Source organism: Paenibacillus polymyxa, assembly GCF_018614975.1.
Classification (GTDB): domain Bacteria; phylum Bacillota; class Bacilli; order Paenibacillales; family Paenibacillaceae; genus Paenibacillus; species Paenibacillus polymyxa_E.
The window spans coordinates 1-115,343 of sequence record NZ_JAGGNR010000014.1; the positions used below are offsets into that span (position 1 = coordinate 1).

Annotated in this window: 105 protein-coding genes, 2 tRNA genes, 1 other RNA gene and 2 pseudogenes; 39 read left to right on the top strand and 71 right to left on the bottom strand. The window is 45.7% G+C overall.

Features of this window, described 5'->3' with window-relative positions; all coding sequences use genetic code 11:
- Positions 1-144, bottom strand: a 144-nt coding sequence (locus tag J7E78_RS13160; protein WP_311517448.1) for a transposase, incomplete at its 3' end; no start/stop codon positions are given.
- Positions 145-356: 212 nt separating this feature from the next.
- On the opposite strand from J7E78_RS13160, the gene J7E78_RS13165 reads away from it, so the two are divergent.
- A complete protein-coding gene (locus J7E78_RS13165; protein ID WP_215076626.1) occupies positions 357-848 on the top strand; it encodes a M67 family metallopeptidase in 492 nt (163 codons plus the stop codon).
- Here J7E78_RS13165 and J7E78_RS13170 read toward each other — a convergent pair.
- The 3 genes from J7E78_RS13170 to J7E78_RS13180 are packed head-to-tail and all read right to left on the bottom strand — an operon-like array spanning position 834 to position 4,095.
- On the bottom strand, positions 834-1,571 hold the full coding sequence (locus tag J7E78_RS13170) for an exonuclease domain-containing protein (protein ID WP_215076628.1): 738 nt from the start codon (positions 1,569-1,571) through the stop codon (positions 834-836). The two genes, J7E78_RS13165 and J7E78_RS13170, sit on opposite strands and share 15 nt — an antisense overlap.
- On the bottom strand, positions 1,568-2,653 hold the full coding sequence (locus tag J7E78_RS13175; protein WP_397330575.1) for a DUF294 nucleotidyltransferase-like domain-containing protein: 1,086 nt from the start codon (positions 2,651-2,653) through the stop codon (positions 1,568-1,570). Before J7E78_RS13175 ends, J7E78_RS13170 begins: the two co-directional genes overlap by 4 nt.
- A gap of 41 nt (positions 2,654-2,694) precedes the next feature.
- The gene (locus tag J7E78_RS13180) at positions 2,695-4,095 is read right to left on the bottom strand and encodes an ammonium transporter (RefSeq protein WP_215076630.1); all 1,401 of its coding nucleotides are present in this window, start codon (positions 4,093-4,095) and stop codon (positions 2,695-2,697) included.
- A gap of 352 nt (positions 4,096-4,447) precedes the next feature.
- Here J7E78_RS13180 and J7E78_RS13185 point away from each other — a divergent pair, with 352 nt between their 5' ends.
- Positions 4,448-4,876, top strand: coding sequence for a MerR family transcriptional regulator (locus J7E78_RS13185; RefSeq protein ID WP_215077098.1), 429 nt, complete (start codon positions 4,448-4,450; stop codon positions 4,874-4,876).
- 28 nt (positions 4,877-4,904) lie between these two features.
- Entirely contained in the window at positions 4,905-5,585 is a 681-nt protein-coding gene (locus tag J7E78_RS13190; protein ID WP_169478615.1) for a zinc metallopeptidase, read from the top strand.
- A gap of 38 nt (positions 5,586-5,623) precedes the next feature.
- Here J7E78_RS13190 and J7E78_RS13195 read toward each other — a convergent pair whose 3' ends face one another.
- The gene (locus J7E78_RS13195; protein ID WP_215076631.1) at positions 5,624-6,535 is read right to left on the bottom strand and encodes a LysR family transcriptional regulator; all 912 of its coding nucleotides are present in this window, start codon (positions 6,533-6,535) and stop codon (positions 5,624-5,626) included.
- A 69-nt stretch (positions 6,536-6,604) separates the two neighbouring features.
- On the bottom strand, positions 6,605-7,231 hold the full coding sequence (locus J7E78_RS13200; RefSeq protein ID WP_215076633.1) for a rhomboid family intramembrane serine protease: 627 nt from the start codon (positions 7,229-7,231) through the stop codon (positions 6,605-6,607).
- A gap of 148 nt (positions 7,232-7,379) precedes the next feature.
- Here J7E78_RS13200 and tpx point away from each other — a divergent pair, with 148 nt between their 5' ends.
- Positions 7,380-7,898 (top strand): thiol peroxidase, encoded by a 519-nt coding sequence (gene tpx / locus J7E78_RS13205; RefSeq protein ID WP_076318421.1) that lies wholly within the window; start codon positions 7,380-7,382, stop codon positions 7,896-7,898.
- A gap of 72 nt (positions 7,899-7,970) precedes the next feature.
- Here the strand turns inward: tpx and J7E78_RS13210 are convergent, their stop codons facing one another.
- The 4 genes from J7E78_RS13210 to J7E78_RS13225 all read right to left on the bottom strand — a co-directional run bounded on the left by J7E78_RS13210 (position 7,971) and on the right by J7E78_RS13225 (position 11,417).
- On the bottom strand, positions 7,971-8,363 hold the full coding sequence (locus J7E78_RS13210) for a DUF1499 domain-containing protein (RefSeq protein WP_017689382.1): 393 nt from the start codon (positions 8,361-8,363) through the stop codon (positions 7,971-7,973).
- Positions 8,364-8,545: 182 nt separating this feature from the next.
- Positions 8,546-8,736: non-coding RNA, 6S RNA (gene ssrS / locus J7E78_RS13215), on the bottom strand.
- A 51-nt stretch (positions 8,737-8,787) separates the two neighbouring features.
- Positions 8,788-9,600, bottom strand: coding sequence for a YesL family protein (locus J7E78_RS13220; RefSeq protein WP_215076635.1), 813 nt, complete (start codon positions 9,598-9,600; stop codon positions 8,788-8,790).
- Between the two features lie 218 nt (positions 9,601-9,818).
- Positions 9,819-11,417 (bottom strand): DEAD/DEAH box helicase, encoded by a 1,599-nt coding sequence (locus J7E78_RS13225; protein ID WP_215076636.1) that lies wholly within the window; start codon positions 11,415-11,417, stop codon positions 9,819-9,821.
- Positions 11,418-11,722: 305 nt separating this feature from the next.
- Here J7E78_RS13225 and J7E78_RS13230 point away from each other — a divergent pair, with 305 nt between their 5' ends.
- The 4 genes from J7E78_RS13230 to J7E78_RS13240 all read left to right on the top strand — a co-directional run bounded on the left by J7E78_RS13230 (position 11,723) and on the right by J7E78_RS13240 (position 15,808).
- Positions 11,723-12,544 (top strand): YitT family protein, encoded by an 822-nt coding sequence (locus J7E78_RS13230; protein ID WP_091017520.1) that lies wholly within the window; start codon positions 11,723-11,725, stop codon positions 12,542-12,544.
- 174 nt (positions 12,545-12,718) lie between these two features.
- Positions 12,719-12,907 (top strand): hypothetical protein, encoded by a 189-nt coding sequence (locus J7E78_RS29400; protein ID WP_029880762.1) that lies wholly within the window; start codon positions 12,719-12,721, stop codon positions 12,905-12,907.
- 163 nt (positions 12,908-13,070) lie between these two features.
- On the top strand, positions 13,071-14,252 hold the full coding sequence (locus J7E78_RS13235) for a putative glycoside hydrolase (RefSeq protein ID WP_215076638.1): 1,182 nt from the start codon (positions 13,071-13,073) through the stop codon (positions 14,250-14,252).
- A gap of 203 nt (positions 14,253-14,455) precedes the next feature.
- A complete protein-coding gene (locus J7E78_RS13240) occupies positions 14,456-15,808 on the top strand; it encodes an MATE family efflux transporter (protein WP_215077099.1) in 1,353 nt (450 codons plus the stop codon).
- A 94-nt stretch (positions 15,809-15,902) separates the two neighbouring features.
- Here J7E78_RS13240 and pfkA read toward each other — a convergent pair whose 3' ends face one another.
- Positions 15,903-16,874, bottom strand: coding sequence for a 6-phosphofructokinase (gene pfkA, locus J7E78_RS13245; protein WP_215076640.1), 972 nt, complete (start codon positions 16,872-16,874; stop codon positions 15,903-15,905).
- Positions 16,875-16,927: 53 nt separating this feature from the next.
- Positions 16,928-18,007: a tetraprenyl-beta-curcumene synthase family protein gene (locus J7E78_RS13250; protein WP_215076642.1), complete on the bottom strand. Its 1,080-nt coding sequence runs from the start codon at positions 18,005-18,007 to the stop codon at positions 16,928-16,930.
- Between the two features lie 179 nt (positions 18,008-18,186).
- On the opposite strand from J7E78_RS13250, the gene J7E78_RS13255 reads away from it, so the two are divergent.
- On the top strand, positions 18,187-19,527 hold the full coding sequence (locus J7E78_RS13255) for a multi antimicrobial extrusion protein MatE (protein WP_215076644.1): 1,341 nt from the start codon (positions 18,187-18,189) through the stop codon (positions 19,525-19,527).
- Between the two features lie 40 nt (positions 19,528-19,567).
- Entirely contained in the window at positions 19,568-20,743 is a 1,176-nt protein-coding gene (locus J7E78_RS13260; RefSeq protein ID WP_215076645.1) for an MFS transporter, read from the top strand.
- A gap of 152 nt (positions 20,744-20,895) precedes the next feature.
- On the opposite strand, the gene J7E78_RS13265 is transcribed toward J7E78_RS13260, so the two are convergent.
- Entirely contained in the window at positions 20,896-21,093 is a 198-nt protein-coding gene (locus tag J7E78_RS13265) for a cold shock domain-containing protein (protein WP_017689394.1), read from the bottom strand.
- Positions 21,094-21,255: 162 nt separating this feature from the next.
- Here J7E78_RS13265 and J7E78_RS13270 point away from each other — a divergent pair, with 162 nt between their 5' ends.
- From J7E78_RS13270 to J7E78_RS13290, 5 genes are all read left to right on the top strand, one after another.
- The gene (locus tag J7E78_RS13270) at positions 21,256-21,489 is read left to right on the top strand and encodes a hypothetical protein (protein WP_017689395.1); all 234 of its coding nucleotides are present in this window, start codon (positions 21,256-21,258) and stop codon (positions 21,487-21,489) included.
- A gap of 3 nt (positions 21,490-21,492) precedes the next feature.
- Positions 21,493-21,678, top strand: coding sequence for a hypothetical protein (locus tag J7E78_RS13275; RefSeq protein ID WP_047842378.1), 186 nt, complete (start codon positions 21,493-21,495; stop codon positions 21,676-21,678).
- A gap of 214 nt (positions 21,679-21,892) precedes the next feature.
- Entirely contained in the window at positions 21,893-23,683 is a 1,791-nt protein-coding gene (gene pepF / locus J7E78_RS13280; protein ID WP_215077100.1) for an oligoendopeptidase F, read from the top strand.
- Positions 23,684-23,818: 135 nt separating this feature from the next.
- Positions 23,819-24,199, top strand: coding sequence for a LapA family protein (locus tag J7E78_RS13285; RefSeq protein ID WP_215076647.1), 381 nt, complete (start codon positions 23,819-23,821; stop codon positions 24,197-24,199).
- 113 nt (positions 24,200-24,312) lie between these two features.
- The gene (locus tag J7E78_RS13290) at positions 24,313-25,353 is read left to right on the top strand and encodes a M42 family metallopeptidase (RefSeq protein WP_215076649.1); all 1,041 of its coding nucleotides are present in this window, start codon (positions 24,313-24,315) and stop codon (positions 25,351-25,353) included.
- A 120-nt stretch (positions 25,354-25,473) separates the two neighbouring features.
- Here the strand turns inward: J7E78_RS13290 and J7E78_RS13295 are convergent, their stop codons facing one another.
- From J7E78_RS13295 to J7E78_RS13310, 4 genes are all read right to left on the bottom strand, one after another.
- Complete coding sequence (locus tag J7E78_RS13295; protein WP_215076650.1) at positions 25,474-26,412, bottom strand: hypothetical protein; 939 nt, start codon at positions 26,410-26,412, stop codon at positions 25,474-25,476.
- Between the two features lie 162 nt (positions 26,413-26,574).
- Positions 26,575-28,506, bottom strand: a complete 1,932-nt coding sequence (locus J7E78_RS13300) for an ABC-F family ATP-binding cassette domain-containing protein (RefSeq protein WP_215076651.1) — start codon at positions 28,504-28,506, stop codon at positions 26,575-26,577.
- Between the two features lie 60 nt (positions 28,507-28,566).
- On the bottom strand, positions 28,567-29,145 hold the full coding sequence (locus J7E78_RS13305) for a TetR/AcrR family transcriptional regulator (RefSeq protein ID WP_017689402.1): 579 nt from the start codon (positions 29,143-29,145) through the stop codon (positions 28,567-28,569).
- 11 nt (positions 29,146-29,156) lie between these two features.
- Positions 29,157-29,966 (bottom strand): DUF92 domain-containing protein, encoded by an 810-nt coding sequence (locus J7E78_RS13310; protein WP_215076653.1) that lies wholly within the window; start codon positions 29,964-29,966, stop codon positions 29,157-29,159.
- A 351-nt stretch (positions 29,967-30,317) separates the two neighbouring features.
- Between J7E78_RS13310 and J7E78_RS13315 the strand changes: the two genes are divergently transcribed.
- Entirely contained in the window at positions 30,318-30,725 is a 408-nt protein-coding gene (locus J7E78_RS13315) for a hypothetical protein (RefSeq protein WP_215076654.1), read from the top strand.
- A 119-nt stretch (positions 30,726-30,844) separates the two neighbouring features.
- Here the strand turns inward: J7E78_RS13315 and J7E78_RS13320 are convergent, their stop codons facing one another.
- The 6 genes from J7E78_RS13320 to hemE all read right to left on the bottom strand — a co-directional run bounded on the left by J7E78_RS13320 (position 30,845) and on the right by hemE (position 37,333).
- Entirely contained in the window at positions 30,845-31,477 is a 633-nt protein-coding gene (locus J7E78_RS13320) for a fumarylacetoacetate hydrolase family protein (RefSeq protein ID WP_215076656.1), read from the bottom strand.
- A gap of 46 nt (positions 31,478-31,523) precedes the next feature.
- On the bottom strand, positions 31,524-32,276 hold the full coding sequence (locus tag J7E78_RS13325) for a glycerophosphodiester phosphodiesterase (protein ID WP_215076657.1): 753 nt from the start codon (positions 32,274-32,276) through the stop codon (positions 31,524-31,526).
- A gap of 24 nt (positions 32,277-32,300) precedes the next feature.
- On the bottom strand, positions 32,301-33,713 hold the full coding sequence (locus J7E78_RS13330) for a CapA family protein (protein ID WP_215076658.1): 1,413 nt from the start codon (positions 33,711-33,713) through the stop codon (positions 32,301-32,303).
- A gap of 185 nt (positions 33,714-33,898) precedes the next feature.
- Complete coding sequence (gene hemY, locus J7E78_RS13335; protein ID WP_215077101.1) at positions 33,899-35,323, bottom strand: protoporphyrinogen oxidase; 1,425 nt, start codon at positions 35,321-35,323, stop codon at positions 33,899-33,901.
- Positions 35,324-35,325: 2 nt separating this feature from the next.
- Positions 35,326-36,276 (bottom strand): ferrochelatase, encoded by a 951-nt coding sequence (gene hemH, locus J7E78_RS13340; protein WP_036609705.1) that lies wholly within the window; start codon positions 36,274-36,276, stop codon positions 35,326-35,328.
- Positions 36,269-37,333 (bottom strand): uroporphyrinogen decarboxylase, encoded by a 1,065-nt coding sequence (gene hemE / locus J7E78_RS13345; RefSeq protein ID WP_215076660.1) that lies wholly within the window; start codon positions 37,331-37,333, stop codon positions 36,269-36,271. The genes hemH and hemE overlap by 8 nt, the downstream gene beginning before the upstream one ends.
- 204 nt (positions 37,334-37,537) lie before the next feature.
- Between hemE and J7E78_RS13350 the strand changes: the two genes are divergently transcribed.
- Positions 37,538-38,749: an MFS transporter gene (locus tag J7E78_RS13350; RefSeq protein ID WP_076249916.1), complete on the top strand. Its 1,212-nt coding sequence runs from the start codon at positions 37,538-37,540 to the stop codon at positions 38,747-38,749.
- Positions 38,750-38,855: 106 nt separating this feature from the next.
- Here J7E78_RS13350 and J7E78_RS13355 read toward each other — a convergent pair whose 3' ends face one another.
- A complete protein-coding gene (locus J7E78_RS13355; protein WP_215076662.1) occupies positions 38,856-40,058 on the bottom strand; it encodes a cytochrome P450 in 1,203 nt (400 codons plus the stop codon).
- Positions 40,059-40,544: 486 nt separating this feature from the next.
- Here J7E78_RS13355 and J7E78_RS13360 point away from each other — a divergent pair, with 486 nt between their 5' ends.
- Positions 40,545-41,756 carry an asparaginase gene (locus J7E78_RS13360; RefSeq protein WP_215076664.1) on the top strand — a complete coding sequence of 404 codons (1,212 nt, stop codon included), beginning with the start codon at positions 40,545-40,547 and terminating at the stop codon, positions 41,754-41,756.
- A 149-nt stretch (positions 41,757-41,905) separates the two neighbouring features.
- Here J7E78_RS13360 and J7E78_RS13365 read toward each other — a convergent pair whose 3' ends face one another.
- Together J7E78_RS13365 and J7E78_RS13370 are read right to left on the bottom strand one after the other, a co-directional pair.
- On the bottom strand, positions 41,906-42,763 hold the full coding sequence (locus J7E78_RS13365; protein WP_215076665.1) for a hypothetical protein: 858 nt from the start codon (positions 42,761-42,763) through the stop codon (positions 41,906-41,908).
- A gap of 486 nt (positions 42,764-43,249) precedes the next feature.
- Positions 43,250-43,882 (bottom strand): O-methyltransferase, encoded by a 633-nt coding sequence (locus tag J7E78_RS13370; RefSeq protein WP_215076667.1) that lies wholly within the window; start codon positions 43,880-43,882, stop codon positions 43,250-43,252.
- 239 nt (positions 43,883-44,121) lie between these two features.
- Between J7E78_RS13370 and J7E78_RS13375 the strand changes: the two genes are divergently transcribed.
- The 4 genes from J7E78_RS13375 (at position 44,122) to J7E78_RS13390 (ending at position 48,803) form a co-directional block, all read left to right on the top strand.
- A complete protein-coding gene (locus tag J7E78_RS13375) occupies positions 44,122-45,276 on the top strand; it encodes a THUMP domain-containing class I SAM-dependent RNA methyltransferase (protein ID WP_215077102.1) in 1,155 nt (384 codons plus the stop codon).
- 214 nt (positions 45,277-45,490) lie between these two features.
- On the top strand, positions 45,491-47,491 hold the full coding sequence (locus J7E78_RS13380) for an LTA synthase family protein (RefSeq protein ID WP_215076668.1): 2,001 nt from the start codon (positions 45,491-45,493) through the stop codon (positions 47,489-47,491).
- A gap of 76 nt (positions 47,492-47,567) precedes the next feature.
- On the top strand, positions 47,568-47,996 hold the full coding sequence (locus J7E78_RS13385; RefSeq protein WP_215076669.1) for a cytidine deaminase: 429 nt from the start codon (positions 47,568-47,570) through the stop codon (positions 47,994-47,996).
- A gap of 81 nt (positions 47,997-48,077) precedes the next feature.
- Positions 48,078-48,803: a DsbA family oxidoreductase gene (locus tag J7E78_RS13390; protein WP_215076671.1), complete on the top strand. Its 726-nt coding sequence runs from the start codon at positions 48,078-48,080 to the stop codon at positions 48,801-48,803.
- Between the two features lie 355 nt (positions 48,804-49,158).
- Here the strand turns inward: J7E78_RS13390 and J7E78_RS13395 are convergent, their stop codons facing one another.
- Together J7E78_RS13395 and J7E78_RS13400 are read right to left on the bottom strand one after the other, a co-directional pair.
- Complete coding sequence (locus J7E78_RS13395; RefSeq protein WP_215076673.1) at positions 49,159-49,989, bottom strand: aldo/keto reductase; 831 nt, start codon at positions 49,987-49,989, stop codon at positions 49,159-49,161.
- Between the two features lie 174 nt (positions 49,990-50,163).
- The gene (locus J7E78_RS13400) at positions 50,164-50,445 is read right to left on the bottom strand and encodes a hypothetical protein (RefSeq protein WP_076209046.1); all 282 of its coding nucleotides are present in this window, start codon (positions 50,443-50,445) and stop codon (positions 50,164-50,166) included.
- Between the two features lie 150 nt (positions 50,446-50,595).
- Between J7E78_RS13400 and J7E78_RS13405 the strand changes: the two genes are divergently transcribed.
- Positions 50,596-50,994 (top strand): hypothetical protein, encoded by a 399-nt coding sequence (locus J7E78_RS13405; RefSeq protein ID WP_215076674.1) that lies wholly within the window; start codon positions 50,596-50,598, stop codon positions 50,992-50,994.
- 102 nt (positions 50,995-51,096) lie between these two features.
- On the opposite strand, the gene J7E78_RS13410 is transcribed toward J7E78_RS13405, so the two are convergent.
- The 10 genes and pseudogenes from J7E78_RS13410 to J7E78_RS13455 form a co-directional block, all read right to left on the bottom strand.
- Positions 51,097-51,318, bottom strand: a complete 222-nt coding sequence (locus tag J7E78_RS13410; RefSeq protein ID WP_017689421.1) for a YuzB family protein — start codon at positions 51,316-51,318, stop codon at positions 51,097-51,099.
- Between the two features lie 21 nt (positions 51,319-51,339).
- The gene (locus tag J7E78_RS13415) at positions 51,340-51,642 is read right to left on the bottom strand and encodes a heme biosynthesis protein HemY (RefSeq protein WP_036670085.1); all 303 of its coding nucleotides are present in this window, start codon (positions 51,640-51,642) and stop codon (positions 51,340-51,342) included.
- A gap of 142 nt (positions 51,643-51,784) precedes the next feature.
- A complete protein-coding gene (locus J7E78_RS13420) occupies positions 51,785-52,042 on the bottom strand; it encodes a hypothetical protein (protein ID WP_017689423.1) in 258 nt (85 codons plus the stop codon).
- 197 nt (positions 52,043-52,239) lie between these two features.
- Entirely contained in the window at positions 52,240-53,451 is a 1,212-nt protein-coding gene (locus tag J7E78_RS13425) for a M14 family zinc carboxypeptidase (protein ID WP_397330567.1), read from the bottom strand.
- Positions 53,452-53,679: 228 nt separating this feature from the next.
- Positions 53,680-54,489, bottom strand: a complete 810-nt coding sequence (gene racE / locus J7E78_RS13430) for a glutamate racemase (protein ID WP_076249991.1) — start codon at positions 54,487-54,489, stop codon at positions 53,680-53,682.
- Positions 54,490-54,710: 221 nt separating this feature from the next.
- Positions 54,711-55,088: a YtxH domain-containing protein gene (locus J7E78_RS13435; protein ID WP_215076675.1), complete on the bottom strand. Its 378-nt coding sequence runs from the start codon at positions 55,086-55,088 to the stop codon at positions 54,711-54,713.
- Between the two features lie 184 nt (positions 55,089-55,272).
- Positions 55,273-56,187 (bottom strand): DUF4261 domain-containing protein, encoded by a 915-nt coding sequence (locus tag J7E78_RS13440; protein WP_215076677.1) that lies wholly within the window; start codon positions 56,185-56,187, stop codon positions 55,273-55,275.
- A 10-nt stretch (positions 56,188-56,197) separates the two neighbouring features.
- Entirely contained in the window at positions 56,198-56,659 is a 462-nt protein-coding gene (locus J7E78_RS13445) for a DUF86 domain-containing protein (RefSeq protein ID WP_215076678.1), read from the bottom strand.
- A 173-nt stretch (positions 56,660-56,832) separates the two neighbouring features.
- Entirely contained in the window at positions 56,833-57,120 is a 288-nt protein-coding gene (locus J7E78_RS13450; protein WP_017689429.1) for a Dabb family protein, read from the bottom strand.
- Positions 57,121-57,408: 288 nt separating this feature from the next.
- A pseudogene (locus tag J7E78_RS13455) lies at positions 57,409-57,798 on the bottom strand (phage holin family protein); the annotation flags it as partial.
- Positions 57,799-58,245: 447 nt separating this feature from the next.
- On the opposite strand from J7E78_RS13455, the gene J7E78_RS13460 reads away from it, so the two are divergent.
- A complete protein-coding gene (locus J7E78_RS13460; protein WP_017689431.1) occupies positions 58,246-58,842 on the top strand; it encodes a helix-turn-helix domain-containing protein in 597 nt (198 codons plus the stop codon).
- A 229-nt stretch (positions 58,843-59,071) separates the two neighbouring features.
- Here J7E78_RS13460 and J7E78_RS13465 read toward each other — a convergent pair whose 3' ends face one another.
- Positions 59,072-60,220, bottom strand: a complete 1,149-nt coding sequence (locus J7E78_RS13465; RefSeq protein ID WP_215076682.1) for a sn-glycerol-1-phosphate dehydrogenase — start codon at positions 60,218-60,220, stop codon at positions 59,072-59,074.
- 158 nt (positions 60,221-60,378) lie between these two features.
- Between J7E78_RS13465 and J7E78_RS13470 the strand changes: the two genes are divergently transcribed.
- Positions 60,379-60,564, top strand: coding sequence for a hypothetical protein (locus tag J7E78_RS13470; RefSeq protein WP_036609735.1), 186 nt, complete (start codon positions 60,379-60,381; stop codon positions 60,562-60,564).
- Positions 60,565-60,664: 100 nt separating this feature from the next.
- Here J7E78_RS13470 and J7E78_RS13475 read toward each other — a convergent pair.
- Positions 60,665-60,749: transfer RNA gene (locus J7E78_RS13475), tRNA-Leu, on the bottom strand.
- A 238-nt stretch (positions 60,750-60,987) separates the two neighbouring features.
- Here J7E78_RS13475 and J7E78_RS13480 point away from each other — a divergent pair.
- Together J7E78_RS13480 and J7E78_RS13485 are read left to right on the top strand one after the other, a co-directional pair.
- Positions 60,988-61,390, top strand: a pseudogene (locus tag J7E78_RS13480) (hypothetical protein).
- 221 nt (positions 61,391-61,611) lie between these two features.
- Positions 61,612-61,974, top strand: coding sequence for a winged helix-turn-helix transcriptional regulator (locus J7E78_RS13485; RefSeq protein ID WP_215076684.1), 363 nt, complete (start codon positions 61,612-61,614; stop codon positions 61,972-61,974).
- 50 nt (positions 61,975-62,024) lie between these two features.
- Here the strand turns inward: J7E78_RS13485 and J7E78_RS13490 are convergent, their stop codons facing one another.
- The 5 genes from J7E78_RS13490 to J7E78_RS13510 form a co-directional block, all read right to left on the bottom strand.
- The gene (locus tag J7E78_RS13490) at positions 62,025-63,641 is read right to left on the bottom strand and encodes a sensor domain-containing diguanylate cyclase (RefSeq protein WP_215076686.1); all 1,617 of its coding nucleotides are present in this window, start codon (positions 63,639-63,641) and stop codon (positions 62,025-62,027) included.
- Between the two features lie 165 nt (positions 63,642-63,806).
- Entirely contained in the window at positions 63,807-64,544 is a 738-nt protein-coding gene (locus J7E78_RS13495) for a spermidine synthase (protein ID WP_215076687.1), read from the bottom strand.
- Between the two features lie 160 nt (positions 64,545-64,704).
- Positions 64,705-65,607 (bottom strand): LysR family transcriptional regulator, encoded by a 903-nt coding sequence (locus J7E78_RS13500; protein ID WP_076209057.1) that lies wholly within the window; start codon positions 65,605-65,607, stop codon positions 64,705-64,707.
- Between the two features lie 59 nt (positions 65,608-65,666).
- The gene (locus J7E78_RS13505) at positions 65,667-66,404 is read right to left on the bottom strand and encodes an SDR family oxidoreductase (protein WP_215076689.1); all 738 of its coding nucleotides are present in this window, start codon (positions 66,402-66,404) and stop codon (positions 65,667-65,669) included.
- 24 nt (positions 66,405-66,428) lie between these two features.
- Positions 66,429-66,704 carry an Atu4866 domain-containing protein gene (locus J7E78_RS13510; RefSeq protein ID WP_215076690.1) on the bottom strand — a complete coding sequence of 92 codons (276 nt, stop codon included), beginning with the start codon at positions 66,702-66,704 and terminating at the stop codon, positions 66,429-66,431.
- A gap of 159 nt (positions 66,705-66,863) precedes the next feature.
- Between J7E78_RS13510 and J7E78_RS13515 the strand changes: the two genes are divergently transcribed.
- Complete coding sequence (locus tag J7E78_RS13515; protein ID WP_215076691.1) at positions 66,864-67,799, top strand: AraC family transcriptional regulator; 936 nt, start codon at positions 66,864-66,866, stop codon at positions 67,797-67,799.
- A gap of 64 nt (positions 67,800-67,863) precedes the next feature.
- On the opposite strand, the gene J7E78_RS13520 is transcribed toward J7E78_RS13515, so the two are convergent.
- Positions 67,864-68,301 carry a MerR family transcriptional regulator gene (locus tag J7E78_RS13520; protein WP_215076693.1) on the bottom strand — a complete coding sequence of 146 codons (438 nt, stop codon included), beginning with the start codon at positions 68,299-68,301 and terminating at the stop codon, positions 67,864-67,866.
- A gap of 169 nt (positions 68,302-68,470) precedes the next feature.
- Here J7E78_RS13520 and J7E78_RS13525 point away from each other — a divergent pair, with 169 nt between their 5' ends.
- From J7E78_RS13525 to J7E78_RS13535, 3 genes are all read left to right on the top strand, one after another.
- Positions 68,471-69,325 carry an SDR family NAD(P)-dependent oxidoreductase gene (locus J7E78_RS13525; protein ID WP_215076694.1) on the top strand — a complete coding sequence of 285 codons (855 nt, stop codon included), beginning with the start codon at positions 68,471-68,473 and terminating at the stop codon, positions 69,323-69,325.
- Positions 69,326-69,572: 247 nt separating this feature from the next.
- Positions 69,573-70,736 (top strand): oxalate decarboxylase family bicupin, encoded by a 1,164-nt coding sequence (locus tag J7E78_RS13530; RefSeq protein WP_215076695.1) that lies wholly within the window; start codon positions 69,573-69,575, stop codon positions 70,734-70,736.
- A gap of 79 nt (positions 70,737-70,815) precedes the next feature.
- Positions 70,816-71,955 (top strand): zinc-dependent alcohol dehydrogenase, encoded by a 1,140-nt coding sequence (locus J7E78_RS13535; RefSeq protein ID WP_215076696.1) that lies wholly within the window; start codon positions 70,816-70,818, stop codon positions 71,953-71,955.
- A 136-nt stretch (positions 71,956-72,091) separates the two neighbouring features.
- Here J7E78_RS13535 and J7E78_RS13540 read toward each other — a convergent pair whose 3' ends face one another.
- From J7E78_RS13540 to J7E78_RS13595, 12 genes are all read right to left on the bottom strand, one after another.
- A complete protein-coding gene (locus tag J7E78_RS13540) occupies positions 72,092-72,880 on the bottom strand; it encodes a class I SAM-dependent methyltransferase (protein ID WP_215076698.1) in 789 nt (262 codons plus the stop codon).
- A gap of 198 nt (positions 72,881-73,078) precedes the next feature.
- Entirely contained in the window at positions 73,079-75,046 is a 1,968-nt protein-coding gene (locus J7E78_RS13545) for a PTS fructose transporter subunit IIABC (protein WP_215076699.1), read from the bottom strand.
- Positions 75,047-75,136: 90 nt separating this feature from the next.
- On the bottom strand, positions 75,137-76,048 hold the full coding sequence (gene pfkB / locus J7E78_RS13550) for a 1-phosphofructokinase (RefSeq protein WP_215076701.1): 912 nt from the start codon (positions 76,046-76,048) through the stop codon (positions 75,137-75,139).
- A gap of 2 nt (positions 76,049-76,050) precedes the next feature.
- Positions 76,051-76,797: a DeoR/GlpR family DNA-binding transcription regulator gene (locus tag J7E78_RS13555; protein ID WP_215076702.1), complete on the bottom strand. Its 747-nt coding sequence runs from the start codon at positions 76,795-76,797 to the stop codon at positions 76,051-76,053.
- 102 nt (positions 76,798-76,899) lie between these two features.
- A complete protein-coding gene (locus J7E78_RS13560) occupies positions 76,900-77,382 on the bottom strand; it encodes a hypothetical protein (RefSeq protein WP_215076704.1) in 483 nt (160 codons plus the stop codon).
- A 134-nt stretch (positions 77,383-77,516) separates the two neighbouring features.
- Entirely contained in the window at positions 77,517-78,947 is a 1,431-nt protein-coding gene (locus J7E78_RS13565; RefSeq protein ID WP_215076705.1) for an NAD(P)-binding domain-containing protein, read from the bottom strand.
- A 318-nt stretch (positions 78,948-79,265) separates the two neighbouring features.
- Entirely contained in the window at positions 79,266-79,532 is a 267-nt protein-coding gene (locus J7E78_RS13570) for a DUF896 domain-containing protein (RefSeq protein ID WP_397330568.1), read from the bottom strand.
- A 161-nt stretch (positions 79,533-79,693) separates the two neighbouring features.
- Positions 79,694-80,647 carry an SDR family NAD(P)-dependent oxidoreductase gene (locus tag J7E78_RS13575; RefSeq protein WP_215076707.1) on the bottom strand — a complete coding sequence of 318 codons (954 nt, stop codon included), beginning with the start codon at positions 80,645-80,647 and terminating at the stop codon, positions 79,694-79,696.
- 119 nt (positions 80,648-80,766) lie between these two features.
- Positions 80,767-81,288 (bottom strand): TetR/AcrR family transcriptional regulator, encoded by a 522-nt coding sequence (locus J7E78_RS13580; RefSeq protein ID WP_076318384.1) that lies wholly within the window; start codon positions 81,286-81,288, stop codon positions 80,767-80,769.
- A 235-nt stretch (positions 81,289-81,523) separates the two neighbouring features.
- The gene (locus J7E78_RS13585) at positions 81,524-82,336 is read right to left on the bottom strand and encodes a hypothetical protein (RefSeq protein ID WP_215076709.1); all 813 of its coding nucleotides are present in this window, start codon (positions 82,334-82,336) and stop codon (positions 81,524-81,526) included.
- Positions 82,337-83,317, bottom strand: coding sequence for an ABC transporter substrate-binding protein (locus tag J7E78_RS13590; protein ID WP_215076711.1), 981 nt, complete (start codon positions 83,315-83,317; stop codon positions 82,337-82,339). It abuts the gene before it with no gap.
- A gap of 108 nt (positions 83,318-83,425) precedes the next feature.
- On the bottom strand, positions 83,426-85,027 hold the full coding sequence (locus J7E78_RS13595) for an AraC family transcriptional regulator (protein ID WP_215076713.1): 1,602 nt from the start codon (positions 85,025-85,027) through the stop codon (positions 83,426-83,428).
- A gap of 390 nt (positions 85,028-85,417) precedes the next feature.
- On the opposite strand from J7E78_RS13595, the gene J7E78_RS13600 reads away from it, so the two are divergent.
- The 3 genes from J7E78_RS13600 (at position 85,418) to J7E78_RS13610 (ending at position 86,909) form a co-directional block, all read left to right on the top strand.
- The gene (locus J7E78_RS13600) at positions 85,418-85,837 is read left to right on the top strand and encodes a MarR family winged helix-turn-helix transcriptional regulator (RefSeq protein ID WP_215076715.1); all 420 of its coding nucleotides are present in this window, start codon (positions 85,418-85,420) and stop codon (positions 85,835-85,837) included.
- Positions 85,838-85,864: 27 nt separating this feature from the next.
- Complete coding sequence (locus tag J7E78_RS13605) at positions 85,865-86,515, top strand: nitroreductase family protein (protein WP_215076718.1); 651 nt, start codon at positions 85,865-85,867, stop codon at positions 86,513-86,515.
- A gap of 97 nt (positions 86,516-86,612) precedes the next feature.
- Entirely contained in the window at positions 86,613-86,909 is a 297-nt protein-coding gene (locus J7E78_RS13610) for a putative quinol monooxygenase (RefSeq protein ID WP_074094400.1), read from the top strand.
- A gap of 125 nt (positions 86,910-87,034) precedes the next feature.
- On the opposite strand, the gene J7E78_RS13615 is transcribed toward J7E78_RS13610, so the two are convergent.
- From J7E78_RS13615 to J7E78_RS13635, 5 genes are all read right to left on the bottom strand, one after another.
- Entirely contained in the window at positions 87,035-88,384 is a 1,350-nt protein-coding gene (locus J7E78_RS13615) for an FAD-binding oxidoreductase (RefSeq protein ID WP_215076720.1), read from the bottom strand.
- A 193-nt stretch (positions 88,385-88,577) separates the two neighbouring features.
- Positions 88,578-89,105, bottom strand: coding sequence for a MarR family winged helix-turn-helix transcriptional regulator (locus J7E78_RS13620; protein ID WP_215076722.1), 528 nt, complete (start codon positions 89,103-89,105; stop codon positions 88,578-88,580).
- Between the two features lie 46 nt (positions 89,106-89,151).
- On the bottom strand, positions 89,152-89,961 hold the full coding sequence (locus J7E78_RS13625) for an alpha/beta hydrolase (protein WP_215076724.1): 810 nt from the start codon (positions 89,959-89,961) through the stop codon (positions 89,152-89,154).
- Positions 89,962-90,245: 284 nt separating this feature from the next.
- Positions 90,246-92,696: a flavocytochrome c gene (locus tag J7E78_RS13630; RefSeq protein ID WP_215076726.1), complete on the bottom strand. Its 2,451-nt coding sequence runs from the start codon at positions 92,694-92,696 to the stop codon at positions 90,246-90,248.
- 13 nt (positions 92,697-92,709) lie between these two features.
- Positions 92,710-93,324, bottom strand: a complete 615-nt coding sequence (locus J7E78_RS13635) for an NADPH-dependent FMN reductase (protein ID WP_215076728.1) — start codon at positions 93,322-93,324, stop codon at positions 92,710-92,712.
- A 180-nt stretch (positions 93,325-93,504) separates the two neighbouring features.
- On the opposite strand from J7E78_RS13635, the gene J7E78_RS13640 reads away from it, so the two are divergent.
- Together J7E78_RS13640 and J7E78_RS13645 are read left to right on the top strand one after the other, a co-directional pair.
- The gene (locus tag J7E78_RS13640) at positions 93,505-94,434 is read left to right on the top strand and encodes a LysR family transcriptional regulator (protein ID WP_215076730.1); all 930 of its coding nucleotides are present in this window, start codon (positions 93,505-93,507) and stop codon (positions 94,432-94,434) included.
- A gap of 9 nt (positions 94,435-94,443) precedes the next feature.
- Positions 94,444-95,391, top strand: a complete 948-nt coding sequence (locus J7E78_RS13645; RefSeq protein WP_215076732.1) for an FAD:protein FMN transferase — start codon at positions 94,444-94,446, stop codon at positions 95,389-95,391.
- A gap of 120 nt (positions 95,392-95,511) precedes the next feature.
- Here the strand turns inward: J7E78_RS13645 and J7E78_RS13650 are convergent, their stop codons facing one another.
- Positions 95,512-103,323 (bottom strand): immunoglobulin-like domain-containing protein, encoded by a 7,812-nt coding sequence (locus tag J7E78_RS13650; RefSeq protein WP_215076735.1) that lies wholly within the window; start codon positions 103,321-103,323, stop codon positions 95,512-95,514.
- A 446-nt stretch (positions 103,324-103,769) separates the two neighbouring features.
- Between J7E78_RS13650 and J7E78_RS13655 the strand changes: the two genes are divergently transcribed.
- Positions 103,770-107,396 carry an S-layer homology domain-containing protein gene (locus J7E78_RS13655; protein WP_215076737.1) on the top strand — a complete coding sequence of 1,209 codons (3,627 nt, stop codon included), beginning with the start codon at positions 103,770-103,772 and terminating at the stop codon, positions 107,394-107,396.
- Between the two features lie 586 nt (positions 107,397-107,982).
- A complete protein-coding gene (locus J7E78_RS30020) occupies positions 107,983-108,177 on the top strand; it encodes a tyrosine-type recombinase/integrase (protein WP_397330576.1) in 195 nt (64 codons plus the stop codon).
- Positions 108,178-108,413: 236 nt separating this feature from the next.
- Here the strand turns inward: J7E78_RS30020 and J7E78_RS13665 are convergent.
- Together J7E78_RS13665 and nrdR are read right to left on the bottom strand one after the other, a co-directional pair.
- Positions 108,414-108,486 (bottom strand) — tRNA-Ala (locus J7E78_RS13665).
- Positions 108,487-108,671: 185 nt separating this feature from the next.
- The gene (gene nrdR / locus J7E78_RS13670) at positions 108,672-109,139 is read right to left on the bottom strand and encodes a transcriptional regulator NrdR (protein WP_215076739.1); all 468 of its coding nucleotides are present in this window, start codon (positions 109,137-109,139) and stop codon (positions 108,672-108,674) included.
- A 115-nt stretch (positions 109,140-109,254) separates the two neighbouring features.
- On the opposite strand from nrdR, the gene J7E78_RS13675 reads away from it, so the two are divergent.
- Entirely contained in the window at positions 109,255-109,476 is a 222-nt protein-coding gene (locus J7E78_RS13675) for an alpha/beta-type small acid-soluble spore protein (RefSeq protein WP_017689472.1), read from the top strand.
- Between the two features lie 82 nt (positions 109,477-109,558).
- Here J7E78_RS13675 and J7E78_RS13680 read toward each other — a convergent pair whose 3' ends face one another.
- The 5 genes from J7E78_RS13680 to polA all read right to left on the bottom strand — a co-directional run bounded on the left by J7E78_RS13680 (position 109,559) and on the right by polA (position 115,239).
- Positions 109,559-110,122 carry a lytic transglycosylase domain-containing protein gene (locus J7E78_RS13680; protein ID WP_036609809.1) on the bottom strand — a complete coding sequence of 188 codons (564 nt, stop codon included), beginning with the start codon at positions 110,120-110,122 and terminating at the stop codon, positions 109,559-109,561.
- The gene (gene coaE, locus J7E78_RS13685) at positions 110,119-110,715 is read right to left on the bottom strand and encodes a dephospho-CoA kinase (RefSeq protein ID WP_215076741.1); all 597 of its coding nucleotides are present in this window, start codon (positions 110,713-110,715) and stop codon (positions 110,119-110,121) included. Before coaE ends, J7E78_RS13680 begins: the two co-directional genes overlap by 4 nt.
- Before the next feature lie 9 nt (positions 110,716-110,724).
- Positions 110,725-111,498 carry a manganese efflux pump gene (locus tag J7E78_RS13690; protein WP_397330569.1) on the bottom strand — a complete coding sequence of 258 codons (774 nt, stop codon included), beginning with the start codon at positions 111,496-111,498 and terminating at the stop codon, positions 110,725-110,727.
- Between the two features lie 132 nt (positions 111,499-111,630).
- Positions 111,631-112,467, bottom strand: coding sequence for a DNA-formamidopyrimidine glycosylase (gene mutM, locus J7E78_RS13695; protein WP_215076743.1), 837 nt, complete (start codon positions 112,465-112,467; stop codon positions 111,631-111,633).
- A gap of 117 nt (positions 112,468-112,584) precedes the next feature.
- Positions 112,585-115,239, bottom strand: coding sequence for a DNA polymerase I (polA, locus tag J7E78_RS13700; protein ID WP_215076751.1), 2,655 nt, complete (start codon positions 115,237-115,239; stop codon positions 112,585-112,587).
- Positions 115,240-115,343: the final 104 nt, after the last annotated feature.

A 115,343-nucleotide genomic window follows, 5' to 3' on the forward strand; every position in this document is an offset into this window, starting at 1 on the left:
GTTGTAATTGCACTGAATGTACTCAAATATCTCTTTCAACCTATTCGATATTTCATCACTTATTACTTTTCTCCGATACTTTACGACTAGAATAAGATGATAATGAAGCGAGAACACTGAATGATTATTAGAGTCTAATTCCACATATATCACAGCCTTTTTTATATTACGACTGAACAATTATATTATAGCCTGGGCTAATCCAAAAGGGAAGACCATTGCCATTCATCCCATCACTTTAGAAGTGAGGGAATTCTGACAACTTAGGGTTAAAATTTTACAATCTGCATCACAGAAAATAAAATGAAAAAGGACTCCTGCCATAGCAGGAGCCAAAGAGAGAGGGGTGAATACAAATGGCAGCACTTCACGGGCAGCAAAACGCCTTCTACATCCCTTCTTCCGTAGAACAAGAGATGTCAAAGCACATGTTCCTTTCGCTGCCGCAAGAAGCCTGCGGGGTTATGCTGGGTGAAACCGCAGCGGGCGGTATACGAATCAGTCGGTTTCAGCCCATTCGTAACGTAGCACCTGACCCGCTGCACCATTTTACTCTGGATGATGCCGAATGGATTCGGTGTGTATTTTCCGAACCTAAGCTCATTGGTATCTTCCATTCTCATCCACATACAAGGCCCGTTCCTTCCGTAGAGGATATCCTAGCGCTTCCGGCCTTCGCCGGTTTGCTTCAGATGTACCTCATCGGCTCACCTGACCTAACAAGCGGGTTGCGATCTCATATGCATCTGAACGGTTATCTGATTGAATCCTCGAAGGAATCGCATGATCCGACACACCGCGTTGTGCCTTCATACAATCTGCTTCCCGTTCCGTTACGCGTGACTTAGCTGGGTATACAGATCACCCAATGTCTCCACTTTTTTACGAGTCATGTCCTCCAAGTAGCAGGACCATAACTGTGCAGTCATTTTCGAATCTTCCAGTGCATGGTGACGCCCATAGATCGGAATCCCTCTGGATTCCAGCAATTCATCCAAACCATACCCCGGCCTGCTTGGTTCAAGCCAGCGGGCCAACATCATCGTATCGATTAAACGATGTGTCAGCCTTACCTTTGAAGTCCGCCACAGAGCTGCATTCAGAAAAGCTCGGTCATGCGCACTTGCGTGTGCAATCAGAACATTTCCGCCTACAAAAGACATGAAATCATGCAATCCCTCCAGCAAAGTCGGTGCGTCCAGCGTCATCTCCTGTGTAATACCTGTAAGTTCAGTAATATGTTCCGGAACTGCAGTCTTGGACTGCACCACCGTATAGAACTGTTCTCCTTCCAGTACCACACCTCCATGTATACGGACCGCACCAAATGAGATAATCTCATCCCCGTGCTGGGGCGAAAAACCCGTCGTTTCCAGATCAAATACAACTGCGTCCAGCTCATTTAGAGGTGTATGCAGAACCTCAGGTCTGCGCTGTTCTCTCATCATCGAACGGATAAACGCCATGTGTTGCGCCGTAGGGGCTCCCATAATGGAAGCGATGGCGGAAGGAACCCCTCCCTGACGCAGCGAATTCCAGAATCCTGTATTGCCCCTTGCCGGCTCTCTCATGGACGTCTCCTTTCTGCAAAACGCAACTGTCTTTGCAAAGCACGATGCACTCGTCGTACCAACCCGAGCGTATCCCTGAGCTCATAATGAATTTGCTTTTGTTTCATCTGTTTCTCATCCAGGAACCCACTGCTATGTTGCAAATCCCCTTGGATGACAACCGGTGTACTTCGGCGAAATTTCAAAGCGGCTAAGAAGGCCCGCTGGCATGCATCCAGTAATGTAAATGGAACAGCCTCAAGTGAAGTCAGTCTCTCCATTCTTTTTAACGTAGATGACTCCTTGATCCCATGTTGCAAAGCCAAATAACGGGCACTGTTCACCAGCGGAATATACAAACCATACTTGACATCAAATCCGCCTGCATGTTCACCAAATCGTTCTGTGACCACACGTCCCAGTACATTTAATGTAGCTTTATGTTTAACCGTATTGCGAAGTACTGCATCCGAAAGTTCAGGAACCAGTCTGAACTGTTCATAAAAACTCGTGATCCATTCCTCCGCCAGACTTTGCTCACCTGCAACAAAACGCATGTCTGAAGCAATAATCAGATTACGAACGGGCTCCCAATTCAGATCCGAGCTCCAATCTGCTAATTGTTGCTTCCATGACGTCAGCGTTTTCCTCCACAGCGGCTCTGAACACATGACTTTGCCTTCGCACTTGGCGTAACCAAGCCCTTCCAACATATCCGTCATTCGCTGTCCAAGCTCGGCAAAATACGCCTCTTTACCTTCGTGTGGGGTATCACTAATGATCATGCCATTATCCTGATCACTCCATAACGTTGCTTCTTCCCTGCCGGAACTGCCAAATACGATAAAGGCATAGGGGACGGGAGGTTGGCCGTAGCCTTCCTCAACCATCCCCTGAATGCATAACTCTACTGCTTTCCGTGCAATCCGGTCATGCAGTTCATTTACCGTTTGGTACCACTCGATTGGCGACAAGGAAGCGGACAACAATTCCTGGAGCTCATTCTGTAATATCACACGTGCCTGGCGCAGTTCTTGAACAGACACCGCACCATCGATTCCCCGATAAGACCAGGAATAGTTTGTATATGAGATGGGTTCCATCATGTCCAGCCTCCCTGAAGCATGTTTCAGCATTATTCACCTCAGGAGCTGAACGTACCGCCACCCGATTTAGAATCTACATTTTTCATTTGTTCAGGGTATCCGTAAGTACCGTGCTCACTGATATCCAGACCCATTGTTTCTTCTTCTTCAGTAACACGGATGCCCATGATCGCTTTCATACCGCCCAGAATAATGAAGGACATTACCAGTACGAAGGCAAAAGCACCTGCCAGACCTAGAAGCTGTACGCCCAATTGGTGGAATCCACCGCCATAGAACAGACCCGCTTGACCTACACCAGCATTCTCGGCAAGTTCAGGAGTAGCGAACAAGCCCGTGGAGATCGCACCCCACATACCAGCAATACCATGTACGGAGAAAGCGTAGATTGGATCGTCAATTCCTTTACGATCGAAGTACTGTGCTGTGAAGAATGTGATGATACCCGCCAGAGCACCGATAACCAGAGCTGCCCAAGGTTCAACGAATGCACATGCTCCTGTAATTGCAACGAGTGCCGCAAGCACACCGTTTAACATGCTAGGAATATCAGACTTACCAAGTACTGCCCATGAGATCAACAGCGCAGCAACACCACCGGCTGCTGCAGCTACGTTAGTAGTTAATGCAACATAACCGAAGAATCCATCTCCCATGGCAGATAATGTACTACCTGGGTTGAATCCGAACCAACCGATCCAGAGGATAATAACCCCGAGTACGGAATACACTTGGTTGTGACCTGGAATGATGTTAGGTTTGCCGTCTTTATTATATTTACCAATACGTGGTTTCAACAAGATGGTAGCTACCAATGCTGCAGTCGCACCAGTCAAGTGAACAACTGTCGATCCTGCAAAGTCTTGCATACCCAGCTCAGCCAACCAGCCGCCGCCCCATACCCAGTGAGCAACAACCGGATACATGATAATGGTATAAAGAGTACCAAAAACAATATATACGCTCATTTTTGCACGTTCAGCCATACCACCGCAGGCAATGGCCAGAGATACCGCCGCAAAGGCGAGGTGGAATACGAATTTAATAGTCAGTGGAACATCGGAGAAAGCCAGTGATTCGAAGGATGCAGCCATCTTGTCTCCACTCAGGAAGAATCCTGTTGTTCCAAAGAAGCTGTTACCATTACCGAAACCAAGACCGAAGCCCAAAGCCCAGAAGGCAATTACTGAAATTCCCAACGTCAGGATGGTCTTACCCGCAATGTGTCCTGCATTCTTCATTCGTGTTGAACCCGCTTCGAGTAAAGCAAATCCCCCTTGCATCAAGAACACGAGTACAACAGCCAAAAACGTAAAGGCTGAGTTCAAACCACTTTGAAGTTCAATGTTAGTCGGACCCTCCGCAGCCGCAAATGCGCTGACCGGAAAAGCGAACAAAGTAAGCATTACTAACACGGAAACCAACCATTTCTTTCTCATATACCCCACTCCCTCTTATGTTAAGTTTCTTCACATAACGTGAAACTCTTAATGTCATTATAAGCAGAAGAGAGGAAAGTTGACAAGAGTATTTTCATCAAAACTGAAAATTATTTCTGGGAATAAAGTCATACGTCTTTTTCTTGCACTTAAGTACATAATCACATTCTATGAGTACATAGATATAGAAATGCAGTATGCTGATCGCTAAAGCATAACGTTTGACTGTACGGTTAAAGATCATGTATCATACTTATTAGTAAGAAAAATTGGGCGTAGTCTAGAAATTCACAAGTTGAAACTACAATTCCCTACAATCGAACTTGCAAGCGAGGTGAATATCATTGGGGATATGAAACTTTTTCGGATTGGCGAACTCGCTAAAACCGCTGGTGTTAGTGAACGGACGATTGATTATTACACAAAACTTGGATTAATCGCTCCTGAAGAACGCACACAAAAAAATTATCGTCTCTATAGTAATGAAACTTTAACGAGGCTTGAACGTATTGTACAGATGAAACAAGAGAAGTATAGTCTCGACGAGATTAAACAATCTATAGAGAAGTGGCGTCTGGTCAGTACAGAAGAACAAGTTGCCAGCAAGTTGACAACATTGGAGCTTCATGTACAACAACTTGAGCGAGAGGTTAACGAACTCAAACCGCTACTTGGAGAGATGAAACCTGTACAAGCACGTAAAATGATGGCAGGACTCCTTACCAAAAGTGCCGGTACAATGGAGGCACTTAAAATCTTGCTTGAGAACACCATGATGTAGCTTATTTTTAGAAAGCGGAGGAATGATTATGAGTTTTAATAACGGTATGTTCGTATTGATCATTATCGCCTTTTTGCTCTCTTTATGGGCGCAATTTCGCGTTAAAGGTACATTTAGACGTTGGTCGGAGGTACCGAACCAGAACGGAATAACCGGTTACGATGCCGCTCGCCAGATGCTCGATGCTAACGGCCTGCATGATGTTCCAATTGAACCTGTACGCGGCACGCTCTCTGATCACTATGATCCGATCAATCGGGTTGTACGTTTATCGGAACCAGTATATTACGAAAACTCAATCTCAGCTGTCTCGGTAGCGTGTCACGAAGTTGGCCACGCCATTCAGCACAAAGAAAGTTATCCGATGCTGGCACTGCGTCACCGGATCTTCCCAATTGTGAACTTTGCATCCGGATTAGCTCCGTTCCTGTTAATTGCAGGATTCATCTTCAATGCCATGAACCTTGTAGGTATCGGTATCATCTTCTTCTCCGTAACTGTAGCATTCCAACTCATCACTTTGCCGGTTGAGTTCAATGCAAGTAATCGCGCCAGAGAGATCATGGTATCCGAAGGTTACATCCGTAATGAAGAAGAAAAAGGTGTTGCAAAAGTTCTGAACGCCGCAGCTTTAACTTACGTCGCTGCAGCATTGATCTCACTGCTTGAGTTGATTCGTTACATCGGAATCTTCAACAGCCGTGATTAATTGGATACCTAATACAACAAAAAAACAATACCCCACCGTTAATCGGATGGGGTATTGTTTTGTTGTAAACCGAAATAGGTAAGCAAGAATGAACGAAAGGACTGGGCAACGAGCGGCAGCTTGTCATGCGCACGATGAATTAAGCCGATCGTTCGTGTTACTTTGGGATGAGAGATGGCCACATGCGCGGGCTGTAGCGGGTTCGTCTGGAATAATGCCATTTCCGGTAACAGACTGACCCCCATGCCTGCAGCAACCAATCCACGGATCGTGTCGGTCTCTTCACCTTCAAAAGCGATCTTGGGTGTAAAACCAGCTTCCAGACAGGCATGCCACACAATAGGACGAAGAGAATAACCTTTGCTAAACAATACAAATTTATCATCCTTGAGTTGTTCAAGCGCAATCGTCTCTTCACCAGCTAACGGGTGATTGGGAGGAAGGATGGCATGTAATTCTTCGGTGAGTACAATATCACCATCTACTTGATCATGTTTTTCTGGAAAAGGAGAAATGAATGCCAAGTCTACTTCTCCCGATAACACATCACGAATAAGCGTAGGAAACATCCCCTGCTTGAATCTGAATTTTACGTTGGGGTAGCGCTGACGGAAAGCAGCCACCACGGAAGGAATGAGATGAATCCCCAGGCTATGCGGAAATCCAATCCGAATCTCCCCATGCTCCGGGTCAAGAAATTCATGAACTTCCCCGACCGCCTTATCCAAATCTTTTAATATGCCTTCAATTCGTTTGCAAAAAAGCTGCCCTACTGCAGTCAATTGCAGATTTCGCCCCTTTTGCATAAAAAGGTCCACGCCCAGTTCTTCTTCCAGCTGATGAATCTGACGACTCACCGCCGACTGTGCCACATGCAACTCTTCAGCAGCCTGTGTTACGTGTTCCTTCTGTGCTACTTTCAAAAAGTAATGCAACTGTCTTAATTCCACTCGCCTGATCGCTCCAATCTGTTATACCCTACTTATCCTTGATTGCATTCCATCTTGAGAACGTTCTGACTACCGCTTTAAGCTGCGGGGTTTCCACAATCTGATTAACAGTCCATAAATAAAGAATCCACCCAGCAATCCGCCAAGATGAGCCATCCAGTTGATGCCCGACATAGCGAAGGAGAATATGATCCCGAACAAAAGCAACGTGTACATCGTTTTGCGTGAAGCCTCATCCATCATGGTGCGCTGGAACAGGGCTACATACAGGAATGCACCATAGACGGCATAGATCGCTCCTGAAGCACCAACAGAGATGGTAATGCTGCCAACCGAGTTATACCACGCAACAGCAAGAATATTACCCAATACACCGCCACCCAGGTACAATACACCATACCTTAGCGACCCGAGCAAACGCTCCATCGGTGGTGCAAATACAATTAACGCAAAACTGTTAAACAATAAATGACTGAAGCCCGCATGCAGGAAGATGGATGTGATGTAACGCCACCATTCATGTGCGAACAGTTCATGATTCGTAAGTGCCCCGAATTTCAGCAGCACCATATTGTTCATTGAGCCACCGTTCACCGTTAACACAATAAACATCACAACATTGGCAATTAAAAAAATCGACGTCAAAGGGAAATACTTCAAATAACCTTTCCAGTTCTCATAGCGAATAAATATCATAAATTTCTTCTTTCACTCCACCCTGTTCAGATCGGACTTACATCTCTGATCCATCGTAATGGTACATGTCCGAATTGGACAATGCCTTTCATAAAAGATTATAATGGATTTTGGCACGGATCACCAATTTATAAGGAGGAACATTATTATGACACAAGAACGTACAGGCGCAGCCACATTTAAAGGCAACCCCATTACATTGATCGGACCCGAACTGAAAGTGGGCGATCAAGCACCTGATTTTACCCTGAGCAAAAACCTGGTTGAAGATGCATCCTTGAAAGACTTCGCAGGCAAAATCAAATTAATCAGCGTTGTTCCTTCCCTGGATACTGGCGTATGCGATGCGCAAACTCGTCGTTTCAACGTTGAAGCTGGAGAACTCGGAGACAATGTTGTTGTCTTGACAGTAAGCGTTGACCTTCCGTTCGCTCAAGCCCGTTGGTGTGGAGCAGCTGGTGTTGACCGCGTAGTTACATTGTCAGACTACAAAACACGTTCTTTCGGTGAAGACTACGGCGTTCTGATCAAAGAATTCCAACTCGACATGCGCTCCATTTTTGTTTTGGATGCCAAAGACCGGATTACATATGTGGAGTATTTGCCTGAAATGACAGACTCCCCTAACTTCGAACAAGCGATTGCTGCTGTAAAAGCTTTGCTGTAGAGGTTACCATACGTTCAGAACAAAAGCGAGGAAGGTTAACCTTCACTCGCTTTTTATTATTTATCATCTATTTCAATCATTCGCTTTATACTTGCTTAGCTTCTTATCCAGAACAGAAAATAAGTTCATAATCGTGCGATAATTGGAACCCAAGTCTCCAAGTGAACCACGTGAAGCTGAATACATATCCACCGCACTGCGAACAGGACTTACCGAGATAATGGAAACTGTAATATCCATCGTTCGTCCAAAGGTAGTCCGCTTCTCCAGAATAACTTCTCCAACAGAAGGCACTTCATGCAGCACTTTATAACCCGGAATCTTTTTGAGTGTCGAAGAGACCTCTTCCCAGGCTCTGTCTTTGGATAAGTTATAATACCGTGTTTTTAACTTGGGATCCTTGGCTCGATCGCTGGTCCCCTCCATGCTGCGGATGATACCGACGAGCGTTCTCTTTAAGGTCAAGACCCTTCCTCCTTTGAATGTAACCGTTCCATTTATGTATCTTAGTGTAACATTGTTCAAGTAGTAACAAAAGAGCAAGCATCATATTTATCGTAAAACCAATCAAAAACATTCATCACAACTTAAAAACACCCTGAAATTCCTTCTGAAGAGGAAAAGTCAGGGTGCTGTACATGAAGATTTAGGAACCCGCCTATGCCGTCCGGCTACATTGTCTTATGAACCTGCTTGGCAGGTGGGTGACCGCAAAAATGCTTTTGAAGTCCCCATGTCGTATAGACAGGGCTTTTCAGCAACATTCTGTGTTGATCTCCCGAAGACATCATCATTGGTTCAAAACAACGAATAACCGAAACGTACATCGCAGGATGTACAATTATTATATCCCTAACTGTGTAAAAAGTAAATGGCGATCCATCATGTTTTATTTTTGCAATGTAATGTTTTTGTCGTCTGATGGCTCAGATGTTTCACCATTCGCTGCTGATTGTTCAGCCAGCGCAGCAGCTTCCTCTTCTTCCTTCTTGAGTTGCATCTTCTCCATCTGCTCCTGCATCTTGTTGAAGGTTGCGTAGAAGTTAAAGAAAGCGAACCAAGCAATGATGCTGATAATGAAAAAAACGAACAAGACCGGATAACGGAAACCGATGTAGAACAGCAATCCGCTTCCCAGCAATGTGGAAAATACACGAAATGGTCTGATCAGCGTAAGCAATACCGCGTTTTTGATAATCAGTCCGATGGACATATGATAGTGTACAACCATCGAGAAAAAGTTAAAGAGTGATACAAATAACAAAAGAAGCAGTACTAGCATGATGATTCCCACGAGCTGCATGTTGCGGAACTGCGTCATGTACACTGTATAATCCAGATACATAATCGCGAACAGCAGTGTGTAAAAAATGCCCCCAATTAAACTTTGCTTGTAGTTTTCCTTGTAACCTACAAAGAAAGTACGGAAGATCGGCACATCCGTATCGCCCATATTCCATTTACGAACAACCGTAAACAGCGCCGAAGTCGCCGGGAACAGTGTAAGCGGTGCCACAATAGCTATAGCCCAGTTCATTTGCAATGATTCGTTGGCGAGGTTCTGCTGCATCACGAGCAGTTTCATAATCAAGAAAAACAAGAACGGAGACGAGCAAATAGCCCACAACAGATTGGTTGCGGCCAGTCTCGTAATCCACTCTGTAAGCCGGTAGATCCCACCCATAGCTCCTTTAAATTCCAAACATTTCTCCTCCTCTGCAGCCTTGCGAATTACCTGAAGTCTAATATTAATATACCTTATTATAGATAGGAAAAGCCAGTACTTCCCGAAAAGAGATCGTCATTGTCCTTAGCTAGCGCTTCTGGCCGCTTCTGACAGTGAAAAAAATGATGCAGTAATTTTGAAAATAAAAAAAATGGAGCAGTTGCCCGCTCCATTTTTCAGATTATACGTTTATATTACTCGAAAGAAGAATCTTTCGCTGGACGACGTCCTTCGTTGCTACTTGGACGAGGTTTGCGGTCACGGTTGTAACCACCTTCTCTGCTGCCGCCACCAGTGCTGCTGCTACTGCTGCTGCTGTTACGATCACGGTTGTAGCCACCACGTCCGCCACCACTACTGTTGCGGTCACGGTTGTAGCCACTGCTGCTGCTACCACTGCTGCGGTTACCGCTGTAACCCGATGGTTTCCGTCCGCCAGAGCGAACATCCGGTTTACGACGTTTCGCACGAATTGGATCTTCAGGAGTCAGATCAACTTGAGCATCTTTCTTGTCACCTGTCAGGAGCTTCAGTGCAGCCGACAACAGTTGAACAGAATCATATTGCTCAAGCATTTGAATTGCAATACCTTTGTATTCGTTAAGTTCGCCTGATTGTACGATTTCCAGCAAGCGCTCTGCTGTCAAACGTTGTTTACCTTCAACTGCCTCTGCCATTGTTGGCAGTGGTTTACGTGGAATACGGTGACGTGTTACACGCTCGATGAAGTGCAAGTGATCAATCTCACGCGGTGTAACGAAGGACCAAGCAGCACCCTCTTTACCCGCACGGCCTGTACGACCGATACGGTGAACATAGCTCTCAGGATCTTGCGGAAGGTCAAAGTTAACAACATGAGTTACGCCGGATACGTCGAGACCACGGGCAGCCACGTCTGTTGCAACGAGTACGTCAATGCTACCGTCACGGAACTTACGCATTACCGCATCACGTTGATTCTGGGACAAATCACCATGAAGACCGTCTGCAGAATATCCACGTTTTTGCAAAGCTTCAGCCAATTCGTCAACACGACGTTTTGTACGTCCGAATACGATCGCCAGTTCAGGAGATTCCATATCCAGCAAACGGCTCAACGCTTCGAATTTTTGACGCTCAGGTACTTCGATATAGGATTGGTCAATCAATGGTGCACTAACATGTTTCGGAATCACAGAAATGTGCTCAGGATTGTTCAGGAATTGTTGTGCCAATTTTTGAATGTTAGGAGGCATTGTTGCTGAGAACAGCATCGTTTGACGCTCGGCTGGAACTTGTTTCAGGATGGATTGGATATCCTCCATGAAACCCATGTCGAGCATTTCATCTGCTTCATCCAGAACAACGGTTTGTACATCTTCAAGCTTGATTGTTTTACGGTTAATATGGTCAAGGAGACGACCAGGTGTACCAATGATAATCTGTGGTTTTCTTTTCAGTGCACGAATCTGACGAACGATATCTTGTCCGCCGTAGATTGGCAGGGAGCGCAGACCTTTGAAGCGAGTGAGTTTTTCGATCTCTTCAGCAACTTGGATTGCAAGTTCACGTGTAGGTGCCATAATAAGGGCGCGGATTTTCTCGTCACTTTTGACGATTTTGCTGATCAACGGAATACCGAATGCAGCTGTTTTACCTGTACCTGTTTGTGCTTGACCAATCAAATCTCTTCCTTCAAGTGCCAAAGGAATTGCTTTCGATTGGATTGGTGTTGCTTCTTCAAACCCGAGCTCAGTGATGGCTTGCAGCACCAGCGGTTCAAGATTGAAATCTGAGAAATTTAAATTTGTCAAAATTATTCATACTCCTTTTATATGGTGGACATGGTGGACAATCCACTTTGTTGTCTGTATTCTTAAGTAGCGTTAATATTTATAGGGTATCCCAACGTGGCAAATTATTTTCACGAACGATTATAATTCCATGAATGGGTCCCCAACATAAGACTAAAACTACATACATGTGTTTGAAACATTTCAAAATTTTATTGCTCCATTTAGGAAAAGTTTCCTACTCAAGAATATCCACAAATTATTATATCACAAAACAATTCAAGATTACCAGCAATCTGGTTTTAAATATAAATGAGGTGATTAAATTGCCCAAAATAATTTGGCACTCTTTAGTGATCATTTTGGGTGCTGCAGCTATTGCCTGCGGCTTTAACTGGTTTTTGGTCCCCCATCAGCTTTTAAGCGGCGGGGTATCCGGTATTTCAATGCTTCTGGGTTATTTTACTACGTTGAATCTTAGTATAATGTATTTTGTTCTTAACATTCCCCTGCTCATTGCAGGTTGGTTTATTCTTGGACGACGCTTCATTACATTAAGTATTCTTTCGGTAGCAGCCACTTCCTGGTTCATTGCGCTTCTGCCTGTTTTTGCTGTGGCTACAGACCCTTTACTTAGTTCTGTATTTGGCGGTGTGCTTATTGGAATGGGCACTGGCGTTTCCTTCCGAGTCGGTGGCTCCACAGGAGGACTCGACATTGTTGGGTCCATTTTCACGCGAAAACGAGACTTTCCGATTGGTACAGTGATGGCCGGCATGAATGGTTCGATCATTATGCTTGCAGGTTACCTGAGTGACAATTGGAATACAGCCTTGGCTTCCATGGTATCCATCTACATTACAGGCAAAGTGCTTGATCTGATCCATATCAGTCACGTCAAAGTAACACTGTACATTATTACAAACGAAACCGAAGCCATGTTAAAAAAATTACTTGTTCGGCCTCGTGGAGTTACCAAAATCAAAACTCAGGGAGCATACACGGATATTGAAAAAGACATGCTCATGACCGTTACCACCCGCTACGAGTTGGTTGAAATTAAACGTATTATCAAGGATACAGATCCAAACGCTTTTGTTAACATTGTGGAAACGGTTGGTGTTATGGGTTCATTCCGCAGAAGTTGAGACACCTGTACGGTTAACATTTCACAACATTGTGGTATAATAACGGTGTACGGCTTCTAAATATGTTGTATAGCAGGTTCAACCCTTCAATTTCACAGGCCATATGCTTTCCCGAATTGCACCGAATGACTTACCATTTTGGAATTCGAGTAGGAAAGGGTGATTATTGTGGATATGGAAACGGTAAAACTGTTTGAAATTGTCAACAGATGGTGCCCGGAAATGCTCCCTTTCTTGAAACCGAATGAACTCGACTCACTGATTGTCCTCCGGGATGGGCTGGGCATCCTGGAACAGGGAGACGCAATGGAAATCATTCAGTACAGTATTTGTGAGCATCAAAATGAGATTTACATTCAATAATTTTTTTTTCAGATTGATCACGCCGCTTCTTGCAGGGGATTTCCTCAGCAGGTAGCGGTTTTCATTTTTTTCATGTGTTTCATTACTTGATTAATATGGTTAAAATCCCAGAGGCTTTAATGTATAATTCATACATGGAATGCACATAAGGGAGTTGAAATGAATGAACATGTTATGGGCTTTACTGGCTATGGCCTTTGGAAGCTTTGGTGGTGCCCCCGCAGTGGCGGACCAGGGAAATCCTCAATTCCAATCGCTAACCAACGGTTTTAACACCGCAATTATCCAATCTCAAAAAGATCAGGTTGTTATTGACGCCGATAACCCACCTGCCAAAATTGATCCTCAACCTGATGCACCCGTGGTCAAGGGTATCTATGTTACGGCCTACAGCGCCGGCGGCGCACGTATGAAAGAATTGCTGGAACTGACAGACAGTACAGAACTGAATGCCATGGTCATTGATATCAAAGACGATCTCGGCTACATAACTTATCCCACAGAAAACAAAGCGCTTCAGAAAATGGGCAAATCCCAACCTTTTATTCGGGATATCGATGCCTTGATGAAACGATTGCAAAAACATGAGGTCTACCCGATTGCACGTGTCGTTGTATTCAAAGATACGATTCTTGCCAAGAAAAATCCGGAGCTCTCATTCCGAAACAAGGATGGATCTGTATGGGCGAATGGCAAAGGAGACAGCTTCGTGAATCCGTACAGCAAGGAAGTATGGGACTATAACATTGAGATAGCCAAGGAAGCAGCGAAGCTTGGATTCAAAGAGATTCAATTTGACTACGTTCGTTTCCCGGAAGGTTTCGAAACTCGAGCCGATGTACTGAAATATACCAAATCTGACAAGTCCCGCGTCGATGTCGTGGCTGAATTCGTGCAATATGCACGCAAGGAGTTGGCCCCGCTAGGTGTTCGTGTCTCTGTTGATATTTTCGGTTATGCCGCTTCTGTACCTGCGGCTGAAGGCATTGGACAGGATTTTGTTAAGATATCCGAAAATGTGGACGTGATCTCACCGATGGTATACCCTAGTCACTATTCAACTGGCTGGTATGGGGTCAAGGACCCTGACAAAGATCCTTACACAATTATCAAGGGTTCAATGGAAGATACGCATAAGAAACTGGACCCCACCAAAGAGCTCAAACCCGTCATTCGTCCGTGGATCCAGGACTTCACAGCAAGCTGGCTGGGCAGCGGGCATTATATCAAGTATGGCAATAAACAAGTGGAAGACCAGATTAGAGCGATGAAAGACATGGATGTGCATGAATATCTGCTCTGGAATGCGTCCAACCGTTATACATCAGGTGTACAATATAAGTAATCCGCACTCTTTCACACTTCTCATTTCATCCAACCTCGTTCTGCTTGAAGCGGAGCGAGGTTTTTTGGTATCCATTTTTCTCTGTACCCTCTACTCTGCTTCTGTCCCTATTCAAATTGAACAAAATCCACTACAATAAATAGCTGTCCATATATGACACTCGGATGACATCTCTTTAGAATAGCGAGGCATTGCCAGTGAACATGAACACAACAAGCTTTTCACAAAAAGTGAAGCAATTCCTGATTATATTTTTGCCCATCTTCACCACTCAAATCGCCCTCTCTGCCATGTCGTTCTTCGACACGAATATGTCAGGCAAGTTTTCTCCGGCCGACCTTGCAGGCGTTGCGATCGGCACAAGTCTGTGGATGCCAGTTCAAACTGGACTAAGCGGGATTCTAATTGGCATAACACCTGTCGTTTCACATCTGTTAGGTTCCAAACGTAATGATCAGATCGGGTATAACGTCATACAGGCGTTGTATCTTGGAATTGCCGTCAGTCTCGTCGTGATCGGAGCCGGGGCGTTGTTACTTGCCCCTATACTGAACGGGATGCCTCTGGAGCCTCGTGTTGCCCAAGTTGCCTTCTATTTTTTGTGCGCACTCGCTTTTGGCATTATCCCACTCTTCGGATATACGGTGCTACGCAGCTTCATGGATGCACTAGGCCAAACGCGAGCTACAATGTTTATTACGCTGGTCTCCCTGCCCGTTAATATCTTGCTGAATTATCTGTTGATATTTGGTCGCTGGGGTTTCCCACAATTGGGCGGCGTTGGCGCTGGAGTCGCTACAGCTTGTACGTACTGGCTCATCTTTCTCATTAGTCTCTTTTTTGTCCATCGGGTTGAACCTTTCGCCAAATACGGCATTTTCCGTCAGTTGACACGCATATCTCTGGGCAAATGGAAAGAGTTACTTAAAATCGGGGTTCCGATTGGATTCGCAACTTTTTTCGAAACGTCCATCTTCGCTGCTGTGACTTTAATGATGAGTCGTTTTGACACCACAACGATCGCTGCCCATCAAGCGGCGCTGAACTTCGCTTCTACGCTCTACATGCTGCCTGTGAGCATATGTATGGCTCTGACAATCCTTGTGGGCTATGAGGCAGGTGCAGGGCGTCTGAGAGATGCCAAACAATACAGTCTGCTCGGAATTGGTGGAGCCATCGGGCTCTCACTGCTGACAGCCATCGTGTTGATTGTGTTCGGCGAACAGATTGCAGGCGTATATTCAAACGATCGAGAGGTCATTGCACTTACGCAGCATTTCCTCATCTACGCCATTTTCTTTCAGATCTCGGATGCCATTGCTACACCGACCCAGGGAGCATTGCGTGGCTACAAAGATGTTAATCCGGCACTAATCATTACGTTCGTAGCTTATTGGATTATTGGCTTGCCTGTAGGTTATCTAACTGCTACGTATACTTCACTCGGTGCCTTCGGTTACTGGATCGGACTCATTGCCGGCCTTGCTGTAGGAGCAACAGCACTTCTCTGGAGGCTCTTTTGGGTACAAAAACAAGCCGCCCTGCGCAAAGCGTAACATCGATATGGATTGGATATACTCACTCCGTGAAACAACAAAAAGAGCACCATCCTCGTTCATGCGGGATAGTGCTCTTTGCTTATGAAGCGTATTATTGGGACAACCGTTGTGCAAGTTCGTACGTTTCCATATCGAAATCTTTTTTCGTGTTAACCACTTTATCAATATCCGTCAGGGTAAGTTCACCCTTGATAAAGCCACAACCTTTGTCTGTCTCGCCTGCAATCAGACTGCGAACAGCGAAGTCGCCCAGGCGGCTTGCCAGATTACGGTCGAATGGTGTCGGCGTACCCCCACGCTGAATATGACCCAAGACGGTTACACGCGGCTCATACGTTGGGCAACGTTCCATCAGTTCTTTTGCCACATCCTCACCCTTGCCCACGCCTTCAGCAACGATGATAATACTGTGACGTTTGCCGTGTGCAAAGTTGGCTTTCATGCGGTCTGCCACTTCGTCCATGTCAAACGGAACTTCCGGCACTAGAATCGTTTCCGCACCCGAAGCAAGTCCGGCATGCAGGGCGATATCCCCACAGTGACGACCCATAACTTCAACGATGGAAGAACGTTCGTGTGAAGACATCGTATCACGCAATTTGTTCACTGCATCCACCACTACGCTTACAGCTGTATCAAATCCGATGGTATAGTCGGTGAATGAAATGTCGTTATCGATCGTTCCTGGCAGTCCCATCGTGTTAATGCCCAGCTTGCTCAGTTTGTTCGCTCCATTGTAGGAACCATCCCCACCGATAACAACCAGACCGTCAATGCCACGTGCACGCAGAATGTCTGCACCCTTTTGTTGACCTTCCGCCGAGTAGAATTCCTTGCATCGTGCCGATTGCAGCACCGTGCCGCCACGCTGGATAATATCCCCGACACTCCGCAGATCCATTGGGAAAATGTCATTATTCAAAAGACCTTGGTATCCACGTTGCACTCCGTATACTTCGAGACCGTAGAACAGTCCACTGCGAACTACCGCACGAACAGCCGCGTTCATTCCCTGTGAATCACCACCGCTCGTTAATACTGCGATTTTCTTTACTGCTGTCATGATGTTTCTTCCTCCTCTAATTTCACTTCAGGCTCCGCAACAATACACCTGACTTACATATGATTCCGTATCCAGCGACTGAAAATGAAGAAAAATATTCTGGTCATCGGACTATTTTTCATCAGACGTTTGGATACAACGCGAACTTCCTGCTGTTCGCTGACTTTGGGATCAGACAGGTAAATGGCAATCAGTCCTTCGATGATCATCCGGTGAAAGGAGCTTCCCGGGATCTTCTGCACATCACTGCGTGCCATCTCCACAATAAAAGCAATTCGGTCCAGCATGGTCTCTACATTCTCATAATAGTTGCAGAAGTTGAGATCTCCCCCGATGCGGTCCTCATCCTGATCAATTAAATAATCGAGCATAATGTGCAATGCGCATACATGTGGGAAATAGGCCGTGTGGATCGAGGCCGCTTGCTCTTCAGTCAACTGATCGTCACTCGCAGCCAGAAACAGCATGAATACGCCCAGTGTAGAGCCAGTTGCAGCAGCGAATTCGTTCCAACGAAACTGAGGTGTGCGATGACGATGCTCCGACCACCACTCGAGCAGTGCCGTTTCTCTCAGTTCCGGCTTGATATGCTTATATACCTGCAGGTCCGCGTATAGGCCTGCCAGATCCTGAATTTGGGGCTTGGCGGACGTATAGCCTGGTAACTGACGGGTCAGTTCCTGACATGTGGTCACCAGATTCCGCAGATATCCGCCGTCATCCTGCTCCTCACGGAGGGCATAATAATTGACGGGAATTGCTTCGGGATCTACCGCATCAAGCATAGATTGATGGAGAAGACGAAAGTCATCCGGGTCCATCGACGTGCTGCGGTCGCACAGATTGTCCAAATAATCACTAATAGTTTGATATGAAACGATCAGCGGAATCAGAATGTGTCTGTTGGGCAAATCAGCTAATGCATAGACGGTTCCGCCTTCACAGTGAAACTGTTTATCCCTCAGACTGGCAAGTGCTTGCGTACGCAATTCCTCATTCGGAATCGCTTCAGCTTGGGCACGCCATCCATTCAGTGCCTTCCGTGTTTCCGGAATGGTGTATTTGTACACCCCTCTCATCAATGCCAGCGGTCCACGCGGATATTGATGACGTTTTCGATTTGATTGGCTCAAAATAAATGTGCCTCCACTTGGTTGAATACGTATTAGAGCAATTTTTAACCATTCCCATTATAATATGATCCCCTTAATTGTACAAATGATCTGCCGCAAATTCCGCATAAAAAATCGCATCGGCGTTCAAAGCTTTGTGATATACTAGCCATATTTATCCCATCAAAGGAGTCGTTGACATGTCGTCAAGTGAATCACTTTCGTGGAGACGGTTATTTTCTTTTTTTGTGCCACTAGGTATTTCCGCCTCTCTCGTCACTATTTCTCACGTCATTATAAACAGCACGTTAGCACGTTCCGCTCATCCCGAGACGGTTATTGCCAGCTATGCCATCGCCGGTAGCTTGTTAACCCTCACGGAACGTCCCTCCACCCTGCTACGGCAAACCTGTTCCGCACTGGTTCGCGATCGCTTATCCTTTCAGGCCCTCACGTTTGTGACCAAAATATTTCTTGCCTGTGTGCTTCTCATCGGTTTTCTCATCGCATACTCTCCCGTAGGTACCGGGGTGTTCAAATACTTGTTTGGTGTAAGTCCGGATCTGCTGAACAAAGTCATCGACGTATATGAAATTCTCATGTATGTGAGTATCTTTTCAGTGATTCGCAACATCTATCAGGGGATCATCATTACGAATAACCGCACCAAGTGGTTAACGATCGGGATGGTATTCCGTTTAGCCGGGATGTACGGCCTATCCCTCTATTTCATATACACAGACAGCATTGACAGTGGACGTGTAGGCGCTATTATTTTTGCTGCTGGCATGATGATTGAAGCGCTGATCAGCTTTTTGGAGGGAAACAGCATCATGCGCAAGATGCCAGCCAAGCTTGAGGATCATCCCGTCGAGAGCAGGGGAGACGTATTTCTCTTTTATAAGCCGCTGCTGTTATCCAGCTTTGTAGCGCTGTTCATAGGACCGGTTATTAACATCGTACTTGGCAAAACGACCGGGATCGCCCTAGCCATTTCGTCCTTTGCCATAGCAAGCAGTCTGATGCAGTTGATGCTAAGCTTCTTTACATACATCCATCAGATCGTACTGAATTTCTACCTTGTGGACGCTAAACTGGTACGAAAATTCGCACTTGTCACCGGATTTATTCCGTTTGCAATGATGGTGTCGATTGCCTATACCCCCTTGGGACCATGGGTACTTGAAAATGTCATGAGCGTTCAGGGCGAACTGTTGAAACAAAGTCTGTGGACACTGCGTGCGTTCATCTTATTTCCGCTGATCTTCCCTTTTCTGGATTTCAGCAATGGTCTCATTCTGCTACGCGGTCAGACAAAAACGATGTTTCGTTCGCAAACGGCGAATGCAATCTGTACGGTAATCGTGCTGCTTATTCTTGTTAGTATTTTCCCTGCATGGAACGGCATGATTGGCGCTGTAGCCCAATCCCTTGGCCTGCTCGCCGAACTTGTTATTGTCTGGCTTGTCATCCGGCGCACGCAGAAAGAACCTACGATGTCTGTGCCTAAAGCCCGTAAATCAACATCCCTGAAAGGGTAATAACATCATTGAATTGTTATCAAGATTGGAGTCTCTCATCATGAAATTAAGTCACAACGCCCGCCCGGATCAGAACTGGCTGCGGGCCCTCATGTTCACCATCTTTGGTTCCACCGTTCTGGTGGTATCCTACTTCCAGCTTTACTTTAGTCATCTGGGCTTCAGTCGGGCTGAGATCGGTTATCTCTACGGGATTGGCCCTTTCATCTCCGTGTTCTCCAATATGTTCTGGAGCATGGCCAGTGACCGATACCAAACCGTGCGCAAAGTCATGATCATTCTGCTTGGTGGTCAATTGATCACAGGGATCATGCTCGCCAACGCTACGACTTTCGGTCAGGTATTTGTGCTCGTGACCCTGTTTTACTTTTTCTATTATCCGGTCTATCCGCTCTCTGATACGATGGCCATTACTACGGCCAGCAAGTATGGACGAAATTTCACTTCCATTCGAGTTTTCGGATCGATCGGGTATGCCTTCTTTGCATTAAGTATCGGGTATTTCCTTGGATCTTTTGGTCCAGGATGGACAATCTGGCTATGTGTCGGTCTTGCTGCCACTACATTATTGATCAGTTTTCAATTAAAGGATCAGCCTTCGGGGAGTAGTAACAAAATGGATCTATCGGGGCTATGGGCTATTTTGAAACGCAGAGATGTACTCACCTTTTTTGGTTGTGTATTTTTGCTTGCCATGGGACATCGGATGAACGAAGCTTTTCTTACCATCACGCTGAAAGAACTGGGTGCCAGTGAGGGGCTGATCGGTTGGTCTTTGCTGATCTCCTCCGTAAGTGAAATCCCCATATTTCTGCTGCTCAGCAAGTATGGAAACCGTTATAAAGAACTGCCGCTAATCGCTTTTGCTGCACTGATGTATACGGTTCGTTTGCTTCTCATGTCCATATCCGATACACCTGCAGCTGTCGTTGCGATTCAGACGATGCACAGTGTTACCTTTGGTATTTTCTACGTTACGGCGGTCCGCTACATCATTCGCCTAGTTCCGGACGGCTACAGAGCTACGGGTATGGCCTTGTTCACCATTGTCTGGTCCAGTGCTTCGGGACTTCTTAGTGGAACGTTGGGCGGACTGCTGCTGGAACATGCAGGCAGACAAACCTTTTATCTCACCGCTATGGCGTTCTCTCTGGCTGCGCTGATCGGTTTCGGATTGAAGTTATGGTCCAGCATGACCACCAATCGTGTCTCTTAAACAACAGTGAACCTACCCTATATTCAAGCGTTATTTTCACCGAAAATTTAGAATCAAAAAAAGCACAGCCTCCCTCAGGGGACTGTGCTTGAATTCTTAATATTCAGCTATAAATTTATCATATATAAGAAGTCCGTTGACCGGAAAAATTCTTACAGTTTGTTTACATTAGCTGCTTGAGGACCACGGTTTCCATCAGTGATTTCGAATTCTACCGCTTGACCTTCTTCCAATGTTTTGAAGCCGTCTCCTTGGATTGCGGAGAAATGTACGAATACGTCCTCGCCGCCTTCAACTGAAATAAAGCCATAGCCTTTTTCTGCATTAAACCATTTAACTGTACCTTTCAAATGAAAAACCTCCTAAAAATATCGCCATCTATGGCGAATACCCTTATTATACTGTATGGGCTTCCATTTTGCAATTTATCTTTCCATAAATGTCGAAAAAATTTGCTTTGAATCGTAGGGTACGGTATCATTTTACCAAAACCGTTAGTTTGGAGACTACCTATGATAAAAAAACATGAAATATACAAAACAGACAAGTGGAATATGATGACCGTAGAAGTTCAAGGCAAATATCTCGTACTGCGAGAAATTTCGGAAGAGTGGGGCGAAGAATGCCATACTTTCCTTAGCCGTCCTGCATTAATGCACTGGGCTGAACGCCGCTTCCCAAAAGCAGATTTTGAGAACCGTGAGGATGAATGGCGTCAATTGATGGCTGCCTTCAAAGGGGTCTAACCCATGCAGCTTGACTCAAGCAATGTCGTCATCTTTATTATCCTTGCCTTCTCCCTTGGTATTGTGCTTATTCTGGGACGCAATTCCATCCCGGATCGACTGAGACGGGGGATGGCGCTTATTGCTACCCTGCTCATTTGTTTCGCCTTTTTCCTGATCGTTTATTTTCTGTATAACATGGGAACCTAATCAACGGGGACCCACATGCTCAAATATTTCAACGCGCCTAAGGTCATACTATACGAGATTATTTGTATCGTAAGGAGGAAGGCCGTTGAAATACCAGAAATCGCTATCTGTTATCCTGGTACTTAGTCTGATTCCTTCGTCTCTCTCCGCACAGGCGAGCGAGACGAAGGCAGCTTCGTCCAACCATTCATCAGATCATCAAAGGAGGATTTCCATGAGTCAATTATTGAAACGTTCTGAGGTGCCGGCTGAACATAGCTGGAAACTGGAAGATTTATTTGCCGATCAGAAAGCTTGGGATCAGGAATATGAAGAAGTATCGTCTTTGACCAAGAAGGCCTCCGAATTCCAAGGCAAACTGAATCAACCTGATGTACTCAAATCTTGCTTCGAATTCGAAGATGAGATCAGCCTCAAAATAGAACGCCTCTTTGTGTATGCACGTATGCATCAAGATGAAGACACAGCTAATCCTACATATCAAAACCTGTCCCAAAAAGCCCAGAAATTAAGCGTACGGGTTGGTGAAGCACTTTCTTTTGTCACACCGGAGATTCTCTCCCTGCCAGATGATCAGTTGGACGCATTTATTGCGAACGAAAAACTTTCTGCTTATACATTTACGCTGGAAGAGATGAAACGCGAAAAAGCCCACGTTCTTAGCCAAGCAGAAGAGGCTTTGCTTGCACAGGTAGGCAACCTTTCACAAGCACCACAGACAATCTTCAGCATGCTGAATAACGCCGATCTTAAGTTTCCAAGAATCAAGGATGAACACGGGAACGAAGTTGAGCTGACACATGGCAGCTACATTCAATTCCTGGAGAATCCTAATCGTGAAGTTCGCGAACGTGCCTTCAAAGCGGTATACGAAACCTATGCCAAACAGAAGAACACAATTGCGGCTGCCTTGAATGCAAATGTCACCAAAAATATGTTCTATGCTAATGTTCGGAAGTACCCTTCCGTGATGGAAATGTCCTTATATGGAGATAACATCCCAACGGATGTGTATACAAATCTGGTAGACACCATTCACGAGAGCCTTCCGTTATTGCATCGTTATATGGACCTGCGCAAAAAGTTGCTGGGTGTGGATCAATTGCACATGTACGATCTGTTCGCTCCACTCGTAGACGAGTACAAAATGGATATTACCTACGAGGAAGCGAAACAAACGGTCAAAGATGGTCTGAAACCACTCGGCAAGGACTATGCTGACGCACTGCAGACTGGATATGATAACCGCTGGATCGATATATATGAGAATGAAAATAAACGTTCAGGCGCATATGCTTGGGGCGCTTACGGCACTCACCCGTATGTCTTGTTGAATCACAAAGATAACCTGAACAGCATGTTCACACTCGCACATGAAATGGGTCACGCTCTGCATTCACATTACTCGGATACAACACTTCCGTATCGTGATGCCCAGTACACCATCTTCCTGGCCGAGGTTGCATCTACAACCAACGAAGCGTTGCTCATGGATTATCTGCTTAACAAATCAACAGATCCAAAGGAAAAATTGTATCTGTTAACCTATTATGCCGACCAATTCCGTACAACGGTATTCCGTCAGACCATGTTTGCTGAATTCGAGAAAATCATTCATGAACGTGCGGAACAAGGCGACGCATTAACACCACAATTGTTATCCGAGATCTATTATGATCTGAACGTTAAATATCACGGAGAAGGCATGGCTGTCGACAAAGAAATTGAGATGGAATGGGCTCGTATTCCACACTTCTATAACAGCTTCTACGTTTACAAATATGCTACAGGCTTCTCAGCAGCAACCAGTTTCTCCAAGCAAATCCTGGAAGAAGGTCAGCCAGCTGTTGACCGATATCTTGGATTCCTGAAGAGTGGTGGCAGTGATTACTCCATCAACATTCTGAAAAAAGCAGGTGTGGATATGTCTACACCACAGCCAATTCGTGAAGCGATGAGTGTGTTCAAGGAATTGATTGAACAGATGGAGCAACTAACCAAATAAGGTTGTCTTTTATATGACCTGCATCCCTTGCCCGTTTGGGCAGGGGATTTTATAATCAATACAAGACAAGATGCAACATACCCTAATTCGGTAATGCATATCTAGTTCTCAATTGTTTAACAAGGAGGCAACACTATGAAAATGCAATGGGCACTCATAGCAGGTCTTGTTTTTGCACTGCTCACGGGAATCTTTGCGGTCATTAATGTAGATTCCGTACAAGTTAATCTGCTGTTTAACACGGTTCAAATTCCGCTGATCTTGCTGATTCTCGGCTGTACCCTGATCGGTGGAATTATTGTAGGTTCGTATGGCATCTACCGCCAATACCGACTGCTACGCGAGAACAAGCAATTGAAATTGCGTGTATCTGAACTGGAAAGCTCCGCGACAAGCAAATCTACGTTAGATTCTTTCGAATCGATGGATTCGCTTGACTCAAATGAATCCGACAGCCTCTTGGAGAATGATTCAATCCAGAGTCAGCGCAAAGGAAACCCTACGGAAACACTGTAACCAATCAGAGACAGCCTGCTGGCGAGTCAGGAATGGTAGTATCACATTCTCTCCCCCAGACAGGCTGTATTTTGTTTCACATCATACCCACGATCCGAGGAGGAATTTACACAATGAGTTTTACAATTGATGAAGCTTACGTTCTGTCTTTCCTGAAAAAATTACTGGATACACCAAGCCCAAGTGGTTACACACATCATATTATCGAGATGATCCGCAAGGAAGCAGAATCACTGGGCATCGCTTGTGAGCTGAATAACAAGGGTGGTGCGGTGCTTACCTTGCCAGGGCAGGATTCGACCAAGACCATTGCACTGAGCGCCCATGTGGACACTTTAGGAGCCATGGTACGCTCGATTACATCCTATGGCACATTGAAGCTGACCTCTGTTGGTGGATTTTCCATGCAAAGTATCGAAAACGAATATTGTACCATCCATACTCGGGATGGAAAGACATACACAGGCACCATTCTCTCCCTTCATCCGTCTGTCCACGTTTATCCGGATGCACGTACCTTTGAACGGACCGAGAGCCATATGGAAGTTCGAATTGATGAAGTCGTCTCTTCCAAGGAAGATGTGTTGAAACTTGGGATCTCTGTGGGCGACTTTATCTCCTTCGATGCTCGCGCAGTCATCACTCCAAGTGGTTATATCAAATCACGTCATCTGGACGACAAAGCCAGCGTGGCTGCCCTCTTCGGTATCCTTGAGTCTGCACATCGCGACGGCTGGAAACCAGTACATAACGTCTCTCTGCTCATCTCGAATTATGAAGAAGTTGGACATGGCGCATCATATATCCCTGCGGAAATCAGTGAAATGATCGCTGTAGACATGGGAGCCATGGGTGACGATCTCAGTTGCAAAGAAACCGATATTTCCATATGTGCCAAAGATTCTTCTGGTCCTTATGACTATGATATGACTAGCCGTCTCATTGAACTGGCCAAACAGGATGGGTTGGATTACGTCGTCGACATTTATCCCCAGTATGGCTCAGATGGCAGTGCAGCATTACGCGGAGGAAACAATATCCGAGCAGCACTGATTGGTCCAGGGGTTCATGCATCTCATTCCATGGAGCGTACACATAAAAACGCTGTCCTGAATACGGCACGATTGCTCGCTGCCTACATTACGACCAAGTAAAACAGCATCATTTATCTACGAAATTATCATGGATAACATTCATATGTTTCTCTAAGCAGAAGGCCACTTCCAAGCACAGCAATTCGGTGTGCTTGGAAGTGGCCTTTGTTGTCATATCTCTTAATCTGCCTGTTCCACATATGCATGATATTTCCGCTCCAAAATCTCTAACTCTGCCTTATGGTCACGCATTTCATTTCTTAAAACATGCATGGTTTTCCGAACCGCGCTCAGTCCTTCCTTCACCTGGCTTTCGGCTTTGCGTATTTTGTCCTGAACCATCCAGTCCACGAAGAGGTTATCGAAGAAATAGTCTGCGAATGAAAGCAGACCTCCCAGATGCAGATCCGCGTGTACTGCCATCTCTACATCCTCCAGTTCCTTCTGAAAACGTCGTAGACGCTTTCCTGCATCCATAATGGCGACCTGAGCGTCATCCATTCGTCCTCGCTTGATATGTGTGGAGATGACCCCACCGCCCATCATGTCATACACACCCCAATTACCTGCCGAAGCCAAAGCCTTCTCCGCACGTTCAAGGGCATAGAGCAGATATTCTCCTTCCCGGAAAGCTTCATCCAGTTCCTGAAGCTCACTGGCCAGATGTTCCCGATTCTCAGCCATCTGTTGCAATTCCGCATCCTGGTCCAGCAGACGACCTTCCTTCTTCCCCCACAGCGCGTTGTAGTCGCTCTGCCAGTACTGATACTGCCGCCCACCCTCCAACTCCTGCTCCACATGAATTCGTTGCTCCTGTACGTCTTGTAACATGCGACAAGCGGTGTCGTATGCAGCCTTGCTCTCCATGAGCTCCAGCTCTTCCTTCTCCAGACGTTCTGTCTTCTTGCCAATCAGTTGATAGAAAAATGCGGACAATGTCATACTGTTCAGTCGATCAACGTCCTTCTGCTCCTTCTGGAGATGCTCCAGACGACGTTTTACCTTTGCTTCCCATTCGCTTTCCTCCGTCTGGAGTTTCTCCAGACGTTTGGTCCATTTCTCGTAAATTCTTCCCTTTTCCTTGAGCACTGCCAACTGTTCATTAATTTCCTTATACATAAGTGCGGTGTTCTCTCCCTTCTATGGAATTCTTTACTTATACAACGTAATGAACACGTTTCACGTTTCACATTTGAGAGCAAATGTTGAGACAAAAAAACGCCCTCTCCTCCTAATACGACTCAAAGTCACTATAGGAGAAAGGGCGTTTTTTAATTAAAATCAAGACTTGCTCTGCTCTATTTGCTCTGCAAGTTCATTCAGAACGGTCCAGCGTTCCATCAATTCGTCCAGATGGCGCTCAGCCTCTGCTTGCTCTGCCATCAATTCCTGCAGACGGGCAGAATCACTAAATGACTCTTCCATCTCTTTGTTAATCCGGACAAGATTGGCTTCAGCCTTCTCAATATTTTCATCAATCTGGTCGTATTCACGTTGTTCTTTGAAGCTGAATTTCAACTTCGGTTTGGCCGCTGACACAGCAGGAGTTGTTTTCTCCGATGACTGCTTCACCTTCGCTGCTCCTGTGTCACTTTCCTGAGTAACTCCAGGTGCATTTTTCAGCATCCATTCTGCATATTCACTGTAGTCGCCGACGTGTACACGTACAGCACCGTTTCCCTCAAAAGAAAGCACTTTATCCACAGTACGATCAAGGAAATAGCGATCATGGGATACCACAAAGACAACACCCGGAAAATCGTCCAGATAGTCTTCCAGTACAGCGAGTGTCTGGATGTCCAGGTCATTCGTCGGCTCATCCAGCAGCAATACATTCGGCGCAGCCATCAGCACACGCAGCAGATACAGGCGACGCTTCTCTCCACCAGACAGACGTGAGATTGGCGTCCACTGGGATGCCGGAGTAAACAGGAACCGCTCCAGCATCTGGGATGCTGTAATCAGAGAGCCATCGGCTGTTTTCACATTCTCGGCCACTTCCTTGATGTATTCTATGACACGCAGAGATTCATCCATCTCTTGATGTTCCTGCGTGAAATAGCCCAAATTGACCGTAGGACCCACGTCAACCACGCCTGCATCTGGTTCCAGCTTACCAGATATCATCTGTAACAGTGTGGACTTACCACTACCATTCGGTCCGACAATCCCTACCCGATCTCCAGGTACGGCTATATAGCTCAGATCTTCGATCAGTTTGCGACCACCGACGGATTTGGAAAGATGCTCGATCTCCAGAATCTTTTTACCCAGACGAGTAGATCCAACCGATACTTCCAATGAACCCGAGCGCTGAACTCCTTGTTGGTCTTTGAGTTGTTCGAAGCGATCAATTCTAGCTTTTTGTTTGGTCGTCCGTGCCTTGGCACCGCGACGAATCCATGCGAGCTCCGTCCGAAGCAAGTTCTTGCGTTTCTGTTCGGAAGAGGCTTCCCGTTCTTCCCGCTCCGCCTTCAGTTCCAGAAAGCGTGTATAGTTGGCTTCATACCGGAACAAACCTCCATGATCCAATTCGAGCATGACATTCGCCACACGATCCAGGAAGTACCGATCATGCGTAATCATAAGCAGCGCGCCGCGGCGCTTCTGCAGGTACTGCTCGAGCCATACGACCGAATCATTATCAATATGGTTCGTCGGCTCATCCAGAATAAGCAGTTCGCAAGGGTGAATCAGCGCAGCAGCAAGGGCTACCCTTTTGCGTTGTCCACCAGACAATGTGCCCATTAGCGCATCGAATTGACGAATACCCAATTTGGACAAAATGCTCTTCGCTTCGCTCTCCATCTGCCAGAGCTGAAGCTGCTCCATCTGCTGATTCAAAAGTAATAATCGCTCCTGCAACGCTGGATCGGAGGATTTCAGTTCCAATAATTCCATCGTTTCCGTATATTCACGCACGGTTTTCATTTCCATGCTGTTACCTTCGAATACTTGTTGCAGTACCGTATTATCCGGATTGAAGTCCGGATTTTGTGCCAGGAACTGAATACGTACGTCATTACCGATCGAGATCTGTCCCGCGTCTGCAGGTTCCATACCCGATATCACACGCAAAAACGTGGATTTTCCGGTTCCATTTACCCCAACGACACCAATCTTGTCCTGATCAGCCATGCCAAATGAAGCATCCTTGAACAATATTTTTTCGCCATAACTTTTTGCAATTTGCTCTACCGTCATTATGTTCATTGCTCGTACCCACTTCTCTGTAAATTAAAATTCAATATTACGTACATCCGCCCACTTACTTTAAACTTGTAAAAAAGAACGGCATCCGTCCAGAAACAATGCTGCTGCAAAAGCAATTCGTTTGTTCAGATGTTCCTCATTAAACTCCGGATTCAACATGATATCCATCTTCAGCCGGTCCAGAATTCCGATATATGCTTCAGCGAGCAAAACAGGCTCAGGTACACTTGCACTCTCCAGTACCTCACACACCATACTCATGTATTGATTCATGAATGCCTTCATGAATTTCATCAGATCCGGATCATTATTGGGTGCCATAAAAAAGAGCTTGGTATGATTGCGGCGCTCATAATAATACGTAAGGTGGGTCTTGGCTATTGCTCCAAGTTTATCACCTGTGTTCTCATGCGAGTTCAAAGCATATTCAAGACGGCTGATAAAGCTGTTACAGTCCCGCTTGGATACTGCGATAAATAATTGTTCCTTGCTTTTGAAATATAAATAAATGGTACCCTTTGCGATGCCGGCTTCGTCTGCAATATCAGACATTTTGGTCTCATAAAAACCTTTCGAGCCAAAAATACCATAGGCCGCATCCAAAATAGCCTCCGATTTGTCTCCCTGTACAGTGCTCAAATGTACTCCCCCTACAACGCCAAAATGTTACCTAAACCAATTGCCACACATCCGCCGATCACCGAGCTAAGCACGTTCACCAGGTCGTTACTCATCCATGCCCAGCCACGAGCCCGAACCGTTGGATGCCCGCAATGTTCATGTACTTCAACTTCACGGCCACACACACTGCAACGATACATCATCTGCACCGTTGCGCCCAGATAGGAATCAGCAAATGCACCTGCCAACCCGCCTACAAGACCGACAAAAGTCCAACTAAACAGACTAAGTCCTTCGATCCCGGCGATCCAGGAAAACAAGAATGCTCCCGCACCAATCAGAGCCCCGCCTACGGCTGCAGCCACGGTGCCAAGAAGTGAGACTCCTCCTGAAGCACCTGGCTTAAGTACCTTCCAGGTGAGAACAGAGCGCGGCGGCTTGCGACTGAGACTTCCAATTTCGGTTGCCCATGTATCCGATGTAACGGTAGCCATTACACCAATGAAAGCATATATCCATGCCGGATGTGGAAATATCCAGTATCCCAGACAGAGGAACATGCCCATTCCACCATTAGCCATCACTTGCCCGGCATCCCGATTTCCTGACTTGGCATAGGATTTCTCCAGCTCCTGCTTCCGATCCTTACGAAACCTGGAGAGCAACGTTGAAGTAATGAAAAACAACAATAACGTGCCAAACCAGAACAGGTTACCCGCTCCGTAATATATCGTTCCCATCATGATTGCTGCGAGGCAGCCAGACAGGGTTAGCGACTTTTTCACATAGGCAGCACCTGCCACCATAGAAGCGCATACGGCGCCAATAATCCAATCCATAATGTCTCCTGCATGCAGCATATGTACAGCCCACATGACGTTAATTGTATTTTTGAAATTCAATTATACCACGGTTTGATCCCAATGCCGAAACTCCTTACGCCAGCACACAAAAAACCTGTTTCGGCCTCGTGTAGAAGTGCCATAACAGGTTATAGATAAAATGTTAAAACAAGATAATTATCTTTTCTTTTTTCACTCATTCTCTGCTATGTTGAAATTACTTATCCTGTTTTAAGTTTCACTTCAGGTTTCCCGTTTACACTATTCTTAGATCGATACATCAATAAATACATCTACGACAAGTTACGATTCAGTTCGTACTCAACTACAGAAATGAGGATGATCCATATGAATATGAAAACAGTCATTATTATAGGCACAATGATTGTCACCATGTCCTTCGCCGGAACAGCATGGGGCCAATCCGCCATCTCTCCCATACCTACTGCCAAGTGGTCCATCGTTGACCTGGATACTCGTGAGGGAAGCAATGACGAGCTGCTCAGCGCTCTCAATCAGGCTTCAGAAGCTGATCTGTATCAGGAACTGTACAACGGCAAATCACTGAGGACGATTACGGAAGAAAACAACGGAAACTTTGATGAGGTTATTGCTATACAAGTAAGACAGCTCAGAGAGCAGTTGGATGAACGGCTCGCAAGCGGAAGTATCAGCTCGAAGCAACATGCTGCTCAAATAGCCGAACTGGAAGAGTTGGTCACGCAGAGCGCAAATACAGCTTACAGCCTGACGTAATTAACAACCTATCCGTACGATGAAAATATAAAGTTGCCACGAATAACATGGCAAAAAGGAGCGTATGCACGCCCCTTTCTTGTACCCTATTCATCTCAAGCAGGTATGATGTGTAAATCTTATTGCGCTGCTCCAATCGTGCAGGCACCCAAGGATTCGCCGTCCCATGCCAGTTCGAGCACATCTCCTGCTTGTGTTGGTCCAACACCTTCCGGTGTTCCTGTAAAAATGACATCGCCCGGCCCCAGGCCGTAATGGTGACCTACATAATCCACAATATCCTGTAAACTGAAGATCATGTTACGAATGTTACCACGCTGGATTTCCTCACCATTTTTGGTCAATGTAAAGTCTTTCTCCAGTAATGCTGCCGCACCCGGGAATGCCTGAAATGCAGTAACCGGAGCGGAATTTTTGAACCCTTTGGCTGCTGTCCACGGGTGGCCCTTTTTCTTAATTACGGTCTGTACGTCACGTAACGTAAAATCAATACCAAACGCATACGCATCCACCAGCTCATCTACAGCCATACCTGGCTCATAACTCCGGCCGATTTGCACGACCAATTCAGCTTCATAGTGAACTTCACCCTTGGTAGCAGGCAATTCAAGCGTTTCACCATTCAGGGACACGACTGCATGAGAAGGTTTCATGAAGATCATTGGCTCATCCGGAACCGCGTTACCCAATTCTTCCGCATGAAGTTTATAATTGCGTCCTACACAGTATACATTGCGAATGTTAGTCAACATGGGTATATTACCACCTTTATCGGATTCATTAGTGCATATAGGAAAGTTAGGGTCTGAAAAATCGGCTGCTCGTCTCCTGAAATGCCAACTCCCATACGTCAGGACGGTTCGTACATAACATGAGTTCTGGATCAACTGCCGCCAGTTTCTTCATAATGGTCTTGTCATCCACTGTCCAAGCCATCACCTGAATGCCTGCACTACGCATCTCGTTCATTAAGGATTTGTCTATATTGGTGTATCCAATCGAGAGGAATGTACAATTCATCTGCCGCAGGGCGGTTAACAGATCACCTGGTCGTGCATCGATAATCAGCCCCGTCTGGATCTCCGGTGCAAGTTTCTTCACTTCGATCAGAGCGCCTGGTTCAAATGAGGTAATCACAACATCATTTTGCATATGTCTTTTTCTCACTTCATGTATAACAGCCGCGGGCAGACCCGGGTACATGTCTCCCTGCGTTTTCAGTTCAATGTTCAAACGTACTCTGCCGCACGAGCGATCTAACACTTCACTCAGCGCCGGAATCCGTTCGCCTTTGTAAGACTTGTTTTTCCAAGCTCCGGCATCCAGACGTTGCAGATCAGCCCAATCGGTTTCCCGAACCAAACCCTTGCCATTCGTCGTACGATCCACTGTAAAATCATGAATGACCACCGGCACAGAATCACGCGACAACTGCACATCCAGCTCCATCCACTGAACTTCAGGCCGTTCCATGGCCATCAGGAATGCAGCCATCGTATTCTCTGGTGCAATAGAAGCAAATCCACGGTGCGCTACACAAAGGTTGTTCATTCGATTCCCTCCTCAAAAAGGTTCTTAATTAGGCGAAGCGACTCCATTCCCATCATATCGAATACCCGGGGAGAGCTTTGCCATCTGTTCCAACAGCAGTTTGTTCGCCTCATCAATCATCGGAATGGCCTGACCAAGCCCGGCTTCATAAGGGATAACTTTCATGCTGCAAGCTGCATCGCGACTACAGCGAGCCTGAAATACCGCCGTTTTCCAAGTCTCTTCGGTTGTTGATCTGGAGAAAATGAAATTTCCCGTGCTGTATGCAATCCACTTCCCCTTATAGTACTCCAACCCTTGCAACACATGAGGATGACCACCTATGACCAGATCAGCGCCGGCATCTACAAACTCATGAGCCAATCGGGTCTGGTCACTATTCGGAGTACTTACACGTTCCTCTCCCCAATGTGCAACCACGATTACCAGATCAGCCTTCTTACGGGCCTCCTGGATCGCTTTGACTGCTCCTGTGGAATCATAGGCTTCAGCCACGCCAGCCCGATTGCCTTCCGCCTTCCAACTCGTTTCCGGTACAACTCGGGAGAACCCAAGCAATGCAATCTTCATACCTTTGCGTTCCAGATATGCTGGTGCATAGGCCTCATCCCTGTTCATACCTGCCCCGGTGTGAGCTATGCCATATTCCTTGAGATAAGTTAACGTATCCACCAAGCCCTCTGCGCCCTGATCCAGAATATGATTGTTAGCCAAATTGACAGCATCAAAACCCGCAGAGGCCATTGCCGCCAATGCTTTGGGCGAAGATTTGTACACATATGTTTTGTCAGCTGCACCAGTACCACCCAGGGTTATCGGTGTCTCCAAGTTGCCGATGGTAAGATCATCATCCTTGAATAATCTGCCGAGTTTGGCAAAGGGATAATCATAACCGTTCTTATCCAGCAGTTCAGCAACTTTGCCCGAGAATTGAATATCACCAACAAAGTTAATGGTGACATCCTTCGCTGAATTGGTGGGTTTCGACGTCCCGGATTCCTGATCCACACCTGCATTTCCCTTGGTGCCGGACGGTGTCGAATCTGCCGCAGGTTTTTTCGTTCCGGATTCGGCTTTCCCACTATTGGTATTGCCTGAAGTGTCAGGTGTCGCTACTCCGGATGTCTTATCTGCATCCGCGGTTGCCTCTTCATCCGTAGCTTCGGGTTCTTCTTCCGAAGTCTCATCAGATTCCGAGTCTGGTGAACTTACTTGATCCCCGCCTTTGGCATCGTCAGCAATGGAAGGCTGATCCTTATCGACTATTTCTTGCTTCACTGGCTGGTCTGCCTGTTGCTGACGTGTATTAATGACATAAAAAATGCCTACCAGACCAATTGCCATGATCAATACAATATTAACTGTCCAGATGATTGTATTGCGGGTGTGTTTGCCCTTTTTCTTCTTTACACTTCGCTCTGATCTTGGGGGATACATAAGCAACTCCTCTTCTTCTTCACAGCCATACATACCATTATATCAGGCATATTCTGGATTTCCATCATTCCTTGGAACTGTATCGATTGAAAGGGTATTAACTCGGTTAGCTTCCAGATCTTCATATAAAAAAAGCCATCTCTCCAGTAGATAATTCTACGTTTGAGACAGCTCTCTTGCTGTACTTAATCTGCTGCAAGCTCTTGTGTAGCCTGGACAGACATCTCCTTCGCTTGTCTGATGCAATCAGGCAAGCCTACGCCCTCATAACCTGCACCTGCAATGTACACACCCGGTAATTTGCTGCCAAGCTCCTCACGGAGGGCGGCAATATGTTGGAGGTGTCCTACGGGATACTGTGGCATGGATTTACGAAGCCTTGTAATCTCGGAGAAGATCGGCACTGCTTCAATACCCATCGTCTCTCTCAGATCCTTGAGAACCAGATTTGTCAGTTCTTCATCCGGAAGCTCTACGTTCTGTTCGTCACCGGAGCGACCAACATAACAACGGAGCAATACTTTATCGTCCGGGCTGGTATGCAGCCATTTCGTCGATGTCCACGTGCAAGCCGTAATATTCCGGCCCTCTTTCCGCGGAACGAGGAAACCCGACCCGTCGAATACATGCTCCACCTCTTTTTTCTCAAAAGCGAGCACTACATTGGCTACAGACACATAGTTAATCGCATCCAGTGCCGCTGTGTCCACGTGAGGCTTCAACAGCTGCGACGCGACATATGTCGGCACAGTAACCACTACATCATCGGCTTCAAGCATTTCGCCATTACCAAGTTCAACACGGTATCTGGTCTGCGCTCCATCAAGGCGTTGCAGCGACTTCACCGCAGTGTTCAGACGTTGATCCACATCCTGCAACTCATGGACGAGTGCATGAACAAGGCTCTGAAGTCCCTGGCGAAAGTTCAAAAAAGCACTTCGTTTCGTTCCGGTATGCGTCTCAGCCGGTCTGCGACCCGTCATCATGCCACGGATCAAGCTGCCGTAATAGCGCTCTACTTCTCCGAACTGCGGGAAGGTAGCCTGGAGGCTCAATCGCCGCATATCACCTGCATAGATTCCCGCGAGCAGTGGTTCCGTCAAGTTCTCCAGCACTTCTGCTCCAAGACGGCGTTCAATCATATAACCGAGCGATTCATCCTCTGTTGTACGACGCGGCGGGATGACAAAATCCATCAACGCCCGCAGTTTGCCTGCCGGAGAGACCAGCCCACTTCTTAGGAACGGTCTTAGTTCTGTCGGAATACCGAGAACAAGTCCTGCTGGCATAGGATGAAGTTTGCCACGCTGCATGATATACGTTTTCTTCGACTCCGGATTCTGACTGACCAGTTCATGATCGATCTCCAATTCTTTAGCCAGGTCAATCATTGCTGTTTTGCGAGCCAGGAAAGAATCGGGCCCTTTTTCAATCACAAATCCATCCCGGTGCAGTGTCTCAATCATGCCTCCCATGGACGAGCTTTTCTCGACCAAAGTAATCACGGGTTCAACTCCCGCTTCCCGATAATGCTTGCGGATATAAAATGCCGCGCTGAGGCCGGTGAGGCCACCGCCGACAACAACAACATGGCGTTTCTTATCCCCCACCATTACTCATCCGACCCTTGCTGCCATTGGCTTATAATAACGTCGCTTAACGTCTCCATGTATAGAGGATCGCTATTGAGAGAATCAATACGCATCAGGCGCATGTCGATCTCTTTGGCAATCGATTTGGCCTCAATATCGAGATCATAGAGCACTTCGAGATGATCCGAGACAAACCCGATTGGTGCCACAAGTACATCCTCTACCTGTTCACGAGAAAGCTCCTGTAACGTATCCAGAATATCCGGTCCGAGCCAAGGCTCAGCTGTTCGTCCGGCACTCTGCCACGTAAATTGCCAATTGGTTATGCCTACACGTGAGGCAATCACTTCCGAAGTCTCCAGCAATTGTTGGGGGTATGGATCACCCATCTCTACAATACGTGCCGGCAGGCTATGCGCACTGAACAACACCTTCACATCTCCGCGTTTTGCTCCAGCTTCTTCGAACGCATCCAACTTGGCACTGACACGCGTGGACAACGCCTGAATTAACTTCGGATGCAAGTGATAACTCTCAATAAAGGACATATGAACGCCCAGCTCTTCTGCTTTTTCACGCGCGCGTTTGATATAACTGCCTACACTCATTGTGGAAAAATGAGGAGCCAGTACAATGCCAATCGCTGTCTGAATTCCATCCTTCGCCATCTGCTCCACGCCATCCTCAATAAACGGATAGGCATGCTTCAGTCCTTGATAACAACGGAATTCCACATCAGTGCCACGCTCATCGCGGTTTAATGTCTCCTGAAGGGCCTTGACCTGATTGTCCGTGTTCTCCCGAAGCGGGAAAACACCGCCAACAATGGCTTCATAACGATCCGTCAGTTCCTTCAATTGCTCCGGTTCAGGCGGACGTCCTCTGCGGATATGTGTGTAATACGCCTCAACACTCTCCATATTTTCTGGTGTGCCATAAGACATCACCAGTACACCTACAGTATTAGTCATTGGTTACCGTCACCCCAGTCTTCATTGCTTCGGCAGAATATTCATGAATATAAGCCGTTAGTTCTCTGAGCTTCTCTAGCGATGCTTCAGGAAATAATCCGTGTCCCAGGTTGAAAATATAACCCGGCTCCTTGATTCCTTCGTCAATAATCACTTTGGCTTGCTCCTTGATCAGTTCCATCGGCGCAGTCAGCACATATGGGTCCAGGTTACCCTGTACTGCAAATTTGCCACCAAGACGTTGACGCCCTTCCGAAATGGATACTCTCCAGTCCAGTCCAATTACATCGGCTTGCAGATGATGCAGTGCTGGCAACAACTCGCCGGATGCAACACCAGGGAAATAAATCTTCGGTACATTCAAATCCGATAATTCGGTAAAGATACGGGTAATCGTAGGCAATACATATGTTCTGAAGTCTTTGGGAGAAAGTGCTCCAACCCAGCTGTCAAACAACTGGAATGCCTTACCGCCATTCGCAATATGCGCACGGACATATGTAATAACCATATCACCAAGCTTCTGCATCAGCTTATGCCACACCTCAGGCTCGCTGTACATCATCGTTTTGGTGCGGATATACCCTTTCGAAGGTCGGCCTTCAATCAGATAACTCGCAATCGTGAATGGTGCGCCCGCAAATGTAATCAGAGGCACATCAAGCTCCTTATCCAGTATTCGAATGGTTTCCAGAATATGTGACAGATCCCCTTCTACGTCAATGGGACGCAGCCGATCCACATCTGCAGCCGAACGAATAGGATTATCGATTACCGGTCCAATATTTTTTACAATGTCAAAATCAATGCCCAATGAGGCAACCGGATTCATAATATCGGAATACAAAATAGCCGCATCTACACCAAGTTTGCGTACCGGCATGAGTGTAACTTCAGCCGCCAGCTCGGGTTGTTTGCAGATTTCTAACAAGGAGTACTTTTCTTTAATTTTGCGATATTCAGGATCGTAACGTCCAGCTTGACGCATGTACCATACCGGGACACGGTCTACCTGTTGTTTGAAACTTGCCCGAATCAGTCGATCATTATAGCTCATGTAAGAAGCCTCCAATAGTTTTTGGACTCATAATTACCATTATGCCCTTTTTAAACAGCCGTAACAACCACATGCAGATGCGTTCTACGTGACAATACTATGACATTCCTTACACCCATCCCTCATATGCCAATTATGTTATAATGAAAGAATGGTGTTTTTTTGAGAATTACAGAAATATCTTTGAAAGGAAGTGAAAGCACTTTGAAAACGTGGAAAGTAAACCTCATTGTGCTTTGGTTCGGACAATTTTTGGTCAATTCGGGCATGACCATGATTACCCCTTTTTTGTCTCTTTATCTTGCAAGAGATCTGGGCGTTGTTGGCGAACATGAAATTGGCATATGGGCGGGATTTATTTTTGCAGCCAATTTCCTCACCTCATTTTTGTTCCAACCACTCTGGGGCAAGTTATCAGACAAGTATGGTCGAAAAGTTATGCTGCTGCGTTCGGGATTCGGAATGGCCATCGTAATTGCACTTATGGGTCTCGCACAGAATCCTTGGCAGCTTCTCTTATTGCGTCTGCTTAACGGTACCATCTCCGGTTTCAATCCTGCAGCTGTTGCGCTGATATCGGGTACCACTCCGAAAGACCGGATGGGTTTTGCCATGGGAATCAGTCAGTCCGGGCAGGTTGCCGGCACCATCCTGGGTCCACTCATCGGTGGCTTGTTAGCGGATGCAGTAGGCTTCCGCCCCATTTTCTACATTACAGGTGGACTGATCTTTGTCGCTTCCATGCTCGCCATGTTCCTGGTGAGGGAGAAGTTTGACCGTCAAGAAGCAGCCAAACTGCCGGCACAATCCGTATTGTCCGGTCTGAAGGAATTGAACAAGTCACCTCAACTGCCCGCATTGTTTGCTGTGACGTTTCTGTTGCAGTTTGCGATGATTAGCCCCATGTCACTCTTGCCGCTGTATGTGCAAAAATTGCATGCTTCGGATGTAAATGTGGCCTTCTGGGCAGGACTTGTCGGTGCAGTTACAGGACTATCCAATATGGCTATGTCTCCGATTCTCGGGAAGCTGAGTGACCGGATCGGCCCTCACAAGGTGCTGACGTTCTCCCTCATAGGGACAGGACTCATGCTTATTCCGCAGGCATTTGTTCAGACCGTGTGGCAGCTCATTCTTGTTCGTTTCATGATGGGTGTGTTCATGGGTGGCCTGCTTCCGAGCGTTAATGCCCTGATTCGTTCCTATACATCCGATAGCATGATCAGCCGTGCATTCAGTTTTAATACGAGTACTCTGGCACTGGGCAACATGCTTGGAGCGATCATTGGAGGTTTTATGGCAGGGTTCATTGGGATCGAAGGTCTGTTTATCGTATCTGGTGGACTGCTGCTGCTTAATATGGTTTGGGTCAGATTCAAATTGTATAACAAACCTGCTTCTATTCAGGAATCCTGATTCCCTATCCATTCCTTCAATAGTCCATCTTACTGTTTCATTTGAAAAAGCCGCTTCCAGCGCCTAATTGGCCTGAGAGCGGCTTTTGTCATTCATGTGCTATTCATTATTTATTTATTAGATTGTATTGCATCGGATAATGCTTCACACCAAACACAAAGGCACTTTGTATCGGTTGCAGAGCCGTTCCCGGCACAAGCTGAATGTTTCCCATGTGCTGAAGCAATGTATGAAGAACTACCCTTGCCTCCAAACGAGCGAGTGGTGCCCCCAGACAAAAATGAATGCCAAAACCAAAGCCCATATGCCTGTTCGGCTTGCGATCAGAGACGAAATCTTCCGGGTCTTCAAATTGGGCACTGTCCCGATTAGCTGCTCCAACCCAGGAAATCACCTGCTCTCCAGCTAGAATCGTCTGACCATTCAACTCTACAGTTTCCTTGGCGACCCGCCCAATCGCAACAATAGGCGGATAATATCTCAGCGTCTCTTCAATCGCAGAAGTAATCCGTTCAGGATGTTCGCGCAGCTCCTGTTGTAGCTCAGGTTGTTCAGACAGAATACGAACCGCATTGGTAATCAGGTTGGTTGTTGTTTCATTACCGGCAGCAAGCAAGAGAATACAGAAGCCTACCACTTCATCTGAAGTCAATTGCTGACCATCAATCTCCGCAGCAAGCAGTAATGAGATCAGATCATCCTTTGGCTGCAACCGACGTTTTTCCATAATGCCAGTGAAATAGATATGCAACTCCTGCATATTTCTTTTTTTCTCCTCCAATAACTCCTGGAAGGCCTGCTCACTATCGTCACGTGCGCCTTTCACCAACACATCAGACCAGTCTTTGAATTTTTGACGATCCGCCGCAGGAACTCCGATCAATTCCGCAATCACAATGACGGGTAATGGTGTTGCAAGGTCATCAATAAGTTCCATATGTCCTTCTGACAGGTGTGGAGCAATTAACTCATCTGTGATTTCCTGAATACGCGGAGCCAATGCTTCAATTGCCTTGGGTGTAAACGCCTGGTTCACCAGATCACGCAGCTGTTTGTGTTTGGGAGGATCTGTCGTCAACATGCTCGTATTGGCACGATCACGTGCAGAAGAGAACAGTTTCGGATTTTTCAGAACGTACTTCACATCTTCATACCCAAAAACATCCCAACATTCTCGATGCTCATCATATCGGACTGGAGTATTATCACGAAGTTCTGCATACACCTTGAAGGGAGATAACCTCTCTTCCAAAGTCTCCAGTTCCCGAATCGGAATGTAATTTGCATACTTTCTCGGTGCCTGTTTCATCGTTTCTCCTCCAATCAATATTATATATTTATTTACATATGTTGATCACTCCTATTATAAACATAACTCTATTACGAAACCACTCTTTAGACCGTAATTGAGCCCCATTACCTAATATGCATTACTATCATCCTCTCATTCTGTTACCTACTTCTGATATGGGTCCCGATTCGACATTCTTTTATTAAAACACTTCGTTTTATCAGGACAAAAGACTCATTATGTAATATTAACTAACACAATAAAGACATATTTCTCTTCAAAACAACTAAAACCAGCTCTTATATATCTCTATCAAAATGAATATTCTTTCATAATTCCTTATAAACAATCATTTTACTTTCATTATCTATAAATGTAACCGATTACTCTATCATTATCTACGTTTGTCATATTATTTAACATGAAATACAATCAATTTGAAATGGTATACATATTCTTCTTAACAAACTTAACATCACACTGACTTGAAGGAGAGTGCTATTCATGAGTAAAACATCCAATCTTCGTCCCTGGGCCGTATGGAGTACCGCAGCTTTAACAGCACTAACCATCTCGTTGTCCCCCATTGGAACCTACGCCGCGCACGCAGCTACGGTAGAGGTGAAAGGCACAACAGCTGCTGTTCAGACAGCAACTACTACTCCGGCTCGCAATACTTCCATCCCTGCAATACCAGACTCTTCCAAGCAATCTGCACTTCCTAATGTATTGGTGATCGGAACTGGCGGAACGATTGCCGGTCAATCCGAGGATGCCACCAGCTTCCAGAATTACAAGGCAGGTACCCTTCCCATTGGAGAGATGGTAGACGCCTTACCGGATAAACAGAAGATTGCTGATGTTAGCACGCTCCAATTCGGAAACTCAGGTTCAGGTTCCTATAGCATGGCTGACCTCTATGACTTGTCGCAGACGGTAGACAAAGCTCTGGCAATGTACGACAGTGTTGTCGTTACCACGGGTACAGATACAATGGAAGAAATCGCTTATTTCCTCGATATGACTGTTCAGAGTGACAAACCGGTCGTCATCACAGGCTCCATGCGTCCATGGACCGTCATCGGCTCTGACGCTCAAGCCAATCTGTACAACGCCATCAAACTTGCAGGCAGTGGTCGTACCACTTCATTTGGCACAGTACTCATGTTGAATGACACAATCCAGCTTGCTCGCGGTGTAACCAAGACGAATGATTATCGTACAGATACGTTTGAAACGCCGATGCTCGGAGCTGTAGGATATATTGATGAAGAAAACATTCGAATCTACCGTGCTCCTGTACGTGCCTTGAAACCTGAAGGTACCGCAAAGCCCGTATTTGATCTAAGTAAAATCACAAAGGCAGATCTGGCCAAAGTAGAAATTGCGATCTCATATCAAGAAGCTGGCGGCGGAGCCATTGAAGGATTCGTGAGCAGCGGCGCCAAAGGAATCGTGACTTCCGGTACCGGAGCTGGCGGTATATCCAGAGCTATGGGACAAGCTCGTACCAAAGCCATTGAAGAAGGTGTCATCTTTGTGACCACCACTCGGACGGGTTCAGGAAGTGTGTATGGCGGCGGCAAAGGTATCATTGCAGGCGACAACCTGAGTCCACAACAAGCTCGTGTATTATTGATGCTGGGTTTGTCCTTCAGTGATGATTTTGACACCATCAAAAAATGGTTTGAAACGTACGGAACACCTGAAGTATAAGAAAGCACTCATCTTTTATAAATCTGGACAAAGAAGAGACGATACTCCCTGTGATTAAAGGTGTGTCGTCTCTTCTTTGTGTGTTTTCAGATTTTGTGTATTACTTTTCCACATCGCGGTGGGCTATTAATTCAAGTACGCTTCTACTTTTAAATGGAGCCACCTCCAGTATACACATTACCATTAACTGTACTACCAATTTTAACCTCTACAGTAGTATCAGTAAGTGTAAGCCCAAACCATCTAAAGCCAAGAGTCGATTCTGTTCTAAGTCTGCTATACACTTCCGCGTATTTGTACCCTTCAAGATCCACCGTTCTTGAAAGTCCCATCCCTCTATCAGTTAACTCCAATGTCGATCCCCAGAATTTACGTTCGTAACCACCATCTTTAGTAGCAACCTCTACCTTTGAACCATCATATCTAAAACTTCCCGATGCCCAAAGATCAAACATTTTTAGACCTAAGGCATTATAAGCTGATCCGGTCGTCCTTTCGTTAGCGGTGTAGCTCCACGCAGCTGCTCTGATGGCACTATTAGGGTCAATTTCAGAATCTAAAATAAAAATTCCTGATTTATCAACATAAACATCTGTTTTTGTAGTTTCTGTTGAGAAACTTATGACTTCCTCGTTTTCTTTTTGCTGTGAAATAAACTCATTTAAACTGAATGTTTCCTCGTTATTTAACTCATTCTTTTGTGATTCATTTGGAAATACATCTTCTAGAGAAATCGAGTCATCATTAGCCAATTCTAAGGGTGCGGGATTGTTCTCATAATAACTCTCAATAACATCATGAATTTCAATCAGAGTTACATTCTCCTTAGACATTTTTAAGTTCTCCAACTCATTCGCTATTTCAGAACTACTCTTCGTTATATAGGCCCGAGCTTCTGCAATGTTATTTAAATTTTCTTTTCCTTCTAATGAATCTGCTGAGACTGTAACAGCGCCTCCTACCAAAAGTGAAAACGACATCAAAAGTGCAGTGAATTGTTTCTTCATAAAAAGTATCCTCCTTAGTGTTATAATCACTCTTTTTATAAATTCTCTGATTAATTTCAAATACATTCTTATTTAGTAAAATAATACCTAAAAAGATAAAAAATCAAAAAAACGAGTATCGCAATAAGTAAAATATAAACTGGCAGTATTAAAAAGGGCGTGTATACGTTAAGAAAATGAAATACGAAACCTGAGATCAGAAGCAAAGAAAGAAAAATGAATAAAGGTCTCAATTTAACACCTCCATATATAGAAATTTATAACTTCTTATATACAATATTACCATAAAATCATCTGAAAGTTAGTTATGATCTCTTCTTCGCTAAAAAATCAATTCATTTTTAGATAAACCTCAATAAAAACTCATTCTCAACAATCAATATTTTTCACACAAAAAAAACTCCGTACAGAATCACGATCCCCTCACAAACATAAAAGCGTGAGAGCGTGTTCCATCGGAGTTTTATCTTTAGGAAATATCCACTTTTACTTTACCCAGGCAAGTACCAGCCCATCGTAATCGGGCAACATCGTCGTCACCAGACGCGGGTCGCTTGCCATCTGTTCATTGAAGCGACGAACAGCAAGCACGGCCGGGCCCTGCTTGTCCGGATTCAGTGTACGACCACGCAGGAAACAATTATCACCTACAATGACAGCACCTGGTCGGGCCAGCTTAATCGCATAATCAAGATATACCGGATAATTCTCCTTATCTGCGTCAATAAAGAAGAAATCAAATGTGCGACCTTCTTGCTCCAATTGCTCCAGGCTATCTGCCGCCGGGCCAATGCGGTACTCCACCTTTTCGCCAAATCCGCCTTCTTCCAGATGTCCACGCGCCATTGCCGCATATCCCTCTTTCAGTTCCAGCGAAGTCAGGGTTCCACTCTCACCCAATCCGCGTGCAATGCAGATCCCACTGTAACCGCCCAGCACGCCGATTTCGAGCGCAGCTTCTGCTTTGGATGTCTTGGCTAGAAATGTGAGCAAACGACCATACGCCGCCGCAACCGAAACCTCAGGCATGCCGTTCGAACGTATGGCCTCTTTCACTTTCAGCAGAAGCTCATCCTCTTGAAATAAATGATTTACATATTCATCAGGGGTCAGATTCACCACTAAAATCCTCCTTGGACACTTGGACTGCTTTCCATATGGATGCCAATGTTCTATAATAAATGTTTGTTATCAACACAGGCGGTTGACTGGTGCATCTCCTCGAAAGAGGAGTGCATACGTTCACCGCATTTCTCATTGTAAGTTTTTTCACGGAAAGCGGCAAGGCCGCGCCGTCACTATACAGCAGAGAGAAGGATATTCCTTCTCCAGCTTGAAATGGAGTTGAAATGAATCACATGGCTCAATTGCAATTGATTGCAACCTCGGCGATGGGACTCGAGGCTGTTGTTGCCCGGGAACTGAAGCAACTGGGGTATGAAGATGTTACGATCGACAATGGCCGGGTTTTCTTTACAGGAGATTATATTGATATATGCCGGTGTAATCTGTGGCTGAGAAGTTCGGATCGTGTATTGGTTAAAATGGGTGAATTCCCTGCCACGACTTTCGACGAATTGTTTGAAGGCACCAAAGCACTGCCTTGGGAAGAGTGGATTCCAGCCGACGGCGAATTCCCTGTAGAGGGTCGTTCTCAAAAATCCCAGTTAAGCAGTGTGCCTGCATCACAAGGAATCGTGAAAAAAGCAATCGTAGAGAAACTGAAGCTGACTTATGACACAGAGTGGTTCCCAGAGGATGGGTCTCGCTATGTGATTGAGGTCATTCTGCTGAACGATCGCGCCCTGCTTACTTTAGATACAACGGGACCAGGTCTGCATAAACGGGGTTATCGTAAACTCGTCACCGAAGCACCACTCAAAGAAACACTTGCTGCCGCTCTTATTCAGCTCAGCCGCTGGAATGTATCCCGTCCATTCTATGACCCATGCTGCGGATCAGGCACAATGCTGATCGAAGCCGCTATGATCGGCTGGAACATTGCACCAGGACTTCGTCGGACCTTCAACTCAGAGGACTGGGCTGTCATTCCCGAAGAATTGTGGGAACAGGCACGCGAAGAAGCATTCGATGCTGTGCGAGACGATGTCCCGTTACAGATTTCAGGCAGCGATATCGATCCCGAAGCCATTGAGGTCGCTCAGGCTGCGATCAAAAGTGCCGGCTTCGCCAAAGATATTGAAGTCAGCGTTCTGCCCGCTCATCGCGCAAGACCACAGGGTGAATATGGTGTTATCATTACCAATCCCCCATATGGTGAACGTTTGAGTGAAGAAAAAGAAGTCCAGAAGCTGCTCCGCACATTAGGGCGCAGTTACCTCGACATGCCGACATGGTCCTTTTTTGCAATCACGTCAACCAAAGCTTTCGAGGAGTATTTCGGCCACAAGGCAGACAAACGTCGTAAACTGTTCAACGGAAGAATTGAAACCCAGTACTATCAGTATTTGGGCCCACTGCCCCCGCGAAATAAAGCACCACAATCCTCATAATCAATGCCAATACAAAGTGCTCCTGCCATCCATGGCTGGGGCGCTTTTTTTAGTGTGCTTATCTGGTCATATGAATTCGCCTTCATCGGCTTTCCTTGGACATAATTTGATTCTACCAGACGCATAGTTGAAAACCCATGAGGCCACGCTATAATGGATGGAGCCCTATTTTACATTCCGATTACAAAACCACAAAAGCAAGGGGGACATACATATGGTTGTCACTCGGCCTACGCGCAGCTCTATGCCACGCGGGCTTCTGAATCATCCACTAACGTTATATCTTATTTTTCTTGTGTTCATGCTGCTCAAACTCATGTGGCTCCATCACAATCTTCACGCCTACAATATTACGATGGGACTTCTGGATAAAGTCATTGCCATTGGATCTTTACTGCTCCTGTCCTTCTGGACCTGGTGGCTGCCCCGTAGAGGCATGATCGTCTCTCTCGCTGTGCTTAATTTGCTGCTTACGGGACTAATCTACGCCGATATGGTGTATTATCGCTATTTTCAGGATTTCTTGACCATCCCGGTATTGTTGCAGGCCAGACAAGTTGACGCACTGGGTGACAGCATCGCTACACTGATCTACACAAGTGATCTCTGGTTCTTTGCCGACTGGCTTGTCGTCATTCCGTTCGCAGCGATCGTACTGTTCAGCAGACGTTTTCGTTCGAGGCACTCCAGTACATCTGTTACTGGTTACGGGAGTTATACGTATAACGATGGCAAGGCACGGTTGCGCCGCCGTCTCACGGCTGGCAGCATCGCCCTTGTGCTGGGACTTGGCCTCGCTGTCGGCCCGATTTATTTTTACAGCAAAACATGGGCCAAAGGCCTGTTCGATAACAACTGGTGGAATGTATCCATGTATAATGTGACCGGACTGCTCGCTTTTCACGGTTATGATCTGTACAACTATGCCAAAGACCACATCGGCTCCGGCCCACAGGCTGATCCCGCTGATGTTGAGCAAGCAAAAGCGTTTTTCGCTGAAAGGCAAGGAACTGCCACGCAGAATGATGCCTTGTTTGGCAAATATAAAGACAGCAATGTGATTGTTGTTCAGGGTGAGGCTTTTATGAACTTCATGATTGGCAAGAGCATTGGCGGTCAGGAGATCACACCCCATTTCAACGAACTGATGAAGGAAAGTCAGTATTACAGTCACTTTTACCACCAGACAGGTCAGGGCAGAACGTCAGATGCCGATTTTGGCGCAAACATTTCCTTGCATCCACTTCCGGTTGGATCAGCCTTTGTACGATATGCAGACCATACGTATGATTCCCTTCCTTCCATCCTGAAGGATAACGGGTATAACACCAACGTATTTCACGCTTATGAGAGTGGCTTCTGGAATCGGTATACGATGTATCAGAATATGAAGTACGACAAGTTTTATAGTAAAAATGATTTTGCACAGGATGACCCGCTTGGCTGGTCCCTGTCTGATGAATCCTTTTTCCGGCAATCCGTTGAGAAAATGAGTAGTGAGGTGACCGCACCGTTCTATTCCTTCCTAATCACTCTTACCAGTCACCACCCATATCCCCTGCCTAAAGAGAAACAGCAGCTGAATGTAGGCGAATTCGAGGGAACCATGCTTGGTAACTATCTGCAATCCGTTCATTACGTGGATTCGGCACTCGGCAAGATGGTCGAGGACCTGAAAAATCGGGGATTATGGGAAAATACCATTTTTATGTTCTACGGAGACCACGACAACTCGATTAAGGAACAATCGCAATACGAGCAGTTCTTAGGACGATCGCTGAACGAACTCGATATGGCACAGATCATGAACGAGGTTCCCCTGCTCGTGCATTTACCGGACGGAGCAGCTGCCGGAACCATCGACGAACCTTCGGGACAACTGGACATCACGCCATCCGTATTGCATCTGCTCGGCGTATCCGACCAGTCCTATTATCATATGGGTAACGACGTATATGACGGGTCTGCACGTACGATTGTACTGCGTAATGGCGCATTTTCGGATGGTTCTGTATTCTATATTCCATCGGATGATTATATCTACGAGAATGGCGTTTGTTATGACCTGTCAACTCGTGACAAAACAGATATTAACGCCTGCCGTCCTGGTCATGATGAAGCAGCCAAGCGATTGCATGTCTCGGATACGGTGATTACCTATGATTTGATTCAGCGCTTTCGAGAGGAAGACAGTTCATCAGCAACATCGCAATGAGCAATATCGAAATGACAAGCTAAACAAATACACAAAATGAATTGAATTTGAAGATAAAGAGGGGAACTTGCATTACATGACATCACACACCGAACCACTCAATATTGAACAGAAATTGTTCGATGCAGCCGCAAAATTTGTGAAGCAACGTTATCCTCAGGGATGGGGCGGTGCGGGTGCCGCCTATACCGAAGCTGGTTCCCTGCTGATTAGTGTAGCTCCAGAGGTCATCAACGATGCCACGCATCTGTGTATGGAAACAGGAGCTTATCTGGAAGCCCACAAATTGAACGAGCGCGTTACCCACTCCCTCTGTATCGCTCGTGATGATGAGCATTCAGAATTCAAGGTCCTTACACCTTGCGGTGTATGTCAGGAACGATTATTTTACTGGGGTGAAGAAGTCAAGGCTGCCGTATACGATCCTTCTGGTCAACTGGTCTTCAAAAGACTGGATGAGATCCAGCCTTATCATTGGTCCAAGGCATATCGGGATAAAAAGTAATCTCCTTGCGAATTATAGAAAGTGGCTTTATAATTGTAACTACATTAGTTTCAACTAAAAGGATAATGGAGGTTTAACATAATGAATATTGAGATATGGTCTGATTTTCTGTGCCCTTTCTGTTATATCGGCAAACGCCGCCTGGAGAATGTACTGGAACAATTCCCACACCGTAATGAAGTGAAGCTGCAATTCAAAAGCTTCGAGCTTGATCCAAACGCTGCATTGAACCCAGGCAAAACCAATTCGGAATATCTGGCTGCCAAATATAATATGAGCGTGGAACAGGCCAAAGGTATGAATGCCCAGATGAATGCCAATGCTCGTACGGCAGGACTGGAATACAATATCGATGCCATGATCCCTACGAACTCCTTCTCAGCTCACCGCTTGACACACTGGGCAGATACACAAGGTAAAGCCCTTGAACTAAGTGAACGGATATTCCAAGCTGTGTTTATTGAAGGTAAACACTCCGGCGACCCTGAAGTGTTGGCTCAGTTAGCAGAGGAAGTCGGCTTGGATCGAGATGCAGCTACGGCAGTGCTGTCCAGTGATCAATTCACCGACAATGTCCGCGCTGACCAAGCGGAAGGCGAGCAACTCGGCATCCGCGGTGTGCCGTTCTTCGTATTCGACCGCAAGTTCGCCGTATCTGGCGCACAGCCGGACGAGGTGTTCCTGGATGCCATTCAAAAAGCATGGGACGATCGTTCCCCATTGACCATGATTGAATCCAACACAACAGAAACAGACGGCAGTGGCATCTGCACAGATGACGGCTGCGAAGTCCCGAAAAAAAATTAAGCCAATTCACAAAAAAAGTAGCAGGATCCAGGGATACCCTTGGATCCTGCTACTTTTTTATATGCTTTTTAATTACCCACCAAACCTAAAGATATATTTATAATTTTCACGATAACGAAGTGGGCAGAACAAAGCTGGAGAAGCGGAGCGCTCGCATTTATCCCCGGATTTCTCCCATGATACAGGGACTTTCAAAAAAATCCGGGGATAACGGCAATGGAAAGATTGTTCTGCACACGTAGTGTCTTAGCATGACCGATTATCCTTACATCTTAACCTCACGAAAGAACGATTCCGTAACCGGAACAACCACCAGTAGTTCATCAAACAATTATATTCAATTAGCGCCACCCACTCAATCCCAGAACAGTTGATCTGGATGTGGGCCCGTCCGCTTATCTGAATCCATTGCATCAATCTGTCTCAACTCATCCGGTGTCAATTCAAAGTCAAAGATGTCCGCATTCTCACGAATACGCTCCGGGGTAACCGACTTCGGAATCGTCACAATCTGATTCTGAATATCCCAGCGCAGAATGATCTGTGCTGGCGTTTTCCCATATTTCTGGGCCAGTGCTTTGAGGGTGGACTCTTGGTTCAGCTTGCCTTTCATGATCGGGCTCCAAGCCTCCAGTTGAATTCCCTGCGCCCCGCAGAAATCCTGAAGTTCCTGCTGGATCAGACCCGGATGCAGCTCTACCTGATTTACCGCAGGCACCGTTCCGCCCTCATCTATGATATCTTGCAGATGATGTACTTGAAAATTACTCACACCAATCGCACGAATACTTCCTTCGCTATATAGACGCTCGAATGCTCTCCACGTCTCCTTGTACTGGTCTCTGCCAGGCCAGTGAATTAAATAAAGATCAATCACATTCAGTCCAAGTGCTTTCTGACTGGCTTCAAATGCTCTCAACGTTGAATCAAATCCCTGATCCTCATTCCAGAGCTTGGTCGTCACAAACAGTTCGTTACGGGCAACACCACTGCTTGCAATAGCTTGTCCCACTTCTTCTTCATTGCCATAGATGGACGCGGTATCAATACTGCGATATCCAACCTCCAAAGCGGTCTCAACCGCCTGTTGTACTTCCTTACCTTTTGCTTTATATGTTCCAAATCCTAGCCATGGCATCGTTACTCCGTTGTTCAGAATCGTACAATCTGTAATATGTTTTGTCATTCTGTACCTCCCGTATGGAATTTTACCTGCTCTTGTTCTATTAACCTTCTCACAGAATTTTAAGCGACCATTCGACATACTGTCGGAGTAGATCCATGGATCGAGAGTCGTTGCAAAAGACATGAAGAACCCGCAAAGCATTACTGCCCTGCGGGTTCTGGTGTGACAGGAACATTATAAATTCCCTTGACCGTGCTGACTCTGGATTGAATTCAATCTTCTCTTCTCCTCGATGAACATTTCCTCTGCCAACTCAACACCTTGCCCTCCGAGTGAAAGCTCTGCTTGTCGCATCGCCTGCTCCGTGTGTGCCAGACGACGTTCCGCCTGTACAATGGTCTGTGCCGTCGGATGAGACATGGCCTGAGATACAGCATAATGAAGCTTGTTCACCGCATTTTGCGCCTGAGATACGGTGGTATCGGCTTGCAAACTGGAATCATAACGCTTCGGCATGAGTATTCCTCCTTGGGATTATCATGTTCCTGTTACCCCTTTAGGATGGATAACACAAGCCTTCCTTATTCTTCTTTTGTGTTTTTATCGTAACTTTAGTTGATTTCGCTACGTTTATTAGATAATCATGCCGAATCAGGAGGAAATCATTTGAAGAAAATAGTATTGACTCTCTGCCTGTTGCCTTTGCTCATTTGGTTACAAGCCTGCACTCCTGCCGCATATGAGATAGAAGGATATACCGGCTCATACATTAACCCCGACATCCCCGTCCCAACCAATGCAAAACTTATTGAAGGCTTAGCCTATTCCGATGATCCCAACTTTAAAAAAGGCGCTAAGTATGAGCTGAAACATATTGGAGGTGAGCAAGGACTCTACCCACCAATGGATTATTTTCAAAAGTTAGCGGATACAGGCTGGGTGGAATTAGAGGAAGAACGGCTGGGGCATGTACATTTTCTGAAAAAGGATAATACCGTCATCGCCATTGAAATTCGAGAAGATACCTTCCAAATTACTGAAATGGTCAAAGGTGCTATGGAGTAACACATCCTTTCACTGCTACCCAAACGCAAAGAAAGGAGAGGCACGTAGCCCCTCCCTTCCGGTGTGTGGACGGTTTTCGTCCGTCCACCTTGTTATATCCTGTTACTTCACGAACTTTGCGACTTTAGCGAGCACTTCTTCTTCTGTCGGCGCACTGATATACCGACCATTAATAAAGACAAATGCACGTTTCGCGCAAGGACCGCAATAGGATTTGCACCCAATCTTGATCTCCGTGTCTGGAGCCATTTTTTGCAACTTGGGCACAATCGATTTCAGTCGGACATGATTACACTTTTCGCATACGCGGATATCGTTAGCCATGAGTTCCCCTTCTTCGCACCCTTAGTGGTCGCCGTGATTACCTTGGGACGGATTCGTAATAACAAATCCCTCTTCCGGGAAGTAGAGGTAATCAATTTTAACACCGTTCAACAAAGGCTGATCATTCGCGAGAATGACATCAATCTCTTTATCGGTAGATACAACCGTATCATTTTCTTTTGGTGTGTCGAGATCAAGCCCGTAGTGAGCATGGTCACCATGTGCATGTGTGATGACAACGCGCAGTTTTTTTCCTTCATTCTCCGGCTTGTCCAATTCAAGCTTCAATACTTTAGCAGCATTACGCGTAATTTTGCAGTTCATTCTCTTCATCTCCTATATTGTAATTGCAGGTTTCAACAATTTCAGCATCTTAAACTACAGCATCTATTGTAAAGAAAGTTACCGCTCTTCGCAATAACATTGATGCGAATTCAATGTTAAAATGATCCCCTGGGGCCGCAAATTAAGAAGGTGCCCCCTCCTGAAGCACAGGATATTTACGTTCTGCCCGGCTCACAAACCAGTTCATCAGAATCAAAGTGACCCCGATATCATCGATGGGCATAAACGGCATCACGTCAGGAAGTACCCAGTACAGCAGCGCTGGAATAATAAACAGCAGCTTTTCTCCCAAAGGAATCTGCGGAGCCCGGAGCAGCCGGGGGAGCCTTTTGAAAACTTGTGTCCATCGTTTGAACGACAGCAGTCTTCTCCACTTCATTTGAATCCCTCCGTAACATTATATATATCGCCGAAACGGCACATCCATCATTACCCCTTCAAGAACCATTCAGAACGAATGATGTAGACTGTCATTATAAAAAAATAATAAAAACGGAACGTCGCTCATAGCGTCCGTTCCTGTTATACGAATGATCTACTGTTAAGTTTCACACCTTCATCATTTTGGGTCTTGCCTCATTGTCCATTGGATAACAGTTCAGCCAGCAACATTCCCACTTCGATACAGATATCATCAAACTGTTCTACGGGAAGCGGATTAACACCCAATCCAACTTCTACCGTGAAGCCCGGTCTACCGAAATCTTGAATAAACCAGTCCTTGTATCCGGCATCACTGCCACCGAGCTTCACCGCCTTGTAGCCGGAAGCTTTGGCGAGTCTACGCGACAGCGGTCCACTCTCTCTAGGTTCCAGATCACGGTAGTTCCAATAGATCTCCTGTCCCTGACTATGCAGGGATACAACCGCATCAAATGTGTGTTGCCGCGTCCACTGCGCAAGCGCCAGTGCCTCCGGTTCTGTCAATGGCGCTGTCCCCGCATAATCCCGGGGACCAGGCGAGGTCACACCTCTTCTCGCTGCCTCTTCATCCCAATGGGCTGGAAATTGATCATTCAGATCCACCCCTCTGATGTTGGCCTTCCAGTGGGTGAAATGTGATCTGCCGGCATTCCAGGCCAACAACTGCTGTGCATGTGGATGCTGATTGACTACACCTTCCTGAACCAGTTCGACCCCGTCCGGATTAACCATCGGCACAGCCCAGAGTGTCGTCTCTTGCATCCAGCGTTCTGTCTGGTATTGATGCCATGTCCTATGCGCACTATACGCCTCAGCATACTCTTCGATAAACTTCATCAGAACTGCTGTTGTCAACCACTCATTAGCATGAACGGAAGCGTTAACATGGATATGTCTCGCCCCTTGCCCAATACGCAAATAAGGCAGCGACTTCCCCATGACACTTGTTCCAATGGACCCCATCTCGATAAACGGATATTGATTCTCCAGCTTGTCTATATCCCTCATTAATTCTCGATAACCATACTCTCCCTGAATCTTTACAATAGTTTTTCCATTCGAAGCCGGAATATGAATACAGCGACCAACCCAGTCGGTTATATTGGTAATTTCGGGATTGGCCTGGCGCAACACCTCTTCGTCCAGACCAAATCTCCCTGCAATCTCCCCTACACTTTCTCCAGGCGGTACAGCGTATCTGCGACCTGTCCCGGTGACAATACGCAGCATCTGACCTGCCAGCAAGTATGGCTGGGAAGCCACTTCCGGGTTCAGTGCAGCAAGTAACTCTTTGGTCATATGGTGTGTTGACGCAATTCGCGGCAACGTATCTCCACGTTGAACGATAATCCACTGCAGATCCATGTTTCTCTCCTTTCCACAGGAAAAGACAGGTCTCCTGTCCAGTTCTGACCAATCTCGTGTCTGTAACATATGTATGCAGGTCGGGTTGTCCGTCATGTGACATGAATCATGTTTATCTCCTGTTAATTCATAATGACGACAAAAAATCCCGAAACTTCACAGTTCCGGGATAGTCCACAACCAAAATACATTAATTAAAAGTCTTATTCATGCATATTTTGAGTATAACTATGATAATTGCGTAACCTGCCAGACAACAGGCGTCTTGGAGATCTGCTCCCCCAACCATCGACGGGTGATATTCTGGAACATTCGCGGGTCACCCGTGCAGAAAAATTGATGCACCGGAGTCTCATCCCCACTGGCCAGCTTTCGTTTATCATATAAAATCGTACTGATCTCACGTGCCGTTTCATCTGCTGAACTGATTAACTTCACTTCCTGTCCCATAACTTCCTGAATCGTGTCCATGAGAAAGGGATAATGCGTACAACCCAGAATAAGACAATCTATTGGCTGTTGTTTGATCTCCCCCAATGATTGTTCCACCGTATGTGTCGTGTGCTCGGAACGAAATTCACCTTGTTCCACCAACGGCACCAGCGCCGGACAAGCCTGACTGACCACATCAATATAGGGGGACAACTGCTTGAGTGCCGATGTATACGCCCCACTACCTATGGTACCCGTGGTACCAATCACACCAATACGTCCTGTACGTGTCGCTGTGATTGCGGCCCGCGCACCCGGATGTATAACACCAATGACAGGCATATTCACCTTGCCACGGATATACTCCAACGCGGCTGCTGTTGCTGTGTTACAGGCGATAACGATAACCTTCGGATCGAATTGGATCAAGAAATCAACGATTTGTTCCGTAAATTGTTTTACTTGTTCGGACGAACGGGGTCCGTACGGTGTCCGGGCAGTATCCCCAAAATAAATGATCTTTTCCCGCGGGAGCTGACGCATCACTTCCTTGGCGACGGTCAATCCCCCCACACCGGAGTCTAATATAGCGATTGCTTGCTGCACGAACACACCGCTTCCTTCTTCATTGAATTGGTTCTCAAAACGATTGTTTCTCAGAGCTTTCTTCCTACCGTATGAATATTCCGGCAAAAAGGTACCTACATCTTACCCGATTTCATCGCAGGGTTCAAATTAAATCCGCTCGCTACGTCATCTATGTGTGGACACGCAACAAAGCAGGCTGTCCTCTAATTAGAGGACAGCCTGCTTATCCCAAGCTTTGCTTAGTTGTCGTCCTTGGACTCATCCGCAGGAAACTTCGCTACGATGTCAATTCCGGGTTCATCCACTGCTTTATCGATATCCTTATCAACAATGGCTGCCGATATACGAATCTCTTTCCCTTCAGCGCAATTGCGCCAGGATTGAACATCCTGAATCACGACATCTGCGGTCTCTTTAACTTTGGATACGATCTGTGAACTTTGTTCTCCCACGATACCAGCCAGTTCCTGACCTTTCTCCGATACCTGACGAGCACCTTCTGTAATATCCTGACGAAGTTCACGTCCCGATTTCGGCGCCAGCAATAATGCCGTTACTGAACCAACCACGGAGCCAATAAGAGCTCCCCACAACAAACTTTTGTTAGAATCCTTCACGTCACATCTCTCCCTTTACTATTGTTGAAGTACCGGATCAGAAGCAACGCTCTGTCGCTCAGCCATCCGGGCGAATGCCTACTCTGTTGATACATTATAAGCAGCACAGGCTTGACTTGACACTCCAGATGTTAAAAATAATCCGAACCCCTTTTTGAATGGATGCAAATGACTTGGCTTAAATTCAGTTCTGACGAGCCGGCTCGAGATCAGCGGCGGCATGCTCATCCCCCGGGTCCAAATCAATAACATATCGTCCAGGTGCAATCAATGCCGCCTGATGCTCACAACGCCAGCGACGTCCACCTGAAGAACCCAGCGTCTGTCCATCTTGCAGAACATCTCCCTGATCAAATATGTAATACGCTGCACCCAGTAAGGTCTGAGCCACCGTATCCGGATCAAGACCGACGAAGTGACACTGGACATCAGGTACACCCAGCGCAGATAATCCCACGGTATCCATGACCAACCCGCGCTGTTCCTCTGTACCTCCGGCTTGATACATTCGAACGTTCATGGCTGCATACAGATGTTCCTCACGTTCCTGAGCTTGCGTATATGCTTCAGGTTCAACCAGCTTATCACTGCCATACCAATACAGCGCATCACAGGTCACACTTTCCATGATTGCCAGCACAGTCTTCTGAAACAGCTCCAAGCGCTGTTTTCGAGGCATGGCAGCCGTGAACATATCATGTATCCGGATGGAGTACCGCGAAGCTTCTACAACCTGTCCCACTTCCGGCCAATGCCATGCTTGTTGCAGAGCACCACCAAAACGTGCACGATCCGCGATTTCATTCACAGGAAGCATACAAGTCTGAGCAGGGATATCCCCTTCCTGAAAGGAAACCTTATGGTCCAGATGATAGAAGACGAGCATCTCATGCTTTTGCCCTCCGCTCTCTTGTTTCACATCCAGTCGGACTTGTCCAGTATGACGAATCATAGCTTCCTGCAAACGCAGGCGATCCACCTCTGGACGTTCCCGGAACAAGAGTTCAACCATATACACCGGATGGAATCCGGAAGGTGTGTCATTCGTTTCGTTACTTTCAGTATTTACTTCATTGAATTCTTTTGATTCATTTGACATACGATTTCCCTCATTCCTTACGCTGTCCCTCGGCCTGTGCCGTATTGAAAGGACCAAGTTCTGTTTCCACGTAGGCACTAACCTGAGTAGTAAAATGTTCAAGTATACTCGGCAACTCTACGCTAAGCGGATGGAGCTCAGACCGCTCCCAACTGTAATAATCCTGCACCAGTGGCTTGCGTAACGTGACAAGCTGACGCAATATCTCATAGGTTGGATTATCAAAAACCTTTTCTTCATAATTAATCTGAATAATATCATCATAACTGCTCGCATCTCTCATGATGAAGCCGTCTATCAGATAACTTCCCACATCGGTAACAATCTCGATCGCCAGGTGAAGACAACGTTCCTGTACCATCCCCAGCATGAGACTGCCATCCCAAGCTTCTGCTGCCACGCGAAGCCCTTCAGCTACTTCCGGTACAGCAGCAAGCCGGCGGGCAATCTGTTCTCTGTTCACATAATACATTCGTTCACTTCCCGTTCAGTGAGTTATCGGTTCCGTTTCCCTCTTCGCTTAAGCCAGAATATCATCACAGGACAAGCGATTAGAAACACAACAAAAATATATAGAAATTCCATAACGTCTCTTAAATCGCTCATGCAGAGTCCCCTTTATCTCAACGTAGTTTGAATGACAGATCAGATTTCGTAGTCCACTGCAATTGACTGTTCTCTGACTTCGTTCATGTACTTGATAACTTCCTGATGAAGCGGGTGTACCTGATACGCCTGGAGATCCTCCAGTGACGCAAACTCCGCCGTGAGTGAAATGTCGAACGATCTCTCCGAGCGAAGCACATCAATCCCGATTTCAAGTGAAACCAGGACATCAATTTTACCTTCCAGATTGCGAAGCACCTGGGCTGCAGCTTCAATACTTTCTGCTGAGCGATCTTTCATTTTGAACAGGACAATATGTTTTATCATCTGGGCAAGCACCTCGTTTAATATAATAGTAGGAATGAATGAATTTTCATGTATCCAAAATATATCATAACGTTCTCTATTACGAAAGGATACTTGGAAACGTTCTCTTGATAAGAAAAACTAATCCGAACCGTTTTCTTTCGATTCGGATTTCTTTTGAGATCCATCCTCCGTCTGTTTCGCGGATTCATCCTGTAGAGTTTGTCCTGTTTCCGCCTGCTGCTTGATGTTGTCCGGGGTTTGCTGCGGTTTGGACCATTCACGATTCATCAGATACTCCTGATCTTCCTGATCTTCCTGTTTCTTCAACACTGCAATGGCCTGTCTGAGCTTTGCAGGCAATGGAAGACCGATTTTGGCATAATTCTCGGTAATCGAAATGAGTTCATTCACTAGATAGAAATAAATAGCTCCGCCTTTGATAAAATCAGTTCCCATGATCAGATCAATTCGGTGGGCAAGCAAAACAACGGTCAGCATGAGCCCTTTGCGAGCAATTCCCCAGAATCCAATGTTGCTATTCAACCCGGTTCCTGTTCTTACCGCCGCTGCCAAACCTGTTATATAATCCACAGCCATCGCAACCGCGAGCAGGCTCAGCAATTGATCCCATCCGCCAAAAGCAAACGTAACAAATGCTCCCGAGATGACAGCAAAGGTATTCACAGATAGATGCACGTTCCTCACCTCTCCCTTACACATGAGTATCATACAATATATGTAAAAGTAAGAGATTTGACAGGTCACATGTCATGCTGAACATGCGGATTTATCATTTCAGATTTGTGCACATCCTTTTCGCAACAAGGGAACGAAAATCACATTATTTTGGGGAATTCAGGGAAATAAACCGCATCATATCAACAAAAACAGATAAAAGTTCTTTAGACCTAATAATAAGCAATTAGAACTATTTTATTTTTATTCCTGTTCAATTTTCTCCCTCATTTTTAGTGAAACATTGTAATCTAGGAATATACTAGGATGTGAATTGGCGCATGGTCTAGTTCGTAGTTCCCTCTTTATCGTGAATTGACGCATTGACGCATTTGTAACCGGTAAACCAGGCACTTGAAAGTACCCCGTTGTTTATTGTAGTATTTGGTTAAAAAAATCGGAGGAAATATGCCTAATCAACCAGAACAACATTCCATCCAGGCGTGGTCTCTGATCAACCGTAAATACTTGGGAAAAGGCGTCCGTGTTAAACGATTCCGAAAACCGACACGCTGTCAAATCCGCAATCGTGTTCTTCTTGCCGTGCTGATGGCCAATGATATCAAGTTGTCCCAGCTTGCTGAAGACCTCTCCATCTCTTCACGCAGTGTCAGTGCGTGGGTATATGAAGGACGGATACCCGGCAGTACCAATTTGGACAAGACTTGCCAATTACTCGGCTACCCGCGTCATATTCTCTTCAATGAAGAAGTTGTGCGTAATAGCCCTGTCATATGTCAACCCGAGTCATCTCGCTTCATGAAGCGTACGGTGACCCGTTCTCCGGTTAGTAACCGTATTTTGACAGGCTTGTGTATGGTCCATGATTTGTCGGTGACAGATGTCAGCCACTGGATCGGGGTTCATCCCGGCACTTTCCGCAAATGGCTGCATCAGGGAACACTGCCTTCTGCTGCGTTTCAGGAACAAGCGGAGCAATTTTTCCGTATCCCGAAAACTATTTTGTTCGCAGATGTCATCTTGAAAGATCGTCGTAACAACTAAATAAGCGAACAGCCAAAAGGCTCTGATCTCCCCATAGGGAGGCCAGAGCCTTTTCTAAATGAAACTATATCCCCTTCTCTCCCGATCTTGAAGCAGCCTCCTGGCTCTTCCATCAGTAATGTCAGGTAGATGCCCCTTCTCCGCCTTTTAGTCCCAACCAACGCGTTTATAGTGCTCTACAAGCTAAGTTTATGCAATCTTGAAGACCAAACTTCCTCAAAGTACACCCTCACCTCGTGTTTAATACTTCATTGATATATCTCAATCCGGTATATCGAGGACGAAGCGTATGCGCTGTGTTGAATGCATGTTCCACCATCTCCGGGGTTACACCGAGTTGCTCAGTAGTCACAGGTCCACCTACTTGCTCCAACCATGCGATGAGTTGAGAAGCCTCCGGCAATTGGTCATATATTCCAAACACAGGTTCACCCGATGTCTGTGCAAGTTCTTTATATTTCACCGTAAGCAATGCACATGTTACGCCAACTTTGGCACCATGCAGAACCGGTCTTTCTCCCGCTTGCATCAGACCCATCTCCAAGATGTGGGACAGATGATGCTCACCTCCGGATGCCGGACGGGAATGGTCAATGATCAGCATGGAGATACCGGAAACAATTAATGCGTCCATTAATACAGCTACTCCCTCTGCTCGCCCCTCCGCAATAGCTTGTACATGATCTATGCAGGTATTCAGCGCTTCTTCTGTCATCCGATAAGCAACTGGACAGAACGGTTCTCCGCCAAGTTCACGAGAAACAATCCAGTCTGCAAGTGAAGTATATTTACCAAGCATATCTCCGAATCCGGCAGCTGTCATCACCTGGGGGGCTTGCTCCAGAATATCCAGATCGGCAAAGATAGCCTCCGGCGGAACAGCCTGAAATGTTTGTTTGACGCCGCTTACAATTAAGGGTGCACCCGCAGAGGTAAACCCATCCACTGAAGCTGCTGTCGGTATCGACAAAAAGGGCTTGTTCATTTTGGAACAAACAAATCTCACCAGATCATGAATGGTACCTGAACCCACCGCAATTACAGCCTGACTTTCCTGTCTCACACCCAACATGACCTGTACAATAGCTGCTTCATCCGCAATGATATCCCCCGTCCGATTCTCCGGTAGAGCGATCTCATCCACATGCATTCCCGCTTCGCGAATACTACTCAGCACATCAGATCCAGCGGCCCGAAACGTATGTCGATCATAAACAACCGTCACCTGACGATATCCTTGCTCAGACAAATAACCCGGTAACCTTTGAATGGCCCCAGCTTCCAGATGTATCAGCATATCCACCACTCGGTGTTGATGACCGCAAGCACACTGCTGTGCTTCCTCATTCCATGCTGCAATTCGTTCGTTCATATTCATTCGATCTTACCCTCCCATATGAGATATCATGCATAATTAACGGGTTAAACCCACAAGATAAAAAAGGAAATAAAATGTGATGATTTTCCTGATCACACTTTACTTCCTGTACCCTATATTTGCAAATCCATATCTCACATTTCCAAGTAGGTGAAGCAATGAAATTAACAAAAGAATTAGGAATTTCGCTCGGATTTCTGGCCGGAACCACCTTTGGCAGCGGTATCGCTTTTTTGTTTCGTCTCCAGTCGGTTGAAGTGGTTGCCAGTGTTACGCTATTTGGTATTGCAGGAGCCATTGCCGGGATCATCACGGCCGTCATTCTGCGCCAGCGGCAACATTAGAATGCCAGCTGCTGCATGCCAGATTCGCACAAATGATCCAAAAAATAAAAAAAGGTTCGTGAATTGCCTAGAGCAACTCACGAACCTTTCTTTGGTTAGATGCGGTCGAGAGGACTCGAACCTCCACGGGGGGTTAGCCCACACGGACCTGAACCGTGCGCGTCTGCCAATTCCGCCACGACCGCATAATATGTATCTCTTCATCCATCGATGAAAAGTGTTCCGGTGAAGCAATTCCTTGTTTTACCGTAATTCAGAGTATACATGCTCCAAAATAAAAATGCAACTTCTTTTTTATTCATTCAAGCATAGGACATATGTCCTTTTTTATCAACTTCAAACACCCTATCGTAACATTAAACAAATAATCCATCCATACAAATGCAAAAATGAAGGAGAGATCTACTTTGAAAAGGATCAAATCTGTGCTTTATCGGTGCCGGGTTTCATGCATCCACGAATATTTACCCTTCTGTTATCGAAGCCGGAGCGCAGATCCAGGCCATCGCCACACGAAGTATGGAACGCTCTGAAGCAGCTCTGCTGCGATTTGGCAGCAACGGAAAAGCTTACTCCCCTTCATATGGTCGATCTGATGCGTTACTTATTCGGAGAAGCAATACGAGTTACAGGCACAACCGTGAAGGATGGGAAACATGGATCTCCCATGTCCGGAGCTTATCGCGATCTTTATCTACGCGGGTTTGTTGGTGAAATGGTGCACTTCATCGCGTGTTGCCAGAATCAGACGGTCCCTCATTCCAGCGCCAAGGATAATATTGCAACGATGGTTCTATATGACTCCATTCTATCGTCACTGAAGTAGCGCATATACGCTCATCATCATATTTTATACATCCAGAGAAGAGCCTGAAACCGGGGCTTTTTTTTATCTTATAGACATCATCGCATCTGCCTTCGCTAGAGTTAGGGTTTATAATCTGCCTAATAAGTGATATGCTCTTTCATGAACTATACGTACTTTATGTAATGTAACCACCCAAATAGATACCATAGAAAATCACCGTAAAGTGGAGGTGTACTATAATGAATAAGGACGCAACCAAGCTATGTCCCGCGCCATACGGCTGTTCCGTGGAAGTTACCCTCAGTGTGATCGGAGGCAAATGGAAAGGTGCCATTTTGTATCATTTATTCTCAGGTCCTTTGAGATTTAACGAGATTCGAAAATTGTTTCCTGACATCACCCAGCGTATGCTCACCCTGCAACTTCGAGAGTTGGAAAGCAGCGGAATTGTGCATCGTGAAATATACCCCCAGATCCCACCTAAAGTGGAGTATTCCCTCACACCTTTTGGTGAAACGTTACGGCCGATCATCTTCAGCATGCGAGATTGGGGAGAAACGTATACGAATGAGGTTCTGGCCAGATCCTCACAAGAGGTATAAAACACAAAAGAAGCTGTCCCTGGTTCTTAGGGAACAGCTTCTTTACTTACTTATTTAATAACCGTCTGGATCGTAACCGTACGGTTACGCCCGTCTTCCTTCGCTTGATACAATGCATTATCGGCCAAGTGAAACAGTTCTGTGGATGTTGTGGAGTGCTTCGGATATTCAGCAATCCCAGCCGAGATGGTGACGGAACGATCTATAGGCAATATGCTTTCTTCGACTGTTATTCGAATACGTTCAGCAAGCTCAAAAGCCACGATAGACTCGGAATTTCTTAACAAGACTACAAATTCCTCTCCACCAAACCGGGCGCAGACATCTTCTGGTCGAACAGACAATTGAATGATATTGGCAATGTGTTTCAATACTTCATCCCCAGCATGATGCCCGAATGTGTCATTAATGGACTTGAAGCGGTCAATATCCAGCACAATAATAGAAAATGGCGCTTCATCCTGAATCCATGCCTGGATGACTTCTTCGAAGGTTCTGCGATTGTTCATACCTGTTAAAACATCGGTCCTGGCATCAGAGACAAGCTGGTTTGTCTGTTTCCTAAAGTTCACCAATGCTCCAACAACTGCTCTTGTTAGAAGGTCTGCCTCTCTATTCCAGTGAGGTTTCATCACCGGTAGATCCACTTGTCCCTTATCGACCTGATTCACCAAGTCAGCCAGCATAACAAAAGGACTGGCCAGCTTGCGGGCAACCCGAACCACAATAAGGGTCAGGATCAGGAAAGGCACTGAAGTGTACAGCAACAACATACGGATATGATGATTCAACTGGTCGTTCACCGTTTGGGTTGGAGACACGATGACGACGCCCCAATCTGTTGATGGAACTTTGTAATAACCTGCAAGTGAATCCACACCTGCCAGGTTTTTGTATCGTTCTTTACCGTTCTCGTTTACTAGCAGCTTTTGCACCACTTCATTTTCACTGATATTTTCACCAATTCGGTTGGTATTTGGGTGAAATAACAAAGTACCCTTCTTATCCACAATAAAAAAGTAGGAACCATTACTTGTCTTGAGCTGACTGCCAAAAGACAGACTCAATATATTATTTTCCTGCAAAAAGATATTTCCACCGATTGTTCCTTGATACTCCCCTGCCGAATCAAAGATCGGTTCACTGACAAATACAATTCTGCGTTTGGTCCTGGATGTCTGGTACGCTTCGGAGATATACGAAGCCCTCAATTTAACTGCTTCTTTTGCTGCATTGGAACTAACACGGTGACCTACGCTAGCCTGTGAGTAAGGTGAGGTAGACCTGACTACTCCCGCTTTATCTACCAAAGCAACAGAATTGAAAAAATTACTGCTGCTTCGAACCAAATCCAATGTGGAATTCAATTCATTTGTATTGGAGTGATCCATATCCGGGAAATATGTGGCTGCATATTTCAAGCTCTCCTGCATGGAATAAAAAAGCGAATCCAGAGTTTGGCTCATTTGCACAGCGCTTGCATAGTTTAGCGACAGAGTGTTATCAATGAGTGACTGTTTCTGAGATGTATAAGATGAGATGACCATGATGGTCAATGTCATTATAACTGAAATAGTGACCAACCCGCCGAGTAGAGCCGTAAGGCTGATCTTCTTGATGTTTTTTATTTTTCTTCGTAATCTAGATCTCTTGATCTGTGCAATCATCGTTTACTTCCCCCGGATTTTCATGAAAAAGGCATATTCCTTCTATCTTATACGAAAGTTGTTAAGATCAAATAAAGAGGTTGAGAAATCTTAACAATTACATCGTAAGATTGACGATTTAATGACATTTTACTTTCCCTGGAAGAATCACTGTTCAGGATCGCCCTAATCGACAATGATATATCCTTCTTCTGGCTCTTGTTCAACAAACCCTGCCATCTGACGAACCTGAAATCCGATCGGGTGATGACTACCCATTAAAATGCGATTTTGAACTTCATCCGCTGTTTCTGTAGGTAATGCGAATGCACGTGTATAAGCAAACTGTGCCTGAAGTGTCGTATAGATCGCATTGACAAGCCGATCGTTGCCCGCACGCCCGAACACATTAAGGATCACAGCTCCGTCCGAGTCCAGCTTGTCCTTGACCATGGCAAAAAAATCACTGGATATAAACTGCTCGGGTGTACCCGTTGCGGTAAAGGCATCAATAATAATATAATCATATGTCGCAGCGGGTTCCTGGCCTAATAATTCACGACCATCCCCAATGAGCACAGGATTTCCCTCATATCCAAAAAAGGTCTGGCTCAACTCCACGACCTCTGCGTCCAGCTCAGCCACCTTTACCTGACGATCAGACAAGTAGGTTGGCAATGTGCCAATACCATGTCCCACCACAAATACGGTATTAAACTCAGGATCATTCCGTTCCATTAGATGCACCATCGCTCTTGGATACTCCAACACCATCCGGTTAGGCTCATCCAAATCCATGGCTCCCTGCACAGCTGCGTTGGAGAATTCTAATACACGAAACTGGCCCTTCTCTCCATATAGCTTTTTGGTATCATATACCGTCAGCTCATGCTGTTCACTTTTATTCCGATACAGAACTCTCACTAACCGTTCTCCCTTCAATCTCTTACACCCAGTCGACATATACCTTCATTCTATTACACGGGATGACAACATACCACCCTATACTTGAAAGATCGTAGTACAACAAAAAAAACCGTTCCGATCATTCGGAAACGGCCTTTTGATGAACCATTCAACACCACTAAGACCCTATGGCCTCATGCAGAGCCTGGACATATGCTACACCCAGATTAGAGAGAGAAGTACTCTTGTGGCTTATCCAACCTACATTAATGGATTCCTCACATTCCAGCGGTACAGGAATGATCTCGTTTCCGTTCAGATCGGCGCTAAGTACGCCCGTAGAGATTGTATACCCATTCAGACCAATCAATAGGTTAAACAATGTTGCGCGATCATTGACCTGTATGCTTTTGGGGTGAGATAACGTACTCAGGATCTCTTCGGAAAAATGAAAAGAATTGTACTCTCCCTGATCAAATGACAAGTACGGATAGTCCTGCAGTTGCTCGATTGCAACCGACTCCTGCTTCGCCAGCGGGTTCTTCACACTGATAAAGATATGGGGCTTGGCTGTGAACAAACTCGTGAAAACCAATCCCGCATCTTTTAACAATTTGTTAATCACCTTGGCATTGAACTCATTCAAATACAGGATGCCAATTTCACTGCGCAGGCTTTTCACGTCCTGAATAATCTCGTAGGTCTTTGTCTCCCGAAGCGCCAACTCGTATTCATCCTGACCATACTGCTGTACCAGACGAACAAAGGCATTCACCGCAAACGCATAATGCTGCGTCGATACAGAGAAGTGCTGCGGGGATGGCTTGGCGTTCAGATAACGATTCTCCAGCAATTCAGCTTGTTCAACCACCTGACGTGCATAACTCAGAAACTCAACTCCTTCTTTAGACAGAGATATTCCCTTATTGGTACGTTCAAAAATAGTAATTCGCAACTCCTGCTCCAGATCCCGAATAGCATTCGAAAGGCTGGGTTGCGAGATAAACAACCTTTTGGCTGCTTCATTCATGGAACCGCGCGTGGCAACTTCGATCACATATTTTAGTTGTTGTAGGGTCACTGCACTATTCCTCTTTTCGTATCAATTGAACCTATTATATACCAAAAGAGGATCTGACCTTAAGCCAAGCTTGCCGTCGGTCTCACTACAATCTCATTTACGTCCACCTCCGCCGGTTGGCTAATGGCGAACAAGATACTTTGTGCAATCGCCGAGGCGGGAATGGATATGCGCCGATACTCTTTCATGAGATCACGTGCTTCTTCATCAGAAATCGTATCCGCGAGTTCCGATTCTGTCACGCCTGGTGATACAAGGGTTACACGGATATCTCCGCCTACTTCCTGTCGCAACCCCTCCGAGATGGCGCGGACCGCGTATTTGGTTGCACAATACACCGCTGCCGTTGGTGACACGGCATAGGCTCCAATAGAGGCGACATTAATAAACTGGCCGAAACCCTGCTTTTTCATGACGGGTAGTCCAGCCGCAATGCCATGCAGAACACCACGAATGTTAACATCGATCATGCGATTCCACTCGTCTACCTTTAACGCTTCAAGGGGAGATAGCGGCATGACTCCAGCGTTATTTAAAATAACATCGATACGTCCATAGCGAGTTTGAGCGAGGTCAACGATCGTTTGCATCTCTTCCAATCTGGTAACATCCAGCGAATGATACGCCACCGATCCGCCTTCCAAACGAATGGAGGAGGCCAATGCCTCCAAACGTTCCATACGTCTAGCTCCAATAACTACATGTGCTCCATGCTGTGCAAGCAATCGAGCTGTTGACTCACCAATTCCACTACTCGCACCGGTAATCACAACAACTTTCCCTTTTACATTGGACATATTAAATCGCTCCTTATTCGGTTGTTATTGTACATTTTCTCTATACAAAACCATGCCTGCATGATACAAAACGCCGTCCCTGAAGTCTCCATCAGCTGTAAATCCCGTATCATCCACATACTCTATATGTTTCCCATGAACAATATAGCGACCCTGATATGCACTTTGCCGATCTCCTCTCGCTTCATCATATCTACCGCAAGGAAGAAGTTCGTGTCTGATATATCCATCCTTCGTGGCCCACATCCCCACATACGGGTGTTTGGGTTCTTGTTGGTCGCCCATTGAATTACGCTCCATTGTTTCTCGCTCCTCTCTGCTTCAAAAGATTCCGTTGCTTATCTCTATTATGCAGAGGATCAGTCGTTGTACGATAGAAAAATCCCGCAATATTCTTGCCTATTCCTCCAGCGCGTTTTAAAATAATAGTAATAGCGGTTTACAAGGAGGCTGCAATTCATGCTTATCAAAACAAATGAAACGGATACGGGCATCACGGAGCAGCAGCAACAATTGGCGCAACTTATTGAGCATTTCACCCCAAATGACGGGATACATCCAACAGCAATTCCATCGCTTGCTTTAATCCGCGCCTCCGAGATCTCACAACCCATATATTCCGTTCATCAGCCTGCCCTTTGCATTGTCGCCCAAGGTTCCAAATTAGTTATACTCGGCCGCGAGAGCTACACCTACGACTTGTCACAATATTTGGTGGCTTCCGTAAACTTGCCTATTTCAGGGCAGGTTGTACAGGCGACAACCGAACATCCCTATCTATGTATTCGACTCGATTTTGATTCAGGACAGATTTTCGATCTGATTCAGGATACGCCTTCTGCACAACCCAAACCTGACCATTCAACACGAAGAGGATTGTTTGTTAGCTCAACCACACCTTCCCTTCTTGAAGCCGTGATCCGATTGGTTCGGCTACTGGATACACCTGAAGACATTCCCGTCCTTGCCCCTATGTTTATCCGCGAAATTCTATATCGTATTATCCAGGATGAACATGGACATTCCATCAAGCAGTTTGCTATTCAGGACAGTCATGCACAGCACATCGCCGAGGTGATCGAAGTCATCCAATCCGATTACGCTAAGCCACTTCGGATTGAACAACTAGCTGCCATGATCAACATGAGTTCTTCCTCATTACACCATCATTTCAAAGCCATTACCGCCATGAGCCCTTTGCAATTTCAGAAACAAATTCGATTGCATGAAGCCCGGCGAATGCTGCTTGCAGGTTCAACCGATGCCGCCGACGCTGCGTTCCAGGTTGGCTATGAAAGCCCGTCTCAATTCAGCCGGGAGTATGCCCGCATGTATGGTCTCCCTCCCAAAAGCGATATCAAACGACTTCGTCACACACTCGATATTAAATGCTAGAAACAGCAAAAAGACCCGCGTCATCATGACGTGGGTTTTCAGATTCAAATCGGCAGCACTGCCATCAAATGAATATGTTCTGTTTTTCAAAAACAGACATCTGGTTCTCCCCGGTAATAGGACATTCATCAGGATACATACTTCGTTTCTCCAACTTCTCATCGATAAAATCAACGACTTGTTGTAGCGAAGCAATCTGTGCTTCAACTTTCTTCCGGTGATTCACCAGCATCTCCCGTTCATCCGGGAAATCTGCGAGATCGGAATCCATGGACATTTGTAAATAAGGCTTCATTTCCTCCAGAGACATTCCTGTTTTTTTCAGGCAAGTGATCAACTTCATCGTATGGATATCCTCCGAGCGATATACCCGATGGCGATTGGCCTTGCGTTCCGCCCGGGGAAGCAGCCCAATCTTCTCATAATAACGAATTGTATCTTCTGATAATCCGGCCTGTTCTGACGTTTCTTTAATGGAGAACATTAAATTGTCGCTCATCATATGGGCCTCCTCCACATTCATTTCTCTCCATATTACAACTTAGAGCTGACTCCAAGTCAAGCATGATCCTTTCAATCCCAGCACCCCTTGACTTGGAGTCGACTCCAAGTTATAGAATGAGCGCAGCATACAGATTCGTTCTGTAATCCCATTCTATCTGGAGGTATATATGAATAACCAAAATCAGCTTCGCACCGCTCTCATCACAGGTTCAACATCAGGCATTGGTCTTGAACTGACACGCAAGTTACTGGCTGAAGGATGGCAGGTAATCGGTCTCAACCGCTCTGCTTTCCCATCCGAGGATACCGATATTCAGAACGCCTTACGTTCAGGCAAGCTTCGTTGGGTTCAGGCCAATCTGACCAACTACGACAGTCTGAGGACTGCACTGGATCAGATTAAATCCGGTACTGATTCAATTGATGTTTTGTTTAACAATGCGGGTGGCAGCGCTTCAGAGCTTCGTTTCTCTGATCAGGGGCATGAACTACACTTTGAACTTCAGACGGTAGTCCCTTACATCATCTACATGGAACTCGTTGAGCTATTGCTTAAAGGACAGATGAAAACAGTTATTAATACTTCCACCACCTCGTTCAATATGGTCAGACAATTTGATATGAACATCCTGGAACGTCCAGCCGAATTCAAAAAGCTGTTTGGTCCTTATGCCACCTCGAAGCTCGGTCTATCTCTATGGACACGTGAGGTTGCCAAGTCTACCAGTGCGGATGGCATACAATTACTAAGCGTAGATCCCGGTGGAAATAATACGCTAAGGGGCAACAAAACATCCGGCCTGCCCTTCTATATCAAACCTATTATGAGATGGTTCTTTCCTCATCCAAGTCATGGTGCTTCATTGCTCTACAGTGCGGCTTTATCACCCACCAGACATGAATCCGGTACATTTCTGGTGAAAAATAAAGCGACAGCGCTTCGTTTCACAGAGCAAGGCCCTGCTGTTTTAAAGCGGGTAAACGAGATCTACGAGCAGCGTTTTCATACAACGCAGGCATGACGGGCAAACTGCCGAACGACTGATGAAAGAGCATCTTCAATCCGATCTGGAATTCTGCCTTCATTTGATTCGATAACCGGATTCGTGGATTGTTCGACTTTCTCACATACGTATAAAGACGTGACCGCATGCGGTCACGTCTTTTTTGCCCTTTGTCCCTCATATTATCCAGGCCCTGATTCATAGGTGTAAACATAACGATGCAATGTCGCGTGTGACATGTTATTGAATCTGGAGGGATCATTCAATGACCAAAGGACAGCAAGCAAACGAAAAACCATTCATCATCCCACAACCCATTCGCAGTGATGGCGCTGGAGGACCTGATCTGGGACCCAGAGACGTCATGAGAGATATACAAAACCCTGATATGCTGGTACCTCCAGCTACGGATAACGGGTTATTGCCCAATCTGAGAATGTCTTTTTCCGATACACATATGCAATTGAACCATGGGGGTTGGTCACGTGAAATCACCGTACGGGATCTCCCTATTGCCACTACACTGGCAGGTGTGAACATGAGCCTGACACCGGGAGGTGTACGAGAATTGCACTGGCATCAACAATCTGAGTGGGCCTATATGATCTGGGGAACGGCAAGAATCACTTCGGTAGATCAGAACGGACGTAATTTTATTGCGGATGTCGGACCTGGCGATCTCTGGTTTTTCCCAAAAGGTCTACCCCATTCCATTCAGGGACTGGAGGATGGTTGTGAATTTCTGCTTGTGTTTGATGACGGGTCCTTCTCCGATCTGAATACGTTATCCATATCGGATTGGTTTGCCCATACCCCACCAGAGGTATTGTCTGTCAATTTCGGGGTGCCCGAATCCGCTTTTCAGTCAATGCCGAAGAAACAGGTCTACATTTTCCAAGATACCGTCCCGGGTTCCATCGAGAGCCAGGAAGTTCAGTCGCCATATGGTACCGTTCCTCTCACATTCAAACACAGATTGCTGGCCCAGGAACCACTCATTACCCCCGGCGGAAGCGTCCGGATTGTCGACTCCACCAACTTCCCCATCTCAACTACCGTTGCAGCCGCACTCGTTGAGATCCGATCTGGCGCCATGCGTGAACTGCACTGGCATCCCAATGCAGATGAATGGCAATACTATCTGACAGGACAAGGGAGAATGACTGTATTTGGAGGCAATGGCATTGCTCGCACATTTGACTATCGGGCTGGGGATGTCGGATATGTTCCTGTCGCAATGGGACACTATATACAGAATACTGGTACAGACACTTTATGGTTTTTGGAGATATTCCGAAGTGATCGATTCGAGGATGTATCGCTGAATCAGTGGATGGCGTTAACCCCGCGGGATCTGGTCCGCGACAATCTGAATGCGCCGCCTGAGTTGCTCAATGCCTTGCGTAAAGTAAAATGGCCTGTCGTTTAAATCAGTATGTATATCTATCATTTAAGCTGAAATGGGATAATTTACAAATAATCCCACTATATAAGGAGGAATATGAAAGATGAGAGCCGTTACGTTTCAGGGAATCAAGGACGTTCAAGTCAAGGAGGTTGAAGATCCCAAACTGCAACAAAAGGATGACATTATCGTTCGTATTACTTCCACAGCTATATGCGGATCGGATCTGCATATTTATCAGGGAGCCTTGCCTGCTGCCAAAGATTATGTTATCGGTCATGAACCGATGGGCATTGTAGAAGAAGTAGGTCCGGAAGTGACACGTGTGAAGAAGGGGGACCGCGTGGTCCTGCCTTTTAACATCGCTTGTGGTGAATGCTTCTATTGCAATCATGACATGGAGAGCCAGTGCGATAATTCCAATGGCAATCCGGATATTCATACAGGTGGTTATTTTGGGTTCACCGAACGCTACGGAAATCACCCCGGAGGTCAGGCAGAATTATTGCGTGTTCCTTACGGGAACTTCACTCCGTTTGTGATTCCGGAGTCCTGTGAACTTGAAGATGAAGCATTATTGTTCCTGTCTGATGTTCTTCCAACCGCATATTGGAGCGTGGAGAATGCCGGAGTTAAACCGGGAGATACGGTCACTGTACTCGGTAGTGGACCCATTGGGCTGATGACGCAGAAATTCGCCTGGATGAAAGGTGCCAAACGCGTTATTGCTGTGGATCGCCTGCCCTATCGACTGGAGAAAGCCAAACGTTTGAACGATGCAGAGATCTTTAATTTCGAAGATTACGATGATATGGGTGAGCACATTCGTGAGATTACACAAGGCGGGACCGACGTTGTTATCGACTGTGTAGGTATGGATGGTAAAAAGAACATGCTGGAAGAAATCGGACAGAAGCTGAAACTTCATGGCGGTTCACTGAGTGCGATCGAAATCGGCATGAAGGCCATTCGCAAATTCGGTACACTCCAACTTACGGGTGTATATGGCTCTTCCTACAACATGTTTCCGTTAGGCAATCTGTTTGAACGCAATATCAACCTCAAAATGGGACAAGCTCCTGTTATACATTACATGCCTGAATTGTTCCGCAAAATCACTGCTGGTGAATTCGATCCAACGGAGATCATCTCCCATCGGATTTCACTGGAGAATGCAAGCGATGCGTATCGCATTTTCAACGATCATGAAGACGAATGTACCAAAGTTATACTAAAACCCTGAACCGTCGCTTTGACTATAAATATGCAGAATAAAACAAGCAGAACTACCTGTCCAAGGTACTCTGCTTGTTTTATTTTATCGACATTCATTCGGGTACCGTTACATAAACTGCTCAGCTAAATGGTCTCTTACCTAATCAGACATGAGTCGGTTTAATCGCTTGGATATACACACTTTCTCCCTGGAAGCTGTCGAGCTTCCCGTTCGTTGTCACTTCAAAATTGAAAAATTTTCTGATGATGGACGGTGCACTCAACATGCTTGCTTCAAGTTCCCCTCTCTCCCGTTCCGGCAGTGCTGCACGGTTACACCACTCTTCAAACTTAAAGCGTTTCTGGAAGGAAACCATCGTTTCCATTCGAAAACCGGCATACTCCAGCATATGAATCCATTCCGTCTTGCGCCATGCTCGAACATGACTTGCATCCCGGCACTTCTCCACTTCATTGTAAAACTGGTCATTCTCATCACGTTCAGGTGCCACGTTGTCAATGAATAAAAACCTTCCACCAGGCTTCATGACGCGTAATGCCTCATGAACAAACGAAGAAACGTCCGGAAAATGGTGAGCAGCAATTCGGCAGGTCACAAGGTCATAGATATCATCATCAAATGGCAGCTTCTCTGCATCCCCGGCTACAAAATCTACATTATGGTTTCCATTCCCCTTAATAAATTGTTCAGCCACCTGAAGCATTTCTTCCGTTAGATCAAGGGCTGTCACCCGCTGAACAAATGGAGCCAATGCATTAGCGACATGCCCTCCTCCAGTGGCGATATCCAGCACGTTCATATCCGGAGTGGCTTGAGATGAAGCCACGAGCAACGCGAGATCCTCACCTTTGGCATGCCCCGAACTCGTCACGTATTTACCTGCATTTTTCGCAAACTGCTTCTGCACCTGACTTTTAATTACATCAGACATTCCAATTCCTCCTGCATAAGTTTCATTAGACGAAACATAGTTTCAAAATATAATTATATTTATTTTACCATAGATGAATGTAAAAGCTAAATAAGCATTTTACACAAATCCGGAGGCAACTTTCCACTACCTAACAAAAAAGCTGAAATAAAAAACATCCCCCAAGTGATTTCACCCAGGAGATGTTTCTTATATTTATTACTTCACGAGCGTTGGTGACTTCTTCCACAGTCCCAGAATCAGACCGGAGATCACAGAACCAATCGCAACAGCGAGCAGGAACAATAATGCGTGGTTCGCCAGTGCTGCAACAAAGATCCCGCCGTGCGGAGCTGGTACATTAATGCTCCACAATTGTGTCAATCCGCCAGCAACAGCGGAACCCAGAATACAAGAAGTCAATACACGTAACGGATCAGCCGCAGCAAATGGAATTGCACCTTCTGTAATGAAAGAGAATCCAAGTACATAGTTAGTCAGGCCTGATTTGCGTTCCTGCTCTGTAAATTTGGATTTGAAGAACGTTGTTGCAAGTGCAATCGCCAGAGGAGGTACCATACCGCCTGCCATTACCGCTGCCATCCATGCACCGTCTGTGTTACCACTGGATGTGAATACCCCAATAGCGAATGTGTAAGCCGCTTTGTTGAAAGGTCCACCCATATCGATGGACATCATACCACCAAGCAGCAAGCCCAGCAACACCGCATTACCTGTACCCAAGTTACCAAGTGCATCTACAAGCCAGGTGTTCAGGGAACCAAAGATTGGATCAAAGACGTAGAAACTGATGGCACCCACGATCAGCAAACCAAATACCGGATACAGCAAGATTGGTTTCAAGCCATCAATCGCTTTTGGCAATCCTTTGAACAACTTACGAAGACCAATAACGACATAACCCGCCAGGAAACCGGCAGCCAGACCACCAAGGAAACCGGCGTTTGAGTTAACCGCCATCAATCCGCCGACCATACCAGGCATCAGGGCCGGACGATCACCAATACTCATCGCGATAAATCCGGCAAGTACCGGAATCAGGAAGTGGAACGCACCTGTTCCGCCACCAATCGTTTGAAGCAGTTGCACAATCGGATTTTCAGGACTAGCAATCTGTTCGAACAAGAAGGAGATCGCAAGCAGGATACCACCACCTACAACAAACGGCAGCATATGCGAGATACCATTCATCAGGTCTTTATAGATTTTGCTACCTACGCTGATCTTGCCCGCGCTTGCGCCCTCTTCCTTGGCATTTCCGCCTTGGCTGTGATAGATCGGTGCATCGCCGTTAACAGCCTTGCGAATCAGCTCTTCGGATTTACGGATTCCATCACTCACCGGTCTTTGCAATACCGGTTTGCCATCGAAACGTGCCATCTCCACATTTTTATCTGCGGCAACAATAACCCCTTTAGCACGAGCGATCTCATCAGCAGTGAGAACATTTTGCGCTCCTTCAGAGCCATTCGTCTCTACTCGAATATTGATGCCCATTTCCTGAGCTTTCTTTTTAAGTGCATCTTCAGCCATAAATGTATGAGCTATACCGGTTGGACAGGCCGTAACCGCAACAACAAAATCTTCCGAATTGGCATTACCTACAATCACACCAGAAGTATTCTGTTGCTGACTAGTAGTAGAAGCGGATGCGGTATTTGCTGCTTTTTCAGCTTTTGCTTTTTCTTTGGCTGCTTCCTTCTCTGCTGCTTCTGCCTGTTTGGCATCAAACAATGCACTAACTTCCGCAGGTGTATCTGTACTCATCAATTGTGAGATGAAATCGCTATCAATCAACAACCTGGAAAGAGCTGCAAGCGTACGCAGATGGGTATTACCTGCGCCTTCTGGGGCCGCAATCATGAAGAACACATGAGCTGGCTGATCATCCAACGCTTCAAAATCAAGCCCTTTTCTACTCTTGGCAAATACAACCGTTGGTTCGTTCACTGCTGTTGTCTTGGCATGTGGCATCGCAATTCCGCCACCGATACCCGTGCTGGACTCAGCTTCTCTTTTATAGATCATTTCCTTGAACAGGACCGGATCATTAATTCGTCCGCTTCGGTTCAGGCTTGCAATTAGTTCATCAATAGCCTCATCTTTGGTTGTGGCTTGCAGGTCCATGATCATCGTTTCCTGGATCATCAAGTCTGTTATTCTCATCTTGGTACACTCCCTTAAGTTCATTCGGCCTGCCTAGGCAGGCCTCACTACATTACAATTACATTGAATACCTTTTATGTGGCCGTTAGACTAGATCGTCGTAATGGTTACTTGCTTGCGCAATTCATCAATCAATTCACGTGTTGCCAAATCATCCGAGAAAGCAGTCGCGCTTCCAGATGCAACCCCTGTGCGGAAAGCTTCGAGCAGATCTCCGTTAAGTACATAGGTACCTACAAATCCGCCAACCATGGAGTCTCCCGCACCAACAGAGTTCTTAACAATACCTTTCGGAACAGTCGCGTGATGAACTTCCTCTTTCGTAATGAACAGTGCACCTTCGCCTGCCATGGAGATCAACACATGTTTAGCACCAGCTTCAAGCAACTTACGCCCGTATAACACCAGTTCCTCACGTGTCTCAATCGTTACACCGAACACTTCAGCCAGCTCATGATGATTTGGCTTCACAAGCAATGGTGCATGTTCAAGAGATTCCATTAACGCAGGGCCAGTTGTGTCAATTACAAATTCGGCACCCGTCTGCTTGCAGACTTTAATGAGACGATCATAAAAATCCGTTCCAAGTGAAGGTGGTACGCTTCCGGAGAGAATGACAATATCTCCTTTTTGCAATGACGACAATTTGTGAAGCAACTGCGCTGCCTCTTCTGCACTTATTGCAGGTCCAAGACCATTAATCTCTGTCTCTTCTCCATGCTTCAGCTTGATGTTAATGCGAGTATCGTCTGCAATTGTGACAAAGTCTGTCCGGATGTTATCTTCTTGCAACTTGTCATTAATGAATCGGCCTGTGAATCCACCAAGAAAACCAATGGCCGTGTTATCTGCTCCAAGTTGATTCAGTATGCGAGAGACATTAATGCCTTTGCCGCCAGGGAGCTTCAAGTCCCGATTCATTCGATTCAATCCGCCAAGCTTCAGTTCATCAACTTCCACGATGTAATCAATGGACGGGTTAAGTGTTATCGTATATATCATCTTTATCCCTCAATTATTTTAGTTTTCTGTGCGATTCCAGGCCGCCAGTGTTCTGGCATCTGCTCGGTAATCAAATCGGCCTCCTCCAAATCAAACAATTTGGCAAAAGTAATTTCCCCTATTTTGCTGGAATCAGCCAGCACATAAGATTTTCCCGACAATTGATGTGCACGCCTTTTAATCAAGGCTTCCTCCGGATCCGGTGTTGTATACCCCATTTCGGGATCAACTCCGTTGCTTCCAAGAAAACATTTATCAAAACGGAAATTATCCATGTTCTGTAATGCGATACTGCCAATAACTGCTTTCGTATGAATTTTCATCATACCTCCGAGCAAATAACTGCGAATACGCTTGCTTACCAAAGCCTCAACATGTGAAAGTCCGTTGGTAACAACCGTTACGTCTTTAGCTTCAATAAAAGGAATCATGGCTAACGTTGTCGTCCCTGCATCCAGATAAATGCATTCGCCATTTTCGATCTCTTGAGCAGCCAAACGGGCAATCGTCGTTTTTTGTTGAATGTTTTTGAACGTTTTTTCTTCCATGCCCGGTTCCATCGTTTTTTCATTCACCAGTGAGGCACCACCGTGGATGCGTTTGAGCATGTGACGACTCTCCAGATCGATCAAGTCACGTCTAATCGTAGATTCAGAAGCACCCAACACATCAACAAGCTCTTGCAATTTCACAATTCCCTGTAAATGTAAGCGCTCTATAATTGCAGCATATCGTTCTTCAGTCAGCATCTTCATTCCTCCAACTGCTTCTATAGTACCATAATCCACTCAAAAAACAACCACTTTCATTCAAAATAATTTAAAAACATTCAAAAACCCGCATCTTTCGACTTATTTTCTGTTCGATGCATCCGGTTTGGGTTTAAGCCATTTGCCATCCTCATTAATAAAAGCCCCCTTGAAACGGCCCATCTCCAATTGTTCAATCAGCCTCTCCTCGTCCATGACCAGAATCTCAGCCAATTGCCCCGAGGTGTAATAATGAGCTGGATTGTAATCGAGCAGCACAGGAACAGACGTATCATATAGTTCTTTGATCAGATTCTCAAAGGAATGCCGACCCAGATTCTCCATGTCTCTATAAAACTGCAAATGTTGGGACACCATATTACGGAAAGATTTATTCTCCAGATGCATCCACAACGTATTGCAGGCCTGAACACTCATATGATTTTGTTCCACATCGTAAAATTGAACTTCTTCAATCTTCATGTATTTCTCTTGAAATGCAACGATTTTAATCAAAGGTACCTTTCGTTTACGTGACGCTTTCTTCACATGGGCTCTAAATTGTTCATAGTTCATTTCATTCATCTATTATCCCTGCCTTTAACATGGTCCAACCGACATTTTACAACAAATTAAAGACAAGTGTAACCTCCATCCTGTGAAAATTGAAAAAACGTGCAGCATTAGATGCCACACGTTCACAATATTATGGAGTGCGATTACTCAGCCAGGGCACCACTTTTCACCCACGTAGCGGTAAATTCCTGTTCTTCATACGCATAAAATTGTTGCAAAATAACCTCACAATCATCAAGGAACAGCTGATCTGCTATGGCAGTGACCAGTTTGGGCACCGCACTCTTGGTCCCCGATATGGCCGATGCCGACAGACCACAGCTGGCAAGTGCAGAGTAGTTGAATACAAACAGTCCGTGCAACGGTTTCTCACCCTGTTCACTCCTGCTTGTCATTGCAAACCCGGAACTCAGGTATGGATGTGCGTCCAGCAATGCATTGCGATGCTCTGGCGGAGCCTGGTAACAGTCCTCCCAACGCGCGATGTATGGCTCCACAAGCCTCAGTTCAGGACGGAGTGCCGGATCACTAAGCAGACCTGTGCTAATAATGAGAAAATCAAACGTAAATGTTCCCTTTGCCGTGTGCACAATCGCACCTTGGTCCGTCGCTTCTACACTCAGCCAAGGTGAATTCAAATGCAGTTCGAATCCAGGCCAGGCTGCCGCACGATTAAACGTATCGTTGGTTGGTGGTTGATTGAATTTGAAGAAATGAGAGATCACTTCATATTTATCAGCAACCGGAAGAGCGTGGTATCGCTCAATCATACCGGATTGTTCCATCTGACGAATGGGATTAACACTTGGCAGTTGTTCCCGCCGTACAAATACATGAGCTTCCGCCACACCCGTGGCAAGGGCATAACTCGCATTATCGAATGCAGAAGCACCGCCGCCAAGCACAGCCACCCTTTTACCTTTTAATTGATCAAAATCAATTGCTTCCGACGTATGGGCATATCGATCCCGAGGTAATCTATCTGCAATCATGGATGGCACATGCCACTCTCCACCACCTTGTATCCCAGTAGCAAACACTACTTTGCGAGCAAGTATGACATCCATCTGAGTTCCTGCCTTGTTCACATGAAGTCGATGTATTCCGTTCTCTATTGGCTCAACCAGCGTCAATTTCACCTCATTACGCACAGGCAGATTCAGTACTTTCCGATACCAGCGCAAATAATTCATCCAATCTCCACGCGGGATTTTGTCTACCTCTTCCCAACCTTCGGGCCCAGCCTGTGCTTCCCACCATGAGCGAAAGGTTAACGAGGGGATCCCCAGATCGATGGAAGTCAGATGCTTGGGTGTACGCAAAGTAACCATGCGTGCATAAGTCTCCCAAGGTCCTTCAAACCCTGATGCATTCTCATCAATGACAACAATATTGGAGATCCGTTCACGAAGAAGTCCAAATGCCGCCCCTAATCCACTCTGGCCTCCACCCACAATGACGACATCATAGACATGACCATCCGCATGTTCTCTTGGACGTACCCAGTTCGCGCCACCATATGACAAATAAGCTAGATCATTCTTCACACGTTCATTCAAAGCTTCCAGGCTCATGATTCATCAACCCTTTCGAGATACATATATGAACTAGTCTTCCTTTGATTATACAATGTAAGTTTATTGTTAGTTATATTGAGAGAAATGTAATCTTCCTTTGTGTTTCTGTAATATATTAGCGTTATTATATGAGTTATCGGGGATGTTTTGAAGTTTGCGGCAGCTTTATTGTCATCAATACTAAAAATATCTAACATGCTTGTTAATTCGCACGAAATCCTAACTGGATTATTAATGCAGTTCCTGCTGAACGGATGATTTGCAGAAAAAAAGACAGACCAAGATGTAACCTTGGTCTGTCTTTTTAAAGGAATGCTATTGACCGGCTTGTTCACGGCGCTGCAATTTTTCATTGGTTAATTTCTCAGGGGTCACATCATGACCCAGTGGATCCACTACGTATACTGCCAGCATAGTTGTCAGTACCTGACCTCGAATAGCCTGCAAATATTGTTTTCTAAGCTCGTGCTGCTCGCTTTTTTCTGCTTTTGTCAAACCGACGCTGCTGCGTTGTTTTCGACTTTTCCGTTTGCCTGTACTACTTGAGGAAATTTTGCGTTTCCTTTTGGATATAGCGCTCACAAGAAAATCCCCCTCCTCGTGCACCACGTCAATTCTCCGCATTTTACAATAGTACACTCTCTGCCCGGGACTAGCTTTGTGCGCTCCCTATTCAATATACCTATGAAACCTTCGAAGTTAGTGATCAATCAATTACTTTTCTCCAAAAAATATATTCCCCACTACTCCCCCTGCAACTCCTTAATCGTCAACTTAATTCCTTCCTCAAAAGATGTTGCCACAATCGGGCCAATCCGTTCCTCATACTTCTGTCTACTCAAGATCAGGGGTTCCTCGGTCAGATATAACATTTCTACAATTTCTTTCATAACGGGTACACCTAGTCCAATCACCGACAATCCTACTTTTCCTAACGCCATCACAGGTTTGCTTCTTCCCGCAGCCTTCTGTGCCAATCGCACGATGTCATGACCCGAGATGATCCCCGATCCAGGAATGTTCCAATTCTGTCCATACGTCATCTCTCTGCTTGCCAGCTCCACCACCATGACCGCAGCATCCGGTAAATAAATGTACTCTCTCGGCACCTTCATATTTCCGATAAAAAAAGCCATCTTACCTTTTGCTATCGCTTCAAGGGTTGAACCCAGATAGGAAGCTTGATTAGCCGATGGGCCATAATAATCTGGCAAACGAACGATCATCACCTGAGCTCTACTCCATCTTGTGCTGAATAACATCTGTTCATAGGCAAGTCGTGTCTTGCCTTTGCGGGTATGTGGCTGTTTCGGATGTTCTTCCGTTACCTCGTTCATTTGTCTTCTGCCATAGGGGTAGATTCCATCTATTACAACCACGTTCAGACTCAAGTGTTCTGCCGCCACCATCACGGATTCGCCAAGCGGAATAAGCCTACTCTCCATCTCGTTATACGGGACGTTCGCACAATGAAACATGACATCCGCTTCCTGGGAAGCAACGATAATATCGTCCGACCGAAATGCATCTCCCACTGCGATTTGCAGGTGATCTGGAGATCCCAACTTTACCGCAAGTTGCTCCAGTTTTTGACGGGAGCGCCCAAATGCAATCGTAGAAATGCCTCGTTTAATCAATTCTTCCGTAATTGCTGCACCTGTTCCACCTGTGGCTCCAATCACAATAGCTCTTTTCATCGTAGATCGACCTCTTTCATCCATTTAGTTATTGATCAATTACTTACCTAAAAACAATATAAACCACAATTAGTGATTGATCAATAACTAAAATATAAAAAGGGACTTTACCTCCCTTTCTATCGTTCCTTCAGCTCTGGCATATCCAGTGCATTAGATACATTACACAACATCCCGATTGCCAGAAAAATCATGGTTCTTTTTAGCGGTTCAGCAATTCCTGCAACGGTGAAAGCTTCCAGTACCATGCTTCGTACATCACTAATGCCTTTTTGCATAGCCTGACGAATGACTTCCTCACGGATCGTTTGCGCCTGCATCTGAAGCAAGATTTCGCTCTTGTGAGATTCCAGAATCTTATCATAGGCTTCAATTAGATCATTCTCTAACTGATCTGGTGTCGCCGTCTCCACCACAATTCGAAACGAATCAATCACCCGTGTCCATGAGACCTCAATTGCTGTTAATAATAAAGCTTCTTTTGTTTTGAAAAAACGAAATATATACGGCTGTGAGATCTGTGCCCGTTCAGCCACCTGGGCTGTAGTCGCACGATAATAGCCAATTTCCGCGAAGACGTCAATTGCTGCAGAGATAATATCATTTCGCCGGTTAACTGACGCTGCTGTATCCTTTGCCATGATAATCCGCCCTCCAATAGTTAGTGATTAATTGATCAATAGCTTGAAGTATAACGAATACTATCCCTCAATGCAAAGGTATCGTGAACTTGTACAAAGCCAACAAACCCGCAGACGCTGGCTCAAGCCGCTGCAGGTTGTGTAGCTTGTCAATCATAGATTCTATCCACTGGAAACCGAAGAGAACATGGATTGTCTGAAACAGATTCGTACCATGCGGTACAAGAGTGTCAGTTCACTGCTGGAGAAGTTTTCGCAATCTGGATTCCGAATCCAACTTCGGACAACTGTTACAATACCCATGTGTATGACCTCCGTCTCCAACCTGATAAGCCAAACAACAATACCGGCGTATCAAGAGCGGCGGTCCGTGCCACTTGGGGTGATCAAAGTGATGCAGCTCTAAGGCAAATGTAAATGCACTTTCAGTTTGTTCGTCAAGCCATATGCTCTGATCTTCCTTGATCTGTTTAAGCCGTTGATCCGTCTTCCATATTCTCTGATCATTGATCATACGTGCATACAATTGATGCACATTATGCGCAACCAGAGACCACATGACTTTATCGCTCGCTCCTGTAGCGACGGCTACCGCTCGCAGGACAGGTTCCAGATGTAACAGCATTCTCTTCTTGAGCAAGCCGCTCTCTGACCTGCGCTGAACAGGATCTTCACCCTCCAGAGAGCTTCTCTCCAGCAGAGTCTCATACCGCATGCCACCTGCTCCATTCAATTCAAACCGCACATCATCGTCTGCAACGCTAAGTATCGTATCGTATAGACTGAATGCTGAGATTACGGACATAACAAATACGGAGTAACGTTTGGCAAAAAGTGTACCGACGGCAGCACTTCCTCTGCCCCCCAATTGAAGCCCTTGCTGCATAGCCTGTTCACGCAATATCAAGTCTCGTTTCTCTTCATTTAGCAAATCCTTTACACGGAAAGGATACTTGGAATCATCACAAGTCGCTTGGATCGTCGTCACAAAAAATTGCTGTAACGCTTCCGACATCTCTGAATAGTCATGTCTTGGATAACGTCTCATCTATTGAATCATGTCTTCAACTTCGTTGATAATCTCGCTTCGCCCAATCGCTCCCCAGCCCTTAAACAACCAGAACGAGTCTGTCGTATAGACCTGATCTGCACCAACAGCCGGTACTCCCTTCCAGAGTGAGCTTGCATTGATGTTGTTTAAATACTCATCGGCATTTGGATCAACCTCAAGAACTACGAAATTGGCATCAATATCCGCAATTTTCTCCATGGACAGGTCCTCACGTTGTGCGGCAGGTGTCACAGTAGTGGGCACAAATCCAAGATCATGATACAAAAGTGTGTTGGTTGGATGTCCTTTTGCCGCGTAAATTTGCAAGGTCTTCTCTCTTACACGCAGGTAAGCCAGCTTTTTTTGATCCAGTTGTTCGATCTTCGCTTTTAGTTGCTTCACCTGCTGCTCTACCTCGGCTATCTTTTCTTTTGCCAGATCCACTTTGTTGTACATCCCGGCAATGGTCAACAGATCCTGTGTCCAATACGTTGTGTCATCTTCATAATCCAGCCATTCGTTACCAAGTACAATCGTCGGAGCGATTTTCTCCAACTGCTCATATGTACTCTCAGCAGTTCGACTCTCAATAACGATGACATCCGGATCAATCTGAAGGATAGCCTCCAGGTTAGGACTATCTGCCGACCCTACCGTTGGAACGCCGGCAAGCTGATCTGCAAGGTAAGGCAAATAATCTCCACCGTAACGAACTTCTACATTAACGCCTGCTGGTTTCTCACCAATCGTTAACATGTGATCGATGTAAGCGGCGGACAACACAACCATACGCTCTATCTTTTGCGGTATAAGCGCTGTTCCTTTAAGATGATTTATCGTTTGTGTACCACTCTCTTCCACAGGTGTATCCTGTTGCTCAGGCGTTGCTTCATTTACTTCCGATGTCTTGCCACATGCCGCCAGTACGAGCACAAGCAGGGCCAACAATATCATATTTACTGCTCTCTGTCTTACCATTTGTAGTGAATCCCCTCTACTATTTAATAATAATAATCATTATCATTATAGTAGGAAAAAGCGAATAGGCTTGCCATGGATTATTCCACTCTCTTACCTTGTAATATATCACCGCTCGTTAACGCCAAGTTGCTCCGCGACATATCGCATAGCCCACATGCGTCCAGTTGGACCCAGCGTTTTGAAGAAAATATCTCCTGCATTATAGACATGGCCTTCTTGAACAGCCTTTAATGCCAGCCATGCACTGGATTGCTGTAATTGCCTCAGTTGAGCGCCTGCTTCTTCTGTAGGATCGACCATTACAAACACATGATCCGCGTCATATAACTGCAAATCGCCAACATTGCTCTCCACAGCCCACTGTTGCTCCGGAAAATGACTTGGCAAATGAAAACCCAAATCATCATACAATAGGGCTCCGGTCTGGTTGTTCAATCCATACATTCGGTAGAAATGAGAAGTCACCCGGATGAACATGGCACTCTGCTTCCCCCACCTCGATTGAATGCGCCCTCGAAGAACCCGGCTCAGTTCAGCATGTTGTTCAATCCACTGTACAGCCTGTTCGGTGCGGCCCATAATGTCCGCCATATACAGAAGCCTCTCCCCAAAATGGTTGGTGTGCTCCAGCATGGTGGTAGGCGCGATACGATGCAGGGAGTCATTTGGCTCCAAACGATCACTTGTAATGATCAGGTCCGGTTGGACTCGCCTCAAATCATCATAGTTCTGATTGAAGCTATCCAGGATAAGTCCCTGATGACTGTGTGCTTGAAGCGCAGGTATGGCAACATGACGAGCTACCCTCTGACCATAGGATAAAGCGGATACTGGCCTCAAACCGAGCGTTATCACATAATCGTCCAACCCGTAATATAAGGTGGCAATGCGATTCACTTTATTTTTCATATACAACGTTGGTGCGATTCCTTCGTTTTTCTTGAAGACTCTGCTGAAATAGTGTTCGTCTTTATAGCCCACTTGCTCCGCAATATCCTTGATTTTGTCTGAAGAAAATAACAGCTGCTTGGCCTTCGCCATACGTTGTTTCAGGATATATTCGATCGGAGTCATATTGAATTGCCGTTTGAACGTCCTTATAAAATGATTCACACTAAGCCCTGCCATACGTGCCATCTGATCAATTCGAATGTCTTTCATATACTGATGTGTCATATATTCAAGCGCAGGATCCATCCCTACTTCAGGTGGAGTTGCTTCATTCACGTGCATCATTAACTGAATCAACAACTGATGCAAAAGATGTTTCCTGCGCGTCTTTTCCAGACTAGAGCAAGAGTATTTTCCACTCACCAGGGTATCCATCATCTCCTGAATATCATGTGTATTGGAAGGAACATTAAGTTTGCCGGTCACTGGGAGATCAAATGCCTCGGTATGCCAAGCATTCCGACTCCGGGTAAGCGCCACACAGGAAAATAAAATGATCTGATATCGGACAGGTGCTTCCATATCCGTCTGAAACTCCACATGCATTCCTGGCTTCAACAAAAACCACTCGCCTTGAAACACCGTATGTACAACGTTATCCATAGACAAAGATCCCTTGCCAGAGATAACCCTGCAAATCGCGAACCTCTTCCAGACCCTGCGCTGGACAGCCCCCGGATTGCTGGTGTAATGGCAGACATGGACAGCAGAGAAAAAAAGTTGCTCCAATCGTCTGATCCAATCATTTTCCTCCATGATGACGTCACCTCCCTGTTTGGATCGAACCCTGTAATCGTCTGATTAAACCATATTATTTGCCTTTCAGTTTATTATAGATATATTGATAACAATTCTCAATAACATAAACAATCGATATTAACTTATTCATTTGGACAACATATACGGACTGCAATGTAACATAGCGGATATAACGCTAGAATCAGCAACATTTTCTAACCTGTTGCAAAATCATAAAAGGCATGATATATTAATTGAGCCATCAATGATTGACGCATCAAATATTGATACATCAATGATCGAGAGCATCCAAATAATCATTAGGCAATGGCATTGTATACTGCAACTTTAATCATTGGTTAACATACGCCGTTGTTCATGATTCAGATTCACCCGGGAGGTCTAGTCATGACACGTATTGTTTCCAAAGAAGAACAAATCATCAACCTGTTGAACGTGTTGGGTAACAAAATCAGTCCCAAGTTTGAACGCTGTACAGGTATCAGTTCCTCTCGCTTTGAAATTCTGCATGAGCTGGATCAGGTAGATGAGATTAACCAATCCATGCTGCAGAAAATCATTAATATTGATAGTGCTGCGATTACACGCCACTTGAAACAGCTTGAGGCGGACCTGATGGTTACAAGACGTAAGAATCCCGATGATAATCGGGTAACTTTTGTTCGTTTGACGGACCACGGTCGGAAGCAGATTGAAGGCTACAAAGCAGAGAAGACCAATTTTATCAACCAGATTTTATTGGATTTCAGTGAAGACGAAGTTCAGTCACTCGCCGATTTCCTCGAACGTATGCACAACAATTTCTAAACCCTAATATAGAGGAGAGATCCATTCATGAGTACAATTCAAAGCAAATTCCAAAAAACCAATGATTTTAACGAAATTACCTACGGCCGCCGTTCGGTTAAGCTATATGATCCTGAAGTGAAAATCAGCCGTGAAGAAATGACTGAGATTCTGTCAGAAGCTTCCCGTGCACCATCTTCGATCAATTTGCAGCCTTGGCGTTTTCTGGTTGTAGATACGGCTGAAGGTAAAGAAAAACTTGCTCCACTTGCGAGATTTAATCAGAATCAAGTGTTGACTTCTGCCGCTGTTATTGGCGTATTCATTGATATGAACAACGTTGAATACATGGATGAGATTTTTGGTAAATCTGTAGAACTTGGTTACATGCCACAAGACATTAAGGATATGCAGCTCAAAACCGTAATGCCTTATTACGAAAAGATGGCTACTTCCGATCTTCGCGACGTTAACCTGATCGATGCTGGCCTTGCTTCCATGCAATTGATGCTTGCTGCACGTGCTCATGGTTATGATACCAACCCAATTGGTGGTTATGAGAAAGATCAAATTGCAGAAGCATTTGGCATGGACAAAGAGCGTTATCAACCCGTTATGTTGATCTCGATCGGTAAATCGGCCAAAGAAGGTCATCCTTCCTACCGTCTGCCAGTAGAAACAATCACAACTTGGGCATAATATCAGGGACGGTTTCCCTGTCAGTCACGATTATACTAATCAGTAAGCATACATTTTTAACACATTCCAAACAAACACAATATGGAGGTTATACATTATGATTATCATTCACGCTCATCTGCAAGTTAAACCGGACCAAGAGCAAACATTCCTCGCAGCTGCGAAAGAACTGATTGCTGCTACACGTCAAGAAGAAGGCAACATCAGCTATGACCTGGCGAAAAGCACAGAACGCGAACAACAATACACGATGATCGAGCTGTGGAAAGATGAAGCTGCTACAGCTTCCCACAACACAAGCGCGCATTTCCAAGCTTTTGTTCAACAAGCAGCAGCATTCATGGCCGCTCCAATGAACGTTGAAGTATTTGCTGGAGAACAAGTTAAAGCTTAATAGCTCAATGACTCGCATGAGTAATGACATGTAAAGAAGCCGCTCTTGGTCATATGACCGAGGGCGGTTTCTTAGTTTGCTTTGACTGTAAGTTCACTTCAGATCCTTAATTACTTAGTGTTGGACTACACTATCCGAGCCGGCGTGATACTTTGCGGATTGTTGAACACATTTTTCGGGTCATACTTGGCTTTGACTCTCCGCAGTCTCGCATAGTTGGCTCCATAGTACACTGGACCGGAATTTTTGATTCCTTGGTCTGGAACGTTAATATAGGAACCCACGATGTATGGTTGCAATTTCTTGCGAGTATTACGAGCGAGTGCAATATTTTTAGCGGCATGGGATGGTTTGATCCACGTACTGGTCCATTCCACATAGAACTTCTCTTTCCGCCAGAAGAACGCGGTTGATCTAGGCGATTTGCGACTTACCGCTCCGCCCCAGTTGAGGAAATAGAATCCGCCCGGGCCCTCCTCCAATTTCTCCAAAAATGTTCGCATCGATTTGATGGCTTTGTCGGGGAAAGGTTTTCGTCCAAAACCGGACGAGAACTGGTTACTGTACCTTTGAGTTTCGATCGGATCAGGAAGCAATAAAAACTTCACAACTTCCGTGTAAGGTAACAAACGAACAATGGAACTTGTCGGTGTGCCAACACTCGTAATCGGCTGCAATAGACGGAGAGCCTCTGTTTTTGACCCCAGGAACAGCCCCTCCATGACGACATTGCCACCCTTTTTCGGTCCGATGGACAACTCGCTGCCCAGTCTTGTATCAACAGAGGGAGCCCACCTCTGCCATACTTTGAGCACCTTTTCGAATTGAGCCCATGGCCAGGTGATTTTAAATACAGTCGCCTTCGCTGGAGCACGGCGCACTTTGAATTTGTAGCGGGTGTATACTCCGAAGTTACCACCGCCTCCTCCCCGTGAGGCCCAAAAGAGATCCGAATTACGATTTTTATTAGCCCGAATCACTTTTCCTTTGGCGTCCACCATCTCTACCTCAAGCAGGTTATCACTGATGAGACCAATGGTACGCTGGAGAGGCCCTATTCCCCCACCTAATGTAATCCCACCGATCCCTACAGTAGGGCTGTCACCAAAAGGAGCGATGAATCCTTGCTTGGCAAGGGTATTTGCAATTCTTCCCACTCGGTTTCCTGTTCCAACAACAACCGTTCCATTTTTCTTATCAAGCTTGATGGAATTCAGATCACTCACATCAATTACAATTCCGCCGTTAACCTGTGAAAGGTTCACTTCAAGTGCATGTCTGCCACTCCGCGGCCTGATCGGTACATTGTTTTCACGGGCCCATCGGATAGCATTGGATACATCCTTCGTCCGTTGGGCAAACACAAAAACTTTGGGAAATCTGTCCGTATGCGGGTCCCAGTTCTTACGCGCCGCTTCATATCCTGGATCACCTTTGTAAATAACCCGTCCGGTAAGCTTTGTTGATGATTTCACACATCCCACTCCCTGCTGAATAATTGTCCTACAGCCTCTGCTGCATCAAGCACTTTATACTGTATGACGGACATTCGCGGAGGGAATGGGCTCGTGCCCTAATTTAAAGGTTCGTGTCTCAGAGCAAGCAAAAAGGAATTCCCCTCACAGACCATAAAATAGCCTTAAGGAAAATCCCTTTAATGTTGTTGAACTAGTCTCTGCTCAAGTCGGAATCAATTCTGATTAACTTGCGCGCTTCCTGTTCTTTTTCCCCATACCAGACGAGCACGTCGGCAAACAAATCCATGATGCGAACAAAGTTCTGCTTATCCGCTTCCGAAATCTGATCTGCATACTTGAAAATCTCATCAAAACAAAGCTCCCTTACAAATTCGGTGTACTTCACATATACCTCACGCCCTTTTGCAGAAGGTTTGACGTATATGTCTTTGCGGTTGCCGCTTAAATGAAATTTTTCGAGCAGACCTTTTTCCGTCAGATTCTTCACGTTTTTGGAAAATGTACTGCGGCTTACGCCCAGGCGTGTGGCCATTTCCGACATCTTCTCTTCCTTGTCCTCGGCTTCCAGAATGTATTCCAGCGTCTGAATCTGTGAAGCCGAGAACATCATGTCTGTACCATAACTTCGCTGCAGCTTATAGGTGTTCGAGTACGCATTACCGTATTTGATAATTTTCTCAATCAGTGCCCGATGGTCGCCCATCCAATCTAATTTCATGAGTAATCCCTTTCATATTCAGATTCTCTCTCTTACTCTACTGAAATCAGATCCGTTTTTCAATCCATGTAATCGCTTCTTCAATAACATCATCACGAGTCGTTTCATTAAATATCTCATGCATCAGATGAGCATATATCTTGAGTGTTTTATCTGTTGAAGCGATATCGCCGTAAAAGTCACGAGAATCCTTTTCGCTAACTAATCCGTCATTCGCTCCATGCAGAACAAGTACGGGATCTGTAAACTGTTTGGCGTTCTCCTTGAGCCATGTTATGCCATTTCCCAGACTGTTAAACAAATCTACAGAGATCTGTTTTTCCACCAGCGGGTCATTCGCGTAAGCGGATACAACTTCGGGATCACTGCATACACCGCTGCCCAGTTCATTCGGGAAATACGTGCCTGTAGGAAGATCCATCGGCAGTTCTCCGGCAACTTTGGTATTGTAACGAGTGAGCGCTCCGGATAGTACGATGCCTTTGACCTTGCCAGGATATTTCGTTCCAAAGGATGAGGTTGCAAAACCACCCATGCTATGTCCGATAACAAACAGCGGGAGGTCGCCGCTCTCTTGCAATGCGTTCTCCACCACAACGTTGACATCCTCTATGATCTGGTTGAAATCACTGTAGAACGTACGCTGTCCTTCCGATCTAGCATGACCGCGATGGTCGAATCGATATACGTTAACCCCGCGCTGGCTCAGCTTCTCTGTTACATAATCGTAGCGCCCTGCATGCTCAGCTAGTCCATGTACAATAACGACAGCGGCTTTTGCATTTTCAACTGTATCCTTGCTGAAATAAAGCTGTGTACCGTCAAAGGATTGAATTGTTGTCTCGATTTTAGTCATCTTTTCCCCATCCTTTTGGTGGTGTCCAAGCTTAGGCTCCGAGGAGATCATTTACTTCCGCCCTTAACAAGGACACGCATAGTATAGTTCTCAATAAAAATAATATTGTTTCTTATAGAAACAATATACCATCTGGTATGTTCTCTTGTCTACACAAATATGAAGCGCTTTCATATCAGTATCCAAGAACACATTTATGAATTAGAAATAACCTGGTAAACACAAGGATATCCTTATGTTTACCAGGTTATTTAGATTTACAGCTTAAAATGGTCATGAATACTCTATATTTCTTTGTTTATATTCTCTACATCATTCATCTCATCCACAGCCGTTTTACCAGCGATTCGTCCAAAAGTAAATATGTCAGTCAAGGCATTACCGCCTAAACGGTTGCCTGCATGTATACCTCCTGCCACTTCCCCAGCCGCATACAGATGTGCAATCGGCTGACCGTCTTCATCCAATACGCGAGTTTGGGTGTCGATCCGGATACCACCCATTGTATGGTGAACCGCCGGTTTTCTAGGCGTAGCATAGAATGGAGACTTCTCGACTTTTAAGCTAAACGTATCCTTATGGAACTCGGGATCAAAGCCCGCATCCACATAGGAGTTATACTTATCAATCGTATTTCTAAGAACTTCAGGGTCCATATTGATTTTCACTGCCAGTTCTTCTATGGTATCGGCTCTGAACAAGGTACCCGCTTCGACTTGCTGATCTATCTTTTCCTGGCTTGTGTTCGCTGCGGTTTTCTTGATCTCGTCATCCGCAATCAGGTAAAATAAACTTCCCTGCTCGATAGCCGCTTTTGTTAAGACATCTCGCCCAGAGAATTCATTAACAAATCGTTCTCCCTTTTTGTTAACAATGACAAAGTTTTCAGGCGGTACTTGCAGTCCACTGAACAGCTCGCCCGTATCCGGGTCAGCTACAGGCATCATTTGAGTGAAGCCCATGCCTGTAAGCGCTGCTCCTGCACTCTTACCGAGCGATATTCCATCACCAGTCATCGCATAGGAATTTGTTGTTTTGATATCATCGTCAATATGGCTCCAGTACGTGTTATATTCCTTGAGCATCTGTGTATTTGCACCAAAACCACCACTAGCAAGCACAACCGCTTTAGCATGAATGGTAATTTTCTGTCCGTTAACTCCGGTTGCGATGACACCTGTTATTTTTCCATCTTCGATGATCAATTGTTTGACCGGGCTATCTGTAATAATTTTTCCTGAATGCTCTTCTACATATTTGCTAAGTGCAAGGATAAAGGCAGAGCCATAACTTTTGACAGGTTTATGACCACGGCGCCAAAGGGCACCTACCGGAGCAAATACGATACTCTTATCGTATTCAACGCCGATATCCTCAAGCCATTGCACACTTTCCAGGGCATGGTCTGTAAGGACTTTAACCAGATCGTACTGTCCATAGATCATGTTGCCGTTCAGGTCCGTTCGTTTGCCCCCGAAATACGTTTGCATTCTGTGAAGAAGTGGTGAGTCGAATAAACAAGCCTTTTCTGTGCCGAACTTTTCCTGGTACACAGTAAACTCTTCTTTGAGTGCATGGAAATCATCGATATATTCCGGATGGATCAAGCTCTCATCGGTACTTAATAAATTCTCAATTGTCTGTCTTTCCCCTGGATTCTCAGTGAACTGTTGTTGCCATACAGGATCTGCAGCATTGACAGGACCACCTGAGCGGATCGTATTCCCCCCAACAGCAGGATATTTCTCAAGTACAATCGCACTTGCTCCTAGTTGTAAAGCTGTAGCAGCAGCACTGAGTCCTGCGCCACCTCCACCTACAACGACCACATCGCAAGTGTATTCTTCGTCATCTTTCATCTGGCTGCTGGCAGGTTTTGGACGTCTTTTCAGGATGTCCGGGTTCACTCCGGCAAGCTTAACCGCTTTGGCTACACCATTGATGACAGCATTACTGGTTTCAGAAGCACCGGAGAGAGCATCTACATTCAGCGTCTGTCCCTCAATGATTTTATTCGGAATTCTTACAAAAACAACATCGGCAATGCCTTCGGTTTCACCCTTCGAATCGATATCAATGCTTTCAATTCTATTTTCACTAAAGGATACCTTCATCGGAAGATTGCCACTATGACCTATGGCATTGATCTCATACACACCGGGTTTATAGATAAACTCCTCTTCTTCGTTGAGCTGATTTGAAATTTTGGCAAACCGAAGGAACCGCAGGAAACATGTTTCCAGGAAATCAATCGTTCCTTCATTGTTCAGGTTACCTGATTCGTCAAAGGCTTTATGTGCACTTCCAAGTAAAAACTCATACCCTGGCATCACATTAGCTTCGACACCCGGTGCATCCAGGATTTGACGAAGATGCAGCTGTGCACGCGAGGAACCTTGTGTTCCCTGTGACGCACCAATGATCATCACGGGTTTGCCAGCCAGCGGATGGATTTCAAAGCTCAACCATTCCAGCAGGCTTTTAAGGGATGAAGGGATGGAATGGTTATATTCTGGAGTCGCAATAATAACACCATCACTTGCGATAATTTTTTCATTAAACGATTGTATAATTGCACTGTTTGTTTGGTTATCGGACTGATTAAACATCGGAACATCTGTAATATCGAGGATTTCAATGGCTGCTCTGGACTCAAAATGCTTTTGCATGAATTGAAGCAGCTTGCGATTATACGATTTCTTTGCATTTGTGCCAACGATCGCTATGATTTTCATTATGATTAGCCCCCTACTCTTGCCAGGTAAATTTTTTCGTTTTTTTCTTCAACGTCCTTTTTGACAGCAGTTCTGTGGTCATCTCCGTAAACAAAACAAACTCCCTGAAAATTTCGGCAAGCTCCGCTACTTTTCCAGCGTCAATAAGATTGCCACTGTTATCAAACGCACTCTGTGATTTTCCCAACAGAAACTCGCTGCTAGGCATCATTCTCGCACCTAGCTCAGGCGAATCCAGGATTTGTCTAAGATGCGCTTGTGCCCTGGAAGAACCGAGCGCACCATGTGAAGCACCCACAATTAGAACCGGCTTGTCTTTCAAGGTTTGAGTGGTATAACTGATCCATTCCAGCGCACTTTTCAGAACGGCAGGGATTGCATGATCGTACTCAGGAGTAGCGATAATGATACCTTGCGCTTTAGAGATTTGATCTAATAAGTCTTGTACCTTCACAGGAATATCTACTTCAGCATCCTCTAATTCATCTTTTTCAATAAAGGCAGGCAAATCCTTGATTTCAAACAAGTCAATCTGGGCTTCACTAGCAAAATGCTTCTGCATAAATTGAAGTAGCGTCCGGTTTGTGGACACATCCGAATTCGTGCCTACGATAGCTAAATAATTCATTGTAATCCCCTCTCTGTCATACGAGATGATGTTCGTACATGTCAGACTCGATCTTTCGGCATAACTCTAACATATCAAAGCTCAAATGATCTAATAGTTATTCATTGCAGTTTGATAACTAATTTGTTATAATCTCCTCAAATTCAAAGTTTGTTACTTTTTTCACAAAGGGTGAGGAACATGTCCAAGTTAGAATCTCAAGATATCTTGTGTTACATTGACAGCCTATTGAAGTACAGTAACTACAGCAGGGCTGCCCAATCCCTTTACATATCTCAGCCCTACCTCACAAAGGTTATCAAGAAAATCGAAAGTGAGTTGGGCTGTGAGCTAATCACTCGCAACAAACTTCCCTATCGTTTAACCGAGCAGGGAAAAATATATTATCAATACCTGACGTCACTTGAAAACAGCTACGCCAAGCTTATCAGGGAAATCTCGTATGTATCGGATATCGGCAATAAAGTGTTAAGAATCGGCATTCTTCCGAGCCTCGGTGCGTACTTAACGCCCCTTTTTTTACCAGATTTTCTGGAGCTTCATCCTGCTTATAAAATTAATCTTGTCGAGGATTTACCTGAAAAAAATGAGAAACGTCTCCAAAATAATGAGCTGGACTTCTGGATCGGGCAAAATTCAAGCAGTATCTCCCCTAACTTGAACTCGTTTAACTGGGGCAGGCACAGTTACCAGGCCATCATTCCGCGTTGCTGCGAATTATATCAAGAGAATGTTGCAATCATCCCGGAGGGCACGATTGAGATCAGCACCATTTTGAATCAACAGCTTATTCTAACGTCCAAGGGTTCGGCGATCCGTAAACAGATTGATCAATTGCTCAGTGTCTACAAGGTACAGCCTAATATCGTTATGGAGAGCAAAGAAATTTACACGGTACTGAAGCTGGCAAAGCATAATTTGGGTCTGACCTTTGTGCCTGAAAGTATCCATATCAAGGAGTGCCCTTCGGAATACAACATCTATCCAATCCCTGTTGAGAAGATGAGTCTGGATTATTTCATAGCCCATCATGGAGAAAAAAAGCTGAATAGCGTGGATCATGACCTCATCCATACTTTTCTCAATCACGGACAACAATGTGCAATATAGGAGGCTATCATGAAATCTTTTACGAGAACGATACCGCTCATGGGAACGAATATATCCCTCTATATCGAGGGGACAGATGCTGAAGAGCTTGCCGAGGAAGCCGTGAATATGCTCATCCGTTATGAACAAATGTTTAGTGCCAACAGTGAGCATTCGCAGCTTGCCATGCTAAAAAAATTAGCCGCATCACATCCGCTTAGAGTAGACAAGGAACTGTATGATCTTATTAAGATAGGCAAAGAACACAGCCTGAATAAAGATTCCTTTTTAAATATTGCGATAGGGCCTTTGATCAAATTGTGGAGAATTGGTTTCCGCGAGGCACATGTGCCGGAGGATACAGAGATTAAAGCAGTGCTGGAGCTCTTGAATCCGGAGCATATACAGCTTGACGATGAGCTGCAAACGGTTCATTTATTCAAAAAGGGCATGGAAATCGACCTTGGAGCGATTGCTAAAGGTTATTTTGCCGATCAAGTTATGTCCTTTTTCAAGAAAAACGGAGCTGCATCAGCTATGGTCGATATGGGCGGCAATGTTCTGGTTCATGGCGATTCTCCCACCGGGTCCAGTCACTGGAAAGTTGGAATCCAAAATCCATTTTTACCTAGAGGAAATGCAGCAGCACTCGTTAGTATACGGGAGCAATCCGTTGTTACATCAGGAATATACGAGAGAGTTTTAGAGAAGGAAGGGAGTCAGTACCATCATATATTTAACAGCAGAACAGGCTATCCAATCAAAAGTAATATCGCTTCTTTAACGATTATTGCGGATAGATCGCTCGACTGCGATATCTATACAACAGAATTGTTTGGGCTAGATGCGGTCTCGATTATTCATAAAGTTAATAATAGGAAGGATATCGAAGCTGCTGTAATTACTACGGATGGAAATCTGGCCTATACCGATAATCTTAGGGGCAGAATTGAGCCCGTGAACAGACCTACGACTTAAGTGGATATCACCTTTCATCCTTCTACTGATTAAACAGATAATAAAGTGGACGGAACAAGTTCTTCCGCCCAACTTTATTATCTGAGTGAATCAATAGCAACTGCCTTATACTTAACGTGTCTACATCAAACCCAACACATTATAGATCATCACTGCTGCTTCTGCACGGCTGGCATTCTTCTTCGGTGCAAACTCATCGTTACCTACACCGTTTATTATGCCTGCTCCCTGTATTGCCTCTACCGCTTGCTTCGCATAACTTGCGATGTTTGCTTCATCCTTGAAGGCTGTAGCTTCACCACTTGTTAACGCTAGTTGCTTAATCTGGATCGCCTTGTATACCATAACCGCCATATCTTCTCGCGTAATGTTCTCATGAACTCCGAATGTTCCATTTGGTTTCCCGTTCACAATCCCCAGCTTCTGCGCGGTTCCGATATTTCCGTGGTACCATTCTCCTTGCTTCACATCACTAAAACTTGTCGTTGCGCTCTCATCTGATAGCTCAAACAACTTCATCAGCATGGTGATGAATTCTGCTCTTGTCACTTGACCATTCGGATTAAACTCGTCGTCGCCTACACCCTTCACAATGCCTCTTGCTCCCAATGCTGAGATCGCGTCCTTCGCCCAGCCTTGGGTCACATCCTGAAAGCTCGTTGCTACATACGCTACTGTATACTTGCTCAGATACGTTGGCTTGAACTCTACTTTTCCTGTCGCTGCATTGTATTTTCCATTCGTCACCACTCTTAGCTCTCCGTTGTCCTTCACATCGTATACGACGACATTGTTTGGATTTTCGGCAGCCTTTAGTGTGTATGGCAATTCAATCACGAGATCATCTCTGCCATCAAACGCTGTAAGTTTCTTACCATCCATCGTTAGCTCGATATCGTATACGACCTCACCGTTCAGCTGAGCTTGTGCACTAGCTGACAGTTGATTAGCTGCGATTTTCTTAATTGACAATCCTAACGTTTTCCCCGCACTTGTTCCTGTTCCAAGCAATTCGGTTGCCACGGTTACAACTGCAGAGCCTGTGTTGATCTCGATGCGATCTACCGTAGAAGATCCACTTGTTAAGCGCGCATCTACTGCAAGCTCAATCGTTAGTCCGTTCAAGCTTGCATCAGCTTCAACTCGCATGTGTAGCTTACCGCCTGTTGTTTGATCAAGCGCACGCTTCACCGTATCCGCACTTAACTTCACTTTAGAAGTACCGCTCTCATTTACGACCGGCTTAATGTTTATTTGGCCATTGTCCATGACCACTGGCTCATTTCCACCTGCAGCTGTTGGTACTGTAGGTGCAGGGATGTTACTGTCACCGCCACCATTTCCATTACCACTGCTTGGTGCTTCTGGTATCCCGTCAACCAATGGTGTTACCGTTACCGTAGCGCTTGATGAAAACCCACCTTCCACTGTAGTTACTGTAATGCTTGCTGTGCCTGGTGCCATCGCTGTTACTTGACCTGTCGCACTTACAGTGGCTACAGCTGTATTGCTTGAGCTCCATGTTACTGCTTTTTTCGTTGCATTAGCTGGTGTTACCGTAGCTGTCAATTGCCCTGATTGACCTTCTACGATGGACAACGTCGTTTTGTCCAAGCTAATTCCGCTAACGGGTACGTTCTTCCCATTGAGTGCATCATACTCACTTTGTGTAATGGGAATTACGGTTCCGTGACGCGGACTAGCCGGTAAGTTGTAGTTAGAAGATAATGTCCAGACACCTGATGCAAGATTGGTTGTCTCGAATGGAACATAACCTCTTCCACCAAACTCATCTACGAATAAATACCATTTTTCCTCTGTATTTGATTTGAAGATCGTTGGACCCTCAACCCATTTGATGTTACCCACACCTTGATTAATCATCTTGAAGGCTGGATCCAAGATCGAGTCACCCACCTCTTGGAAGATCATCTTGCCAAATGGAGCAGAAGCTCCGTTGTCCTGCTCATCCTTCGTAAAACGATACACTTTTCCATCATGCTCAATCATCGTTGTGTCAATGATGGAATATCCATAATCCAAATATACTTGCGGTTCAGTAAACGTATAGAAATCTCTTGTCTTGCTATACATCATTTTTTGATATGCACTACCTGTATGGGATGCATCGTCAAACATTCTTGATGCCCAGAATACGATATATTCACCTGTTGTGTTGTCGTACATAATTTCTGGTGCCCATGTATTACCTGCTTCTTCCGGTGCAACCTCTACCATGCGTTGATCTGTCCAGTTGACTAGATCATTCGATTCCCACACCATAATGGAACGACTGCCCCATGTCTGTGCTCTGCCCCAGTTACCATTGTCGTTAATTTTCAGATCAGTAGCGATCATGTAGAACTTGTCACCTTCAGGCGAACGAATAATGAACGGATCACGTACCCCCTTCTCCCCTAAAGTTGAGGTCAATACAGGTTTACCATTATTCAATTCTCGCCAGTTCAGCGGATCATTGCCGTTACTTAGTGCAAAGTAAACTTGCTCCCCTGTTGCAGTACCTTCTCCAGTGAAATATGTGAAAAAGTATCCCGCATATTTTTCATCAGCAGGCAGTTCCTTCACCTTCGCAATGAATTCCTTCGTAGTGGATGCTGAATTCAACTTAATCGTAGCTGTAAGCTTCACATCTACATCTCCACTACCGTGTGCCGGACGTTTTACTTCTCCAGTAACTGAAACGACATTAGGTTGAGCAGAAGCCCAAGTAAAGGTTGTTCCATAGAGTCCAGATTCCGGTAATGAGAGATGACCTCTAACATCACTAATGTTATGAACGACTAGCGCTGCTTTGGCTTCATCTACAGAAGTGGCATCGCTTGGCAATGCCTTAACCGTCAACTGAAAAGTTTTGCGAGCTGTCTCTGTACCATCTGTAAATACTGCTGTTAACGTTACAACTTGGTCACCCGTTGCGTTAGCTGGTCTGGTTACAGCTCCTGTAGTTGAGATGACATTCCCCTTATCTGAAGTCCAGCTTATTGTTGTGCCATAAGCACCTGATATTGGCAATGTTACATTGCTTATAATCGCATCTTTTGATGTATTGGAGGCAAGAAGATCATGAATCGTTAATTTCTCTGTCGCAGCCGATACAAGCATGCCCTCCATTTTAGCAATCTTCTGATCTGCCTGAGCCTTCAGTGATGTAATATCCGCAGCAGTCATAGCACCATCATAGATTTGGAAGTCTGCAATCAACCCGCCGAAGTATGGATCAGCTGTATAGAATGACTTACCGATGGTTCCACTACTGCCTGAAGTATTTTTTATTTGTTCCAGTGTCATTCCATTCGTTGAGCCTGATGCAACAGGAACACCATCAATATAAAGCGTTAGTGTACCATCCGTGCCTGAAACAACAGTCGTAACGACTTTCCATTCATTATTCTTTAAGCCCGTGGTAGAAGTTGAAGACTCATTATTCCAAGCATTCGTCGCGATACCAAGGCGAGCTAGACCGTTAGCGTTATAACGTGGTGTGAAATACGTATAGTGTGTATTATTGTTTGGTCTTCCTAATGCATATAACCACTCGGCAGCGTTTTTACCGCTCCAGTTCACAATGGATGAAACGGTCATATCCGTTAATCCATCAAGTACTCCTTGTGGTAGTTCTACATAAGAGTTAGTTGTGCCACCAGTAAAGCTTAGTACACCAGCATCTTGAGTACGAATCCATTCTGCTTTAGACGGATTCATCCATTTTCCATTGAAGTTTCCTCTTTGGTCAATAACCGTTGCACCATCGATATCATTCATATCGTAGTGAAGAATGAGCTCTGCCCCAGATGGCTGCTCTACTGGAGGAGTAACGTCTTCATCAGCTAATGTTGCAATCTCTTCAACGGATAATGCACGATTATAAATACGGAAATCATCCAATTTACCATCAAACAGACTATGAGAGCTGTTTCTTGATTTACCAATATAATTCATCGTTGTTTCCAGTAACATTCTCGGCTCCACGTTAAATGTCGAGCTGCGTTTAACCTCTTGACCATTTACATACAATACTGCATCAAATTCATCCATTGTGATTGCAACATGCTGCCAAGTCTTCGTTGGTAATAGTCCAGAATTTCTCACCGCATATTTATATTCTGATCCTAGTCGCGTGCTGTCATTGCTAAATTTCTCAGTAAAAGGTGTTACGACAGCGAACTCTAAACTACCTGTATCCCCTTGTGTACTCAAGTACATGGTGTTGCGGTTAACCTGTCTGCCTGTGTCGGAAGCAAAATCAAATATTCTTTGATTGGCCTGATTTTTGTCCATCTGAACCCATGTAGAGAACGTAGCCTTCTCCAGATTCAAGGATTGAATCAGGTGATCTGGCAGCTTGACATATCCTGTTGATCCATTAAGCTCTAATGCACCACCCGTTTTACCGATGCGATCCTCTTCATTAATCGTTGCTCCACCTACGAGTGTCGCGTGATGGCCATTACCAGAAATGTCATTCACCGTTGTACCATTCACTGTATTTGCATCAAATGAGTAATGTACAACCGGGTCCGTTGATGGTGCTGGACCTTTCCATGCATACTTCTCTTGCAAAGCATCATACTCTGCACGTGAGATTGGAATTACTGTTCCGTGTCGTGGTCCTGGTGGCAGTGCATATTGATCACTACTTAATACATTGTTCATATATTGCGTGCTACTATCCAGATCTGTTGTATATCGGACATGATATGGCCATGAATCAAGGAACAGATACCATTTGTCTTTATGAATATCCTTAAATATCGTTTGTCCTTCGTTGTTTCCATTTTTTCCGATCAAGCCGAGTTTGTTATCACGTGTACCCGGAACAGCGTCGTATTGAAGGCCGTTTGCTGCAATACCGTCTTTGTCATAGTAGAACGTTGGTGCTTTCTCCACATACACTTTCGTATTCACTTCTGATTTGGTGAATCGGTACAACATATGATTGTGCTCAATAAACGTCGTATCAATGGTCGGAAGTGACTCATCAATCATGACCTTTGGCTCAGAAAAGGTGTAGAAATCTCGTGTTGTCGCGTAGTACATCACATTGTACTGACCTTCCGGTCTTCCGTTATAGTCACCATATGTCTCTGTGTTTTTCATCGATGATGCCCAAAATACGATATACTCTCCAGTTACCGGATCATAGATCGCTTCTGGTGCCCACGTATTTCCTCCAGTCTTAGGAGCAACCTTGACCATTCGCTGCTCGCTCCAGTTCACGAGATCCTCTGACTCCCAAACCATCATGTAATGACTGCCCGTAATCTGAGCTTGATCGAAATTTGTACTTTCGCCCATTTTCAAATCGGTTGCCAGCATATAGAATTTATCACCTTCTGCTGACCGAATAACGAATGGATCACGAAGCCCTTTTTCACCCATATTTGATTGAAGAATCGACTTTCCATTATTCAGCGCTTTCCAGAACAATGGATCTTCAGCTGTAGCGAAGGAGATCTCTTCACCGCCCTCATATTCACCTGTAAAATACGCAAAGAAGTAAGCATCAGGCTGAACTGGCGCAATTTCTTGTTTAATCGTAACGTTAAACGTAAGCTCTTTAGAAGCTGCACCATTCGTAATCGTAGCTATTAGCGTAACAGGCGTATCCGTAGCTTGACGGCTTACCCAGCCTAGCTGTGTAGCGTTACCAGCGGCTTCAGCCGTTCCTTTAACAACCGCCGGACTGCTGGATGTCCATGTAATGGTGGAGCCTTGTTCACCTACAGTGACAAGACGTAAGTTCCCTTTAACATTGTCCGCGTTGTAGATCTCTAATTGTTCAGCGTCCAGATCAACCTTCTGCTGATCATCGAATTGCTTCAAGATCGTAACAGGGAATACAGCTGTAGTGGTTACTCCTTGATACGTTAAAGTAGCCGTAAGCTCTGCCTGAACATTACCTGCTTGAACAGCTGGACGTTGCACAGTCCCATTGTTAGAAATGACAGTAGGATGACTAGAACTCCAAGTAATGCTCACGCCGTTTTTACCGCTTGTCGGTAAATTAACGTTTCTTGTTATCTTATCAGCACTCTGATCTGCCTCATCTAAGTAATGACCGATGTTAAGTTGATTCGCTGCATCATCAAGAGTGAGCTGACGTATTTTGGAGATGTGAGTTGCTGCTTCTTGTTGATATAACTCGCCCATTTCCTGCTCCGTCAACGCACGATCATATACTCGGAAATCAGCCATGCTACCTTGAAGGTATGGATCGTTCGAGAAGATGGACTTGCCGATAAAACCAGAGGACGTAGCATCCGGATTAATAATGTCTGACAGCTTTATCCCCTTCGCATTACCTGAAGCAACCTTAACTCCATCAACGAATAATGTGATCCTGTTGCTAGTTTCAGAGAAGGAAACCGTTACATGCTTCCACTGTCCACCGATCAAGTTTGAGTTTGCGCCACCTGTAACTAATGCTTCGTTTGGCCAGCCATTGCTGGAGATACCTGTAGCGATCATATTGCCTGATCCGCTACCGTGACGTGGGGTTACGAAAAAATATTTGTTCGTTTCCGGTGTTAACACCGTACCCAATCCGAAAATCCAGCGATTCGTACCATCATTCGTCCAGTTCACGATTGAAGATACGGTAATCTCATTCAGACCTTGTAATAGATCCAGTTCATTGGAACCCTTAGGAATCTCAACATATCCACTATTCGATGTAGAGCTTCCACCATTGAAGGAAATAAAGCCAACCTCACTATTTGAAATGAATTGTCCATTGTTTGGATTTTTATATACCCCGTCGAATGTAACTTCCTTGTTGGCAACATCCTTTAGTACGAGTTGACCGTCTATTTCTTCGGTCGTTTTCATGTTGTAATGAAGAATAAGATCATCTTTTAGCGATTTTTCTTGAACGGTAATCTGCTCATTAGAGTCATTCTTAGGCAGTAAGGTAACGATGAACTCCTTCGTTGACTGGCTTCCACCTAAAGAAATGGTTGCAGTTAACGTGACTTGCTGCTCCATTTCTCGTAAGAACACTTCTCCGGTTGGACTAATCGCACTTTCATCACTGGAAGTCCATGAGATCAATGCGCCATACTTATTGGCAGAAGGAAGTTTAAGAGATTCTGTAACGGCAGATACATCACCTAACGTTAGCTCTACTTTGCCTTGTTGTACTTGCTTTTCATTAAATGATTGTTCATATACTACAGCGATATCCTCACTATTGAGTGCTTCTCCATAAATTCTTAAATCTTGAAAGCTGCCCGCAAAAGTAGCATCCCCTAAATAATTGGAGCGACCGATGTAAGCTTGCAAATCCGTACCAAAGCTTGCTGTTGTTTTCTCTTTGGCGGTCGTGCCTATACTTACACCGTTAATGTAACCTGTAATAGAGCGTTCTGTAATGACCGTCGTATAGTGAACCCATTGACCTTCGTACTGTGACGTAGAAGTGCCTGTTACTCCTACCTCAGTCGTCCAAGGCTGGTCAATATTATTGCGATCCGTAAATACGGACTTAAAATCACCACTTGGATTCGATGGATTAAACATCCAGTAATTCGTTGGCATGTTATTGCCAGCTGCTGACGTACCGTAGAATAATGCGGAGTAGTTCCCGCTCCCCGTATTACTCTTGATCCATACAGAAATCGTTGTATTTTCTTGATGATCAAACAAACCAGTAGGAAGCTGAACGTAGTTCGTATTACTATCTGTTCCTCCAGGTAGAGTGAGACCATCCGTGTACGTAATGTTTCCTACTGCCGTTCCATGCTTACCATGACCTGATTGATCCAATACATCCTCAAGCAGTGGATAATGCGCCAACATCATTGGTGTTACGGGGTCCGCTGAAGCTTGGTTGTTAAACGGCAGAACAAGACTCAAACAGTTACTGAAGGTCATAAGTAAAACTAACATTAGGATTGAAATCCGCTTTAACATAGCATTCTTCCCCTCGTTTAATATTCATAAGCACGCAATCCTTATTTCACCTTTAAAACAAGACCACCTCGCTCAAGGAGCTAAAGAAACACTCTGTAATGAATGCGCTTACATTTCTTCTCATATTACGTCTTCCAGCATTCCAATTCAATGTAGTTTCTTGTTAATAAGGTGGATTTTTTTATTGCAATTTGAAATGAATGCAGACTGCAACACCATTCATATGAAGCAATCTACATGCACAGATGCGTACAAGATTATCAAAACAAAAAAAGGCGTCTCTGCCGTTCTGGATGTTTACGTATGGTTTATGTGTAAATTAAAGGATTGAACCCCAGATAAACATAATATATATAGTTGGGCGCTTGTCAACTTGACAACGTGTCCGAATACGATGCGGGTAAGCAATGGGCACACCGGATCGAAAAAAAGGAGGATTTTCATTTATGCCAAAACGATTTAGCAGAATGCTCGCGTTCCTCTGTTGCTTGGTAATGATGGCGTCGCTAATGCCTACCAGCTATGCTGCCGCCACTGACAACATCGAGAACGCAGAAGCGAATGAAACACCCACCGCCATTTTTGGAACTCCCGAACTCGGGTCAAATGATCCCCTCTGGGACCAAACCATGGAGCATCACATCAACAAAAGCACGGTACCTACTGACCCCAGACCCCATGCCACGGGTACAGCCAGAATCCTTTGGGATCATGACTACCTGTATGCCCGCGTAGTTGTGAATGACAGTAACTTATATCAGGGAGCTGGCGCAGATCACCGATACGACAGCCTGGAGTTTTATGTTGGTAGCGGAACCGGCGGCTCGAACCAATGGCGTGTCAGCTCGACGGGTGTGTTTTCAGGGCAGGCCGCTCCAGGCAGAGCTGCATGGACTCAGATCACGGAAACCGGATACATCGTGGAAATGAGAATACCAAAAAGAACCTTGACCTTACAGGAGGGGAACCTTACCTTTGAGGTCTATATCAATAACTCGACAGAAAAAGGCGCTGACCGCTATGAAGTCGTTTCCTGTTTTGGAGTTCCGGACGCGGGTTATACCAGCTCTGATTCATTTACAGACAGCCTGCAGCTCACTTCAGCCAATGAAGTGGACACCAGATTTTCAATCACCGCAACGGCGGGACCGGGCGGCTCAATCATGTCGAACCCACCCGGCGATGTTCTGAGAGTGGATCGGGGCTCTAACAAAGAAATTACGTTTACCCCCGATTACGGCAAAATTGTGGATACCGTAACGGTAGACGGCGAGACCGTGACTCTACCTGCTAGCACTTATACCTTTACAAATATTGAGGCTGATCATACCATTCATGTGACATTCAAAAACGATCCGGACGCGGGGATACTTCCCTTTATTGTATGGAATGACAACTTCGCCAGTGGCGAGTACACAACGGCTGTTATCATTGATTTAGGCGAGGGGAAGGCGGCGTTAGGCTCCGAACTTAGTCCAGACTTGTTTGCCTTATCAGCCAGGAACACTACCCTGAACGGCGAAGCGGTGACCTTTGAAGGACCACGCAAGATCACAAGGGTGTATGCTAATGATGAACCGAAGGTACGCGGCTATGTCGGGCCGATTAGCCATTCACCAGATTATCAGGACGGACTGGCGAACGGTCGTTACATTGTTGTTGAGTCTGAATTTTATTCAGAGAGCGGCGGCAGTACAACGCTGGATGGCAGCAGTAACTCAACAAAGCAGGTTTACACCATTGTCCAAAAAGGTGAGATCGTACTGACAGAAGGGAGTCCACTTCGCAACGTGGTTTTTGAACAGGAAAAAGTTGTGAATCCGATCCTTGACAAGTTTACAACATTCACAGACAATTCGGTCAATCGCTCGCTCTACCTTCACAAGGATGATGATGGTAAGGTGATGAAAGGATTGCCGCTGTATGTTTATACTCACGGCATGTCACGCGGCGGCACAAACGCTGCGACAGACCAAAAAGCCGCTATGAAATCCGCCAACGGCTCAGTCGCTCTAATGAAAAAGATGGAAGACAGTCCCGAAAAATACGCCAGCCATGTACTGAATATTTCCTATAATGGCGTATCTGTTCCCTCCACAGATAATGTTAAGAAGGTCATAGACGCCCTGATTGCCAGCGGCGAAGTAGATCCTAACCGTGTTTACGCAGCAGGCTTCTCATGGGGCGGACAGTATACGAATAACTTAGTTAACAGCTATCCCGGCTTCTTCGCTGCCGCCGCACCTATGGCCCCGGTAAGCGGTTCACCGAACGCTAAGGACAATGACGCTCACAACAACCTGGCCTATTGGATGTTTTTAAATGCTCATAATGTTGGTGGCTACCAGACTAACCTCAATAACTTCATCAATAACAATATGCCAAAAATGATCAACGCGAGGGCTTCGCGCTTTGAGAGCAATGAGGTTCTTACATGGCCCTACAATCAATTTGATCAGCCGAATCTGAGGCCGAATCCGTCCAATACACCTGTTCTGGCTGATTATATAGCGCACGAAGTTGAAGCAGCGGTTCTTTACAACCAGATAACTATAGGGAATTGGAGCATAGCTCCCACGGCGCAGTCCTCTAACTTGCCGGCTTGGAACAATGACTACACAGACGTCTTTGATTGGATGTTCGCGCAGAGAAAACCGGCAGTGCCCGGTGCACCGAGTGGCTTCAAGGCGACAGCGGGTGACGGACAGGTCACATTGAGCTGGACTGCTCCTGCTGATGACGGTGGTAGCGCGATTTTGGGCTACAAGGTATGGTATGGCAACATGACGCCGGTCACACTGGATGCGGCGGAGACCCAATATACCTTCAAGAACCTGACAAACGGCCAAGGCTACAACTTCACCATCATCGCGGTGAACGCGAAGGGAGACGGCGCGGAGATCAGTGCTACGACGACGCCGACGAGGACGACTCCTACCGTACCTGGTTCTGGTAGTACTACAGGCAATACGGGCAACACCGGTAATACAAGCAACGGTGGTAATACACAAAACACCAACAATACGGGCATCGGGACAGATGCTGAAACGTCGAAGTCGACCTACACAGTGAATACACCGAAGGGTAAACCCGCGGTCACTGACAAAAACGGCAACACCACCCTGCCCGGCGGCGGCGAGATTGCGACCAAAGGCGGGACGAAGATTAAGGTACCCGAAGGCACAACGATAGACTCAAACGGTAAGGCAACCATTCCGGCAGACAAAAGCGCCGAAGTGACACTACCCGGCGGCAACAGCACAGTGACCATTTCGGGCGGCTCGACGATCGCGAGCAACGGTACGGTCACAGTAGGCGGCAAAGACGCACATGTATACCTGTCAAACGGCAACCAGGTGTATCTCCACGGCGGGTCGAAGATACGGAGCCGCGGAGCGGTTGTGGTAGGACCGAGCGGCGCAAGAGTCAGCTTAGACAAGGGAATGTCGCTGAACATCCGTGAGGATACGGAACTGGCGGTTGATGACGCCACCCCACTGGGCTTCCTCGTGGTATCAGGCAACCCTTTCAGGGATGCCAACATGGACGACTGGTTCTACAACGATATAAATTTCGCCTACACATACGATCTTTTCAACGGCACCACGTCCGCAACGTTCTCACCGGGCACCGCAATGACGCGTGCAATGTTCGTGCAAGTACTGGCCAATCTTGAGAGCGTAAACCTCTCCAGCTACACGAGTTCCCTCTTTAGCGACGTGACGGACGGACAATGGTACACGGCGGCAGCCGAGTGGGCGGCCGAAAAAAGCATAGTCAACGGTACAAACGCAGACCTGTTTGACCCCAATTCGCCGTTAACGCGCGAGCAGCTGCTGGTGATACTGTACAACTACATGAACTATAAGGGCTATGAGATACCTGAAAGCCACTCTAAGTCCTTCACGGACGAGAGTGAGATCAGCTCCTGGGCGTTGGAGGCCGTTCAGGCACTGCGGGACATCGGCATTGTGCTAGGCAAGCCGGACAACTTTTTTGCTCCCAAAGCCACCGCCACCCGCGCCGAAGTAGCCACGATCTTTGTAAGATTCGTCAAATATCTGGCTAAGTGAAAGCGTATACAGATAAATGAAGACCCTTCCGGTTGGACAATATCCAGCCGGAAGGGTCTCCTTGTTTTCAAACTGTACTTTTTTTGACAACTCCACGGTCAGGACTTTTAGTATTTGCTACCCTTAAAGCTCGTCCCCAAGTCCAAAAATTCTAATTAATTAATGCATGTTCTGATTTATTTCACCACAAAAAAAACGCATCGCAATAATGTGATGGCGTTCTTGATTATGGAGCCTAGGGGGATCGAACCCCTGACCTCATCGCTGCCAGTGGAGAGATGGGTTTCTGTACGTTAGGGAATAAGCAGAAGTAAGCTTTGTTAGACAAGGCTTTTTTGGGTTTTACATTTCTACGTTTGAGTACTTCGTAACGCTCAGAAAGAGAAAAGTGTGACCAGAAATGTGACCAACCAAAGTAGCACAATTAAATATTAAACCTATTTCTTAACTCATATTCTCTTCATTTTAGATAATTACTATTTTGCACAGTTGGTCTTATAATTGGAACACCCGCCTCCTTTAATATTTTATATAGTGTTGTTATATTTCGGACACTTTGCTCTTGTTCCATTAAATTTCTATCTCTATTTCGCGCAGCTTCTATCGCTTAATCAGAAATGCGGATGTTCCTCCGATCCGCTTTCATGATCTTAGACACAACGTTGCCTCTCTCATGCTCGCTCAGAACATCAATCCTAAGATTGTAAAAGAAATCCTCGGACATTCAGACATGAGAGTAACGTTATATAAGTACTCTCATGTCTTACCTTTCGTTCATTAACAGATCGCTTCACAATATGTGGACATGTTGTTTGGTTCGCAATAATAGCTCGACCGCTATACATCAAAGTGTCAAGTATATCTGGACAATATTATGCGCCACATTAGAGTCAATGAATCAAAAAAACCTTCATTGTGACCATTCGTGTGACCACAACCATAAAAGCAAATCATTTTCTCATAGCAAAAACCCGCCAAACACTTGAAAATCCTTGTGTTTGACGGGTTCTTTTGTTATGGAGAATAGGGGGCTCGAACCCCTGACCTCATCGCTGCCAGCGATGCGCTCTCCCAGCTGAGCTAATTCCCCGGGATATGAAATAGATAACTTGTCCAACACTGCTACGTTCCACAGGCGACTCCTATATCATATAAAATCCAGCTTTCGCTGTCAATCACTTTTTCAAGATCCAAAGTGCTTGGAGAAGAACAACCGATTTCTCTGGTACACACGGACTGGAACTCCAGACTGCTCTTCTCCCTTTTCCCACTTCACTAATCCTCCAGATCGTCTTTGGACAACAGGGATTTCAGTTCTTTCATGAACATATTGATATCTTTGAACTGGCGGTATACCGACGCAAAACGGACATACGCGACTTCATCGACTGGAAACAACTGTTCCATCAATAACTCACCAATCTGGCGACTCTCCACTTCAGCATCAGCCGTATTACGCAGAGATTTCTCCACTTCAGATACCATCATCTCCAGGTTCTCTACGGAGACTGGACGTTTCTCACAGGCACGAATAAGCCCGCGGAGAATTTTGTCCCGGCTGAACTCTTCCCGGCTGCCATCTTTCTTAATAACAATCAGTGGAGTCTCTTCAATCATCTCAAACGTTGTAAATCTTCGGGCACACTGCTCACACTCACGGCGACGACGAATGGATTTTGCTTCGTTGGCCGGGCGCGAATCAAGCACTTTGGTACCCATATAACCACAATAAGGACACTTCAAATCAAATCACTTCCCACGTTTTACTTTTACCACATATTTCCTGTACTGATTTTGTAATGAAAAATGCATTGCCGACACATAATACTTTTACCAACCCGCGAGGAGGTGAACAGCAATGGCACAAAGCAATGGTAACTCCAACAACCTGGTGGTAACTAAAGCTTCCGCAGCACTCGAGCAAATGAAATATGAAGTTGCTCAAGAACTCGGAATCAGCATCCCACAAGACGGATACCAAGGTAACATGACTTCTTACGAGAACGGTTCGATCGGTGGATACATCACGAAGCGTCTGGTAACAATTGCAGAACAGCAATTGGCAGGTCAATACCAATAATATCTGCATCGTAATACGTTACACAGAGGAGCATGGAGCGGCCGGTGAACAACCGGCCTGCTCTGTGCTTCTACTTATATACTTAGAACGTATTATAGATCTTTACATACTGATTATAATAGTAAATGACTCTTTGTACATAGTGACGCGTCTCACCAAACGGAATATCTTTCACCGTATCGAACGAGCCATCCCACACACCATCTCTAAGCCAACTGTTCACTTTGCCTGGACCCGCATTATAGGCAGCGATCATAACCGCTTCATTGCCATCGAATTGATCGGACAGATTCCGCAGATACCATGTACCTAATTGAATATTTCGTTCAGGCTCGTGCTTTAATTCCTCCAGCGAAGTGTCGGGAATTTTGGCTTGTTCCAGTATCCAGTTGGCCGTGTCCGGCATCAGTTGCATGAGCCCAATGGCTCCTCGTTTAGATTCCTTGCTTGTCTTGAAATTGGTCTCCACCTTGATAATGGAAGCAATCAGAAACGGATCAACCTCATAACTCTGAGATTGGGCACGGATCTCTTCCTTATAATGTATCGGATAGAACCATGCCATCCAGTTTGTATTCAGAAATAACACCAGTACAAATGACACAAACATCAATAGCAGTACACGTTTCTTACGCAATATTCTCATAACAAACCCTTACGCTGTAGATATGAGTCAATTTGCTGCTCTGTCGCAGACCATAAACCGCTGTTATCGATGACAATGTCTGCCAGCTGTTTTTTGCGCTCAATATCCATCTGTACATCCATTCGAGCCTCGGCCTGTGCTGCAGTCATTCCATCCCGACTCATCAAGCGATCTCGTTGCACCGATCTCGGGACATATACAACCATGACTTCCTCGAAACCGTCCTCCAGACCCGATTCGTAGAGCAAAGGAATATCAGACACCACAAGTTTATCCGGATGTTGCATTTCGTATGCAGCAGCTCGTTCGCGCATCTCTCTTCGGATTGCCGGGTGTGTGATCGCCTCCAGTGCCTTTCGTTCCTCGGGTTGTTGAAAAACAATACTTCCAAGCTTTTTCCGATTCAGTGTTCCATCTTCGTTCAGTATGGCTTGTCCAAACCGCTTAACAGCGGCGGCCAACACGGGATGCCCGGGCATCATAACTTCCCGGGCAATAACGTCTGCATCGATGAGCAACGCTCCCTTACTGGCGAGATAGGCGGAAACACTGCTTTTGCCTGTCGCGATCCCGCCGGTTAAGCCTATATTCATCGTTTCACCTCATAACAGCTTCATTATTCCCATAATCATTAACAATAGTGCTGGCAATACAGACAGTCTTCGCATCCAGCGCAGAGCTGAGAATCGTAGGCCAACCTTCATGCCGAGTGACAGAAACGCCCCACTAAACAGTGCAATAATAAGTGCTGTCCATAGTGTAGGGAATCCCAGAAGTGCCGCTCCCAATCCTGCTCCAAACGCATCCAGAGACAGGGCAATACCGAGCCACATCGCTTCTTGAGCAGATATACTCCCCGAGTTATCCATATCCGCCTTGGAAGGGCTACGAAGGATCTGAATGACAACGCCCAGCTTGCGCAGCTCCAGTGTAAATACCATTCGTTCCAGTGATCCACTTGAAGCCGACTGCTCCAGATCCAGTGCGAGCACCTGATTCCTGCCCTTTGAATCCGACAGTCTCTCTTGTGCTTCTCTCACCCCAGTTACCGTTGCTTCTGTTTCCCCACCCGTTCCAGTGTCTGTTTCCAACTGTTCTTTGCCTTGCTTTCGAATAAGTTGCAACAGTGACCATGCACCAATACCTATCAATATAACGGCTCCCACGATCGAAGCGATATCCGGTGACACCACATGGGACAACAGCACACCTACTTGCATCGACAAGGCAATAACCAATCCCGAACAGATCGAAATAACAGCGATAGATAACAGGGGAATCTTAGTCCTCCGTAACCCATATGTAATCCCGACTCCAAAACCATCTAAACTAAGCGCCAAAGCAAGCGCCAGCAATGAAATAAAATGATGCAGCACCCCGGACTCCTCCTCTGTGCGGTACTCGTGCCAACTGAAGATGCCAGTATGGGTATACGCCCGCTTATTTCTGCCATATCAGTATATGGAGGGAGGAATCCAAGGGTGCTATGATTTCATCATTTCGTTCATTCAGTTCATGTTTAGCAGCTGACAGTTCGGACAAAAATGCGTGCCACGGCCACCAACCACCGTTTTTTCAATTAACGTACCACAAGTTGTACAAGGTTCTGATTTGCGTCCATAGATTTTCAGTTGATGCTGGAACATCCCCATCTCACCCTGTCCATTCACATAGGACTTGATGGAAGATCCACCTGCATTCACTGCATCCTGCAACGTAGCCACAATCGCTTCATGGAGCACCGTTAACTGAGCTTCGGTCAGAGTTTTGGCGATGGTCTCGGGATGGATACCTGCGCGAAATAGAGCCTCGTCCACATAAATATTCCCGATACCAACCACATATGCCTGATTTAAAAGTACAGCCTTAATTTTGGTTGTGCGCTTGCCAACCGCCTCGCGGAATGCAGTTACCGTAAATGCCGGATCAAGCGGCTCCAATCCCAGTTTCAGCAAAGGTTTGGATACCAGTTCCTCACCTGCATTAAACAGATGCATCGTACCGAACTGACGCACGTCCTTATAACGCAATTCCGTACCATCATTAAAATGGAAGATCACATGGGTATGTTTCTCCACATCTTCATGCTGCTCGTACACACCGTACCTTCCTTCCATCCGCAGATGGGAGACAAGCACCAGCCCGTCCAGCAAAATACGCAAAAACTTGCCGCGGCGCTCCACTCCAATGACGGTATGTCCTGCGAGTTCCATTGCAAATGCATCTATGTCGTCCGGCCGCTGAATAATCCGCGGCAAGCTAACGGTAACATGATCAATCGTTTTGCCCACAATAAGTTGATTCAATGTTCTTCTGACTGTTTCGACTTCCGGTAATTCCGGCATGATGTTCTCACCTCCCCTATATTATAACGGAAGATGGCGCTCAGCGGGACCCTTTTCTTATATCGCATACATGGAAAGGCCTTTTGTAAATACCGGAAAAACCGCGCGGCGCTTGAATTATTTTGCTTCGTACCAGTTATCACCAAAGCTGACTTCGGCTTTCAGCGGAACCGACAGTTCCAATGCTTTTTCCATAACAGAAGGCACTAACTCTTTCATCAGTTCCAATTCATCCGCAGGCACTTCGAATACAAGTTCATCGTGCACCTGAAGCAACATACGGCTCTTCAACTTGCGTTCCCGCAGCGCTTCATCCATCTGTACCATGGCCAGCTTGATGATATCTGCCGCTGTTCCCTGAATCGGTGTATTCATCGCCGTACGCTCTGCGAAGGAACGCAGATTGAAGTTACTGGCGTTAATCTCTGGCAGGTAACGACGTCGCTCCAACAACGTTTTGACGTAACCATCCTGGCGAGCTTCCTTCACAATATCATCCATATATCGGCGTACACCCTGGAATACTTCAAAATACTGATCAATAAACTGCGCGGCCTCTTTACGTGTAATATGCAAGTTCTGGGATAAACCATAATCACTTATTCCATACACGATACCAAAGTTAACTGCCTTGGCGGAACGACGCATATCCCCATCCACATCCTCAGGCTTCACGCCAAATACATCCGAAGCGGTCTTTGTATGAATATCCATATCGTTGACAAACGCTTCCTTCAAGCGCTCATCGTCCGAAATGTGGGCCAGTACACGCAGTTCAATCTGGGAATAGTCTGCTGCCAAAATGGACCATCCAGGCTCGGAAGGGACAAATACCTTCCGGATTTTGCGACCTTCTTCCATCCGGATCGGAATGTTCTGCAAGTTCGGGAATTGACTGCTAAGTCGTCCTGTTGCAGCAATGGTCTGACGATAATACGTATGCACCTTGCCATCCCGATCGGATATCTCTTTGAGTAATCCTTCCACATAAGTGGATTGCAGCTTGGCAAGCTGACGATATTGCAGAATATGCTTGACCACATCGTTATAAGGAGCCAATTTCTCCAATACTTCAGCATCTGTGGAATAACCTGTTTTTGTTTTCTTCACCACCGGCAAGCCCAGTCTATCAAATAAAATCTCACCCAGTTGCTTCGGTGAATTCAGATTAAATTCCGTTCCTGACAGCTTGTAGATCTCAGCCATCAACCTGCTGATCTGTTCTTCAAACTCACTGCCCAGAGCCTGCAGATCGGCTGTATTGGCCTTAATGCCCTGTTTCTCCATGTCCGCCAATATGCGTGACAACGGCATCTCCAGTTCATGGAACAATGAATTCATCTCATCGGTTTCCAACACCTGCTCCTGAAGTGGAATAATGGCTGCTACAGCAGCAGCTTTGCGGCATAGGAAATCCCCCAAGGTCTCCACTTCCGGCACCTTGTACTTGGCCCCTTTGCCCATAACCGTGTCATCCTCCACAAGTGAAGGCAGACCATACTTGGTCGTGAGTCCACTAATCGTCTGGTTGGATTCCGTTGGATCAAGCAAATATGCCGCCAGTTGTACATCAAATGACGCACCAGCGAATTCAATGCCATGCGCATGCAGGGCCAGGTCCACACGATGAAGATCATAACCGCGCTTCGGCTGCTCTGAATTACCAAGCCATGCCCGCACTGGAGCCGCTGCCTCTGAATGAAGCAGTTCGGGAGATATAAACGTATATGTTCCGGCAGAACCTACAGCTAGTCCAATCAGTTTCGCTTGGTGAGGGTTATCCCCATGTGTCTCCACGTGGAGTACATCAATGGAATCAAGGGAACTGAACAGCTCACTGATGTTGTCCTCTGTTGCAATGGAAGACTCCACCTCGGCAGCAGGGACCGCTTCCTGTTCTGAACCAATGCTGCCACTGAACGACAGGCGTTCGAGCAAGGATTTGAATTCCAGCTTCGCCAATGCAGGGCCAGCATGTTCTTCTTTTAATCCAGCGAATTGCATATCCTCCCACGTCTGCTCTAGCGGAACTTCCCGGTGAATCGTCGCGAGTTGTTTGCTCATCCGGGCATCTTCGGCATGGGCCTCGATCTTTTCTTTCATCTTGCCCTTCAGTTCACTTGTGCCGTTCAGCACATCTTCTACCGATCCGAACTGGTGCAGCAGCTTCAACGCTGTTTTCTCTCCGACCCCGGGAATACCCGGAATATTATCGGACGCATCGCCCATCAGACCCTTGAGATCAATGATTTGCAGCGGCGTCAGACCATAACGCTCCTTAATCTGAGCAGGATCATACAGCTCAATATCGGTTACCCCTTTACGTGTTAGCCCGATATGTACATGTTCGGAGGCAAGCTGCAGCATATCTTTGTCACCCGATACAACAAGCACCTGTCTGCCCGCTTCATCTGCGCGTTTGGTTAATGTTCCGATGATGTCATCCGCTTCAAATCCAGCCAGCTCAAACTGAGCGATGCCAAGTCCTTTCAGCAGTTCTTTGAGCAAAGGAAATTGCTCTGACAACTCTGGTGGTGTTTTCTCCCGTCCACCCTTGTATTCCTGATACCCTTCGTGGCGGAACGTGATTTTGCCTGCATCAAATGCGACCATAACATGTGTAGGCTTATGCTCTTCAAGCAGTCTCAGCAGCATTGTAGTGAAGCCATATACCGCATTGGTATGCAGACCTTTCGAGTTGGTCAGAGGCGGCATTGCAAAAAACGCCCTGTAAATAATGCTATTTCCATCTATGAGAATAAACTTGTCCATTCCAGCACCTCGCGTATTATATGGTCAACCTCTTCAAATTACATCTATTCTCATGATACCATACCCACCTGTCACATCAAAAAGAATAGCCATCTTTTCACTTC

Coding starts and splice junctions, on each gene's coding strand:
- J7E78_RS13165 (WP_215076626.1), top strand. CDS start 357: ATGGCAGCACTTCACGGGCAGCAAAACGCCTTCTACATCCCTTCTTCC.
- J7E78_RS13170 (WP_215076628.1), bottom strand. CDS start 1,571: ATGAGAGAGCCGGCAAGGGGCAATACAGGATTCTGGAATTCGCTGCGT.
- J7E78_RS13175 (WP_397330575.1), bottom strand. CDS start 2,653: ATGGAACCCATCTCATATACAAACTATTCCTGGTCTTATCGGGGAATC.
- J7E78_RS13180 (WP_215076630.1), bottom strand. CDS start 4,095: ATGAGAAAGAAATGGTTGGTTTCCGTGTTAGTAATGCTTACTTTGTTC.
- J7E78_RS13185 (WP_215077098.1), top strand. CDS start 4,448: ATGAAACTTTTTCGGATTGGCGAACTCGCTAAAACCGCTGGTGTTAGT.
- J7E78_RS13190 (WP_169478615.1), top strand. CDS start 4,905: ATGAGTTTTAATAACGGTATGTTCGTATTGATCATTATCGCCTTTTTG.
- J7E78_RS13200 (WP_215076633.1), bottom strand. CDS start 7,231: ATGATATTTATTCGCTATGAGAACTGGAAAGGTTATTTGAAGTATTTC.
- tpx (WP_076318421.1), top strand. CDS start 7,380: ATGACACAAGAACGTACAGGCGCAGCCACATTTAAAGGCAACCCCATT.
- J7E78_RS29400 (WP_029880762.1), top strand. CDS start 12,719: ATGGAAACGGTAAAACTGTTTGAAATTGTCAACAGATGGTGCCCGGAA.
- J7E78_RS13235 (WP_215076638.1), top strand. CDS start 13,071: ATGAACATGTTATGGGCTTTACTGGCTATGGCCTTTGGAAGCTTTGGT.
- J7E78_RS13240 (WP_215077099.1), top strand. CDS start 14,456: ATGAACACAACAAGCTTTTCACAAAAAGTGAAGCAATTCCTGATTATA.
- pfkA (WP_215076640.1), bottom strand. CDS start 16,874: ATGACAGCAGTAAAGAAAATCGCAGTATTAACGAGCGGTGGTGATTCA.
- J7E78_RS13255 (WP_215076644.1), top strand. CDS start 18,187: ATGTCGTCAAGTGAATCACTTTCGTGGAGACGGTTATTTTCTTTTTTT.
- J7E78_RS13260 (WP_215076645.1), top strand. CDS start 19,568: ATGAAATTAAGTCACAACGCCCGCCCGGATCAGAACTGGCTGCGGGCC.
- J7E78_RS13270 (WP_017689395.1), top strand. CDS start 21,256: ATGATAAAAAAACATGAAATATACAAAACAGACAAGTGGAATATGATG.
- J7E78_RS13275 (WP_047842378.1), top strand. CDS start 21,493: ATGCAGCTTGACTCAAGCAATGTCGTCATCTTTATTATCCTTGCCTTC.
- pepF (WP_215077100.1), top strand. CDS start 21,893: ATGAGTCAATTATTGAAACGTTCTGAGGTGCCGGCTGAACATAGCTGG.
- J7E78_RS13285 (WP_215076647.1), top strand. CDS start 23,819: ATGAAAATGCAATGGGCACTCATAGCAGGTCTTGTTTTTGCACTGCTC.
- J7E78_RS13290 (WP_215076649.1), top strand. CDS start 24,313: ATGAGTTTTACAATTGATGAAGCTTACGTTCTGTCTTTCCTGAAAAAA.
- J7E78_RS13295 (WP_215076650.1), bottom strand. CDS start 26,412: ATGTATAAGGAAATTAATGAACAGTTGGCAGTGCTCAAGGAAAAGGGA.
- J7E78_RS13300 (WP_215076651.1), bottom strand. CDS start 28,506: ATGAACATAATGACGGTAGAGCAAATTGCAAAAAGTTATGGCGAAAAA.
- J7E78_RS13310 (WP_215076653.1), bottom strand. CDS start 29,966: ATGGATTGGATTATTGGCGCCGTATGCGCTTCTATGGTGGCAGGTGCT.
- J7E78_RS13315 (WP_215076654.1), top strand. CDS start 30,318: ATGAATATGAAAACAGTCATTATTATAGGCACAATGATTGTCACCATG.
- J7E78_RS13320 (WP_215076656.1), bottom strand. CDS start 31,477: ATGTTGACTAACATTCGCAATGTATACTGTGTAGGACGCAATTATAAA.
- J7E78_RS13325 (WP_215076657.1), bottom strand. CDS start 32,276: ATGAACAACCTTTGTGTAGCGCACCGTGGATTTGCTTCTATTGCACCA.
- J7E78_RS13330 (WP_215076658.1), bottom strand. CDS start 33,713: ATGTATCCCCCAAGATCAGAGCGAAGTGTAAAGAAGAAAAAGGGCAAA.
- hemH (WP_036609705.1), bottom strand. CDS start 36,276: ATGACTAATACTGTAGGTGTACTGGTGATGTCTTATGGCACACCAGAA.
- hemE (WP_215076660.1), bottom strand. CDS start 37,333: ATGAGCTATAATGATCGACTGATTCGGGCAAGTTTCAAACAACAGGTA.
- J7E78_RS13355 (WP_215076662.1), bottom strand. CDS start 40,058: ATGAAACAGGCACCGAGAAAGTATGCAAATTACATTCCGATTCGGGAA.
- J7E78_RS13360 (WP_215076664.1), top strand. CDS start 40,545: ATGAGTAAAACATCCAATCTTCGTCCCTGGGCCGTATGGAGTACCGCA.
- J7E78_RS13365 (WP_215076665.1), bottom strand. CDS start 42,763: ATGAAGAAACAATTCACTGCACTTTTGATGTCGTTTTCACTTTTGGTA.
- J7E78_RS13375 (WP_215077102.1), top strand. CDS start 44,122: ATGGCTCAATTGCAATTGATTGCAACCTCGGCGATGGGACTCGAGGCT.
- J7E78_RS13380 (WP_215076668.1), top strand. CDS start 45,491: ATGGTTGTCACTCGGCCTACGCGCAGCTCTATGCCACGCGGGCTTCTG.
- J7E78_RS13385 (WP_215076669.1), top strand. CDS start 47,568: ATGACATCACACACCGAACCACTCAATATTGAACAGAAATTGTTCGAT.
- J7E78_RS13390 (WP_215076671.1), top strand. CDS start 48,078: ATGAATATTGAGATATGGTCTGATTTTCTGTGCCCTTTCTGTTATATC.
- J7E78_RS13395 (WP_215076673.1), bottom strand. CDS start 49,989: ATGACAAAACATATTACAGATTGTACGATTCTGAACAACGGAGTAACG.
- J7E78_RS13400 (WP_076209046.1), bottom strand. CDS start 50,445: ATGCCGAAGCGTTATGATTCCAGTTTGCAAGCCGATACCACCGTATCT.
- J7E78_RS13410 (WP_017689421.1), bottom strand. CDS start 51,318: ATGGCTAACGATATCCGCGTATGCGAAAAGTGTAATCATGTCCGACTG.
- J7E78_RS13415 (WP_036670085.1), bottom strand. CDS start 51,642: ATGAACTGCAAAATTACGCGTAATGCTGCTAAAGTATTGAAGCTTGAA.
- J7E78_RS13420 (WP_017689423.1), bottom strand. CDS start 52,042: ATGAAGTGGAGAAGACTGCTGTCGTTCAAACGATGGACACAAGTTTTC.
- J7E78_RS13425 (WP_397330567.1), bottom strand. CDS start 53,451: ATGGATCTGCAGTGGATTATCGTTCAACGTGGAGATACGTTGCCGCGA.
- J7E78_RS13440 (WP_215076677.1), bottom strand. CDS start 56,187: ATGTCAAATGAATCAAAAGAATTCAATGAAGTAAATACTGAAAGTAAC.
- J7E78_RS13445 (WP_215076678.1), bottom strand. CDS start 56,659: ATGTATTATGTGAACAGAGAACAGATTGCCCGCCGGCTTGCTGCTGTA.
- J7E78_RS13450 (WP_017689429.1), bottom strand. CDS start 57,120: ATGATAAAACATATTGTCCTGTTCAAAATGAAAGATCGCTCAGCAGAA.
- J7E78_RS13460 (WP_017689431.1), top strand. CDS start 58,246: ATGCCTAATCAACCAGAACAACATTCCATCCAGGCGTGGTCTCTGATC.
- J7E78_RS13465 (WP_215076682.1), bottom strand. CDS start 60,220: ATGAATATGAACGAACGAATTGCAGCATGGAATGAGGAAGCACAGCAG.
- J7E78_RS13470 (WP_036609735.1), top strand. CDS start 60,379: ATGAAATTAACAAAAGAATTAGGAATTTCGCTCGGATTTCTGGCCGGA.
- J7E78_RS13485 (WP_215076684.1), top strand. CDS start 61,612: ATGAATAAGGACGCAACCAAGCTATGTCCCGCGCCATACGGCTGTTCC.
- J7E78_RS13490 (WP_215076686.1), bottom strand. CDS start 63,641: ATGATTGCACAGATCAAGAGATCTAGATTACGAAGAAAAATAAAAAAC.
- J7E78_RS13505 (WP_215076689.1), bottom strand. CDS start 66,404: ATGTCCAATGTAAAAGGGAAAGTTGTTGTGATTACCGGTGCGAGTAGT.
- J7E78_RS13510 (WP_215076690.1), bottom strand. CDS start 66,704: ATGGAGCGTAATTCAATGGGCGACCAACAAGAACCCAAACACCCGTAT.
- J7E78_RS13515 (WP_215076691.1), top strand. CDS start 66,864: ATGCTTATCAAAACAAATGAAACGGATACGGGCATCACGGAGCAGCAG.
- J7E78_RS13520 (WP_215076693.1), bottom strand. CDS start 68,301: ATGATGAGCGACAATTTAATGTTCTCCATTAAAGAAACGTCAGAACAG.
- J7E78_RS13525 (WP_215076694.1), top strand. CDS start 68,471: ATGAATAACCAAAATCAGCTTCGCACCGCTCTCATCACAGGTTCAACA.
- J7E78_RS13530 (WP_215076695.1), top strand. CDS start 69,573: ATGACCAAAGGACAGCAAGCAAACGAAAAACCATTCATCATCCCACAA.
- J7E78_RS13535 (WP_215076696.1), top strand. CDS start 70,816: ATGAGAGCCGTTACGTTTCAGGGAATCAAGGACGTTCAAGTCAAGGAG.
- J7E78_RS13540 (WP_215076698.1), bottom strand. CDS start 72,880: ATGTCTGATGTAATTAAAAGTCAGGTGCAGAAGCAGTTTGCGAAAAAT.
- J7E78_RS13545 (WP_215076699.1), bottom strand. CDS start 75,046: ATGAGAATAACAGACTTGATGATCCAGGAAACGATGATCATGGACCTG.
- pfkB (WP_215076701.1), bottom strand. CDS start 76,048: ATGATATATACGATAACACTTAACCCGTCCATTGATTACATCGTGGAA.
- J7E78_RS13555 (WP_215076702.1), bottom strand. CDS start 76,797: ATGCTGACTGAAGAACGATATGCTGCAATTATAGAGCGCTTACATTTA.
- J7E78_RS13560 (WP_215076704.1), bottom strand. CDS start 77,382: ATGAATGAAATGAACTATGAACAATTTAGAGCCCATGTGAAGAAAGCG.
- J7E78_RS13565 (WP_215076705.1), bottom strand. CDS start 78,947: ATGAGCCTGGAAGCTTTGAATGAACGTGTGAAGAATGATCTAGCTTAT.
- J7E78_RS13575 (WP_215076707.1), bottom strand. CDS start 80,647: ATGAAAAGAGCTATTGTGATTGGAGCCACAGGTGGAACAGGTGCAGCA.
- J7E78_RS13580 (WP_076318384.1), bottom strand. CDS start 81,288: ATGGCAAAGGATACAGCAGCGTCAGTTAACCGGCGAAATGATATTATC.
- J7E78_RS13585 (WP_215076709.1), bottom strand. CDS start 82,336: ATGAGACGTTATCCAAGACATGACTATTCAGAGATGTCGGAAGCGTTA.
- J7E78_RS13590 (WP_215076711.1), bottom strand. CDS start 83,317: ATGGTAAGACAGAGAGCAGTAAATATGATATTGTTGGCCCTGCTTGTG.
- J7E78_RS13595 (WP_215076713.1), bottom strand. CDS start 85,027: ATGGAGGAAAATGATTGGATCAGACGATTGGAGCAACTTTTTTTCTCT.
- J7E78_RS13600 (WP_215076715.1), top strand. CDS start 85,418: ATGACACGTATTGTTTCCAAAGAAGAACAAATCATCAACCTGTTGAAC.
- J7E78_RS13605 (WP_215076718.1), top strand. CDS start 85,865: ATGAGTACAATTCAAAGCAAATTCCAAAAAACCAATGATTTTAACGAA.
- J7E78_RS13610 (WP_074094400.1), top strand. CDS start 86,613: ATGATTATCATTCACGCTCATCTGCAAGTTAAACCGGACCAAGAGCAA.
- J7E78_RS13620 (WP_215076722.1), bottom strand. CDS start 89,105: ATGAAATTAGATTGGATGGGCGACCATCGGGCACTGATTGAGAAAATT.
- J7E78_RS13625 (WP_215076724.1), bottom strand. CDS start 89,961: ATGACTAAAATCGAGACAACAATTCAATCCTTTGACGGTACACAGCTT.
- J7E78_RS13630 (WP_215076726.1), bottom strand. CDS start 92,696: ATGAAAATCATAGCGATCGTTGGCACAAATGCAAAGAAATCGTATAAT.
- J7E78_RS13635 (WP_215076728.1), bottom strand. CDS start 93,324: ATGAATTATTTAGCTATCGTAGGCACGAATTCGGATGTGTCCACAAAC.
- J7E78_RS13640 (WP_215076730.1), top strand. CDS start 93,505: ATGTCCAAGTTAGAATCTCAAGATATCTTGTGTTACATTGACAGCCTA.
- J7E78_RS13645 (WP_215076732.1), top strand. CDS start 94,444: ATGAAATCTTTTACGAGAACGATACCGCTCATGGGAACGAATATATCC.
- J7E78_RS13650 (WP_215076735.1), bottom strand. CDS start 103,323: ATGTTAAAGCGGATTTCAATCCTAATGTTAGTTTTACTTATGACCTTC.
- J7E78_RS13655 (WP_215076737.1), top strand. CDS start 103,770: ATGCCAAAACGATTTAGCAGAATGCTCGCGTTCCTCTGTTGCTTGGTA.
- J7E78_RS13675 (WP_017689472.1), top strand. CDS start 109,255: ATGGCACAAAGCAATGGTAACTCCAACAACCTGGTGGTAACTAAAGCT.
- J7E78_RS13680 (WP_036609809.1), bottom strand. CDS start 110,122: ATGAGAATATTGCGTAAGAAACGTGTACTGCTATTGATGTTTGTGTCA.
- coaE (WP_215076741.1), bottom strand. CDS start 110,715: ATGAATATAGGCTTAACCGGCGGGATCGCGACAGGCAAAAGCAGTGTT.
- mutM (WP_215076743.1), bottom strand. CDS start 112,467: ATGCCGGAATTACCGGAAGTCGAAACAGTCAGAAGAACATTGAATCAA.
- polA (WP_215076751.1), bottom strand. CDS start 115,239: ATGGACAAGTTTATTCTCATAGATGGAAATAGCATTATTTACAGGGCG.